The sequence below is a fragment of the Streptomyces sp. NA02950 genome (assembly GCF_013364155.1).
Lineage (GTDB): Bacteria > Actinomycetota > Actinomycetes > Streptomycetales > Streptomycetaceae > Streptomyces.
In genome coordinates this window covers 6553926-6669268 of record NZ_CP054916.1, presented here as the reverse complement: position 1 = coordinate 6669268, position 115343 = coordinate 6553926, and the positions used below count along the sequence as shown (strand labels likewise).

At 70.9% G+C, this 115343-nt stretch carries 94 protein-coding genes, 1 other RNA gene and 6 pseudogenes; 51 read left to right on the top strand and 50 right to left on the bottom strand.

Translation table 11 applies throughout. The features are described from left to right. Positions 1-96 precede the first annotated feature (96 nt). Positions 97-789, bottom strand: a complete 693-nt coding sequence (locus HUT19_RS29280) for a TetR/AcrR family transcriptional regulator (protein WP_176183311.1) — start codon at positions 787-789, stop codon at positions 97-99. Beyond that, a complete protein-coding gene (locus HUT19_RS29275) occupies positions 786-2411 on the bottom strand; it encodes an MFS transporter (protein ID WP_176183310.1) in 1626 nt (541 codons plus the stop codon). Before HUT19_RS29275 ends, HUT19_RS29280 begins: the two co-directional genes overlap by 4 nt. A gap of 234 nt (positions 2412-2645) precedes the next feature. On the opposite strand from HUT19_RS29275, the gene panB reads away from it, so the two are divergent. From panB to HUT19_RS29260, 3 genes are all read left to right on the top strand, one after another. Further along, positions 2646-3536, top strand: a complete 891-nt coding sequence (gene panB, locus HUT19_RS29270; protein WP_176183309.1) for a 3-methyl-2-oxobutanoate hydroxymethyltransferase — start codon at positions 2646-2648, stop codon at positions 3534-3536. A 169-nt stretch (positions 3537-3705) separates the two neighbouring features. Next, positions 3706-4731: an ATP-binding cassette domain-containing protein gene (locus tag HUT19_RS29265; protein WP_176183308.1), complete on the top strand. Its 1026-nt coding sequence runs from the start codon at positions 3706-3708 to the stop codon at positions 4729-4731. After that, positions 4728-5555 carry an ABC transporter permease gene (locus HUT19_RS29260; protein ID WP_176183307.1) on the top strand — a complete coding sequence of 276 codons (828 nt, stop codon included), beginning with the start codon at positions 4728-4730 and terminating at the stop codon, positions 5553-5555. The genes HUT19_RS29265 and HUT19_RS29260 overlap by 4 nt, the downstream gene beginning before the upstream one ends. Before the next feature lie 144 nt (positions 5556-5699). Here the strand turns inward: HUT19_RS29260 and HUT19_RS29255 are convergent, their stop codons facing one another. Beyond that, positions 5700-9647 carry a BTAD domain-containing putative transcriptional regulator gene (locus tag HUT19_RS29255; RefSeq protein ID WP_254885856.1) on the bottom strand — a complete coding sequence of 1316 codons (3948 nt, stop codon included), beginning with the start codon at positions 9645-9647 and terminating at the stop codon, positions 5700-5702. Between the two features lie 42 nt (positions 9648-9689). Continuing rightward, on the bottom strand, positions 9690-10226 hold the full coding sequence (locus HUT19_RS29250) for a Uma2 family endonuclease (protein ID WP_254886238.1): 537 nt from the start codon (positions 10224-10226) through the stop codon (positions 9690-9692). Positions 10227-10389: 163 nt separating this feature from the next. Here HUT19_RS29250 and HUT19_RS29245 point away from each other — a divergent pair, with 163 nt between their 5' ends. Next, positions 10390-11187: a site-2 protease family protein gene (locus HUT19_RS29245; protein WP_176183305.1), complete on the top strand. Its 798-nt coding sequence runs from the start codon at positions 10390-10392 to the stop codon at positions 11185-11187. 4 nt (positions 11188-11191) lie between these two features. On the opposite strand, the gene HUT19_RS29240 is transcribed toward HUT19_RS29245, so the two are convergent. The 6 genes from HUT19_RS29240 to HUT19_RS29215 all read right to left on the bottom strand — a co-directional run bounded on the left by HUT19_RS29240 (position 11192) and on the right by HUT19_RS29215 (position 16588). Next, on the bottom strand, positions 11192-11383 hold the full coding sequence (locus HUT19_RS29240) for a hypothetical protein (protein ID WP_176183304.1): 192 nt from the start codon (positions 11381-11383) through the stop codon (positions 11192-11194). 114 nt (positions 11384-11497) lie between these two features. Further along, complete coding sequence (npdG, locus tag HUT19_RS29235) at positions 11498-12235, bottom strand: NADPH-dependent F420 reductase (protein WP_176183303.1); 738 nt, start codon at positions 12233-12235, stop codon at positions 11498-11500. Positions 12236-12259: 24 nt separating this feature from the next. Continuing rightward, on the bottom strand, positions 12260-13090 hold the full coding sequence (locus HUT19_RS29230; RefSeq protein ID WP_176187449.1) for a carbohydrate ABC transporter permease: 831 nt from the start codon (positions 13088-13090) through the stop codon (positions 12260-12262). A 119-nt stretch (positions 13091-13209) separates the two neighbouring features. Further along, entirely contained in the window at positions 13210-14130 is a 921-nt protein-coding gene (locus tag HUT19_RS29225) for a carbohydrate ABC transporter permease (protein ID WP_176183302.1), read from the bottom strand. Next, complete coding sequence (locus tag HUT19_RS29220; RefSeq protein ID WP_176183301.1) at positions 14127-15467, bottom strand: ABC transporter substrate-binding protein; 1341 nt, start codon at positions 15465-15467, stop codon at positions 14127-14129. The genes HUT19_RS29225 and HUT19_RS29220 overlap by 4 nt, the downstream gene beginning before the upstream one ends. Continuing rightward, positions 15464-16588 carry an exo-alpha-sialidase gene (locus HUT19_RS29215; protein ID WP_176183300.1) on the bottom strand — a complete coding sequence of 375 codons (1125 nt, stop codon included), beginning with the start codon at positions 16586-16588 and terminating at the stop codon, positions 15464-15466. The genes HUT19_RS29220 and HUT19_RS29215 overlap by 4 nt, the downstream gene beginning before the upstream one ends. A gap of 298 nt (positions 16589-16886) precedes the next feature. On the opposite strand from HUT19_RS29215, the gene HUT19_RS29210 reads away from it, so the two are divergent. Together HUT19_RS29210 and HUT19_RS29205 are read left to right on the top strand one after the other, a co-directional pair. Beyond that, entirely contained in the window at positions 16887-17087 is a 201-nt protein-coding gene (locus tag HUT19_RS29210) for a DUF5708 family protein (protein WP_176183299.1), read from the top strand. Between the two features lie 54 nt (positions 17088-17141). Continuing rightward, positions 17142-17747 (top strand): hypothetical protein, encoded by a 606-nt coding sequence (locus HUT19_RS29205; protein WP_176183298.1) that lies wholly within the window; start codon positions 17142-17144, stop codon positions 17745-17747. 28 nt (positions 17748-17775) lie between these two features. On the opposite strand, the gene HUT19_RS29200 is transcribed toward HUT19_RS29205, so the two are convergent. Continuing rightward, positions 17776-18666 (bottom strand): YwqG family protein, encoded by an 891-nt coding sequence (locus HUT19_RS29200; RefSeq protein WP_176183297.1) that lies wholly within the window; start codon positions 18664-18666, stop codon positions 17776-17778. Between the two features lie 120 nt (positions 18667-18786). On the opposite strand from HUT19_RS29200, the pseudogene HUT19_RS29195 reads away from it, so the two are divergent. Beyond that, positions 18787-20070 (top strand): annotated as a pseudogene (locus HUT19_RS29195) (MFS transporter). A 31-nt stretch (positions 20071-20101) separates the two neighbouring features. Here the strand turns inward: HUT19_RS29195 and HUT19_RS29190 are convergent. Beyond that, on the bottom strand, positions 20102-20320 hold the full coding sequence (locus HUT19_RS29190; RefSeq protein WP_176183296.1) for a hypothetical protein: 219 nt from the start codon (positions 20318-20320) through the stop codon (positions 20102-20104). A 93-nt stretch (positions 20321-20413) separates the two neighbouring features. On the opposite strand from HUT19_RS29190, the gene map reads away from it, so the two are divergent. Further along, entirely contained in the window at positions 20414-21271 is an 858-nt protein-coding gene (gene map / locus HUT19_RS29185; RefSeq protein WP_176183295.1) for a type I methionyl aminopeptidase, read from the top strand. 153 nt (positions 21272-21424) lie between these two features. Next, positions 21425-22093, top strand: a complete 669-nt coding sequence (locus HUT19_RS29180; RefSeq protein ID WP_176183294.1) for a heme oxygenase (biliverdin-producing) — start codon at positions 21425-21427, stop codon at positions 22091-22093. A 67-nt stretch (positions 22094-22160) separates the two neighbouring features. On the opposite strand, the gene HUT19_RS43335 is transcribed toward HUT19_RS29180, so the two are convergent. After that, complete coding sequence (locus HUT19_RS43335) at positions 22161-23636, bottom strand: HtaA domain-containing protein (RefSeq protein ID WP_254885855.1); 1476 nt, start codon at positions 23634-23636, stop codon at positions 22161-22163. Here HUT19_RS43335 and HUT19_RS29165 point away from each other — a divergent pair. The 5 genes and pseudogenes from HUT19_RS29165 to HUT19_RS29145 all read left to right on the top strand — a co-directional run bounded on the left by HUT19_RS29165 (position 23550) and on the right by HUT19_RS29145 (position 28742). Further along, positions 23550-24289, top strand: a pseudogene (locus tag HUT19_RS29165) (ATP-binding cassette domain-containing protein). The gene HUT19_RS43335 and the pseudogene HUT19_RS29165 sit on opposite strands and share 87 nt — an antisense overlap. A gap of 128 nt (positions 24290-24417) precedes the next feature. Continuing rightward, positions 24418-25551, top strand: coding sequence for an iron uptake system protein EfeO (gene efeO, locus HUT19_RS29160; RefSeq protein WP_176183292.1), 1134 nt, complete (start codon positions 24418-24420; stop codon positions 25549-25551). 76 nt (positions 25552-25627) lie between these two features. Further along, positions 25628-26887, top strand: a complete 1260-nt coding sequence (gene efeB, locus HUT19_RS29155; protein WP_176183291.1) for an iron uptake transporter deferrochelatase/peroxidase subunit — start codon at positions 25628-25630, stop codon at positions 26885-26887. Positions 26888-26914: 27 nt separating this feature from the next. Then, complete coding sequence (gene efeU / locus HUT19_RS29150) at positions 26915-27886, top strand: iron uptake transporter permease EfeU (RefSeq protein ID WP_176183290.1); 972 nt, start codon at positions 26915-26917, stop codon at positions 27884-27886. Continuing rightward, on the top strand, positions 27873-28742 hold the full coding sequence (locus HUT19_RS29145) for a hypothetical protein (protein ID WP_254885854.1): 870 nt from the start codon (positions 27873-27875) through the stop codon (positions 28740-28742). The genes efeU and HUT19_RS29145 overlap by 14 nt, the downstream gene beginning before the upstream one ends. Before the next feature lie 54 nt (positions 28743-28796). On the opposite strand, the gene HUT19_RS29140 is transcribed toward HUT19_RS29145, so the two are convergent. Next, positions 28797-29534 (bottom strand): bifunctional DNA primase/polymerase, encoded by a 738-nt coding sequence (locus HUT19_RS29140; protein WP_176183289.1) that lies wholly within the window; start codon positions 29532-29534, stop codon positions 28797-28799. 169 nt (positions 29535-29703) lie between these two features. Here HUT19_RS29140 and HUT19_RS29135 point away from each other — a divergent pair, with 169 nt between their 5' ends. Further along, a complete protein-coding gene (locus HUT19_RS29135; RefSeq protein WP_176183288.1) occupies positions 29704-30639 on the top strand; it encodes a glycerophosphodiester phosphodiesterase in 936 nt (311 codons plus the stop codon). On the opposite strand, the gene HUT19_RS29130 is transcribed toward HUT19_RS29135, so the two are convergent. Continuing rightward, positions 30626-31258 (bottom strand): TetR/AcrR family transcriptional regulator, encoded by a 633-nt coding sequence (locus HUT19_RS29130; protein ID WP_176183287.1) that lies wholly within the window; start codon positions 31256-31258, stop codon positions 30626-30628. The two genes, HUT19_RS29135 and HUT19_RS29130, sit on opposite strands and share 14 nt — an antisense overlap. A gap of 123 nt (positions 31259-31381) precedes the next feature. Here HUT19_RS29130 and HUT19_RS29125 point away from each other — a divergent pair, with 123 nt between their 5' ends. Continuing rightward, on the top strand, positions 31382-32389 hold the full coding sequence (locus tag HUT19_RS29125) for a small ribosomal subunit Rsm22 family protein (protein ID WP_176183286.1): 1008 nt from the start codon (positions 31382-31384) through the stop codon (positions 32387-32389). 229 nt (positions 32390-32618) lie between these two features. On the opposite strand, the gene HUT19_RS29120 is transcribed toward HUT19_RS29125, so the two are convergent. Beyond that, positions 32619-33662: a serine hydrolase gene (locus tag HUT19_RS29120; RefSeq protein ID WP_176187443.1), complete on the bottom strand. Its 1044-nt coding sequence runs from the start codon at positions 33660-33662 to the stop codon at positions 32619-32621. 127 nt (positions 33663-33789) lie between these two features. Then, on the bottom strand, positions 33790-35412 hold the full coding sequence (locus HUT19_RS29115) for an alkaline phosphatase (RefSeq protein ID WP_176183285.1): 1623 nt from the start codon (positions 35410-35412) through the stop codon (positions 33790-33792). Between the two features lie 556 nt (positions 35413-35968). Here HUT19_RS29115 and HUT19_RS29110 point away from each other — a divergent pair. Together HUT19_RS29110 and HUT19_RS29105 are read left to right on the top strand one after the other, a co-directional pair. Next, a complete protein-coding gene (locus tag HUT19_RS29110) occupies positions 35969-36592 on the top strand; it encodes a hypothetical protein (protein WP_176183284.1) in 624 nt (207 codons plus the stop codon). Between the two features lie 138 nt (positions 36593-36730). Then, on the top strand, positions 36731-37606 hold the full coding sequence (locus HUT19_RS29105; protein ID WP_176183283.1) for a glycosyltransferase family 2 protein: 876 nt from the start codon (positions 36731-36733) through the stop codon (positions 37604-37606). A gap of 39 nt (positions 37607-37645) precedes the next feature. Here the strand turns inward: HUT19_RS29105 and HUT19_RS29100 are convergent, their stop codons facing one another. Continuing rightward, entirely contained in the window at positions 37646-38257 is a 612-nt protein-coding gene (locus HUT19_RS29100; RefSeq protein WP_176183282.1) for a TetR/AcrR family transcriptional regulator, read from the bottom strand. A gap of 195 nt (positions 38258-38452) precedes the next feature. Here HUT19_RS29100 and HUT19_RS29095 point away from each other — a divergent pair, with 195 nt between their 5' ends. The 5 genes from HUT19_RS29095 (at position 38453) to fxsT (ending at position 46735) form a co-directional block, all read left to right on the top strand. Next, entirely contained in the window at positions 38453-39550 is a 1098-nt protein-coding gene (locus tag HUT19_RS29095) for a DMT family transporter (protein ID WP_176183281.1), read from the top strand. 67 nt (positions 39551-39617) lie between these two features. After that, positions 39618-40196 (top strand): toll/interleukin-1 receptor domain-containing protein, encoded by a 579-nt coding sequence (locus HUT19_RS29090; RefSeq protein ID WP_176183280.1) that lies wholly within the window; start codon positions 39618-39620, stop codon positions 40194-40196. A 110-nt stretch (positions 40197-40306) separates the two neighbouring features. Then, positions 40307-42001 (top strand): toll/interleukin-1 receptor domain-containing protein, encoded by a 1695-nt coding sequence (locus HUT19_RS29085; protein WP_176183279.1) that lies wholly within the window; start codon positions 40307-40309, stop codon positions 41999-42001. Positions 42002-42053: 52 nt separating this feature from the next. Then, positions 42054-43100, top strand: coding sequence for a MoxR family ATPase (locus HUT19_RS29080; protein ID WP_176183278.1), 1047 nt, complete (start codon positions 42054-42056; stop codon positions 43098-43100). Then, the gene (gene fxsT, locus HUT19_RS29075; RefSeq protein WP_176183277.1) at positions 43097-46735 is read left to right on the top strand and encodes an FxSxx-COOH system tetratricopeptide repeat protein; all 3639 of its coding nucleotides are present in this window, start codon (positions 43097-43099) and stop codon (positions 46733-46735) included. The genes HUT19_RS29080 and fxsT overlap by 4 nt, the downstream gene beginning before the upstream one ends. Positions 46736-46737: 2 nt before the next feature. On the opposite strand, the gene HUT19_RS29070 is transcribed toward fxsT, so the two are convergent. Next, positions 46738-48447, bottom strand: a complete 1710-nt coding sequence (locus HUT19_RS29070) for a sigma-70 family RNA polymerase sigma factor (RefSeq protein ID WP_176183276.1) — start codon at positions 48445-48447, stop codon at positions 46738-46740. 147 nt (positions 48448-48594) lie between these two features. Continuing rightward, a complete protein-coding gene (locus HUT19_RS29065) occupies positions 48595-49884 on the bottom strand; it encodes a PAS domain-containing protein (RefSeq protein WP_254885852.1) in 1290 nt (429 codons plus the stop codon). A 354-nt stretch (positions 49885-50238) separates the two neighbouring features. On the opposite strand from HUT19_RS29065, the gene HUT19_RS29060 reads away from it, so the two are divergent. The 4 genes from HUT19_RS29060 to HUT19_RS29045 all read left to right on the top strand — a co-directional run bounded on the left by HUT19_RS29060 (position 50239) and on the right by HUT19_RS29045 (position 56807). Then, positions 50239-51621, top strand: a complete 1383-nt coding sequence (locus HUT19_RS29060; RefSeq protein ID WP_176183274.1) for an acetyl-CoA carboxylase biotin carboxylase subunit family protein — start codon at positions 50239-50241, stop codon at positions 51619-51621. Further along, positions 51621-53624 (top strand): PEP/pyruvate-binding domain-containing protein, encoded by a 2004-nt coding sequence (locus tag HUT19_RS29055; RefSeq protein WP_176183273.1) that lies wholly within the window; start codon positions 51621-51623, stop codon positions 53622-53624. The genes HUT19_RS29060 and HUT19_RS29055 overlap by 1 nt, the downstream gene beginning before the upstream one ends. Then, positions 53621-54925, top strand: coding sequence for an MFS transporter (locus HUT19_RS29050; protein WP_176183272.1), 1305 nt, complete (start codon positions 53621-53623; stop codon positions 54923-54925). The genes HUT19_RS29055 and HUT19_RS29050 overlap by 4 nt, the downstream gene beginning before the upstream one ends. Positions 54926-55199: 274 nt before the next feature. Further along, complete coding sequence (locus HUT19_RS29045) at positions 55200-56807, top strand: M4 family metallopeptidase (RefSeq protein WP_254885851.1); 1608 nt, start codon at positions 55200-55202, stop codon at positions 56805-56807. A gap of 200 nt (positions 56808-57007) precedes the next feature. On the opposite strand, the gene HUT19_RS29040 is transcribed toward HUT19_RS29045, so the two are convergent. Beyond that, positions 57008-60007: an AAA family ATPase gene (locus tag HUT19_RS29040; RefSeq protein ID WP_368661716.1), complete on the bottom strand. Its 3000-nt coding sequence runs from the start codon at positions 60005-60007 to the stop codon at positions 57008-57010. A 107-nt stretch (positions 60008-60114) separates the two neighbouring features. Beyond that, the gene (locus tag HUT19_RS29035; protein ID WP_176183271.1) at positions 60115-60288 is read right to left on the bottom strand and encodes a hypothetical protein; all 174 of its coding nucleotides are present in this window, start codon (positions 60286-60288) and stop codon (positions 60115-60117) included. Positions 60289-60508: 220 nt separating this feature from the next. Between HUT19_RS29035 and HUT19_RS29030 the strand changes: the two genes are divergently transcribed. Beyond that, complete coding sequence (locus HUT19_RS29030) at positions 60509-61060, top strand: hypothetical protein (RefSeq protein WP_176183270.1); 552 nt, start codon at positions 60509-60511, stop codon at positions 61058-61060. Here the strand turns inward: HUT19_RS29030 and HUT19_RS29025 are convergent. After that, positions 61008-61801 (bottom strand): IS5 family transposase gene (locus HUT19_RS29025; protein ID WP_254885850.1). Its coding sequence is split into 2 segments (ribosomal slippage): positions 61008-61441 and positions 61441-61801, totalling 795 coding nucleotides; the frame shifts between segments, so codons are not numbered across the junction. The genes HUT19_RS29030 and HUT19_RS29025 overlap by 53 nt on opposite strands. Positions 61802-62093: 292 nt before the next feature. Here HUT19_RS29025 and HUT19_RS44365 point away from each other — a divergent pair. The 5 genes from HUT19_RS44365 to HUT19_RS29000 all read left to right on the top strand — a co-directional run bounded on the left by HUT19_RS44365 (position 62094) and on the right by HUT19_RS29000 (position 67723). Continuing rightward, entirely contained in the window at positions 62094-62597 is a 504-nt protein-coding gene (locus tag HUT19_RS44365; protein WP_176187437.1) for an MGMT family protein, read from the top strand. 553 nt (positions 62598-63150) lie between these two features. After that, the gene (locus HUT19_RS29015) at positions 63151-64572 is read left to right on the top strand and encodes a DUF6177 family protein (protein ID WP_254885848.1); all 1422 of its coding nucleotides are present in this window, start codon (positions 63151-63153) and stop codon (positions 64570-64572) included. 87 nt (positions 64573-64659) lie between these two features. Further along, positions 64660-65046 carry a DUF6507 family protein gene (locus HUT19_RS29010; RefSeq protein ID WP_176183269.1) on the top strand — a complete coding sequence of 129 codons (387 nt, stop codon included), beginning with the start codon at positions 64660-64662 and terminating at the stop codon, positions 65044-65046. Next, entirely contained in the window at positions 65043-67214 is a 2172-nt protein-coding gene (locus HUT19_RS29005; protein WP_176183268.1) for a hypothetical protein, read from the top strand. Before HUT19_RS29010 ends, HUT19_RS29005 begins: the two co-directional genes overlap by 4 nt. 23 nt (positions 67215-67237) lie before the next feature. Then, on the top strand, positions 67238-67723 hold the full coding sequence (locus HUT19_RS29000; protein ID WP_303332217.1) for a SitI3 family protein: 486 nt from the start codon (positions 67238-67240) through the stop codon (positions 67721-67723). Positions 67724-68007: 284 nt separating this feature from the next. On the opposite strand, the gene HUT19_RS44050 is transcribed toward HUT19_RS29000, so the two are convergent. Further along, positions 68008-68139: a hypothetical protein gene (locus HUT19_RS44050; RefSeq protein WP_303332216.1), complete on the bottom strand. Its 132-nt coding sequence runs from the start codon at positions 68137-68139 to the stop codon at positions 68008-68010. Positions 68140-68171: 32 nt separating this feature from the next. Here HUT19_RS44050 and HUT19_RS28995 point away from each other — a divergent pair. Beyond that, a pseudogene (locus HUT19_RS28995) lies at positions 68172-68311 on the top strand (IS5/IS1182 family transposase); the annotation flags it as partial. A 755-nt stretch (positions 68312-69066) separates the two neighbouring features. Here HUT19_RS28995 and HUT19_RS43325 read toward each other — a convergent pair. Next, positions 69067-69465 (bottom strand): hypothetical protein, encoded by a 399-nt coding sequence (locus HUT19_RS43325; protein ID WP_254885847.1) that lies wholly within the window; start codon positions 69463-69465, stop codon positions 69067-69069. Between the two features lie 227 nt (positions 69466-69692). Here HUT19_RS43325 and HUT19_RS43320 point away from each other — a divergent pair, with 227 nt between their 5' ends. Further along, entirely contained in the window at positions 69693-70379 is a 687-nt protein-coding gene (locus HUT19_RS43320) for a MarR family transcriptional regulator (protein ID WP_254885846.1), read from the top strand. A gap of 293 nt (positions 70380-70672) precedes the next feature. Beyond that, positions 70673-72199 (top strand): hypothetical protein, encoded by a 1527-nt coding sequence (locus HUT19_RS28985; protein ID WP_176183266.1) that lies wholly within the window; start codon positions 70673-70675, stop codon positions 72197-72199. Positions 72200-72687: 488 nt separating this feature from the next. On the opposite strand, the gene HUT19_RS28980 is transcribed toward HUT19_RS28985, so the two are convergent. The 4 genes from HUT19_RS28980 to HUT19_RS28965 all read right to left on the bottom strand — a co-directional run bounded on the left by HUT19_RS28980 (position 72688) and on the right by HUT19_RS28965 (position 75828). Next, positions 72688-73281: a hypothetical protein gene (locus HUT19_RS28980; RefSeq protein ID WP_176183265.1), complete on the bottom strand. Its 594-nt coding sequence runs from the start codon at positions 73279-73281 to the stop codon at positions 72688-72690. Further along, positions 73278-74546: a hypothetical protein gene (locus tag HUT19_RS28975; RefSeq protein WP_176183264.1), complete on the bottom strand. Its 1269-nt coding sequence runs from the start codon at positions 74544-74546 to the stop codon at positions 73278-73280. The genes HUT19_RS28980 and HUT19_RS28975 overlap by 4 nt, the downstream gene beginning before the upstream one ends. Before the next feature lie 3 nt (positions 74547-74549). Beyond that, positions 74550-75293, bottom strand: a complete 744-nt coding sequence (locus HUT19_RS28970; RefSeq protein ID WP_176183263.1) for an ATP-binding cassette domain-containing protein — start codon at positions 75291-75293, stop codon at positions 74550-74552. A gap of 133 nt (positions 75294-75426) precedes the next feature. Continuing rightward, positions 75427-75828, bottom strand: coding sequence for a hypothetical protein (locus HUT19_RS28965; RefSeq protein ID WP_176183262.1), 402 nt, complete (start codon positions 75826-75828; stop codon positions 75427-75429). A 524-nt stretch (positions 75829-76352) separates the two neighbouring features. Between HUT19_RS28965 and HUT19_RS28960 the strand changes: the two are divergent. Continuing rightward, positions 76353-76666, top strand: a pseudogene (locus HUT19_RS28960) (IS630 family transposase); the annotation flags it as partial. A 34-nt stretch (positions 76667-76700) separates the two neighbouring features. Here the strand turns inward: HUT19_RS28960 and HUT19_RS28955 are convergent. From HUT19_RS28955 to HUT19_RS28920, 8 genes are all read right to left on the bottom strand, one after another. After that, complete coding sequence (locus HUT19_RS28955; RefSeq protein ID WP_176183261.1) at positions 76701-77867, bottom strand: hypothetical protein; 1167 nt, start codon at positions 77865-77867, stop codon at positions 76701-76703. Then, entirely contained in the window at positions 77864-78865 is a 1002-nt protein-coding gene (locus HUT19_RS28950; RefSeq protein ID WP_176183260.1) for a thiopeptide-type bacteriocin biosynthesis protein, read from the bottom strand. Before HUT19_RS28950 ends, HUT19_RS28955 begins: the two co-directional genes overlap by 4 nt. Then, the gene (locus HUT19_RS28945) at positions 78847-80070 is read right to left on the bottom strand and encodes a lanthionine synthetase C family protein (RefSeq protein WP_176183259.1); all 1224 of its coding nucleotides are present in this window, start codon (positions 80068-80070) and stop codon (positions 78847-78849) included. Before HUT19_RS28945 ends, HUT19_RS28950 begins: the two co-directional genes overlap by 19 nt. Then, a complete protein-coding gene (locus HUT19_RS28940) occupies positions 80067-83123 on the bottom strand; it encodes a lantibiotic dehydratase (RefSeq protein WP_176183258.1) in 3057 nt (1018 codons plus the stop codon). Before HUT19_RS28940 ends, HUT19_RS28945 begins: the two co-directional genes overlap by 4 nt. An 88-nt stretch (positions 83124-83211) precedes the next feature. Further along, positions 83212-83421 (bottom strand): FxLD family lanthipeptide, encoded by a 210-nt coding sequence (gene fxlA / locus HUT19_RS28935; RefSeq protein WP_176183257.1) that lies wholly within the window; start codon positions 83419-83421, stop codon positions 83212-83214. Positions 83422-83480: 59 nt separating this feature from the next. Next, positions 83481-84698, bottom strand: coding sequence for a methyltransferase, FxLD system (gene fxlM / locus HUT19_RS28930; protein WP_176183256.1), 1218 nt, complete (start codon positions 84696-84698; stop codon positions 83481-83483). A 289-nt stretch (positions 84699-84987) separates the two neighbouring features. Beyond that, positions 84988-85422: an ATP-binding protein gene (locus tag HUT19_RS28925; RefSeq protein ID WP_176183255.1), complete on the bottom strand. Its 435-nt coding sequence runs from the start codon at positions 85420-85422 to the stop codon at positions 84988-84990. A gap of 443 nt (positions 85423-85865) precedes the next feature. Further along, positions 85866-86674 (bottom strand): IS5 family transposase gene (locus HUT19_RS28920; protein WP_176183254.1). Its coding sequence is split into 2 segments (ribosomal slippage): positions 85866-86324 and positions 86327-86674, totalling 807 coding nucleotides; the frame shifts between segments, so codons are not numbered across the junction. A gap of 80 nt (positions 86675-86754) precedes the next feature. Between HUT19_RS28920 and HUT19_RS28915 the strand changes: the two genes are divergently transcribed. Beyond that, positions 86755-87613, top strand: a protein-coding gene (locus tag HUT19_RS28915; RefSeq protein WP_176183253.1) for an IS5 family transposase whose coding sequence is annotated in 2 segments (ribosomal slippage) — positions 86755-87098 and positions 87097-87613 — 861 coding nt in all. Because the reading frame shifts where the segments join, the coding sequence is not laid out codon by codon here. Positions 87614-87776: 163 nt separating this feature from the next. Here HUT19_RS28915 and HUT19_RS28910 read toward each other — a convergent pair. Next, positions 87777-88160 (bottom strand): hypothetical protein, encoded by a 384-nt coding sequence (locus tag HUT19_RS28910; RefSeq protein ID WP_176183252.1) that lies wholly within the window; start codon positions 88158-88160, stop codon positions 87777-87779. A 533-nt stretch (positions 88161-88693) separates the two neighbouring features. Between HUT19_RS28910 and HUT19_RS43315 the strand changes: the two are divergent. From HUT19_RS43315 to HUT19_RS28900, 3 genes and pseudogenes are all read left to right on the top strand, one after another. Beyond that, positions 88694-88954: pseudogene (locus tag HUT19_RS43315) on the top strand (IS5/IS1182 family transposase); the annotation flags it as partial. A 314-nt stretch (positions 88955-89268) separates the two neighbouring features. Next, the gene (locus HUT19_RS28905) at positions 89269-90660 is read left to right on the top strand and encodes a Tat pathway signal protein (protein ID WP_176183251.1); all 1392 of its coding nucleotides are present in this window, start codon (positions 89269-89271) and stop codon (positions 90658-90660) included. A 38-nt stretch (positions 90661-90698) separates the two neighbouring features. Further along, on the top strand, positions 90699-91172 hold the full coding sequence (locus tag HUT19_RS28900; protein WP_176183250.1) for a TrmO family methyltransferase: 474 nt from the start codon (positions 90699-90701) through the stop codon (positions 91170-91172). 186 nt (positions 91173-91358) lie between these two features. On the opposite strand, the gene HUT19_RS28895 is transcribed toward HUT19_RS28900, so the two are convergent. The 4 genes from HUT19_RS28895 to HUT19_RS28885 form a co-directional block, all read right to left on the bottom strand. Next, entirely contained in the window at positions 91359-92021 is a 663-nt protein-coding gene (locus HUT19_RS28895; protein ID WP_176183249.1) for a hypothetical protein, read from the bottom strand. Then, positions 91973-94156 (bottom strand): MobF family relaxase, encoded by a 2184-nt coding sequence (gene mobF / locus HUT19_RS28890; RefSeq protein ID WP_254886237.1) that lies wholly within the window; start codon positions 94154-94156, stop codon positions 91973-91975. Before mobF ends, HUT19_RS28895 begins: the two co-directional genes overlap by 49 nt. Next, the gene (locus HUT19_RS43310; RefSeq protein ID WP_254885845.1) at positions 94093-94674 is read right to left on the bottom strand and encodes a hypothetical protein; all 582 of its coding nucleotides are present in this window, start codon (positions 94672-94674) and stop codon (positions 94093-94095) included. Before HUT19_RS43310 ends, mobF begins: the two co-directional genes overlap by 64 nt. A gap of 1604 nt (positions 94675-96278) precedes the next feature. Further along, entirely contained in the window at positions 96279-96656 is a 378-nt protein-coding gene (locus tag HUT19_RS28885) for a hypothetical protein (RefSeq protein ID WP_176183247.1), read from the bottom strand. Between the two features lie 155 nt (positions 96657-96811). Here HUT19_RS28885 and HUT19_RS28880 point away from each other — a divergent pair, with 155 nt between their 5' ends. Beyond that, a complete protein-coding gene (locus tag HUT19_RS28880) occupies positions 96812-97162 on the top strand; it encodes a hypothetical protein (protein ID WP_176183246.1) in 351 nt (116 codons plus the stop codon). Between the two features lie 188 nt (positions 97163-97350). Here the strand turns inward: HUT19_RS28880 and rnpB are convergent. Continuing rightward, positions 97351-97756: RNase P RNA component class A (gene rnpB / locus HUT19_RS28875), an RNA gene on the bottom strand. A gap of 102 nt (positions 97757-97858) precedes the next feature. Between rnpB and HUT19_RS28870 the strand changes: the two genes are divergently transcribed. Then, the gene (locus HUT19_RS28870) at positions 97859-98731 is read left to right on the top strand and encodes a MerR family transcriptional regulator (RefSeq protein ID WP_176183245.1); all 873 of its coding nucleotides are present in this window, start codon (positions 97859-97861) and stop codon (positions 98729-98731) included. Positions 98732-98884: 153 nt separating this feature from the next. On the opposite strand, the gene HUT19_RS28865 is transcribed toward HUT19_RS28870, so the two are convergent. Continuing rightward, positions 98885-100048 carry a LacI family DNA-binding transcriptional regulator gene (locus HUT19_RS28865; RefSeq protein WP_368661715.1) on the bottom strand — a complete coding sequence of 388 codons (1164 nt, stop codon included), beginning with the start codon at positions 100046-100048 and terminating at the stop codon, positions 98885-98887. 194 nt (positions 100049-100242) lie between these two features. Here HUT19_RS28865 and HUT19_RS28860 point away from each other — a divergent pair, with 194 nt between their 5' ends. The 6 genes from HUT19_RS28860 (at position 100243) to eda (ending at position 106863) form a co-directional block, all read left to right on the top strand. Beyond that, a complete protein-coding gene (locus HUT19_RS28860) occupies positions 100243-101574 on the top strand; it encodes an extracellular solute-binding protein (protein WP_176183244.1) in 1332 nt (443 codons plus the stop codon). After that, positions 101571-102608, top strand: coding sequence for a carbohydrate ABC transporter permease (locus tag HUT19_RS28855; protein ID WP_254885844.1), 1038 nt, complete (start codon positions 101571-101573; stop codon positions 102606-102608). Before HUT19_RS28860 ends, HUT19_RS28855 begins: the two co-directional genes overlap by 4 nt. Next, a complete protein-coding gene (locus HUT19_RS28850; protein ID WP_176183243.1) occupies positions 102608-103453 on the top strand; it encodes a carbohydrate ABC transporter permease in 846 nt (281 codons plus the stop codon). Before HUT19_RS28855 ends, HUT19_RS28850 begins: the two co-directional genes overlap by 1 nt. 145 nt (positions 103454-103598) lie before the next feature. Further along, complete coding sequence (locus HUT19_RS28845; RefSeq protein WP_254885843.1) at positions 103599-105254, top strand: alpha-amylase family glycosyl hydrolase; 1656 nt, start codon at positions 103599-103601, stop codon at positions 105252-105254. Between the two features lie 88 nt (positions 105255-105342). After that, positions 105343-106146, top strand: coding sequence for a peroxide stress protein YaaA (gene yaaA / locus HUT19_RS28840; protein WP_176183242.1), 804 nt, complete (start codon positions 105343-105345; stop codon positions 106144-106146). A gap of 54 nt (positions 106147-106200) precedes the next feature. After that, positions 106201-106863, top strand: coding sequence for a bifunctional 4-hydroxy-2-oxoglutarate aldolase/2-dehydro-3-deoxy-phosphogluconate aldolase (gene eda / locus HUT19_RS28835; RefSeq protein WP_176183241.1), 663 nt, complete (start codon positions 106201-106203; stop codon positions 106861-106863). An 8-nt stretch (positions 106864-106871) separates the two neighbouring features. Here the strand turns inward: eda and HUT19_RS28830 are convergent, their stop codons facing one another. From HUT19_RS28830 to HUT19_RS28820, 3 genes are read right to left on the bottom strand one after another with little or no spacing between them, the layout of a single operon-like run. After that, on the bottom strand, positions 106872-108038 hold the full coding sequence (locus HUT19_RS28830; RefSeq protein WP_176183240.1) for a bifunctional RNase H/acid phosphatase: 1167 nt from the start codon (positions 108036-108038) through the stop codon (positions 106872-106874). Between the two features lie 4 nt (positions 108039-108042). Then, positions 108043-108786, bottom strand: coding sequence for a zinc ribbon domain-containing protein (locus HUT19_RS28825; RefSeq protein ID WP_176187427.1), 744 nt, complete (start codon positions 108784-108786; stop codon positions 108043-108045). 34 nt (positions 108787-108820) lie between these two features. Further along, positions 108821-109672 (bottom strand): Nif3-like dinuclear metal center hexameric protein, encoded by an 852-nt coding sequence (locus HUT19_RS28820; RefSeq protein ID WP_176183239.1) that lies wholly within the window; start codon positions 109670-109672, stop codon positions 108821-108823. Positions 109673-109914: 242 nt separating this feature from the next. Between HUT19_RS28820 and HUT19_RS43305 the strand changes: the two are divergent. Together HUT19_RS43305 and HUT19_RS28810 are read left to right on the top strand one after the other, a co-directional pair. Beyond that, a pseudogene (locus HUT19_RS43305) lies at positions 109915-110979 on the top strand (hypothetical protein); the annotation flags it as partial. Positions 110980-112866: 1887 nt separating this feature from the next. Then, positions 112867-113034: a hypothetical protein gene (locus HUT19_RS28810; protein WP_176183237.1), complete on the top strand. Its 168-nt coding sequence runs from the start codon at positions 112867-112869 to the stop codon at positions 113032-113034. Between the two features lie 193 nt (positions 113035-113227). Here HUT19_RS28810 and HUT19_RS28805 read toward each other — a convergent pair whose 3' ends face one another. From HUT19_RS28805 to HUT19_RS28795, 3 genes are all read right to left on the bottom strand, one after another. Further along, on the bottom strand, positions 113228-113458 hold the full coding sequence (locus tag HUT19_RS28805; protein WP_254885842.1) for a hypothetical protein: 231 nt from the start codon (positions 113456-113458) through the stop codon (positions 113228-113230). Beyond that, positions 113458-114051: a hypothetical protein gene (locus HUT19_RS28800; RefSeq protein ID WP_254885841.1), complete on the bottom strand. Its 594-nt coding sequence runs from the start codon at positions 114049-114051 to the stop codon at positions 113458-113460. The genes HUT19_RS28805 and HUT19_RS28800 overlap by 1 nt, the downstream gene beginning before the upstream one ends. Positions 114052-114165: 114 nt before the next feature. Continuing rightward, entirely contained in the window at positions 114166-115329 is a 1164-nt protein-coding gene (locus tag HUT19_RS28795) for a helix-turn-helix transcriptional regulator (protein ID WP_176183236.1), read from the bottom strand. Between the last annotated feature and the right edge of the window lie 14 nt (positions 115330-115343).

The following is a 115343-nucleotide window of genomic DNA, read 5'->3' as shown; positions in this document are numbered from 1 at the left end:
GTACGAGGGGCTGTTGTGACAGAACGGGCACAAACCCGCCGCAACGGACCCCGCGCGTGCCGTCACCCTCACGATCACCCGCGCGGGGCCACTCCGTTACCCGTACGGGGACGCTCCCCGCCCGCGCGGGGCCACTCCTTCCAGGACCGTGTCCACGATCCGCTCGGCCAGCCCCTCCGGCAGCTCCCGCCACTCGTGCAGGATGGCGCGCGTCAGCATCGGCCCGGTGAACAGCTCGCCGAGCAGTTCCAGGTCCACATCGCCGCGGATCTCACCGCGCTCGACACCGCGCCGCAGCACCTCGTGCAGCGCGGCGCGCCGGGCCGCGATGACGTTCTCCTCGTAGGCCCGCCACAGTTCGCGGTTGGCGTGCATCTGGGTGACGACGCTGCGCAGCAGGGCGGAGTTGCGCTTGGCCAGACCGCGCCGCCGCATGAACTCGAGGATGGTGACGATGTCGTCCCGGGCCGAGACCCCGGCCGGTTCCGGCCCGGGCTCCTCCAGGGAGCGCAGCACCTCGAGCATCAGGGCTTCCTTGCCGGGCCAGCGGCGGTAGACGGTGGCCTTGCCCACACCCGCCTCGCGCGCGATGCGCTCGATCGACAGTCCGTCGACGGTGGTGCCCTCCTCCAGCAGCCGCAGCGCGGCCTCGATGATCGCGGCGTCGGCGGCGGCGCTGCGGGGCCGCCCCCGGACCTTGGCGGCGGAGCAGTCGGGATCGGCGAGTTCGGCGGTTTCGGACGGTCCGGGGGCTGTTGGGGTTCGGGACAGTTCGGGCAGTTCCGTCATTGGCTCGCCCCCGTCTCCGCCCGTTCCCGCGGCTGCTCGCCCTCGGGCGCCTGGTCGCCGGTGTCCTTGCCGGGCAGGAAGGCCAGCACCACCAGCGCGCCGAACAGGGCGACGGCGGCCGAGCCGAGCGCGGTGATGTGCATGGCGTGGACGAAGGAGTCATGGGCCGGGCCGATCAGCACGTGCCCCTTGGGGCCGAGCCGTTCGGCGAGGCCGAGGGTGGCCTCGACGGACTCGCCCGCCGAGTGCCGTACGGAGCCGGGCAGCCCGGGAACGGAGTCCAGGGTGTCCTGGATGCCCTCGCGGTAGGTGGTGGAGAGCACCGAGCCGAGTACGGCGACCCCGAGCGCACCGCCCACCTGCCGGAAGGTGTTGTTCAGCGCCGAGCCGGAACCGGCCTTCTGGCGGGGCAGCGCCTGCATGATCGAGGTGGTGACCGGCGGCATGATGTGTGCCATCCCGGCGCCCTGGGTGAAGAACAGCACCTCGAGGATCCAGATCGGGCTGTCCACGTCCAGCAGCAGGAACCCGGTCATGGCGGCGGCCACCAGCAGCATGCCGCCGGTGCACACCGCACGGGCGCCGAACCGGTCGACGACCAGCCGGGCACGGGGCGCGAACAGCAGCTGGGCGATGGCCAGCGGCAGGATCAGCAGCCCGGACTCCAGGGCGCTGTAGCCACGCACGCTCTGGAGGTAGAAGACCATGAAGAAGGTGACGCCCATGAGGGCGAAGAAGACCAGCGCGATGGCGGCGATGGCGGCCGAGAAGGCGGGCTTGCGGAAGTAGCCGACGTCGATGGACGGGTGGTCGATGCGCTTCTCGTGCAGCACAAACACGGTGAGCACGGCGAGACCGCCGCCGATCGAGGCCAGCACCTGTCCGTCGGTGAAGTCGGCGAGCTGGCCGCCCTTGATGATGCCGTAGACCAGCAGGACCAGCCCGATGACGGAGAGCACCACGCCCAGCGGGTCCAGCCGGCCGGGCCTGGGGTCCTTGGAGTCGGGCACCAGCAGCACCATCGCGATGAGCCCGGCGACCACGATGGGGACGTTGACGAAGAAGACCGACCCCCACCAGAAGTGTTCGAGCAGCAGTCCGCCGGTGATCGGCCCGATGGCGATGGCGAGGCCGACCGCGGCGACCCAGATGCCGATGGCCTTGGCCTGCTCCTCGCGCTCGAAGACGTTCACCAGGATGGCGAGGGTGGCGGGCATCACGAAAGCGGCGCCCAGGCCCATCAGCGCGCGGTAGCCGATGAGCTCGCCGGGTGAGCCGGAGAAGGCGGCGAGCACCGAGCCGATGCCGAACACCGCCATACCGCCGAGCAGCACCTTCTTGCGGCCGAGCCGGTCGCCGAGGAGACCGGCGGTGAACAGCAGCCCGGCGAAGACCAGGGTGTAGGAGTTGATCGCCCACTCCAGCTCGGACTGGGTGGCGCCGAGACCGGTCGGTTCGGGCGTGGCGATGGTCTTCATCGCCACGTTGAGTATCGAGTTGTCGAGGACGACGACCAGGACGCTGAACATCAGGACGACGAGGATCGCCCAGCGTCTGCGGTGGATCGCCGCCGGGACGCCGGACCGGTCGGGGGCGTCCTGGGTGCCGGGAGGGGTTGCCATGCGGCCCAGGCTAAGACCGTTGCGATACGGAACCGTCTCGTATTGAAAACTCTTTGCGATGCTTTGGCCAAGGCAAGGAGTGCGGGAGGCCGGCGGAAGGGCCGGGACGAGGGTGGCCAAGGCCACGCCCGGACCATTCCGTCCCACTTTCCCCCCGACCGGAGCCGTGCCAGCATGGGGGTGGTCCGGGGACGCCGTCAGGGCGCCTCGAGATGACGAACAGGAGCCGTCGCAATGACGCACGTCAGCCCTGCGCAGAATCAGTCCGGCAGCGGTGGAAACGGTCCGGCAGCGGCCGCCAAGGCGCTGTACGGAGGGACCGGATCCCGCCGCATCACCGTTCGTGACATCTCCGCCGCCAAGGAGCGCGGCGAGAAGTGGCCCATGCTCACCGCCTACGACGCGATGACCGCCTCCGTCTTCGACCAGGCGGGCATCCCGGTCATGCTGGTCGGTGACTCGATGGGCAACTGCCACCTCGGTTACGAGTCCACCGTGCCCGTCACGATGGACGAGATGACCCTGCTCTCCGCCGCCGTCGTCCGCGGCACCCGGCGCGCCCTCATCGTCGGCGACCTGCCCTTCGGGTCGTACCAGGAGGGCCCTGTCCAGGCGCTGCGCAACGCCACCCGGCTGATCAAGGACGCCGGGGTCGGCGCGGTGAAGCTGGAGGGCGGTGAGCGCTCCGCCCACCAGATCGAGCTGCTGGTCCAGGCGGGCATCCCGGTGATGGCCCATGTCGGCCTCACCCCGCAGTCCGTCAACGCCTACGGCGGCTACCCCGTCCAGGGTCGCGGCGAGGAGGCCGCCCAGCAGCTGCTGCGGGACGCCAAGGCGGTGCAGGACGCGGGCGCCTTCGCGGTCGTCCTGGAGCTGGTCCCGGCCGAACTGGCCGCCGAGGTGACCCGCTCGCTGCACATCCCGACCGTCGGCATCGGCGCGGGCCCCGACTGCGACGCCCAGGTCCTGGTGTGGACCGACATGGCGGGGATGACCGACGGCCGGGTACCGCGCTTCGTCAAGCAGTACGCCCAGCTGCGCCAGAGCCTCGGCGACGCCGCACGGGCCTTCGCGGAGGACGTGGTCGGCGGGGCCTACCCGACCGCGGAGCACTCCTTCCACTAGGCCCTCCCTGCCAGGACCTGGGCCCAGGCCCGCCGCAGGGGCCCTGACCGGTCCCGGTGAGCCACCGCGGCACACCGACAGCCCGCCGATCTTCCCCCGTCGGCGGGCTGTCTGCCGTCTGTCTGCCATCTGTCGGTGGGTTGTCGGTGGCCGCTGCCATGGTGGGGGCATGAAGCGACAGGAACACACGATCAGGGGCGGCAACGCCGTCGAAGTTCGGGGGCTGGTCAAGCACTTCGGTGACACCAAGGCGGTCGACGGCGTCGACCTCGAGGTCCCGGAGGGCACTGTCCTCGGTGTGCTCGGCCCCAACGGAGCCGGGAAGACCACCCTCGTCCGCTGTCTGTCCACCCTGCTGGTGCCGGATGCCGGAACCGCCGTGGTGGCCGGGTACGACGTGGTGAATCAGCCCCGCCAGCTGCGCCGCACCATCGGGCTCACCGGGCAGTACGCCTCGGTGGACGAGAAGCTGTCCGGCTGGGAGAACCTCTACATGATCGGGCGGCTGCTCGATCTGTCCCGCAGGGACGCCCGCCGCCGCGCGGACGAGATGCTGGAGCGGTTCTCACTGACCGACGCCGCCAAGCGGGCCGCGCGCACCTACTCCGGCGGGATGCGCCGGAGGCTCGATCTGGCCGCGTCCATGATCGGCCACCCCTCGGTGCTCTATCTGGACGAGCCGACCACCGGTCTTGACCCGCGCACCCGCCTCGAGGTGTGGGACGAGGTCAAGCGGATGGTCTCGGACGGCTCCACGGTGCTGCTCACCACCCAGTACATGGAGGAGGCCGAGCACCTCGCGCACGACCTGACGGTCATCGACCGCGGCAAGGTCATCGCCGAGGGCCGGGTCAACGAACTGAAGGCCAAGGTCGGCGGCCGCACCCTCCAGATCCGCCCGTCCGACCAGCGCGAGCTGCACCGCATGGTCGGCGCCATCGCCCAGGCCGGACTCGACGGCGTCGGCAGTGCCACCGCGGACCCCGCGGAGGGCCTGGTCAACGTGCCCATCATCAGCGATGAGCAGCTGACCGCCGTGATCGGTCTGCTCGGTGAGCGCGGCTTCACCATCGCCGGGATCGACACCCATCTGCCCAGCCTCGACGAGGTGTTCCTCGCCATCACCGGCCAGAAGACCTCCACCCCCCAGGACGAGACCACGAAGCACGACGCCGTTGAGGAGGTCGCCGCATGAGCGCGGCAACGATGACCGCGCCCGCCAAGGCGCTCCCCGGCGAGGGCCGGATCGGCCTGCGGGCCAATCTGCGGCACATCGGCGCGCTGGTGCGCCGTAACGCCCTCCAGATCAAGCAGGACCCGGAGTCGATGTTCGACGCCGTGATGATGCCCATCATCTTCTCGCTGCTGTTCGTGTACGTCTTCGGCGGCGCGGTGGCGGCGGGCGACCGGGGCGCCTACATCAACTACTTCATCCCCGGGATGATGGCGATGGGCGGTCTGAACATCGCGATGTCGGTCGGCACCGGTGTCAACGACGACTTCCAGAAGGGAGTCATGGACCGCTTCCGGACGATGCCGATCGCCCGCTCCTCGGTGCTGATCGCCAAGCTGATCGTGGAGACCGGGCGGATGCTGGTGTCCACCCTCATCCTGCTGGCCATGGGCTTCCTCATGGGCTTCGAGCTCAAGACCGGTCCGGTGGAGCTGCTGGCCTCGATGGCCCTCTCGCTCCTCTTCGGCTCCTCGCTGACCTGGATCTTCATGCTGCTCGGCCTGTCCATGAAGACCCCGCAGGCCGTCCAGGGCGTGGGCATGCTGGTGATCATGCCGCTCCAGTTCGGCTCGTCCATCTTCGCGCCGACCAGCACCATGCCCGGCTGGCTCCAGTCCTTCACCGAGTACAACCCGCTCTCCCAACTCGCGGATGCCGCCCGGGCGCTGACCAGCGGCCACGGCGCGATAGCCCACCCGGTGGTCGTCTGCCTGCTGTGGGCGGTGGGCATCACGGTGATCACGGCGCCGCTCGCGGTCGCCAAGTTCCGCAACAAGACCACCTGAGGGGTGGGGCACCGCCACGGCCTCGACCGCCGATCATGTGTGCTGCACGGGGGGCAGCGCACCTGGCCGGCGGTCGGGGCAGTCTGCCGTGACGCCGCCCGCCGTTCGCCGTGACGCCGCCCCCGGAAACGATCCGGCCGGGGCTCAGACCAGGGCGATGGCCTCCTCCAGCGTGAGGCCGCCGCCCTCGCCGTACGCCCGCTCGTACGCCGTGTCCCCGAGCGCGGCCCGCGCCGCGGCCTCGGTCCGCTCCCGGCTCGCACGCTCGGTCGAGTTGCGCCGGTGGTGCAGGGAGCCGCGCAGCCCGTCGTACGCCCCCACCAGCCGCGCCGCGGTGTCGGCCCGCTCCGCGCCACCGAGTTCCCCCAGCGCCTCGGCCCCGGTCAGCAGCTGTGCCACCGGGATGAACGGCGCGACCAGATCCGTCATCCGGTCCGCCGTCTTCGCCAGCGCGGCACGCACCCTCACCAGGGCGTCGCCCGGCCGTCGCTCCAGCAGGTCCAGCCAGGCCAGCATCCCCTCCGCGACGCCCTGGAACAGGTTCAGCGCCCGGACCTCGAACTCCGTGTGCAGCGCGGTCAGCTGGGTCCGCGCCTCGGCGACCCGGCCCGTGACGCCGTAGCGCTGGGCCAGGTGTAGCCGGGCGTACGACAGGGCCTCGGCACCCGCCTGGAGGCCCCGGTCGACCACCTCGCGCAGCATCCGCTCGCCCTCGGCCGCCTCCTCCTCGTCCCCGAACTCCACGTACAGCCCGGCCAGCCGGGACCGGAGCAGCACCACCTGTTCATGGGCGCCGAGCTCCTGGGCGCAGCGGATCGCCGCCCGGTAGTCCTCGGCGGCGGCCGCGCCGTCGCCCGCCTGCTCCCGCACCTCGCCCCGGCCGGACAGCGCCTCGGCCGCGCCCCAGGCATCCCCGAGCCGGAGGAAGATCTCCAGGCTCTCGTCGGCGTCCCGGGTCGCGCCCTGGTACCCGCTCCTGCGCTCGTTGAGCAGCTTGGAACGCAGCTGGAGGGTGAAGCCCAGCTCCCAGGTGTAGCCCAGCTCCCGGCAGGTGCGCACCGTTGTGTCGGCCATCTCCCGCAGCAGGCCGAACTCCCCCGTGATGATCACCGCGAAGAACCACAGGAGGCCGGGGATACGGCAGGTCTGCGGCAGTCCGGCCCGGTAGGCGACGACGATCCCCTCCAGCTCGCGCCGGGCTGTGTCGTTCGACATGAACTGGAGATCGCCCTCGATGTTGGCCAGCGCGAAAAGCCGTACCCCGCGGCGTGCTTCGTCCAGCAGCTCCGGCGTCATCGGGGGTGGGGCGTCGATACAGCCGGCGTACAGCGGAGGGGCGGGGTTCACCGGCAGTGCGAAGGGGTTCGGGCCGAGCTCGGCGGCGGCCGTGGCCCAGTGGCGGGCGTCGGCGCGGTGGCCGCGCAGATTCCAGAACCAGCCGAGGGAGAGCACCAGGCACAGCGCCTCCTGCTCGTCGCGGGCGGCGACGGCGCGGCGCAGCGCGGTGCGCAGATTCTCGTGCTCGCTCTCCAGCCGGTCCAGCCAGTCGCGTTGGGCGGGGCCGCGGAGCAACGGGTCGGCGGTGCGGGCCAGTTCCCGGTACGCCACCAGATGGCGCCGCTCGGCCGCGGCCCGCTCCCCGGCCTCGTCGAGCCGTTCCCCGGCGTACTCGGCGACGGTCTCCAGGAGCCCGTAGCGCATCTCCCCGGTCGCCCCGGGCGCGGCCACGACAAGGGATTTGTCGACGAGCGAGCCGAGCAACGCGGTCACGTCGCGCGGATCGACGGCGTCGGCCAAGGCATCGGCTGGTTCGGCCGGGGCCGGGGGTTCCGAGTCCGCGCAGACCGCCTCGGCGGCCGAGAGGTCGCAGCCGCCCGCGAAGACCGACAGACGGCGGAGCACGGTGCGTTCGCGGGTGTCGAGCAGATCCCAGGACCAGTCGACGACGGCACGCAGCGTCTGCTGCCGGGGCAGCACGGTTCTGCTGCCACTGGTCAGCAGCCGGAAGCGGTCGTCGAGGCGATCGGCGAGCTGACGGGGGTTAAGCAACCGCAGCCGGGCCGCGGCCAGTTCGATGGCCAGGGGCAGCCCGTCGAGACGACGGCAGATCTCGGCGCAGGCCCCCGGGTCGTCCTCCGTACGGAAACCCCGCCGCGCCGCCGCGCCCCGGTCCTGGAGCAGCCGCAGGGCGACCGGGTCCGGCAGCGGTTCGACGGGGCGGACCAGCTCTCCGGGCACGGCGAGCGGTTCGCGGCTGGTGGCCAGGACGGTGACGCCGGGGCAGCGGGCGAGGAGCGTGTCGGCGAGCCGGGCCGCGGCCTCGACGAGGTGTTCGCAGTTGTCGAGCACGATCAGCATGCGGCGGGGTTCGCAGTGTTCGACGAGCCGGGTGAGCGGATCGTGGGTCGCGGGGTCGGCGGCGGCGCGGAGCCCCTCCGCCGCGGTACCGCGGATGACGGTCTCGCGCCCGCCGAGCGCGGTGAGCACCGTCTCCGGCACGGTCTCCGGATCGTCGACGGGCGCCAGTTCGGCCAGCCACACCCCATCCGGCCAGGCGGCCCCGACCGCCTCGGCGGCCTCCTGCGACAGCCGTGTCTTCCCGGCACCGCCGGGCCCGAGAAGGGTGACCAGCCGATGCCCGGTGAGGTCGGTACGCAACGCCTCCAACTCGGCCTCCCGCCCCACAAAGCTGGTGAGCCGAGCCCGCAGATTTCCACCCCCGGGAGGGCCCGCCGGTGGGGGTGGGGATGCGGGGGCGGCCGGAGCCGCAGGGTCCGGGGAAGCCCCCGGCACGGCCGGAGCCGCGGGGGTCGCGGCACCCGCCGCGGGGGCACCCGGCGCCGCGGGCGCGGCCGTGGACCCGGGCGCCGCCGTGGGTCCGGGCGCGGCAGCGCCCCCTGGCGCCGTCGGCGCCGCGAAGGCGCCGGGCACCGCGGGGCCCGCGCCCGCCGCCGGGGCCGCCGGACCCGCCGTCGCGCCCGGACCCGCAGGGGTCGCGTCACCTGCCGCGGGGGTGGCCGGGGGCACCGGCTCGGCCGGGGCCGCGAAGGCGCCGGGCACCGCGGAACCCGCGCCCGCCGCCGGGGCCGCCGAACCCGCCGTCGCGCCCGGACCCGCAGGGGTCGCGTCACCTGCCGCGGGGGTGGCCGGGGGCACCGGCTCGGCCGGCGCCGCGAAGACGCCGGGCACCGCGGAACCCGCGCCCGCCGCCGGGGCCGCCGAACCCACAGGGCCCGCAGACCCCGGGGCCGCGGGGACCCCCGGGACATCCGGAGTCGCGGGACCGGCGAGGGCCCCCGGGGCGCCCGGCCCCGCAGGGGGCGCGGGTACCGCCGGAGTCGTCGGGGTCGCAAAGGCCGCCGGGGGCGTCGGCTCCGGGGTGAGAAGGGCCGCGTGGAGGGCGCGGAGGGTGGGGCCGGGGTCGGCGCCCAGGCGGTTGGCGATCTCGGCGCGGATCGCCTCGTACGCGGCGAGCGCCTCCGCCGGGCGGCCGGCGTCGCGCAGGGCGCGGATCCGCAGGGCGTGCAGGGGCTCGTCCAGCCGGTGCGCGTCGCAGAGTTCGGTGAGCGCCGGGAGGACCTGGGCGGCGCGGCCGAGGGCGAGCTCGGCCGCGAACCGGGCGCGGCGCGCGTCCAGGCGGCGGGCCTCCGCGCGGGTGGCCGCCGCCACGCCGCCCGGCAGGTCCGCGAGGGCGGGGCCGCGCCACAGTGCGAGGGCCGTGCCGAGGAGGTCGGCGGCCCGGTCCGGGGCGCCGTCGGCGAGGGCGCGGGCGCCTTCCTCCGCCAGCCGTTCGAAGCGGTGCAGATCGACGTCGTCGGGGTCGGCCACGAGCCGGTAGCCGCCCGGGGCGGAGGCCACGGCCTCCCTGCCCAGCGCGCGGCGGAGCCGTCCGACGAGGGCCTGGAGCGCGCCGTGCTCGTCGGCGGGTGGGTCGGTGTCCCAGATGTCGGCGATGAGGGCGCCGGTGGTGCACAGCCGCCCCGGGCTCAGTGCGAGGGCGGCCAGCAGCGCCCGCAGCCGTGCGCCACCGAGCTCGACGGAGGTGCGGTCGTCGCGGTGGGCCTGGGTGGTGCCGAGGATGGCGTAGCGCACGGGCCCATTCTGGTCGATGGTCCACGCGGTCGGACGTCGGCCTCAGACCCTCATGAACTGCGACGAGTCGAGAACCAGCGTCTGGTCCTCCACGGGAATCTCGATCTTCTCGCCGAAGGTGCCGGACACGGAGTGCTCATAGTTCCCGTTCTCGGGCCGGGTGAGCAGCGTCCAGCGGGCGGTGAGCACATTGACGACCAGGTACGCCTCGATGCCGCGCAGTGCGTAGTGGTCGGACTTCGTGCTGTAATCCCGCTCGGCGCTCTCCGGGGAGACGACCTCGATGACGAAGCGGAGCAGGTCTTCGGGGAACTTGCTGGCCCCCGGCTCCAGCTTGTCGCTCGGGACGGCCGACACATCCGGCTCCGGGGTGTAGCCCTCCCGGGGCGGGAGCACACCGAATTCGCCTACGGGCGTCCAGCCCGGCAGGCGCTCTTCGATCTGGTTCAGAATGCGCCGCTGCGTGGTCAGGTGCGCTTGGGTAATCGGTACCAACGTCATTCCGTTCCTGGTCAGCCGCAGCCGCACGCTCCGGGGCAGCCGAATCCGCTCCTGCAGATCCACCGCCCTGTCCTCCATGATCGTCACTGTTTCCTCCCTGGCCAGGTTGGTCTCAGACTAGCCGCAGAACGCCCCGCCCGTGTGGCCCCGATCACCTCTGTTCCCCCTTGCCGGGAACTATGCGCACACTGGTCATCGTTCCATCGCCAGTGATCATCACCCCCTACGGAGACCCCACTCGATGACCACCGCAGTCAGCCGCCGCGACCGGCGGATCAGCCCCGTCTTTCTCGGTCTGGTCGCGATCATGGGCGTATCCGCGTGGGCGGTGTGGACGGACTACTCCGCGAGCCCCGGTTTCGCCGTGTTCCTGTTCGTCGTCTCCGGCTGGGTCGTCTCGCTGTGTCTGCATGAGTACGCGCACGCCCGGACCGCGCTGCACGGCGGTGATCTGTCCATCGGGGCGAAGGGCTATCTGACCCTGAACCCGCTGAAGTACACCCATGTCGCGCTGAGCATCGTGCTGCCCGTCATCTTCGTGGTCATGGGTGGGATCGGGCTGCCGGGCGGGGCGGTGTTCATCGAGCGGCACCGGATCCGGGGGCGCTGGAAGCACAGTCTGATATCGGCGGCCGGACCGCTCACCAATGTGCTGTTCGCCGCCGCGCTGACCGCGCCGTTCTGGGCGGGCACGGTGGACCGGATGCCGGGGGTGTTCCGTTACGCGCTGGCGTTCCTGGCGCTGCTCCAGGTCACCGCGGCGATCCTGAACTCACTGCCGGTGCCGGGGCTGGACGGCTACGGGGTGATCGAGCCGTGGCTGTCGTACCGGGTGCGGCGGCAGGTGGAGCCGTACGCCCCGTTCGGGCTGCTCGCGGTCTTCGGGGTGCTGTGGATCCCGGAGGTCAACCAGGGCTTCTTCCACGCGGTGGACGCGATCATGGGGGCGCTGGGGGTGACCCAATGGGACACCTATTGGGGGCAGGAGTTCTTCAGATTTTGGCAGGGCGAGCCCCAGATCCCCGGAATCGGCGCATAGCGCCTCAGCCGGTGACCTCGCGCCCCTCGGTCCGCGACATCCGCGCCTTGCGCACGTAGTACCAGATCATGTTGGACGAGACACCCGCGAGCAGGATCCACACCACCCCCAGGAGGCTGCCCCGGGCGAACGAGACCACGGCCGCGGCGATGGCGAGGACGCAGACGACGAGGGCGTAGATCGCGAGGCGGGGCATGGGGTGCGGCTCCTGTCGGGGGTGATCTCGGCTTCCCGGACATTGTCACCCATGCCCCGTCGCTTCGGGTGCGGCACACCCCGCCGCGCGCGGCGGGGACCCGCCCGTGCCCGCTCAGACGTCCGTGACCCGCAGACCCGCGTGGGCCTTGTAGCGGCGATTGACCGAGATCAGATTGGCCACCAGCGACTCGACCTGGTGGGCGTTGCGCAGCCGCCCCGCGAAGACGCCCCGCATCCCGGGGATCCGCGCGGCCAGGGCCTGGACCGCGTCGGTGTCCGCCCGGGACTCGCCCAGCACCATCACATCGGTGTCGATCCGCTCGATCGCGGGGTCCTGGAGCAGGACGGCCGAGAGATGGTGGAAGGCGGCGGTGACCCGGGAGTCCGGCAGCAGGGCCGCGGCCTGCTCGGCGGCGCTGCCCTCCTCCGGCTTCAGGGCGAACGCGCCCTTCTTGTCGAAGCCCAGCGGGTTGACGCAGTCCACGACCAGCTTGCCGCTGAGCTCCCCGCGCAGCGACTCCAGCGTCTTGGCGTGGCCGTCCCATGGCACGGCGACGATCACGATGTCGCTGCGCCGGGCGCATTCGGCGTTGTCGGCGCCCTCGATGCCCAGTTCGGCACCGCCCAGCTCCTCGGCAGCGGTCCGCGCGCGCTCGGCGGCACGTGAGCCGATGATCACCTTCTGGCCCGCCCTGGCCAGCCGGTAGGCGAGGCCGCGGCCCTGGTCACCGGTGCCGCCGAGGACACCGACGACCAGGCCGGACACATCGGGGAGGTCCCACGGGTCCTTGGCGGGGGCCTTCTTCGCGGGGGCGGTGGTCTCGGGAGTCGCACCATCGGAAGTAGTCATGACAGTGATACTGTCACGCCCGCCTCACGCCTTCACGCTCCCCTCCGTCAGCCCGGTGCGCCAGTACCGCTGGAGGACGCCCATCAGCACCATCAGCGGCAGAACGGACAGCAGCGCGCCGCCCACCGTGTACTGGTACAGCTCAGGCTGCCGGTCGGCGTAGCCCTGCCAGGAGGTCAGACCGAGCTGGATCGGATAGAGGTCGGAGTCCGAGAGCATCACCAGCGGCAGGAAGAAGTTGTTCCAGATGTGCACGAACTGGAAGAGGAAGACGGTGACCAGGGCGGGAGTCATCAGCCGCAGCCCCAGGGTGGCGAAGATCCGGGTCTCCCCCGCGCCGTCGATCCTGGCCGCCTCCAGCAGTGAGTCGGGGACGGCGGCGGCCGCGTAGATCCGGCACAGATAGACCCCGAAGGGGCTGACGACGCTCGGGATGAGCACCGCCGCATAGGTGTTGGCCAGACCCATCTCGCTGAACAGCAGATACAGCGGCAGAGCCAGTGCGGTGCCGGGGATGAGCACTCCGGCGAGCACCACGTTGAAGATCCCCTCCCGGCCGGGGAAGCGGTACTTGGCCAGGGCGTAGCCCGCGGCGGCCGACAGCAGGGTGGCGGCGAGCGCGCCGATGCCCGCGTACATCAGGCTGTTGAGGAACCAGCGGACGTAGATGCCGTCGTCGTAGCTGAGCACCTGGTGGAGATAGTCCAGCGGCCGCGGATCGTGGAACCAGAAGCCGAAGGTGCCGAAGAGATCGCTGCTGGACTTGGTGGCCGAGACCGCCAGCCAGTAGACGGGGATGAGGAAGTAGAGCGCGGCGACGGTGAGCAGCGAGACGGTGATGATCCGGTACCGCAGCGGCGGACGGCGGCCACCGCCGCGGCGGCCCGGGCGGCCCCGGCGGCGGCCCGCGCCGCGCGGGCCGGGGCCGGCCCCGGGGGTGCCGTCGGCCGGGAGTTCCTCGGTGAGCTCGGTGGTCACCTGCTCTCGCCGTCCTTTCCGCGCTGTCCCACCAGCCGGAGGAAGCCGAAGGACAGCACACACGCCACCAGCGCGAGCAGCACCGCCTCGGCCGCCGCGATGTGCTGGTTGTTGCTGGTGAACGCCTCGTTGTAGGCGGCCAGATTGGGGGTGTAGCCGGAGTCGATGGAGTTGCTGAGCGGTTTGAGCACCTTGGGCTCGGCGAAGAGCTGGAGGGTGCCGATCAGGCTGAAGACGGTGGTGAGCACCAGCGCGGGCCGGATCAGCGGCAGTTTGATGTGCCGGGCCACCTGCCAGGCACCGGCCCCGTCGATCCGCGCGGCCTCGTACAGCTCACCGGGCACGGCCTTCAGCTGAGCGATCAGCACCAGCATGTTGTAGCCGGTGAACTGCCAGGTGACGATGTTGGCGATGGACCACAGCACGCTGGAGCGGCCCAGGAAGTCCACGTCCCAGCCGACCGAATGGGCCATCTCCACCAGCGGGCTGATACCGGGTACGTAGAGGAAGCCCCACAGGATCGACGCGATCACCCCGGGTACGCCGTACGGCAGGAAGAAGGCGGTCCGGAAGAAGCCGACCCAGCGTGCGGACGCCGCCTCCAGCAGCAGGGCGAGCCCGGTGGCGAAGGCGATCATCAGCGGGATCTGTACCGCGCCGAAGAGCAGAACCCGGCCGAATCCGGCGGTGAAGCGGTCGTCCTGGAGGGCGTGCGCGTAGTTGGAGAAGCCCGCCCACACTTCCTTGGTCTCCCCGCCGAGGCCGAGCGCGCCGGTGCGTTCGACCTTGAACATGCTCTCGTAGAGGGCGTAGCCGATGGGCGCGATGAAGCAGAGCAGGAACAGCGCGAGGAACGGCAGCAAGAATCCGGCCGCCGCCCGCGCACTGCGGATCTCCGTCCGGGTGGGCCGTTTCACCCGGCCTCCACCTTCAGTCCCTTTTCCTTGAGATCGCTGACCGTCTCGCCCTGCACCTTCCGCAGGACGGAACGGAAGCTGCCGCCGCTGCCGATGGCGGCGGTGAAGGCGTCGCCGAGCCGCTGGTAGAGGGTGTCGGTGGCCGGGCCCCACCGCCAGCTGGTGTCAACGCCCTTACTGGCCCGCTCGAACACCTCGCTGTAGGTCTGACCGCCGAAGAAGTCCTTGTGCACATCGAGATCGGAGGTGGCATAGCCCTTCTTGGCGCCGGGGGTGCCGTAGCCGTTCTCGATCAGGAGCTTGATGGACTCGGGGTCGGTGTTGAGCCAGACCGCGAACTCCAGTGCGTCCTCGGGGTACTTGCTCTTGGCGAAGACGGCGGTGGTGGAACCGCCCCAGTTGGCGTAGGCGTGGTCGCCCTTCTTCCACTGCGGCATGGGCACCACCCGCCACTTGCCGGACGTCTTGGGCGCGTTGCCGACGAGCAGTGCGTCACCCCAGCTGGCACCGAGCCAGGAGGCCATCGCACCGGTCTGGACATCCTTGTACCAGGCGTTCTGCCGGTCCGGGATGGTCTTGATCATCTTCCGGTGGACCAGGTCGTGCCAGTAGTCGGCGACCTTGCGGGTGGGCTCGTCGTCGAGGGAGACGATCCAGGTGTCGCCCTCGGTGCCGAACCAGCGCGCCCCGGCCTGCCAGGCAAGCCCCGCGAAGCGGTTGCCGTTGGTGGCCGAGAAGGTTTCGATCCAGGCGCCCTTCCTGCGGATCGCCTCGGCGGCATCGGCGTACTCGTCCCAGGTGGCGGGCGGCTCGATGTTCCACTTCTCGAAGAGGTCATGGCGGATGAACAGGCCCATCGGGCCCGACGCCTGCGGCACGGCGTAGACGGCCTTGCCGAAGACGGACTGCTGCCACTGCCAGCCGATGAACTTGTCCCTGTGCGCGCCGACCCCGTACTTCGTCAGATCGAGCAGCCCGTTGTCGATGAGGAAGCTGGGCACGACCGGGTACTCGATCTGGCCGAGGTCCGGCGGATTGCCCGCCTTGATGGCGGCGTGCATCTTCGCGTACTGGGCGCCGTCGACCGCCGAGACCTTCTCGACCTCGACCCGCACCTCGGGGTTGTTGCGGTTCCACAGGGCGACGGGCTTGTCGATGCCCGGTACCCAGGACCAGAAGGTGAGCGTGATCTTCTCACCCTTCTTGCGGCCCTCGGGCTTGTCGCCGTCGTCGTCCGAACCGCAGCCCGCGAGGGCGAACCCGGCGGCCGTGGCGGCCGCGCCGCCGAGGACGGCGCGGCGCGGGGTTCCGTACCACTGAGTGTCTGATGTGCTCATACCAGCTCCTCCATCGGGATGCGCCGGAACGTAAGAGTCGAGTAGGCGCTGAAGTCGCCGGTCTCGTAGAGCAGTCCGACCGTGCGATCGTCGAGCCGGACCAGATCCGAATAGGCGGCGGGCAGCCCGTCCACGGTGTGCACCGGCCGCCAGGTGACACCGCCGTCCCGGCTGGCGCGCACCGTCATCAGCGCCCGGTGGACCGGGTCGGCCGGGCCGGAGTACAGCAGGACGTCCGGGGTGCCCAGGTGCAGCACACAGCCCTCGACGACGGGGGTGACCAGACCGGCCTGCGGCCGGAAAGGGGTGGTCAGCGTGGTGCCGCCGTCGAGCGAGCAGGCGTCGGCGCGGTTGCCGGGGGCGGTCGCTTCGGTGCGGGTGTTGAAGTAGATGCGGCCGTCGGGGAGTTCGGCGGCGGTCGTCTCGTTGACGTTGACGTAGCCGTCGGGGTTGTCGTCCACGTAGCCGATCCGCCAGGTCTCGCCCTCGTCGTCGCTGAGCAGCGCGTGTCCGCCGTTGTAGCGGCCCTCGGTGCCGTTGTCGCCGGGGACGGTCGGCGGCAGCGAGTGGTTGGCCGGGACCACGATCCGGCCCGGGTGCGGGCCGTGGCGCAGCTGGAGGGCATGGCCGGGGGTGGTGGCGTACCACCGCCACTCGGGCCGTTTGGTCTGCTGGGTGATCTCGCGGGGCGCGCTCCAGGTGACCCCGTCGTCATCGCTGTGGGCCACCCACACCCGCCGTCCGTCGGCCGCGGACACCTCACCGCGCCGGATCCGGTCCTCGGTGGCGGAGGCGGCGCTGTGCACCTGCACCAGCACGATCCGGCCGTCGTGGGCGCCGCCGGTGAGGACCACGGGGGCCGGATTCCCCGCCGTACCGCCTCCGTTGCGCGCGACGACCCGCAGCGCGCCCCAGGTGCGCCCGCCGTCCTCCGACCGCTTGACCACCAGGTCGATGTCCCCGTGGTCGGCGGCGGAGCCCACCCGCCCCTCGGCGAAGGCGAGCACGGTCCCGGCGCGGGTCAGCACCACCGCCGGAATGCGGTAGCTCGCGTATCCCCCGGTCCCTGCCCGGTAGGGGACGGAGACCTCGTACGGGCGGACGTCCGCACCGTTTGCCATCAGACCCTCCCGATGCCCCGTCGCAATCGAGTGCCGAGCCAGAAAAATGGGACGTAGGACGTCCCTTGTGTGCGGCGACCTTAGGGTTTGCCTCACAGAGCGTCAAGAGACGGCACATGAACAGTTGGAGACCGGGCCCCGGACCAGGGGCGGACCGCAGGCTTCCAGGAGGGGATCCGGGTCGTCCGAACGATGGACGGCAGCGGCGATGATCTCCTTCGCCGGGCCGAGGAGCGGGCGGTGGCGCGGCCATAGCGTGAAGTCCGCTCCGACGCCCGCTTCCTGAAAGACCCTCACCATGGCTCCGGCCCCCAAGAACTTCCTCGAAGGCGCCCTCACCCTCGCCGGCGGCACAGCCCTGTGGCTGTTGGCCGGGGACATCGAGATCCCCTTCGTCAACCCGGTCAAGACCGGGATGGTGGTGGCCTGCCTCGGTGTCGTCCAGCTGCTCTACGCCGGTTACTTGGGCCTGAACGGAAGCCGCCGCTCGAAGGGGTGACGCACCGGCGAACCACCTCCGCCGCGCCGCGCGCCACGGCAGGATGCGGATGCCATGGACGCCGTACGGGTCGCGCTGCTGCGCGAAGTGCTCGCCGGGACCGAGTGGTTGCAGACCACCCGCCGCTTCGCCGGTTCACTGCGGGCCTCGGTGGGGCCGCGGGACGGCGGGCTGCTGCTGGTCGGCAGCGAGGAGTACGAACCCTGGCACCTGGCCGCGCATCTCGACGACGAGGCCGCCTGGTCCGGACTGCCGGAGCTGTCCCCCACCCTGGTGCGCCACCGGGTGCCGGACGGCCCGGTCCCCGCGCATCTGTCCGTGGGGCTCGGCCGGCTGGAGGGCGCCGGGCGCGGGGAGACCCTGCTCGTCGTCGCGCCGGGCGAGCCCGGGGCCGGGCTGCTGGAGCGGGTGAACGACGCACGCCGGGGCGGCGCGACCGTGCTCGCCCTCGACGGCGGTGACGCCGAACTGCACACCCTGGCCCATGACGCGCTGGCCGTGCCCGAGGGGGCCGGGCTCGACCTCGACACCGTCCAGCACCTGGTGAGCGCGGCCGCCGGGGAGAACAGCCTCCCGGCCCGCCCCGGCCGCCGCCGCTACCGCGACCGGCTGGCCCGGCTGGCCGAACAGCTGACGGCCCCGCCGCCCGCGCGGTGGTGAGGCGACGGTGTGCGCGACCGGCAGCCCCTCAGCAGCACTGCCAGGTCAGGACGGCCTGGTCGAAGCGGTTCGCGGCGAGATGCTCGGGACGGATCAGCCAGTACAGCACGCCGCAGTCGCCCCACGACATCCCGGCATCGCCGTCGCTGTCGAACTGGGCGAGCAGCGTCCAGCCTTCGGCCTCGGCCACGACCCGGGGGTCGTCCTGGCTCAGTCCGCAGCCCAGGACGGCCTGGGCCACCTCCAGCTCGACGGGGCCCTGGATGCTCTGCGGGTGACCGAGGGCCTGGTGCCCGCCGTGCTGCTGATGCCGTTCCAGGGCTTGGCCGAACCGGCCGCTGGTGGCCGGGTGTTCGTACCGGTCCCGCCAGCTTTCGAAGCCGAACGCACAGGCCACGGCTGGGGAGCCGCTGCCCGGTATGCCCGGGCCCGGCACGGCGGTGAGCGGCACGGCATCGTACGGTTCCACCCCTTCCGGTGCCGGGCACTCGGCTGCCCCCGGCTCCTCGGGCGGCAGATGCAGCACCCGCGCGCCGGCCCAGCTGTCGCGGTCGTGAACGTCGACGATCCTGCCCTCCTCCTCGTCGAGCCCGATGAAGAAGGCGAGCCGGCCGTCGGTGTGCAGGGGGAGTTCCCGGCCTTGTGCGGCAGCGACAGCGCGCAGCGCCGCGCAGTCGAGCATCGCCACGAAGGAGAGCGCGCACCCCTCCTCCTCCCAGACGGGCCACGCCACGTCGTCGGGCAGCCTGGGGAGCCCGCCGAGCTGCCCGACGACGGGATCGTCGGCGTCGGCCCCGCTCAGCCGGGCGCCCGGCCGGAGCAGGCCCGTCCAGCGCTCGGCGTCGTGTGGGGACAGGTGGGTGCGGGCGAGCGAGTGCAGCGTGTCGAACGTCGTTGTCGGTGGTGAAGTCGCCGTCATGAACACCATCCTGGCCCGCGTCACCGACAAGCCGGCGGCCGGGCCGGTGCTTCCGGGCCGGCGGCACGTAATTCGGTTGCCGGGCCCCCGGGCGCGGCCGGACGATGTCGACTCGTGACCCTGACGGACGACCGGGCGCGTAAGCGCGCCCTCCTCCCCGACCTCGCGCCGTGGCGCTCCTCCCGCGACTTCCGGCTGATGTGGACCGCCGGGATGGTGACCGCCTTCGGCAGCTTCCTGACCATGGTGGCGCTGCCCCTCCAGATCAAGGAGCTGACCGGTTCGGCCTTCGCGGTCGGGGCCATCGGGGCGGTCGAGCTGGTGCCGCTGGTCGTCTTCGGGCTCTACGGCGGGGCGCTCGCGGACGCTCTGGACCGCCGCAAGCTGATCCTGCTCACCGAGGCCGGGCTCGGTCTGCTCGCCGCCGTACTGCTGGTCAACAGCCTGCTGCCGGACCCCATGCTGTGGCCGCTGTAAGCCGTCGCGGCGCTGACCAGCGCGCTCGTCGGTATCCAGCGCCCGGCCCTCGACGCGGTCACCGCGCGGATCGTGCCGCACGACCAGCTCACGGCCGCCGCCGCGCTCAACTCGATCCGCTGGCAGCTCTCGGCCATCGCGGGCCCCTCGCTGGCCGGTGTGGTCGTGGCGTACGCCGGGCTGCCGCTCGCCTACGGCCTCGATCTGCTCACCTTCGCCGTGTCCCTGCTGCTCGCCTTCGGGCTGTCGCCGGCGCCGCCCGCCCATGACGCCGAACCGCCTTCACTGCGCGCGATCGGCGAGGGCGCGCGCTACGCCTGGCGGCGCAAGGAGCTGCTGGGCACCTACGCGGTGGACATGGTCGCGATGTTCTTCGCCTTCCCGAACGCGATCTTCCCCTTCCTCGCCGACGATCTGGACGCGCCCTGGGCGCTCGGCCTGATGTACGCGGCGGGCTCGGTCGGCTCGGTGGTGATCAGCCTGACCAGCGGCTGGACCTCCCGGATCCACCGGCACGGCCGGATGGTGGTGCTCGGCGCCGCGGTGTGGGGGCTGGCGATGGCCGCGGCCGGCTCGCTGGGCAACATCTGGCTGGTGCTGCTGTGTCTGGCGGTGGCGGGCGGCGGTGACATGGTGAGCGGACTGTTCCGCGCCACGATCTGGAACCAGACCATCCCCAACCGGCTCCGGGGCCGCCTCGCCGGGATCGAGCTGCTGTCCTACGCGACCGGGCCGCAGCTGGGCCAGGTCCGGGCGGGAACGGTCGCCGGGGTCACGGGGGTGCGGGCGGCGGTGTGGTCGGGCGGCGCGGCGTGTGTGGTGTCCGTCGGCCTGCTGGCGCTGGTCCTGCCGCGGCTGATGACGTACGACGCCCGCACCGACGAACACGCCCGCCAGGTCCGCGAGGCCGCCCCCGCCCCGGTCTGACCGAGGTGCGGGGGTGGGCCCGGGCCGGGGGTCAGTCCGCCCGCGGGCCGTTCTGCCAGCGGGGGTCGTGTCGCCACTCCTCGTTCCGCTCGCGCGCGGTCTCCATCGCGTGGGCGGCCTTCTCCCGGGTGGCGTACGGCCCCATGCGGTCGGCGGCGCGGCATTCCGGGCCCTCCTCGACCGTGCCGTGCTTGAGGCAGTAGTACCACTCGCCCGGCTTGCCCGCGGCCCTCTTCTTGAACAGCGCCATCCCGCTCTCCGTCCTCCGTACGCGCGGCGTCGCGCACCGCGGCGTCGCCCTTGCCGCCATGCTGCCCGATGCACCGCCGATACACTCGCTGATATGTCTGGCCAGTCGCTTCTTGTCCCGGGGACGCTCTCCCCCCTCCGCACCGTCCCCGCCTCGATCCCGCGGCCCGAGTACGTCGGGAAGCAGAGCCCGACGCCGTATGACGGGCCCGAGGTCCAGGACCCTGAGACCATCGAGAAGATGCGGATCGCGGGGCGGATCGCCGCGCGTGCGATGGAGGAGGCCGCCAAGCTGATCGCGCCCGGCGTCACCACGGACGAGCTGGACCGGGTGGCCCACGAGTACATGTGCGACCACGGCGCCTATCCGTCGACGCTGGGCTACCGCGGCTTCCCCAAGTCGCTGTGTTCCTCGCTCAACGAGGTGATCTGCCACGGCATCCCGGACAGCACCGTGCTGCGCGACGGCGACATCGTGAACCTCGATGTCACCGCCTACATCGGCGGGGTGCACGGCGACAACAACGCCACCTATCTGTGCGGTGAGGTGGACGAGGAGTCCCGGCTGCTGGTCGAGCGGACGCGGGAGTCCCTCAATCGCGCGATCAAGGCGGTCAAGCCGGGCCGCCGGATCAACATCATCGGCCGGGTCATCGAGTCGTACGCCAAGCGCTTCGGCTACGGGGTGGTCCGCGACTTCACCGGCCACGGCATCAACACCTCGTTCCACTCGGGTCTGATCGTGCCGCACTACGACAGTCCGCACCACACGACCGAGATCAAGCCGGGGATGACCTTCACCATCGAGCCGATGCTGACGCTGGGCACCCATGAGTACGACATGTGGGAGGACGGCTGGACCGTGGTCACCAAGGACCGCAAGCGGACGGCGCAGTTCGAGCACACGCTGGTGGTGACGGAGACGGGCGCGGAGATCCTGACCCTGCCGTGACCCCGGCGCCGCCGGAGCGGGCGGCGGTCGGCGAGTGGCGGACACGCTGCGGGGCCGAGGTTTACCGACAGTCTGTCGGGAAATCATTGACGTAGGCGAACCGAGCGGCTTAGGTAAGCCTAACCTACCCCTACCGGTCTCCGGAGGTCCACCGTGGACGCCGCATCCGCCGCCCCGACCCCGTTCTCGACCCTCATCCGCACCGCCTCGCACGCGGCGCACACCGAGGCCGAGAACTCGACGTTCATGAGCGACCTGCTCGGGGGCCGCCTCGGGGTGGCGGCCTACCGCCGCTACACCGAGCAGCTGTGGTTCGTCTACCGCGCTCTGGAGTCCGCGGCCGGGGCTCTGGCGGAGGATCCGGTGGCGGGTCCGTTCATCCGGCCCGTGCTCTTCCGCACGGCCGCGCTGGAGCGCGATCTGCACCATCTCGGCGGCCCGGACTGGCGGGCCGGGCTCTCCCCGCTGCCCGCCACCACGGCCTACGCGGCCCGGGTGGAGTGGTGCGCCCGCGCATGGCCCGCGGGCTATGTCGCCCACCACTACACCCGCTATCTCGGCGATCTGTCCGGCGGCCAGATCATCCGCGGCACGGCGGAGAAGGCCTGGGGGTTCGCGCGCAAGGGCGACGGGGTGCGGTTCTACGTCTTCGAGGCGATCGGCAGCCCGGCCGCCTTCAAGCGGGAGTACCGCGCGCTGCTGGACGCGCTGGCGGTGGACGACCTGGAGAAGCAGCGGGTGATCGAGGAGTGCAGGCGCGCCTTCGCGCTGAACACGGCGGTCTTCCGGGAGTTGGGCGAGGAGTTCCCGCTCAGCGCGTAACGGGGTTCGAGCGGGCCCGCGCCCACCGGCGGAGGCCCGGTGGGCGCGGGCGGTCGGTGACAGGACGTCAGGAACCGTCGGTGGCCGAGCAGTCGGTCCGGCGGCGGGCCGCGGCGAAGACGGCCGCGGCTCCGGTCACCACCATGGCGGCGGCTCCGCCGATCAGCGCCTCGCCCGGGATGCCCGCACCGGTGGAGGCGAGGGAGCCGGTGCCGCCACCGGTCGTATCGCCACCGGTGACGGCGCCGCTGCCGCCGCCGGTCGAGCCGGCACCGCCGGCCCCGGAGCCCCCGTCGCCGCCGCCCGGCCCACCGGGCAGGGTGGCGTCCTCGTCGAGGGAGACGGCCACGCCGACCGGGTCGAGGGCCGCGCCCGCGTCGTAGAAGCCGCCGAACGCCTTGGCGCCGTCGGCGGTGAGGGCCGCCGGGACATCGGTGAGCGTGATGACGTCGTCCTTCGCCTCCAGCGCGCCGGAGTCCGTGGTCAGCTCGGCCAGACGGACGGCATCGCTGGTGGTGACCTTGCCGGTGGTGCGGTCCTTGGACCGCACATCGGCGATCAGCACGCCCTCGGTGCCGTTCACCTCGATGCCCAGATCGCTGAACTTCAGGTCCAGCGCGCCCTCGTGACCGGTGAAGCGGACGGCACCGGCGAATTTCGCGTCCAGCGAGCCCTTGTCGGCGTCGTAGCTGCCCTGGCCGTGGGGGAAGCGGTAGCCGTTCGCGTTCTTGGTGGCACCGCCGCTGAGGGTGATCTTCCCGTTGGCCGTCGGCCCGGTGATGTACTCACGGAAGGACTTCTTCACACCCCAGTCGAGACGGCCGTCGACCACCCCGGGCGCCCCGTCACACGGCATGGGTGGAGGTGTCATAGCTGCCGGTGCCGTCGGTGAAGGTGAACGGGCCGTTGTCGGGCGCCTGTCGGGCCCCGTGCCCCGGCCGTCGGCGACGCGGACGGACACCCCGCTCAGCGCGAGGTCCAGGTTGCTGCCCCGGAACCGCAACCGGCCGTGGAAATCGGCCTGGAGGGTGCCCTTCCGCTCGTCGTACGCCCCCTTGCCGCGAGGGAAGCGGAACAGGGCCCCGCCGTCCTGCGCGCCGTCGGACAGCCGCCACTGGCCCTTGGCGATCGGCCCGGTGACGTACTTGCGGAAGGTACGGCGCACCCCCCAGTCGACGGCCGCCTCGGTGAAGGTGCCGTGCTTCTCGCGCCGGGTGTGCGCCGTCGCGCCGGGACTGCGGCTCCCGCCAGGGCTGCGGCTCGCGCCGGGCGTCGGCGCCGCCTCGGCGACGTCCGCCGACAGGCTCACCGGGTCCAGGGCGGTCCCCGCGGTGTAGTAGCCCGCGAACGCCTTGGCGCCGCGCGCGGTGAGCGTGGCGGGGAGGTTGTTCAGCGTCACCGGGGAGCCGCCGCCGCGCATGGTCACCCCGCGGAGGTCGAGCGAGGCCAGCGGCACCTGGGTGGCCCGGGTGACCGTGCCCGTGCCCTTCGCCTTGCTGCTGAGGTCGGCGTGGAGGGTGCCGCTGCCGCCCGTGATGCGCACGGTGGGGCGGCTGATGGTGAGGTCCAGCTCATAGCCGCCGTTCGCCTCGGCCGGTGGCCGAGTGGACCCCGGCCGAACTGGCGCTGCGCCGCGCCGTTCTCCCCCAGGCCGCCACGCTCTCCTTCCCGTTCACCGTGGCGGAGGTGGTGCGGATGGGCCGGGCGCCGTGGGCGGGGACCGCCGCGGCGGACGAGGACGAGGAGGCGGTGGCGGCGGCGATGGCCGCGACCGAGGTCGGCGAGTTCGCGGCACGCCCGTTCTCCGCGCTCTCCGGCGGGGAGCGGGCCCGGGTGGCGCTGGCCCGGGTGCTGGCCCAGCGCACCGCGCTGCTGCTGCTCGACGAGCCGACCGCCGCGCTCGATCTGCGCCACCAGGAGCTGGTGCTGCGGCTGGGCCGGGAGCGGGCGGCGGCCGGGGACGCGGTGGTGGTGGTGCTGCACGATCTGGGGCTGGCCGCGGCGTACGCGGACCGGGCGGCGGTGCTGCAGGAGGGGCGGGTGGTGGCGGAGGGCGCGCCGGAGCGGATTTTCGACGCCGCGCTGCTCTCCCGGGTGTACCGGCAGCCGGTGGAGGTGATTCCTCACCCGCGGACCACGGAACCGCTGGTTCTACCGCGCCGCGACGCACCACATGGCGAAAACTTTACCTTCTGAAAACCAAATCATGAGACTCCATAGGAACTGCACAGGCAAGCCTCAGTTAAGTTAGGGCAGCCTTATCGGCACGCCATGCCGTTCTGCCCGTCCGTCCGTTCCACCCTGAGCCTGCCTGGAGCCCCCGTATGCGAGCCGCTCGCACCTCCGTTGTCGCCGCGATATCGGCGCTGACGACGATCACCGCCGTCGCCGGCTGCGCCGAGAAGTCCGACGCCAAGGACTCCGACGCCGTCCAGGTCACCGCCTCCGACAACACGTGCGAGGTCTCCAAGACCTCCTTCCCCGCCGGGCACGTCAAGCTGGCCGTGGAGAACAAGGGCTCCAAGGTCACCGAGGTCTATGTCTACGCCCCGGGCGACCGGATCGTCACCGAGCGGGAGAACATCGGCCCCCACACCAAGACCACGATCAACGCCGAGGTCAAGGCCGGTACCTACGAGATCGCCTGCAAGCCCGGGATGAAGGGCCACGGCATCCGCCAGAAGGTGACCGCCTCCGGCAAGGGCAAGGCCGCCAAGCGCGACCCCAAGCTGGACAAGGCGGTCGCCGCGTACCGCACCTACGTCCAGACCCAGGCCGACGAGACCCTGCCCGCGGTCAAGAAGTTCACCGACGCGATCAAGAAGGGCGACCTGGAGGCCGCCAAGAAGGCGTACGCGCCCTCCCGTATCGGCTGGGAGCGCACCGAGCCGGTCGCCGAGTCCTTCGGTGACATCGATCCCAAGGTCGATGTGCGCGAGGACGGTCTGGAGAAGGGCCAGAAGTGGACCGGCTGGCACCGGCTCGAGAAGTCGCTGTGGCAGACCAAGAAGATCACCAAGGCCGACAAGGACCTCGCCGACCAGCTGGTGAAGGACCTCAAGGACTGGCAGAAGCGGGTCGGCACCGCCGAGATCACCCCCACCGGTATGGCCAACGGCGCCAAGGAGCTGCTGGACGAGGTGCAGACCGGCAAGGTCACCGGTGAGGAGGAGCGCTACAGCCACACCGACCTGGTGGACTTCCAGGCCAACGTCGAGGGTGCCGAGACCTCGTACACCCTGCTGCGGCCGGTTGCCTCGCAGAAGAAGCCCACCCTGACCACCGCGCTGGACAAGCAGTTCAAGGCGGTCAAGAAGCTGCTGGACGGCTACCGCGAGGGCGACGGCTTCGTCTCCTACGACACCGTCTCCAAGTCCGAGCGCAAGGAGCTGTCGGACGCGGTCAACGCGCTGGCCGAGCCGCTGTCGCAGCTCGCCGCCGCCGTTGTCGTCAAGTGACCCGCGCAACCGGACGCCCACGGAACGCCAACGCACACGCCAACGCACACGCCAACGCAACAGGGAGAAGCCGGACATGACCGACGAGGCCATGACGAGCCCCTCGCGCCGCGCCCTGATCGGCTGGGGAGGCGCCGGGCTCGCGCTCGGCGCCGCGGCCGCCGGAGGCACGGCGGCCGCCTTGAGCGGCGGCGAGGACACGACCCGGCCGGTGACCGACAGCGGCGCCGCGGTGCCGTTCTACGGTGCCCACCAAGCGGGCATCGCCACCGCGGTGCAGGACCGGCTGCACTTCGCGGCCTTCGACGTCACCACCGACGACCGCGACGCGCTGATCGCGATGCTGAAGGAGTGGACGAAGGCCGCCGCCCGGATGACCCAGGGCCATGCGGTCGGCGAAGGCGCGGTCAGCGAGCTGGCGGAGGCGCCGCCGGACGACACCGGTGAGGCGCTGGGCCTCAAGGCGTCCCGGCTCACCCTCACCATCGGCTTCGGACCGACCCTGTTCAAGGACAAGAAGGGCAAGGACCGGTTCGGCCTCGCGGAGCGCCGCCCCAAGGCCCTGATCGACCTCCCCGCCTTCCCCGGCGACAACCTCGACGCGGCCCGCAGCGACGGCGATCTGTGCGTCCAGGCGTGCGCCGACGACCCGCAGGTGGCCGTGCACGCCATCCGCAACCTCGCCCGGATCGGCATGGGCACGGTCGCCATCCGCTGGTCGCAGCTGGGTTTCGGCAAGACGTCCTCGACCACCCCCGAGGCCCAGACCCCGCGCAACATGATGGGCTTCAAGGACGGCACCCGGAACATCGCGGGCACCGACGACGCGGCCCTGAAGAAGCATGTGTGGGTGAGCGGGAAGGCGGGCCCGGACTGGATGGTCGGCGGCTCCTACCTGGTGGCCCGGCGCATCCGGATGCACATCGAGACCTGGGACCGCACCTCGCTCAAGGAGCAGGAGGACATCTTCGGCCGGGACAAGGGCGAGGGCGCGCCGTACGGCAAGCAGCGCGAGCGGGACGAGCCCAACCTCAAGGCGATGCTGCCCGACGCCCATGTCCGGCTGGCCCACCCGCACTCCAACGGCGGGGCGCGGCTGCTGCGCCGCGGCTACTCCTTCACCGACGGCACCGACGGTCTGGGGCGGCTGGACGCCGGTCTGTTCTTCCTCGCCTATCAGCACGACGTACGCGACGGGTTCGTACCGGTCCAGCGCAATCTGGCGCGGCAGGACGCGCTCAACGAGTACATCCAGCACGTGGGTTCGGCGCTGTTCGCCGTTCCGCCGGGCGTCCGGGACGAGGACGACTGGTGGGGCCGGGCGCTGTTCTCCTGAGGGACTTCTGAGAGGGAGGCGAACCTCGTGTTCGGCAACTATCTGATCGGTCTGCGCGAAGGGCTCGAAGCCAGCCTGGTCGTGTGCATCCTGGTCGCCTATCTGGTCAAGACCGGGCGGCGGGACGCGCTGCGGCCGGTGTGGCTGGGGATCGCCGCCGCGGTGGCCCTCAGCCTGTCCTTCGGCGCGGCGCTGGAGTTCGGGTCGCAGGAGCTGACCTTCGAGGCGCAGGAGGCGCTGGGCGGTTCGCTGTCGATCCTCGCGGTCGGCCTGGTGACCTGGATGGTCTTCTGGATGCGGCGCACCGCCCGCCATCTGAAGGCCGAACTGCACGGCAAACTGGACGCCGCGCTGGCGATGGGCACCGGGGCGCTGGTGGTCACCGCCTTCCTGGCGGTGGGACGGGAGGGCCTGGAGACCGCGCTGTTCGTCTGGACGGCGGTCCGGGCGAGCAACGACGGCACCGCGGACCCGCTGATCGGTGTGGTGCTGGGGCTGCTGACCGCGGTGGCGCTGGGCTGGCTGTTCTACCGGGGCGCGCTCCGGATCAACCTGGCGAAGTTCTTCACCTGGACCGGCGGCATGCTGATCGTGGTGGCGGCGGGTGTGCTGGCGTACGGCTTCCACGACCTCCAGGAGGCCGACTTCCTGCCGGGGCTGACCGACCGGGCCTTCGACATCAGCGCGACGGTCCCGCCGGACACCTGGTACGGCACGCTGCTCAAGGGCGTGTTCAACTTCCAGCCGGATCCGACCTGGCTCCAGGTCACGGTGTGGCTGCTGTATCTGGTCCCCACGCTGACCTTCTTCTTCGCCCCCGGTAGGGTGTCGCCGTCCGCACGCGCCCCGAAGGAGCCGGAGCCCCATGACACGCAGGCCACCCCGTCGGCGACACGCAGTTCGGACGGCCGCGGCGGTACTGGCGCTGGGGACGGCGCTGACCGGGTGCCTGACGGTGCACGGCGAGCGGGAGAACATTCCGTCGGTGGACAGGGCTGAGGCGCCCAAGGTACTCAAGCGGTTCACCGACAGCTACAACAAGGCGTACCGCGGGCTGGACCCGTCCCTGGCCGGTCAGGTCGAGACGGGTCCGCTCGAGGCCATCACCACCGCGGATCTGAAGGCGCAGCACGCCAACAGCCCCGGGGGCAACCCGAAGTTCCCCGCGCTGGAGCTGACCGGGGCCCGCTACCGGATCCCCCAGCAGGTGGGCTGGCCCAAGTTCTTCGTCGCGGACACCAACAGCAACCGGGACAACAACCGCTGGCTGTTCGTGTTCACCCGGTCCGGTGCGGACGAGCCGTGGAAGGCCGCGTATCTGTCCATCCTCAGCCAGGACGAGGTGCCGGACCTGGCGACCGACAAGGACGGCTGGGCACGGCCGGTGGCGGTCCGGGGCCCGGCCCCGAAGCTGGCGACCCGTCCGGACCGGCTGAGTGCCGAGTACACCGACTACTTGATGACGGGCAAGGGCGACACCTTCGCCGACGGTCAGTCGACGTCGGAGATCCGGGCGACCCGGAAGAAGTTCGTGCGCACGCCGAAGTTCTGGACCGAGTACATCGACACCCCGGCGCAGGACGCCCGTTACGCCCCGGTGGGGCTGCGCACCCAGGACGGCGGGGCACTGGTGTTCTTCACCTCCCACCACCGCCAGAAGCAGACGATGGCGAAGGGCTTCCGGCCCAACCCCGATCCGCGGATCAACGCGCTGATGACGGGCGAGGCGAAGAAGGCGGTGACGCTCACCAGGGTGTCCGAGTCGGCGGTGCGGGTCCCGGCGAAGGACGCGGCGGACCCCAAGGTGGTGTTCCTCAACCGGCTGGAGGGTGTGACGGCGGCCAGGGGTGAGTGACGCCGCGAGCCCCGGTTGTCCGCCCCCTGGCGGCCCATCGGCCAGTCGGTTCGCCTACCGCCCCATCGGCCAGGCGGCGTGGTCGTGGTCCTGGTCCTCGGGCGCGAAGCGGGCACAGGCGTCGGTCAGCGCCTCCAGCAGCGACAGCGGATCGGGCAGCGGCCGCTCCGGGCCGAGCAGCCAGCCCACATGGCCGTCACCGGGCAGCCGCGCGGGCGGCATCAGCACATAGCTGCCCCGGCAGTGCCAGCGCAGCCCCGGGTGCTCGTCCATGGTCTCGGGGTGGCAGTCCAGCTCACAGGGCCACCACTCGTCCTCGTCGTCCGGGGTGCCGCGGGTGGCGGTGAAGAACAGCATCCGGCCCCGCTGGAGATCGGCGCTGCTGGTGGCCACGGGGCCGATCTCGACTCCGGCCTCGCCGAGCGCCTCCAGGGCCTGCCGTCCGGCGTCGGCGGGGACGTCGAGCACATCGTTGACGATCCCGGTGGCGGTGATGAAGTTGGCCTGCGGATCGGCGCGCAGCCATCCGGTGACCTTGTCCGGATCGGTGGTGGCCTGGGTCTGCCAGGCGAAGGAGACGGGGTGGCGGGCCGGGGTGGGACAGCCGATGCGGTCACAGGAACAGCCGTAGCCGGACGGATGAGCGGCCGGCGCGAGCGGGAATCCCGCGGCCGCCGCGGCCATGAGCAGGTCCTCGCGGACGCCCCCGGCGCCCGCTCCCGTGCCGGTATCGCCGCCCGATCCGCTCCTCGGCCGACGCAGCCACTGGGAGAACCTGCCCTTGCGTTCCATCTACCGCCTCGCTTCACCGCCGGTACCGGCGGTACGGCCGATACCCGATCAATGCTGCCACCATCCTGCTCCCGAGGTGGCCGGTGTCCGCATCCGGGGTACGGGAGAGACCCACGTCCGGGTGCTGATATCAGGGCATAAGGGATGTCACGCCCTTAGCGTTCCGTTTATGATCAGCAGGCGTCTTGTGACCGGGATAGCGGTTCTCACCCTGTCGATACCCGTGGCCCTCGCGGCCCACCCCGCCACGCGGCCCTCCGGCCGCCGCCCGGCCCCGCTCACCAGCGCCCCTCCCCCGGAGGCCATACGCCCGGCGCTCCCGCACCCGGTGATCGTCTACACCGCGCACCGCGGCGGCGCCCTCGAAGAGCCCGAGAACAGCATGTCCGGGCTGACCGCCGCCTTCACCCGGCACCACGCCCAGGTCCTGGACTTCGACACCCGCACGCTGGGGGACGGCACGCTGGTGGTGATCCACGACGCGACGCTGGACCGCACGACGGACCGGACCGGACCGGTGAAGAACCTCACCGCCGCCGACTGGCAGTCCGTGAGGCTGCGCCCCGACCCCGCCCTCCCCGGCCACTGGCGGACCGAGCGACCGCCCACCGTCGCCGAGGTGCTGGACCGCTTCGGCGGCCGGACCACGCTGATGGCCGAGGCCAAGGACCCGGAGAGCCTGCCGCGGCTGGCCCGGATGATCCGCGAGCGGGGGCTGGTCCGCTCGGTCCTCGTCAACACCAACCACCCCGAGGTGGCCCGGCAGGCCCACGGCCTGGGGCTGAGGGCCCAGCTGTGGCGGTCCGCCCGCCAGATGACCACCGATCGGCCGCGCGACTGGCGCGGCTTCGTCGAACTGCTGGACGTGGACTACAAGGCGCGGGACGCCGATGTCCGGCGGGCCGTCGCCTCCGGCATACCCCGGGTCTGGGCGCACACCGTGAACACCCCCGGCCAGCGGGACCGGATGCTGCGGCTGGGCTGCGACGGGATCATCACGGACGCCCCGCAGCGGCTGGGCACCCCACCCCCGCCGGTCCGGGCGTCCGCCGGATGGGCGGCGGGGCGGGCGGCGCCGGGCGGACCGGTGCCTAGCGCACGGTGATCCCCCGCAGCACCATCGCGACCACGGCGTCCCCGTACTCATGGCTCAGCGGCAGCGTCCGCAGCAGCCAGCGGTGGGCCAGCGGCCCGACGATCAGCTCCAGGGCGATCCGCGGATCGATGGCGGGATCCACCTGCCCGGCGTCCTGCGCGGCGCGCAGCCGCTTCACATAGAGCTGGAGCTGCGGCTCCAGGACCCGGCGGACGAACTCGGCGCCCACCTCCGCGTTGATCACGCTCTCGGCGGCCAGGGCGCGCAACGGGGCGTCGTACTCGGGCGCGTTCAGCTCGTCGACGGTCGCCCGCACCACCAGTTTCAGATCCGCCTCCAGATCCCCGGTGTCGGGGATCTCGTAGGTCTCCTCGCCGCCCGCCCCGTCGCCGCCCGCCTCCCGGGCGGCCTGCTCGCCGAGCGCCACGAAGGCGTCGAGCAGCACCGCGGCCTTGGAGGGCCACCAGCGGTAGATGGTCTGCTTGCCGACCCCGGCGCGGGCGGCGATGGCCTCGATGGTGAGCTTGGCATAGCCCATCTCACCGACGAGTTCGATGGCGGCGTCGAGGATCGCGCGGTGCGAGCGCTGGCTGCGGCGGGTGGCGTCGGGGACTGCTTTTTCGGCCATGGCGGCAATCTATCGAAGCGTTCAGCCACACCCAACGATACGTATCGTCTCGCACTCGGCGCGTAGTCGCCCCGCGCTCGTCTCGCGGCTGGAACCACCGCCCCGGCCGGTAGAATCCGCCCCATGCACGCCCCTCACGCCGCCCCCGCCGACGAGACACTGCGCACCGCGCTCGCCGGGCTCCTCGACGGACTGCCGCCCCGCCAGGCGGCACAGGCGGTCGACCGGCTGATCGCCAACTACCGGGGCCGCACCCCCACCGACGCACCCGTCCTGCGCGACCGCTCCGACGTCGCCGCGTACGCCGCCTACCGGATGCCCGCGACCTTCGAGGCGGTCCGCGCCGCCCTCACCGCCTTCCGCACCCAGGCGCCCGAGTGGACCCCGGCCTCCCACATCGACATCGGCGGCGGCACCGGCGCGGCGAGCTGGGCGGTGGCCGACGCCTGGCCGGACGGCGGCCACACCACCACCGTCCTGGACTGGGCCGAGCCCGCCCTCGCCCTCGGCCGCGAACTCGCCCGCCAGGCAGCCTCGGGGCCACTGCGCGGCGCCCAGTGGCAGCGCCGGGCCATCGGCGACGGCCTCACCCTCCCCGACACGACGGACCTCGTCACGGTCTCGTACGTCCTCGGCGAGCTGACCGAGGCCGACCGGCACGCGGTCGTCGACGAGGCCGCGCGCGCCGCCCGGGCCGTGGTGCTGATCGAACCGGGCACTCCCGACGGCTTCGCCCGCGTCCGCGAGGCCCGCGACCGGCTCACGGCGGCGGGCCTGCACCTGGTCGCCCCCTGCCCGCACAGCGCGGCCTGCCCGATCGAACCCGGCGCCGACTGGTGCCACTTCGCCGCCCGCGTCAGCCGCTCCTCCCTCCACCGCCAGATCAAGGGCGGCTCACTGCCGTACGAGGACGAGAAGTTCAGCTATGTGGCCGCGGCCCGCTTCGCCGCCCCCGCGGCCCCGTCCCGGGTGACCCGCCACCCCCAGATCCGCAAGGGCCAGGTCCTGCTGGACCTGTGCACCCCGGACGAGAACCTGACCCGCCGCACGGTCACCAAACGCCACGGCCCCCTCTACCGCGCGGCCCGCGACACCTCATGGGGCGGCCCCTGGCCCCCACAGGACCGCTGAGGGCGGCCCCTGGTCCCCACAGGACCGCTGAGCCGTTCCGCGTACGCCACGAGGGCACATATCACCCTGAGAGCCGCCACTCGGACAATGCGCGCCTTGCCCGGGCCCCCTATCACCAAAAAGAGCGCCCGTTATCTCCCGGCCCTCCACCTGGCGAAAAAATGCAGCTCCCGCGGGCCCACGCACCGGGACGAGCGGGGGTGTGCGCCGGCCCGTCTCCGGGACTAGCTCACCGCCCGCCCCCGCCGCCCACCGCACGGGCCAGGGCCGTCGCCGCGGCCGCCCTCGGGCGGTTGTCGGCGGGGCGGCGGCGGGGGTGGACCGTGGTGGCCAGCAGGACCAGGTAGGAGTCGGTGGCGCGGTCCAGGACCAGGCTGGTGCCGGTGAAGCCGGTGTGGCCCGCCGCGCCGCGGCCCGCCAGCCCGCCCATGAACCACGGCTGGTCGATCTCGAAGCCCAGGCCCGGTGCGGTCAGCATCAGGTCCACGGAGGAGGGGGAGAGCAGCGGACCGCCGCCCCGTAGCAGGGTGCGGCACAGTACGGCGAGGTCGTCGGCCGTGGAGAAGAGTCCCGCGTGACCCGCGATCCCGCCCAGGGCGTACGCGTTCTCGTCGTGGACGGTGCCCCGCAGCATGCCCCGGTCCAGTTTGGCCCAGGGGCGCCGCTGGTCCTCGGTCGCGGCGATCCGGGGCAGCCAGGAGCCGGGCGGGCGGAAGCGGGTGGAGGTCATGCCCAAGGGGCCGGTGACGATGTCGTGGACGAGCCGGTCCAGCGGCTTGTCCTCGACGCCTTCCAGCGCGGCCTGCAACAGCAGGAAGTTGAGATCGGAGTAGCGGCGCGCGGTGCCGGGGGCGGTGGCCGGGGGTTCGGAGGTCAGCCGGGACAGCCGCTCCTCGTCGGACGCGCAGTCGTACAGGGGCAGTTCCGGAACCAGGCCCGAGGTGTGAGTGAGCAGGTGGCGCACCGTGAGGCCGTGCTCGGCGGCGGCCGTGAAGCGCGGGGCGTACGAGGCGACGGGCGCGTCGAGGTCGATCCGCCCGCGTTCGACGGCCCGCACCGCCACGATCGTGGTGAACAGCTTGGTGAGCGAGGCCAGGTCGAAAACGGTGTCGGCCCGGACCGGCTGCCACCGTTCGCGCGGCAGCTCCCGGTCGTGGGCCGCGTAACGCACCGCCCAGCCGGCGGCTTCCCGGACCAGCGAGCCCGATCCGGTCCCGGCGGCGAGGGCCACCCCGGCGCACCACGGGTGCTCCCCCTCGGGAAGCGCCGCCACGTCCCGGACCAGCCGGGACAGCTCACGGTCACGGTCGCCGTCGCCGTCGCGGTTCGCATCGTTCCTCGCTGCCACGGTCGGCAGAGTACGCGCCCGGCCGGGGTGGGGCCGGGCGCGTACCGGGGCGTCAGGCGGAGTGCAGACCGGGGTTCCCGGCCTCGCTGACGAACGACGCCGCGGTGGTGAGCGGCGCGCCCGGGGTGGTGACCGCCGGGACCGTCTTGTAGTCGGCCCGCGCGTGCTGCTCGTCCAGCGTGACCGTCACATAGCCACGGCGGCCGTTGTAGAACTTCATATGCGGGTTGGCCGCCATGTAGGTCGACCAGTTGTCCGGCTTGTCCGCGCCGTCCTTTCCGCTGCTGATGGACGTGCCGACGAACTCGACGCCCAGGGTGCGGGAGTCGGGCTTGTCGAAGTCCTTCTTGATGTCGAAGGCGTAGTGGACGTGGACGTCGCCGGTGAGGACGACGAAGTTCTCCACACCCGCCTGCTCGACGCCCGTGAGGATCCGGTCACGGGAGGCCGGGTAGCCGTCCCAGGAGTCCATGGAGAGCTTGGAGCGGGCGGCGGTGGTGTTCTTCCGCTGCGAGAAGGTGACCTGCTGCGGAAGGACGTTCCAGGTGGCCTGGGAGCGGCGGAAGCCGTCGAGCAGCCACCGTTCCTGCGCCGCGCCGGTGAGGGTGCGTGCCGGGTCCTCGGAGTCGGGCCCGGGGTACTGCCAGCCGTCTCCGTACGCCTGGTTGGAGCGGTACTGGCGGGTGTCGAGGATGTCGAACTGGGCGAGCCTGCCGTAGTGGAAGCGGCGGTAGAGCCGCATGTCCGGGCCCTGGGGCCGCTGCGGCATGCGCAGGGGCATGTTCTCCCAGTACGCGCGGTACGCGGCGGCCCGGCGGATCAGGAACTCCTCCGGCGGGCTGTTGTTCTCGTCGACGTCGTCGGCGTAGTTGTTCTCGGTCTCGTGGTCGTCCCAGGTGACGTACCAGGGGAAGGCGGCGTGAGCGGCCTGGAGGTCCTCGTCGGACTTGTAGAGCGCGTAGCGCAGCCGGTAGTCCTCGAGGGTGACCGTCTCCTTGTTGAAGAGGGCGGGGACGCGGCGGTCTGTGTAGTTGCGGGCGCCGCCGGTGGCGTTGACGGCGTACTCGTAGTGGTAGTCGCCGACGTGGAAGACGGCGTCGAGGTCCTCGTCCGCGAGGCGGGCGAGGGCGGTGTAGTAGCCGTCGTGGTACGCCTGGCAGGACACCAGACCGAACCGCACGTCATGGATCCGGGCCCCGGCCGAGGGGGCGGTGCGGGTGCGGCCCACCGGGCTGGTCCACTTGCCGGCGCGGAAGCGGTACCAGTAGACGCGGTCGGACTCGAGGCCCTTGGCGTCCACGTGCAGGGTGTAGTTGAACTCGGCGTGTGCGCTGGTGCGTCCGCGCCGGGCGATCCGCTGGAAGTGCTCGTCTCGGGCGACCTCCCAGTCGACCGTGACGGTGCCCTCCTCGGGCAGACCGTTTCCCGGCTCATAGGGGCGGGGAGCGAGTCTGGTCCACAGCACGACGGCGTCCGGCAGCGGATCGCCGGAGGCCACGCCGAGGGTGAAGGGGTCGTCGGTGAGCGAATGCGAGGACACCTGCGCGGCCTGGGCGCTGGGCAGGTTGGTGGTGAACGCGAGTGCGGCGGCGGCACCGGTTGCGGTGAGGAAGCGGCGGCGGCCCAGACGTGCCGCCGCGGCTCGTATCGCCTGCTGATGCGAGTCGTGTGCCATGTGCTCTCCCCTGGCTCGTGGCGTCAGAGGAATTGGAGTGTCGGGGAGCGGCGGGGTGTTTGCCCGCACACAACATGTACATGGCCACTGGATGAGGACCGTTGCCGGAAGGGGCGTTTGACGCAATCCGCCGCCGCGCGGCCGAAGTGATGTGGAATCAGAAAGTCCTGGTGAACGGGGGAATGGCGATGAAGACGGCACGAGAGGTGAGACATGCGCGGAAAGCGGCGGATGGGGCGCACTCGGTGCGGTACGGGACCCTGTGGCCACTGGAGGCGCGGGAGGCAGAGGCGCGATGCGCGACGGGAGGGGCGAGGGGAAAGCCGTAAACCGGTCGCGACCGATGGTCGATGGATCGTCACCCGTCGTAGATAACCATCGATTTGGGTAGATAATGTGAAGAAGATGCAAGTTCACCCTATTAGGGCAGTGGCGATCTCCTCCGGGTCCGGGGTGTTCGACAACGGCTCCGTATGGCATGGTCTCTCCCACCGCCCCCACCAGCCCGCTCGCGCCTCCCTTTTCACCATCGCCATCCGACCGAAAAGAGACCGCCATGCGTTCTCTGCCGCTCACGCTGGCCGCCCGTCTGGTGCCCGTGGCCGTGCTCGCCGCCGCGGGCGTGGCCATGACCGCCGCGGGCGACTCGGACGCGCAGCCCCAGGAGTCCGCCGCCTCGCCGAAACCCTCGGCCCCCGCCACCGGCGCCACCACCGCGCCGCCGCGCTATCCCAAGGCGCCCGCGCAGGCATGCGCCACCCTCCCCGCGGACACGGTGAAGAAGCTGGTACCCGGGGCGGCGGCGGCCGGGAACGAGCTGAGGACCAGCGATGTCAGCCGCCGGACCGGCTGCTCATGGCATGCCCTCGACGACTACGACTACCGCTGGCTGGACGTCGCCTACGACGTCGTGAGCACCTCGCGGGGCGGCGGCAAGGACCCGGAGTCCGCCGAACCGCTGTCCGGCCTCGGCGACCGGGCGTGGCTCGATGAGACGCTCACCACCGAGGACGGCCAGCGCATGCGCGAGGCGGTGGTCACCGTCCGCGTGGCCAACGCGACGGTCACGGTGACGTACAACGGCAGCGACTTCGGCAGCCACCAGGCCCCGCCCGCCGCGGAGATACGCGAGGGGGCGGTCGGCGCCGCCAAGAAGGCGGTGGCCGCCCTCGACGGCTGAGCTCCACTCCCCCTGGCTGTGCGTTCCTTCTGCGCGTTCCTTCTGCGCGTTCCATGATGAACATCGGCTGTACGGAAGTGACCGCTTCGGTGAACGGCTACGATCGCGGGGATCGTCGCCGAGCTCTGGAGTCCCGTCGTGTCCGAACCGCGCCTGGGTGTGGCCATCCTGACCATGGGCAACCGGCCCCGCGAGGTGGCGGCGCTCCTGGAGTCGGTGGACAAGCAGGACGTACCGGCGACCCGCATCGTGGTCGTCGGCAACGGCTCCCCGCTCCCGGAGCTCCCCGCCCATGTGACGGCGGTCGAACTGGACGAGAACCTGGGCGTCTCGGGCGGCCGCAACGCGGCGCTGCGGCGGCTGCGCGAGTTCGGCGACGTGGATGTGGTGATCGACCTCGACGACGACGGACTGCTCATCGACCCCGATGTGTTCCGTACGGTGCGCGATCTGTACGCGGCCGACCCACGGCTGGGCATCGTGAGCTTCCGCATCGCCGACGAGAACGGCGAGACCCAGCGCCGCCACGTCCCCCGGCTGCGCGCCTCGGACCCGATGCGCGGCGGTGAGGTGACCACCTTCCTCGGCGGCGGCCACGCCCTGTCGGTGCCGATGCTGGAGCGGATCGGCGGCTGGCCGGACGAGTTCTTCTTCACCCACGAGGAGACCGACCTCGCCTGGCGGGCACTGGACGACGGCTGGACCGTGCGGTACTCCCCCGAGCTGCTGCTCCAGCACCCCAGGACCTCCCCCGCCCGGCACGCCGTCTACTACCGGATGACGGCACGCAACCGGGTCTGGCTGGCCCGCCGCCATCTGCCGCTGCCCCTGATCCCCCTCTATCTGGGCAGCTGGACGCTGCTCACGCTGCTGCGCACCCGCGCCCTGGACGGTCTGCGGGCGTGGGCGGGCGGGTTCGCGGAGGGGGTCCGGGCCCCGTGCGGCACCCGGCGTCCGATGCGCTGGCGCACGGTGTGGCGGATGACCCGGCTGGGCCGTCCGCCGGTGATCTGACGCTGAACGGCGATCTGACGGCCCCGCCGCGGTGCGGGGTCAGACCCGCACACCGATCCCCAGTGCGGGGAAGACCGAGGACTCCAGGAAGCGGGTGAGATAGGCGGCGTCGGCCTGCCGTCCTTCCAGCAGGGGGCGCACCCGCATAGCGCCGATCAGCTGGGTGGGCACGAACACGGCCGCCGCGTTGTCCTCGGGAACCTCCCCGCGCTCCACACCCCTGCGGACCATGGCCCGGATCGCCGCCACCTCGTGCTCGATGAGCGCCGAGCGCAGCGCCTCCAGCAGCTCGGGGTCGTGCAGCGCGGCGTGCCCGACCGCGTACATCAGCTTGGTGTCCCCGCCGCACACGGACCCGGCGGCCCGCGCCACCGCGCGCAGATCGCCCTCCAGCGAGCCGGTGTCGATGCCCTCCAGGGCCATCCGGCGGTTGCCGGACCGCAGCGCCGCGACCACCAGCTGCGGCTTGGAGTTCCACTGGCGGTAGAGCGTGGAACGGCTGGAGCGGGTGCGGGCGGCGACGCCCTCGATGGTGAGCGCCTCGTATCCGCCCTCCTGGAGCAGATCGAGCACCGCCGTGTAGAACTCCTGCTCCCGCTCGGGAGTGATCTTCGAACGGCGCTGCGGCGTCGCCGTGGCCTCCGACGGCATGAGCTTCCTCCTCGGATTCCCCGGGCTCCCCGGCGCCCTTGTGCGCACCCCCGTGTTCGCAGTGTACCGAGACATCGGGGCATCGATACACTCCTGTACCGATACACCGGTGAACCGGTACACTCTCGTATCGGTACAGTCGTGTACCGATAGGGACCGGCCGGAAGGCGGCCGGGCGGACGGGAGGAGCGGCGGATGGACCCGAGTCTGATAGCCGTCGTACTCGCTCTCGCCTCCGCCGTGGCCTACGCGACCGCGGCCGTGGCCCAGGAGCGGCTGGCCGGCACCGGCCGCCGGGGCGGTGTCGCCGGGCTGCTGCTGTGCGGCGCCTGGTGGGGAGCGGTCGGGCTGAACGCGACCGGCGCCCTGCTGCATGTCGCGGCGCTGACGTACGGCCCGCTCACCCTCGTCCAGCCGCTGGGCGCGCTCACCCTGGTCGCCGCCGTCCCGCTGGGCGCGCGGCTGGCGGGCCGACGGGTCCTGCGGACCGAATGGCGCGGCACCGCGCTGGCCCTGCTCGGCCTCGGCGCCCTGCTGCCGGTCACCGGTGGCGCCGCGCCGGAGGACACCCTCGCCCTGTCCGAGGCACTGTCGGTGGCGGCCGTCGTACTGGCCCTGATCACCGTGCTCACCCGGCCCGGACGGGGTCCGGGCGGCCGGGGCCTGCGGTTCGCCGCGGCGTCCGGTATCGCCTCCGGAGTCGCCTCGGCACTCACCCAGACCCTCACGGTCGCGCTCACCGCCCGCACCGGGACCGCCGTGCTGTCCTGGCCCGTACTGGCGGTGGCCGTCCTGGTCGCGGCGTTCGCGGTGAGCGGTCTGCTGCTCTCCCAGACCGCCTACGCGGGCGGCGGCCTGGGCGCCCCGCTGGCCACCCTGACCCTGGCCAACCCGGTCGCCGCGGCGGCCATCGGCATCGCTCTGCTGGGCGAGCGCCTGCACGGCGGCCCGGCCGGTACCGCGCTCGCCCTCGCGGGCGCCGCGGCGGCGGCCCGCGGCGTGGTGCTGCTCTCCCGCGCCCAGCAGCCGGCCGGACCCGCACCCCGCCCGGCCGGATCCGCCCCGGCATCCCGTCAGCCGGTCCCGGCCGCCCTCCCGGTCCCGGTCCCACCGGCCCAGCGGACGTCCCACCAAGGCACCGTCCAGCCGGTATTGCGCTCCGGCGTCCCGGCCCCCGGCATCCTGGTTCCCGTCCTCCCGGCCCTCGGACTCCCGGCTTCCGCCGGACCGGAGCCCACCACCCCGCTCTCCGGAGAGCCGGGCCCCGAGGGCCTTGCCCTCAGCTGCGGCTGAAGTCCCCTCGGCCCGGCCGCCGCGTCGGTACGATCGGTGACCGATCACTGACCGAGGGGGGTCTCGGATGACGGTCGACGGGCAGGACCCGGTGGACGAGCCCGGGAACGGCGGAACGGCCGGGCGGCCACCGCGCGTGTTCATCTCCTACGCACACGAGGACGACGGCGCCGTCCACCGCGAACGGGTGCGCACCCTGTGGCGGCTGCTGTGTGCCCAGGGGGTCGACGCCCAGCTCGACGCCCTGGCCGCCGAGGGCCCGCGGGACTGGGTGGTGTGGATGATGCACCGCTACCAGGAGGCCGACTTCGTCGTGGTGGTCGCCTCCCCGGCGTACAAACGCCGGGCCGAGGTCCGTGAGAAGCCGGGGACCGGACTCGGGGTGGGCTTCGAGGCGGGGCTGCTGCGCGCCGAGGTGTTCGGCGACCCCGCCGCGTGGTTCCGGCGCATCCTGCGGGTGGTCCTGCCCGGCGGCAGTGCCGATGACTTCCCCGCCTTCCTGGGCGGCGCCGCCGTCACCACCTACTCGGTCGACCCGCTGACCGCCGCCGGGGCGGAGAAGCTGCTGCGCTATCTGCACCGGCTCCCCTACGAACAGGCCCCCGTCATCGGCCCGGTGCCGCATCTGCCTCCCCGGCCGTCGTAAGAGCCGACGTGACGTCAGTTCTGTCACTACGCTTGAGACGAAAGGACGGTGCGGCGTTGGCGGGAACGGGGGGCGGGGCGCGGCCGCGGGACGGGACCGCGCTCCCGAGAGTGTTTGTCTCCTACGCCTGCGAGGAGACCGACGGGCAGCATCACCGCGACCGGGTGCGGAAGTTGTGCCTGGTGCTCCGGAGCGCGGGCGTCGACGCACGCTGGGACGGCCCGGCGGCCGAGCGTCCACGGGACTGGGCCCAGTGGCGACACAAGGAGGCCCGGGCGGCGGACTTCGTCGTGGTGATCGCCTCTCCCGCCTACCGGCGGTTCGTCGAGGAGGGGCGCGCGGCCCGCGACGGAACCGGCGTACCGATCGAGGCCACGTATCTGCGGCAGTACGTCGACGAGAACCCCGGCGTCTGGTGCAAGCGGGTCCTGCGCATCGTCCTGGCCGGGGACTGTGCCGAGGACTTCCCCGAGTTCCTGTCCGGACAGGCGGTGACCCGCTACCCCATCGAGGCGATCACACAGGACGGCTGCGAGAGACTGCTGCGCTATCTGCACAAGGCTCCGTGGGACCCTGCGCCGCCCGTCGGCGACCTGCCCTCGCTGCCCCCGCGCCCCTCAGCGGACGACCTCTTCGGCGCCCTGGACCAGCAGGCGTGGCAGGAGCTCGAAGTGATCCTGGGCGGGGTGCCCGCGTCCCGCTGCCCGTGGTGCGACCAGGCGTACAGCTGGGCGTTCGGCCCGCCCGGCAGCGCGGAGGCCGCCGCGGCCCCGTTCCCCGACCTCAGGCTGGATCTGTACGAGCTGGCGCGGGCGCTCGGGGAGTTCCACCACCGGCCGGGCTCGGTGCCCAAGGCCCTGGCCTTCGCCCATGCGCTGGCGGGCCTCGCGCCGGGTGAGGACCCCGTTGACCGCAAACTGGCCGCGGACCTCACCTCCTGGGTGCGCCGGGTGGTGGCGCGCCACGAACTGCCCCCGCCGCCTCCGCCGCCGGAGCCGGTGCGCGCGACGGTCGTTCTGACGGTGCGGCTGGACCAGGACCCGCAGGACGCCGACCACTTCTACGCGGAGGTCTGGCTGCGCGCCAGGGGCTGGCGGCGGCTGGAGCCCACGAACGAGGCCGCGCACCCGCGCCGGGTGACCCTCGACGGCGCCCGGCTGCTGTTGGAGGACTGTCTGCGCAGACTGCCCGCCCTGGTGCGGTGCGACCCGCGCCGTACCACGCACACGCTGCGCCGCATCGAGTTCGCCGTCCCCGACTCCCTGCTGGAGTTCGGCTTCGACCAGTGGCGGCTGCGGCCAGGACCTCAGGACCTCTGCCTGGGCAAGCGGTACGAGGTGGTGCTGCGCTGCCCGGACGCCCGCGACCACGGCGATGTCGCATCCCTGTGGTCGGACCGCTGGCGTTGCCTGACCCGGGAGAGCCACGACCACAAGCACCCCCTGGTGTGGCTGGACGACGAGGACCTGGCCCGGGCCGAGGACCTGATGTACGAGTGGTGCGAGGACACCCACCCGGTCGGCGTGGCGATCTCCACGACTCCGGCCGAACCGGGGTGGCGGGCGGCGCTCGAGGCCGGAGTACCGGTGATCCTTTGGCAGCGGGACGGCCCCGCCGGGAGCCCGCCGCCGGTCGTGCTGCGCAAGGTCCTTCCGCTCTCCGATGTCACCGACCTTCCCCGTCTGGTCAAGACGGCGCGGAGGGAGGCGGATCCGGCCATCCGCCCGGCCATAGCCCTGCTGTGGGATGACCCCGACCACGCCCTGGACACCCAGGCACTGACCGACACCCATCTGACAGTGTGACGAGGATCTGGCACCGCCTCGCCGACGGGGAGGAGCCGGAGCGGAGGCTTCGATGAAGGACTGGTGGATCTACAAGGGCGACCGGTCCACCGACCGGCTGGCCCGGCTCGCCACCCACCAGCCGCCCTGGCGCTCCTTCGACGGTGAGATCGACGAGGGGTACGCGGTGCCGTCGCTCGACGACGACCGCTACCGGGCCGACCGCGAGCGCGGCGCCGGGTACATCGCCGACGAGAACGAGACCGAGCTCGTCAACTCGGCGCTGTACCTGCGCCGTCCACTGCTGGTGACCGGGGTCCCTGGAGTCGGTAAGTCGACATTGGCGTACAGCATCGCCGAGGACTTGGGGCTGGGCCCGGTGCTGCGGTGGCCCGTCACCAGCAGGACGACACTGCGCGACGGGCTGTACCGGTACGACGCGATCCGGCGGTTGGAGGACGCCAACCTGCGGCGGCTGGAGGAGCCGGAGGCCGGTGCCGAGGGCGGACCGGAGCGCCCGGTGACCGACGCCATCGGGAAGTATCTGCAACTCGGCCCGCTCGGCACGGCGTTCATCCCCACCAAACGCCCCCGCGTCCTGCTGATCGACGAGATCGACAAGGGCGACCTCGACCTCCCCGGCGATCTGCTCACCGTCCTCGACGAGGGCCGGTTCGACATCCCCGAGCTGGCCCGGCTCGCCGAACACAGCCCCACGGTCACCGTCGGCACCGACGACGAGGACGGCCGGGCCCGGATCACCCGGGGCCGGGTGGCCTGCCGCGCCTTCCCGATCGTCGTTCTGACCAGCAATGGCGAACGGGAGTTCCCGCCCGCCTTTCTGCGCCGGTGCATCCGGCTCACCATCGCCGATCCGAGCCGGGAGAAGCTGCTGTCCATCATCGAACAGCGCATCGGCCGGGAGGCGGCCGAGGCCGCCGACGGCGAGGACGGCGTCATCTCCGCCTTCCTCAAGCGCCGTGCGACCGGCTCCCTGGCGACCGACCAGCTTCTCAACGCCATCCAGCTGCGGCTGGCCGGGGCCTGGACCGCCCCGGCGGACCTGGACCGGCTCACCGGCGCGACCATGCACACCCTGAGCGGACCCGACGCCACATGATCTCCCACCTCGTCGAGCTGCTCCGGGAAGGCGGAGTGGCCGACCCGGGCCCCGACGAGCTGGCGGACATCCTGTGGCTGGCGCGCGAGGTGCTGCCGTCCGGCCCGGCCCCGGAACCGGGCGAACCCGCCCCGGACGTCACCCCCGTGGCGGACGACGGCATCCCGGTGACCGACGGGGAGGGAGCGAAGCCCACGCCCGCGGTCCCCGGGGACACCGCCCGGGAGGAACGCCCGGCCCTGCGGCCCTACGGACAGCCCGGCCGGGACCGCACCGGAACCGGCGCGGGCGCCCCGGTTCCCGTACCCGCCGAGACCGCCCTGCCGCAGACCCTGGCCCTGACCCGTTCGCTCAAGGCCCTGACCCGGAAGGTCCCTTCCGACACCGCCTTCGAACTGGACGAGGAAGCCACCGTCACACGGCTGGCCGACGAGAACATCCTGGTGCCGGTGGTGCGGCCCGAACCGGCCCGCTGGCTCAGCCTGGCGCTGGTCGTGGACACCAGCCCGTCGATGGCCCTGTGGCACGACGAGGTGCGCGAGATCCAGGAGAGCCTGACCCGGCTCGGGGCGTTCCGCGACATCCGCCGCTGGCACCTGATCCCCCGCGACAACGGCTCCGCCGCCGAGCTGCACCCCTCCCCCTCCGCCGCCCCTGGTGCGCGCCACCCCCGGGAGGTGGCCGCCCCCGGCGGACGCCAACTCGTCCTCGTCCTCTCCGACATGGTGGGGGCCGTCTGGCGTGGCGGGGCGGCGAGCCGACTGCTGCTGGAGTGGTCCCGGCGCTCCCAGGTCGCCGTGGCGCACCTCCTCCCCGCCGCGCTGTGGCGCCGGGGCGCCGTCGTTCCACGTCCGGCCCTGGTGCACATCCCCGAACCGGGGATGCCGAACAGCCAGTGGAAGACGGCGTTCCCCGGCGCGCGCCGCACCCCGGGGGCGCACCCTCCGCTCGCCGTTCCGGTACTGGAGCTGGAGCCCGGATCGCTGCGTGCCTGGGCCGAGCTGACGGCCGGAAGCGGACGCCGGATCTCCACGGCGGCGCTCCCCCTCCCTCTCCCCCAGCCCCAGCGCCCGGCACGGCACGTGGGCTCGTATGAGCCTGTCGCTCCCGCTCCCGAAGAGGCGATCCACCGGTTCCGCCGCTCCTCGTCCCCGGCGTCCTGGCGACTGGCCGGATATCTCTCCGCGCTGTCGACGGTGACCGTTCCGGTGGCACGGCTGGTGCAGCGGTCCATGCTGCCGGGCTCGTCACGCGGAGACCTGGCCGAGGTGCTGCTCGGCGGACTGCTGCGGCGCTCCGACGCGGGGTCACTCCGCTTCACCTTCCCCCCGGAGATCGGGGACGCGCTCCGCGGCGCCCAGCGCGACCGGGACGTCCACGAGGTACGGGCTCTGGTCCGCGAACAGGTCTCCGCCCGGCTGGAAACGCGCTACGGAAGCCCCCGCACCTTCACGGGGGTCCTCACCGGTGTCGCCGAGGCCGAGGCGACGGCGGAAGCGACGGGCGAAGCGTTCGCCACGCCGTCGTCGGAGGCGGTGGAGACGCTGGGGCACGGGGCGGCCGCCAGGGGCCCGGCCGTGTGGCAGGTCCCGCCCCGCAACGTGGCGTTCGTCGGACGCGAGGGCGCCCTCCGCATGGTGCATGACAACCTGTTCTCCTACGGTGTGCCCGCCCTCGTTTCGCTCATCGGCGCCGAGGGCATGGGCAAGACACAGATCGCTCTGGAATACCTCTACCGTTACCGAAGTCGGTACGACGTCGTGTGGTGGATTCCCGCCGAGGAACCCGATGATGTGGCGCTCTCCTACGCGGAGTTGGCCGGGAGGCTGGGTGTCCAGGGGTTCGGCGAGGACATCGAGGAGAACGCACGTCTGGCGCTGGACGCGCTCGGCACCTCCGACCGCTGGCTGATCGTCCTGGACGATGCCCGCGAACCCGAGGCCGTCGAGGGGTGGTTGCCCGAGGGCCCCGGTCATGTCCTCGTGACGTCTCGCGCCCCTGAGTGGCGGGAGGTCGATCCGTCCATCGAGGTGGGCGTCTTCGCCCGTGCCGAGGCCGTGGCATATCTCAGCCGGCGGCACCCGGAGCTGACCGCCGAGCAGGCGGCAGACCTGGCCGAAGCGGCGGGTGACCTGCCAGCGGTCGTCGACCGGACCGCCGCGTATCTCTCCCTCGGCCTGAGCCCGACCGATTTCCTCGCCGTCAGGGACGCCCCCGCGGGGAGAGTCTTGCTAGACCTCGCTCTCGACCACCTGCACGCCAGTCAGCCCGGTGCGATGCGTCTCCTCGTTCTCTTCGCCCGTCTCGCCCCGTCCCCCATCCCCGCCGCCTGGCTCGACCGGATCGTCGGCAGGCCGGCGGACGACCCGTCATGGCCGCAGACCGCACTGCGGACACTGGCACGCCTCGGGTTCGTACGGCTCGGCCGCCGGGGGACCTTCCAGCTCAGCCCACTCGTGCCCAGCATCCTCTCCCTCCACGCGATCGAGGAGGGCATGTTCAGCGTGGCACCGGTCCTGGAATCACTACTGATCGCCGTCTGTCCGGACCGGCCGGACCTTCCGGACCACTGGCCCGAGTGGGCGATCTTCACACCCCATCTGGTCGCCTCCGATCTTCGGGTCGCCGAGCGGCCCGAGGGACGGAAGGTGCTGCGGGAGACGATCCGTTATCTGCTGGAGAGCGGTCAGCCGCGCGAAGCGGCCACCTTGGCCTCGGAGGTCCGGACGGCGTGCGCCCAGGTGTTGGGGGAGGACCACCCCGACTCCCTCGCATGTGCCTCACTGTGCTCGGAGGCGCTGGAACGCCTCGGAGAGTACGCCAACGCCCGAAAGGTGGCCGAGGACACGCTGGCCCGAAGCCGACGGCTGCTGGGCGACGAACATCCCGTCACCCTTCACGTCGCCAGCTGTCTGAGCGAGGCTCTGCTCGACCTCGGCCAGTACGCCGAGGCCGAACGTCTCCAGTCCGATGTCATCGGCCGCTGCCGCATGATCCTGGGCGAGAACCACCTCGAGAGCATCCGCACCGTCATCGTCTACGCCTGCATCCTCTATTGCCTGGGCAGATACGACACCATGCGGAGGCACGCGGAGGCCGCCCTGCTCTGGGGCCGCCGCTTCCTGGAGGAGGACCACCCCGAGACCCTGCGCGCCGCCGACGTGCTCGGCTCCGCGCTGCGGGGCCTCGGGGAGTACGAGGAGGCGCTCCGGATCCATGAGGACGCCCTTGACCGCTGCCGCCGCGTCCTCGGTGAAACCCACCCCAGCACGCTGCGTGCCGCCATCTACGTCTCCGTCACCCTGCACTCCCTCGGCCAGCACTCCATGGCACGCCGCCTCATGGAGGACGCGTTCACGGGACTCCGCCGCACCTTGGGCGAGGATCACCCCGACACGCTGCCCGCGGCTCACTCCCTCGGCACCATCCTCTTCTCGCTGCGCGAGCACGCCTCGGCCGCGAACCTGCTGCGGGACACCCTTGATCGCAGCGTACGGCTGCTGGGCACCGGCCATCCGCAGACCAAGCAGACCACCCAGGCGCTCGCCACGGTGCTCATGGCCACGGGCCGGGCCCGTGAAGCACACAAACTGCTCAATCCCAAGCCGCCCCGCAAGCTCCGCAGGAGGAAGTGACCTCAGCGGTCCCCGAACGCCTGGGTCCACGTGGGTCCGCCGCTGCCGCGGTCGACCCCCACCCCCATCTCCGTGAAGTCGCAGTTGAGGATGTTCTGCCGATGGCCGGGGCTGTTCATCCAGGAGTCCATGACCGCGGCCGGGGTCTGCTGGCCTTTGGCGATGTTCTCGCCGTAGGTGCGCCACGGGTATCCGGCCGCGGTGATGCGGTCGCCGGGGTCCGAGCCGTCGGGGGCGGTGTGGTCGAAGTAGCCGCGGGAGGCCATGTCGTCCGAGTGCTTCTGGGCGGCGGAGTTCAGCTTGTCGTTGAGGCGGACCGGGGAGCAGCCCACCTTGCCGCGCTCGATGTTGACCAGCTCCATGACCTCCTGCGCGAACGCGGTGTTGTTGCCCGGGACGGGGGTGGCCTTCGGGGGCGCTGTGGTCGGGGCGGACCGGGTGGGCGGTGCGGTCGGGGCACTGGTGCTGGGGCGCGGGGTGGGCTTGGAGGTGCGGGGTGCCTTGGTGACCGGGCGCCGGGTCGGGCTCTCCTTGCGGCTCGCGGGCCGGGTGGTGACGCGGTCGGGGGTGGGCTCGTCGGTGGACGGGGAGTCCTCCGCGAGCGGTGCGGTCCGGCTGGGCCCGGCGTCGTTGTGACCCTTGTCCTTGGGGAGTTCGAGCAGCAGCGCGGAGCCTCCGACGGCCAGTGCGAGCGCCGCGACCCCGGCGCCGCGGGCCGCCCGCGAGCGCTTGCGGGCCCGGTGCCGGGCGCCGCGCGCCCCGCCCGCGGTCTGCGTGCCGTCCGAGGCATGTGCCGCGCCGCCCGAGCCATACGCGCCGCCCGAGCCCGTGTCCACCGCCGGGAGCACCGTGGTGTCCGCCGAGTGCGCCCACGCGTCACCCGGCATGGCCGATCCGGACGGGTCCATGGGGAGTTGCCCGGCGGCGGCCGCGCTCGCCCGCCAGCCCAGCAGCGCGCCCGCAACCGGCACCAGCCCGAGGCCGACGAGCAGTCCCTCGGCCGGGACCAATCCGGACCAGTGGCCGGAGCACTCGCCGCAGCCGCGGGCGTGGCGGGATATTCGCTTGCGCCACAGGGCGGACGGCCGTCCGTCCCAGATGCCGGTGAGCTGCCCCAGCTCGCGGCAGCGCGGGGTGGTGGACAGGGCGCGGACCACCACGCGCGCCGTCTCCAGCTGGTCCTTGGTGCGCTGGACGCGTACGGCCGTGTGCTGCGGCGAGAGGTCGAGGGCGGCGGCCACCTCGGCGCGGGTCAGTTCGCCCGCGGCCTCCAGCCACCACAGCGAAAGCACTTCCTGCTCGCTGTCGTCGAGCCACCGCGTCGCCTCGGCGACCTCCCTGCGCTGGCCTTCAAGACCCAGCCGCACGATCGTCAGATCGGCGAAGTCGGGCTCGGGTCCGGGCATCTCGTGCACCTCCCCCAGGCCGCCGACGGGCGCGTCCTGCCGCTCCCGCCAGTGGCGGCGTACCTGGTTCATCGCGATCGCCACGAGCCAGGAGCGGCAGGCGGAGGGGTCGCGCAGCCCGCCGAGCCCGCCGAGGGCCCGGATCATGGTGTCCTGGACCACGTCGTCGACGTCCGCATGCCCTTTGAGGGCGCGGCCGACGACGTTGTAGACCAGCGGCAGATACGCGCTGACGAGCTGATCCTGCGCGTCCGGGTCACCGGACCGCGCGGCCTCGATGACCTGTGCTCCGACCTCGCTGCTCACTCTCAGCGCCCCTTTTCCTGAGCTCGACTCGTCGTCCTGGCACTGAGGGAGACCCGGACCGGGACAGCGGATAACAGGAATTCATTCAGGAGATGGGGTGGAGGCGCTGTGAACCACCCCACACCGAAGCTCCCATTCTGCTTCCCGTCAGCAGGGACCGGCGGGGCGACAGCCGACGGCCGAGCGCGGCGGCCAGGCCTGCGGATCGAGGATGCCCAGTACATACGCCCGGCTGACCAGCGCCAGCCGGGTGGGTGCCGCCAGCAACTCCCGCAGCCGGCCGAGGTGGTAGTCCAGGGTCTGCCGGGAGAGCCGGAGCGAGGCGGCGATCTCGTTGTTGCCGTGCCCGGCGGACAGCAGGGTGAGGATGCGCAACTGCGCCGCGGTGAGCGGTGGCAGCGGCGGATGCGGCAGGGTGTGGTGGGGCAGTACCGCCCAGACGCCGCGGGCCCGCCGTGAGCCGCTGCTGACGGCGGTGAGCAGCAGCCGGGCCCGCCACTCCTCACCCCGGGCGTCGAGGAAGACCGCGGAGGTCTGAATCCGGCGTCTGCGACGGTTCACCAGATCCCGCCAGGCGTGGCGCAGTCCGGCCAGGTCGTCGCTCGGGGCCAGATAGTGGTGGGCGGGGCGGCCGAGCAGATCGGGGACGTGGACCCGGAGCAGTTCGGCGGCCGCGGCACTGACCCGGCGTATCCGGCCGCCCGCCGAGAGAAGGGCGCAGGGCAGACCGCTGTGTTCGCTGAGCGCCTGGAGCTCCTCCTCGGCGGCACGCCGCTGGTTCAGGGCGAGGGTGTAGTCGGTGATGTCGATGTAGATCCCGGCCACACAGGTCTGGCCGCCCTCGGCCACCGGGAAGCGGTGGCCGACCGCGCGTCCCGGGGAGCCGTCGGGGCGGTGGTAACTGAGGGTGTGCCGCACCGGTTTGCCCGAGCTGAGCACCTGCCGGTCCAGGGTCCGGAAGGTGGCCACGTCCTCGGGGGCGTCGAAGTCGGTGACACTGCTGCCGATCACGGCCTCGGCGGTGGTGCCGTACAGATGCGCGTAGGCGTGGTTGGCCCACAGATAGCGGCCGTGGGCATCGCGGATGAACGCGGCGGCGGGCGCGAAGTCGGCGAAGTCGGTGAACGCGGCGGCGTAGCCCCGCTGTCCGAGGTCCAGCGCGCTGATGTCCACCGCGAGTCCGCTGACCCCGCCCCGGCCGCCACCGGCCAGCCGTCCGGGATAGCAGGTGACGTCGAACAGCCGCCCGCCGAACCGGACCTGACGGCGGTCGATGCCCGCCTCCCGGTCCTCGGCGGCCGCCCTCTTCCGCGCGGTGTCGGCAGCGCCGCCGAGACTGTCGACGAACCGCTGTGCGGTGCCGGGGTCGTGGAACGCGCCCCCGCCGCAGTTGACGATGCGCAACCCCTCATCGGCTTCCCACCATGACACGGGCATGCGCTCGAGCAGCGTACTCAGGCCCATATCGGACACCAGCCGCCTTTCCGGTCCGGCCTCCGGGCACGGACCGCCGAAGGCATGGCCAAGGATTGCCCAGGGCCCGCGTGCGCATGCGCCGTAACCGGCCGGACCGCACAAGGGGCCGAGAAGGGCCGAAACCCGTGCCTGAGGTCCTCGCTCAGCGTGAACATCCCGTAACACTCAGGCATTTGCCTGAGTACCCACCTCCGGATCCGGGGGTAGACGTCATGCCCGACTGGTTCGCTTGATGGGCCCGGATCGCGGCGGATGTGCCACCCCGCCGGTTTTCGCTGAGCCGTCGAGAAACTCTGAACCGAGGAGTCGTTATCTGTGAGTAAGGTGCTGTTTGTCTACGCCAAGGGCGGGCCGCCGCTGGAATACGCGCTGTCCCGGGTCGCCGCGAAGGCCGAAGTGCATCTGCTCGTGCTCAGTCCCCTTCCGCCCTCCGCACGCGATGTGGTCACCGGGCTGTGTGCCTCGGTGGTCTCCCCCGCGGACACCGCGTCCCAGGACCTGGTGGCGCTGATCACGGCTCAGGCACAGGCCGTCGGCGCCGACGCGGTGTTCACCCCGTCCGAGTACGCCGTGGTGGCGGTGGCCGACGCCTGCGAACGGCTCGGCCTCGCCGGGGCCGGTGCGCACTGTGTGCTGGCCCGCGACAAGCGGATGATGCGCCGCACCTGGGACGCGCACGGGGTGTCCCAGCCGCGGTTCCGCTCCGTGGCCACCGAGCGCGATCTGCACGAGGCCGCGGCCGAGATCCCGTACCCGATGCTGATGAAGGCCGCCTGGAGCGCCGGGTCCACCGCCCACCAGATCCTGCGCGGCCCGGAGGACATCGCGCCCGCCTGGGCACGGGCCCGGGAGGTGATGGAGGAGTCCGCCCGCCAGGGCTACGCCGAGCTGCATGTGGCCGGGGCCGACGCGGACTTCCTGGTCGAGGAGATCGTGACGGGCACGGCCGGGGACTGGTTCGAGGAGCCCGGCTGGGGCGACTACGTCAGCGTCGAGGGTGTTGTGGCCGACGGCGTCTACCACCCGGTGTGCCTGAGCGGACGGATGCCCACCATCGAGCCGTTCACCGAGCGCGCCGGGATCACCCCCGCCCTGCTGCCCGAGGACGCCCAGCGGAAGGTGGTGGAGCTGGCGGCGGCCGCCGTGGACGCGCTCGGTCTGCGCACCTGCGGCACCCACACCGAGATCAAGCTGGGCGCCGACGGGCGGATGTGGGTCATCGAGACCGCCGCCCGGTTCGGCGGCGCGATGACCGTGCCGCAGATCGAGGACGTCTTCGGAGTGGACGTCATCGGCATGCTCATCGACCGGCTGCTCGGCCGCGAGGTCGACTGGCCCGATCCTGGGCCGGGTTCGGTGCTGGGCGCCGCGGACGCCAAGGGCGCGGCCGGATCGCTGGTGGTGCTGGCCGTGGACGGCTCCGGCACCGCGTGGCCGGACCGGCGGCTGTGGGACTTCGCCGCCGTCCAGCGGTCCGGGCTGATCTCCACCGGGGCGCGGCTGACGGAGGTGGCCGAGCACTCGCTGCCGGACGGCACACCGGTGCCGGTCTACGACCCGGCGGCGGGCGCGAACACCATGGCGGCGCTGTGCCTGCTGGTCGCCGACGATCCGGTCACGGTGATACGTGACTTCGAGCGGCTCAACGACGCCCTGCCCACCGTCCTGCCGCCCGCCACCGCCACCGGGAGGCCCTGATGACCGGCATCAGCGCGTTTCCGGGCCCGGCCACCGCGCCCGGCGCCGATGCCACCGTGGTCGGCGAGAACCTGTCGCTGCCGCTGTTCCGGACGCTGTCCGGAGTGCTGGCCGGACATCCGTATCTGAAGGTGGTGGTGGACCGCGTCGAGCACACCTGGCATCTGCTGGACACCGCCGTCCACCCGTTCCACGTCAACTATGTGGCCACCCGCATCCTCGGCATGGACCTGGACGAACTCGACGCACGGCTGGACGCGTTCAACGCCTCGGTGTACACCGACCCCGGCCGCCGGTTCCTGCTCGGTGTGCTGTCGCTGCACGCCGACGAGGACACCGAAGGCCGGCGGCCGTTCCTGGTGCTGGAGACCACCGAGGCCGACACCATGGACGGTCCGCTGCTCCAGGAGTTCTACGATTTCGTCCGGGAGCGGGTGGACGGGCGGCTGCCACTGCTGCTGAAACCCGCCAATCACGCCCAGGAGGCCGCGCTGGCTCCGGTCAGCGACGTACGGCTGCCGCGCATCCTCAGCCACGAGCTGTTCGTCAGCCGCCCCCGCACCCCGCTGAACACCGGTGATGCCATCGGCCGACTGCGCTGGTTCGCCTCGCTGGAGGAGTACCGCGAACACGCCGCGGGTCTCGGCTGGTCGGACATCGTGGCCATGGACTGTCTGCCGGACGACATACCGCGGGTGGCCGGATTCATCAACGCCGCCCCCATCACCCCGCTGTCCCACACCAATGTGCTGGCCTCCGGCTGGGGCATCCCCAACGCCATCGTGCGCGACCTGCCCCGGCTGGTGGAGGCGGAGGGGCTGAACGGGGCATGGATCTGCTACCGGGTCAGGGACGACGAAGTGAGCGTGGTCCGGCTGCACGAGGTCCCGGACCTCGACGAGCCCGCGTGGCATCAGCAGCGGATCCGGCTGGAGCCGCCACTGCTGGAGGACATCCCCGTCCTGGAGCTTCGCCGGCTGCGCCGCGAGGACCACGACCGCTACGGCACCAAGGCCGCCAACCTCGGTGAACTCCACCATGTGCTGGACAGCCGCACCGCCGATCTCATCGCCTTCTACGGCCGGTCCCGGCCGCCCCGGAAGGATCTGTACGGCCACCTCGCCTCCCGGCTGACCGCGTCCGCCGACGCCGAGGCGCTGCGCCAGGCGGCCTCGGAGTTCGTGGCGGCCACCGTCACCGCGCCCGACGGCGTGGCGCTGCCGTTCGCCCTCCAGCACCGTTTCCTGATCTCCTCGCCCGCTCTGCAACAGGGCATCGGCAAGCTGAAGATGGCGCTGGAGCTGGGCGCCACCGATGTGCTGGACCCGCTGTGTCTGAGCCTTCAGCAGCTGGTGCGCGGCACCCCGGTGCCGGACGAGGTGGCGGCGCGGATCATCGGCCCGTTCGCGGACAGCGGATGCCGCAGGCGGCTGGTGGTGCGGTCCTCCTCCAACGCCGAGGATCTGCCCGGGTTCTCCGCCGCCGGGGTCTACGACTCCATCACCACGGTGCACGGCACGGACGAACTCCTGGACGCCGTACGGCAGGTGTGGGCCTCGCTGCTGTCACCGCGCAGTGTCCGGCTCCGCCACGAGGCGGGCATCTCCCTGGACGACACCTACATGGGCGTCATCGTCCAGGAGTACACCCCGGCCGAGCTCGGCGGGGTGCTGGTCACCTGCAACCCGACCCGGCGCGAGGACTTCCGCAACGTCTACATCAACTGCACGCCCGGCTCCCCCGAGAGCGTCGTGGACGGTACGGCGCTGCCGCTCCAGTACCTGTACAACACCGTGGAGGGCGGGGGCCGCACCGTGGACCTCGGCTCCTCCGGTGCGGACCTGCCGTCGTCGGCCCGGGCGCGGCTGGCGGATCTCGCACTCACCGGGCGGCTGCTCCAGTCGCATTTCGCGGACGATCCGGACGATCCGCTGGACATCGAGTGGCTGATGACCGAAGAGGGCGGTTTCCGGCTGGTCCAGCTCCGCCCGTACGCGCTGTGAGGGGCCGTAGGCCGTTCCTCCGCCGGCCCCCGGCGGAGGGGCGGGCCCCGCTCACCGCCGGGGCCCGCCGGGTCATCGCCCTCAACAACGGTTTCCAGCTGCTGTTCAACCTGCTGTGGTGGATGCCGGTCTTCTACGCCTACCAGCGGGAGGCCGGGCTCTCGGACGCGCAGATCTTCGGTATCCAGTCCATCTACTACATCGCGTTCTGCCTGTTCGAGATCCCGACCGGGCTGGTGGCCGACCGGATCGGCGCCCGCAACTGTCTGCGCGCGGGCGCCGTGGTGATGACGGCGGCGAACCTCGCCCCCGTCCTGTCCCCCGACTACACCGGCTTCCTGGTCCACTTCCTCGCCATCGCCGCGGGCCGCTCCCTGACCTCGGGGGCGGCCAGCGCCTACCTCTACGACGCCCTGCACGCGGAGGGCGCGGACGACCACTATCTGCGCGCCGAGGGCACCGCGCGGGCGCTCGGGCTGGCCGCGAAGGTCATGTGCTGGCCGCTGGTGGGACCGCTGATGGCACTGTCCCGGCCCACGCCGTACGTCCTCAGCGCGGCCAGCGCAGCGGCGTCACTGGCGTGTGCCATGGCCCTGCCCCGGCTGGCCGGCGGGGAGACGGGCGAACGCCGGTCGGGGGTGTGGAAGGAGGCCGGGCACGCGCTGCGCCAGCTGCGCGGCTCCCCGTGGCTGGTCCTGGTGATGGTGCAGGGCGTGGCGGTCTTCACGCTCTCCCGGATCTGCCAGGTGAACCTGTTTCAGCCGATCCTGATCGACCAGGGCATCCCCGAGCCCTCGCACGGCGGTGTGCTGGCGGCCGTGACGGTGGCCGAGGCCGTGGGCGCGGCCCGGCCGCAGTGGCTGGGCCGCACGCTGAAACCGTTGACGATGGTGTCCGGCTTGAGCCTGGCGATGGCGGTGTCCCTGGCCGGGATCACCCTGGGCGGGCCGATGGCGACGGTCGCGCTGCTCTGTCTGTTCTCGGCGGTCACCGGCTTCGCGTACCCGATCCAGCGCAAGCTGGTGAACGACGCGGTGCCGCCGGGCGCTCCGCGCGCCACCCTGCTGTCGGTGGAGAGCATCATCGACCGCGCGGTCTGCGCCCTGGTGGCGGTGGCCGCGGGCGCGTATCTGTCGGCGGGCCGGATGGACGCCCTGCTGTGGCACAGCGCCGCCGTGACCGCCGCGGTGATGCTCGTGGTGCATCTGGCGGTGCTGATCGGGCGGCCGCGGCGCCCCCACGCGCCGTCGGCCGCCCGCGAGGAGCGTCAGGAGGCGGTCGGCCACGCGCCACCGAGGTGACACCCGACACAGCCCCGCACTACGGCGCGGCCGCCCGGGAGATCCCGGGTGGCCGCGCCGTAGTGCGGCGGTCAACAAAACGCCCGCCCACCTCGCGTTGTGACCACGAAGGACTCAACCCACGGGCAGTCCAGGCCGTCTTCATACGAGAAAGACGAGAGACGGTCGGTAGTCGTCAAATTCAGGTAAAACTCGCCCACATTTGATCACTTTTCATGCCGTTAACGACAGGATCTCACCATCTTTCCGTCAACTCCCCCCGAGGAGATACAGCGTGATATCGGCTTCCCCACAGCGCCGTCGCGTCACCGCGGCCGCGGCGCTAGCCGCAGCATCCGCTCTTGTCGCCACCGGCCTGCAGATCGCCGGACCGGCCTCCGCACAGGCCGCCGCCTCGCCACGGGACAAGGCCATCGCCAACGCCGAGGCCAACGTCCGTAGCCACGCCGAGGAGTTCGGCTTCGGCAGCGGGCAGGACCTCACCGCCAAGGACGTCGTCTTCGACGCCGACGGCACCCAGCACATACGCTTCGACCGCACCTTCCGCGGACTCCCGGTCCTCGGTGGCGACTTGATCGTCCACCAGTCGAAGGACGGCGACTACAGAGACCTCAGCCGGGCCAGAGCACGTACGGTGGCCGTCAAGAAGACCACCCCGGGCGTCTCTCCCCGGCACACCGCCGACCAGGCGCTGAAGAAGGCCAAGGGGGTCAAGGACGCCACCTCCCGCCCCAAGCTGATCGTCTGGGCCGTCGACGGCACCCCGCGCCTGGCCTGGCAGACCACCGTGAAGGGCACCGGCGCGCACGGCGAACCGGTCGGCAAGGTCATCGTCACCGACGCCGCCAACGGCAAGCAGCTCGCGTCCTACGACGCGCAGCACGAGGCCAGGGGCAAGGGCCACTCCGAGTACACCGGCGACATCCGCATCGACACCACCAAGCAGCCGAACGGCACGTACGCGCTCAAGGACCCCAAACGCGGCACCATCACCCGGGACGCCAAGAACGTCGACGCCGACGCGCTGAAGCCGACCTCCGGCAAGCTCCTCACCGACCGCGACAACGAGTGGGGCGACGGCAAGAAGTTCTCCGCCAACCGCGCCACCGCCGGTGTGGACGCCCACGCCAACACCGCCTGGACCTGGAACTACTTCCAGAAGACCTTCGGCCGCAAGGGCATCCGCAACGACGGCAAGGGCGCCACGGTCTTCGTCCACGTCGGTGACAAGTGGGACAACGCCCAGTGGTCCGACGACTGCTTCTGCATGTTCACCGGTGACGGCGACGGCAACCGCGACGCCGAGCAGGTCGACCTGGACACCATGGGCCACGAGATGACCCACGGCGTCACCAGCGCCACCGCCAACCTCGTCTACGAAGGTGAGTCCGGCGCCCTCAACGAGGCCACCAGCGACATCTTCGGCACCGCGGTCGAGTGGTTCGCCAACAACCGCTACGACAAGCCCGACTACCTGTTCAGCGACCAGTCCACCCCGCCGTGGCTGCGCCGCATGGACAAGCCCTCCCTGGACGGCTCGTCCGCCGACTACTGGAAGTCCGGCATCGGCGACATGGACGTGCACAACTCCTCCGGAGTCGGCAACCACTTCTTCTACCTCGCCAGCGAGGGCAGCGGCCGGAAGACCATCAAGGGCGTGAAGTACAACAGCCCCACCTACGACCACTCCACGGTCAAGGGCATCGGCAACAAGAAGGTCGCCAGGATCTGGTACCGGGCGCTGACCGTCTACATGACCTCGACCACCGACTACAAGGGCGCCCGCAAGGCCACCCTGAAGGCGGCGGGCGACCTGTACGGCAAGCGCAGCACCGAGTACAAGACGGTCACCGCCGCGTGGAAGGCCGTCAACGTCCGCTGACCTGACCCGTCGAACGGCCTGACCGTGGTCCCCGGCACCCCGCCCCCGGCGGGGCGCCGGGGATCATCTCGTTCCCCCCTGGCCTCCTGGACTGCGCCGGCCTGTCGGCTTCCCGTCACGGACGGCGAACCGACGGATCGATCGACATCGGTCTGACAGGAGGTGGGCAGCCCCGTCGTGCTGTGACCCTCAGTGAAGCGTCACTCGTCGAGAACCCCCAGCCGGTGTGCGATGGCCGCGGCCTCCCCCCGGCCTGAAGCGCCCAGCTTGGCCAGGATGTTGGAGACATGCACGCTCGCCGTCTTCGGCGAGATGAACAGCTCCTCGGCGATCTGCCGGTTGCTCCGCCCGGCGGCGACCAGTCGCAGCACGTCCCGCTCCCGGACGGTCAGCCCCAGCGCCGCCGCCGGCGCCGGGGGCGGGGCCGCCTCCCCGTCGGCCTGCCGCAACGGGATCCGGGCGCGGCCGGCGAGCGTGGTGATCTCCGTCTCGAGCGGCGCCGCGCCCAGCTCGCGTGCTGCCGCATCGGCCTGCCGCAGCAGCTCACCGGCCGCGGTGCGGGACCCGTTGCCGCCCTGGATGATCAGGGCCTCCGCGAGCCGCAACCGGGCGGTGGCCAGCAGGGCCGGGGCCTCCAACTGTTCGGTGGCGGCGACGGCCTCCATCCAGCGGGCGGTGGCGTCCCGGCCCTCGGCGGTGAGCAGCTCGGCCTCGGTCATCAGGGCCTGCGCGGCCCACTGCGGTACGAACTCGGGCTGGCCCTTCATCGCCTTGCGTATCCGCTCCACCGCTGCCCTGCGCCCCGGTTCGGCCACCGCGAGCCCACGGGTCCGCGCCTCCGCCGCCGCGGCCTCGTACAACAGCGGCCAGGCGTAACGTTGGTGGTCGGGCGGGATGGCCTCGCCGACCGCCGTGTCCAGCAGGGAGCGGGCGTCGAGGATCCGCCCGTCGGCGGACGCCAGCGCGATGGCGATCCGGGCCATGGCCAGCGTGTGCTGCGGCTCCGGGTAGGGACCGGTGGTGCTGCCGTCGGACTCCTCCATCCGGCACCGGGCCTCACCGTACGCGCCCCGGACCAAGGCGAGTTCGGCCCTCCGCTCGGCGATCAGCGCGCGGATACGCACGCTCACCCCGCGGCGGCCGAGAGCCCGCTCGACCACGTCGTCGGCATCGGCCCACCGGCCGAGCTGGATGAGGGATTCGGCGAGGTTGGCGTCGATGAACGAGGCCGTGTCCGGCAGCCCGTGCCGATCGGCAAGGCCGCTGCCCCGCTCAGCGATCTCGACGGCCTCGCCGTAGCGGCCGAGGCCGTGCAGGGCTGTGGACAGGCCGCCGTAGCCACGCAGCAGGACGTTGGCGTTGCCCGGTTCCAGATCCCGGGCGCACACGGCGCGAGCCTGCTCGAGCCCGGCCTCGACGTCGCCCGAGTGGATGGTGAGCCAGGCCAGGGTGAGCCGCGCGGTAAGGCCGGTGATCTCCGCGCCCGTCACCCGGCAGAGCTCCACCGCCTGTTCCGCGGTCTCCATCGCCGTCGGCCCCGGCTGGTGCACGGCGTACCAGTACGCCGCATGCGTCAGCACATCGGCGTGTACGACGGACGGCGGCAGGCCCTTCACCAGCTTCTGGGCGTGGGCGATCTCGTCCCAGCCGTCGGAGCGGGCGAGGTCGCGCATGAGCTGGTAGCGCTCGGTCCAGAACCAGGCCGCCCGCAGCGGGTCGTCGTCCTCCAGCTCGCGCAGCGCCCGCTTGCAGATGGCGAGCGCCCGCTCCCGCTCTCCCGCGAGGCGGGCGGCGACGGTGATCGCGGCGAGCAGGTCCACGAAGTCCCCGGGCATGTCCGGCGAGATGGCCGGACGCAGGCCGTCGTCGACGCCCTGCCGCATCGTCCGGCGGCGCAGCTCCTCGGGGGTGTCGTCCCACAGCTCCAGCGCCCGCTCCAGCAGATGGTGCTGTTCGGCGAACGCGTGCCGGCCGCGGGCGGCAGCCGCCGCGGCGATCACGGCGGGCAGCGCCCTGGCGGGGTCGCGGGCGTCGAACCAGTAGCCGGCCAGCCGACCGGCCCGCTCCTCGGACCGTACGAGCGTGGGGTCGGCCTCCAGCGCCTCGGCATAGCGGCGGCTGAGCCGGGAGCGCTCGCCGGGCAGCAGATCGCCGGCCACGGCCTCGCGCATCAGGGCGTGCCGGAAGCGGAAGGACTCGCTTTCGTCGGAGGGTTGCAGGACGGCGGCGCCGACGGCGGTACGCAGGGTCTCGATCAGCTCGTCCTCGGCGAGCCCCGTGACGGTGGCCAGCAGCCCGAACTCCACCTCGGAGCCGCCCTCGGCGGCGGTCCGCACCACGCGCTGCACCTCGTCCGGCAGTGCCTCGACCCGGACCAGCAGAAGGTCGCGCAGGGAGTCGCTGATGCCGCCCGGGGAGCCGCCGAGGATGCTGCACGCCAGCTCCTCGACGAAGAAGGCGTTGCCCTCGGAGCGTTCGAAGACCCGGTCCAGCACCTGCTCGGGCGGGGCCTCGCCGTGGATGGCGGCGAGCTGGCGGCGGACCTCTGAGCGGTCGAAACGGGGCAGTTCGAGTCGGGTGACGGTGCGCAGCCGCTCGTACTCGGCGAGGGCAGGGCGCAGCGGGTGGTGGCGGTGCAGGTCGTCGGCGCGGTAGGTGGCGACGATGAGCAGGCGGCTGTCGGTGAGGGCGCGCAGCAGATAGCTGAGCAGCTCGCGGGTGGAGCGATCGGCCCAGTGCAGGTCCTCCAGGGCCAGGACGAGGGTCCGGTTCGCGGCGAGGTGCTCGAGGAGGCGGACGGTGAGCTCGAAAAGCCGGGCACGGCCGTCGGTTTCCGGGCGGTCCCGGTCCATCTCGCCGAGCTCGGGCAGGAGCCGGGCGAGCTCGCCCTCCTGGCCGGCGACGGCGGCGTGAAGCTCCGCGCCGAGCTGGCGGCGCAGGGAGCGCAGGGCGGCCGAGACAGGGTGGTACGGCAGGGCGTCGGCGCCGGTTTCGACGCAGCCGCCGAGGGCGACGACGGCCCCGTCGGCGGCGGCCCGGCCGAGGAACTCCCGAAGCAGCCGGGTCTTGCCGACACCGGCCTCGCCGCCCATGAAGAGGGCGCCGGGCTCCCCGGCGTCCGCCCGGGACAGGGCCTCGCCGAGGGCGGTCAGTTCGGCGCCGCGGCCCACGAAGACGGGGCTTGTGTGACTACTGTGCACGGTGCTGAGCATCGCATCTCGTACGTGGTCGGGGACAGCGTTTTCGAGGTCGGCGGGGGACCGGGCCGCTGCGGCCGGGTGCCCGGCCACGCGACGCCCTTGCTCCGTCACGCGGCGCGACGGTACTGCTTGCGGCTGTCGGCGTCGGTACGGGCCGCCTTCGCGGCCCGCTCGGCCTTCGCGGCCCGCTTGGCTCGCTTGGCCTCGCGGACCAGGCGGTGCCGCGCGGCGCGGGAAAGGAATTCGGCGTGGCGGGCGGCCTGGAACTCGTGGTGCAGCATGCGGTCTCCTTGGACGAGCTGGGAGCTGGGTTTCTTGTCGTGCTTCCAACGTCGTCTCTAAGGCGAGGGCGCCGCATCGGGAGACTTCCGCATCTTGCCGCGCGGGGGGTGCCTTAGCTGAGAAGCCGTATCTCAACCGAACGTGACTCTTTGATTCCTGCTGGTCAGGCATGGTCTCGCTCAGGTTGAGGGAGGCATCGCAACGTCTTGTGTCCGCTTCATGGTCGAGGGGTGCGCGGTGGCGTCGGTGCTGGGAATGCTGGAGGAGCGAGAGGCGGCTGCCCGCGTGCGGGTGGAGGGCTTGCGGGAGGAAGTCGCGCGGTTGGCTGAGGTGCTGGAGGCCGCGGAGATCGAGCTGGACCGGCGGGTGATCGCGCGGGAGGAACTGCTCGAGGCCCTGGCAGTTGCTGCGGCCGAGTCCGCTGCCGTGACCACGACCGAGGCGGAGGAGGAAGCGGCGCCGTCGCTCGCGCCGGTGCCGGGCTCGACGGTGCCGCCCTGGCGGGAAGGACTGCCGGTGACGGTTCTGGCGCCGGACTATCAGCGGATTCTGGGCGTGCTGGAACAGCAGCGATCCACGGGGCAGGGGCCGCTTCGAGCCAAGGAGATCGCGGTGGAGCTGGGCCTTGATGCGACGCCGGCGAAGGTCGAGGGGCTGCGGTCGAAAGCCCGGCGCCTGGCGGAGCGCGGGTGGCTTCTCCTGGAGGCGTCGGGGGCCTTCAGTGCGGGCCGTCGGCCCGTGGCCGGGCCAGACGGCGGCTCATCCGCGTGACCATCGACCACCGGATCATCGCCTCGCTGGTGGCGGGCAGGGTCTCGTAGTCCCGGGCCAGACAACGGGAGTTCATCAGCCACGCGAACGTGCGCTCTGCCACCCACCGCCTCGGCAGCACCACGAACCCTGTCATGTCGTCGGTGCGCTTGACGATCTCCAAGGTCAGAGCGAGTTTGTCCCGGCACCAGCCGACGAGGCTGCCGGTGTAGCCGCCGTCGGCCCAGACGAGGGTGATGTCGCGGTGCAGGCGGCGCAGCCGCCTCAGCAGGCCCGCCGCGGCGTCGCGGTCGCCGATGTTCGCGGCGGTGACCGCGACGACCAGGAGCAGACCGAGGGTGTCGGTCACGATGTGCCGTTTGCGGCCCGGCACCTTCTTCCGCCGTCGTAGCCGCGTGAGGAAGCCGGCACCGTCGCGGCGGCCCGCACCGACTGCGCGTCGATGACACCGGCCGTGGGCTCGGCCTCGCGGCCCTCGCGTTCACGGAGCTTCCCGCGCAGCCGGTCGTGGAACTCGGCGATCAGTCCGTGCTCGCGCCAGCGGCGGAAGAAAGCGTAAACCCGGCCCCAATCGGGGAAGTCCGCGGGCATCGCCCGCCACGAGATCCCGCCCGCGACCAGATAGCGGACCGCGTCCAGCAGCTGCCGGTGGCAGTAGCCCTCGGGCCGTCCGCCCCGCCCCTGAAGCCAGGCCGGCACCGGCAGCAACGGCCGGATGGCCGCCCACTCCGCGTCCGTCATGTCCGACGGATACCGGCGAACCCGATCGGGATGATCAGCCGCGTTGCCGTACACGTGCGCGAGGCAATCGCACGACACGGCGGGCGAGTTGAAGTCAACGGGCTCGGGCGCGTACAACAACGACAACAGGGCCTCCGGGAACCGCTCGGAATGGGGTCGCACCCCCGAGCTACCAGGAGGCCCTGCCTTCATGCGCGTACCGCCGGAAGATCACCCGCCCAGGAACTCCGTTCGATCCACACGTTCCAAGATCGGTTGAGATACGGCTTCTAAGTCCTACACACCGACCGGGCTGGCCAACCACATCTTCAGGGCCGTCACTGGACGAAAACCCGACGGCATCCAGGGCACAACCTGGTGGGACGTCGACCCCGACCACATCCCGGACAATGTCGACCCCGACGAGTGGGCGTCACTGGCGGGGACCGACATTGCGGCCCTCGCCGAGCAGCTCCGCGGAGCCACACTCGACACCCGGAAGGACTGGACGAGCCTGCACGCCCTGCTGGCAGCCATCCCTTCCGGACGCTGGACCACGTACGGCGATGTGGCAACCCACATCGGCAGCCACGCCGTCCCTGTCGGCACCCACCTCGCCACATGCGGACACTGCCCCAGCCCGTGGCGAATCCTCACCTCAGCGGGAAAGGTCAGCACAGGCTTCCGCTGGACCGACCCGACACGCACAGACACCCCGGCGGACATCCTGGCCTCCGAGGGCGTCCACTTCAGCGGGGATATCGCCGCCCCGGACGCGCGCCTGCAACTGGAGGAACTCAAGCATCTCCTCGCATAAGGACACGCCAGTAGCGGTGAAGACCTTGCTGCTGCGATCCAACCGCGTGACTTCACGTTTAGGGACAAGCGATCCACACTCCGCGTACAACGCGGCATCCAGACCCGTTGCGGAGTTGGCACTCAGCGTTGCCCGGGCCTTTGCTCAACCGGCCAGCCTGCGACTAGCTCACCACGCAGACGTCGGGCGTGCATGGGGTGGCGCCAAAACTCCGCCCCATGGTGTCACCTGCGTATGCGCCTACGGGGGCCTGTTCTTGACGCGCCGTGACCTATGGTCGTGATCTATGGTGGAGGAGGGGCTCCGGGGGAAGCACCGCTCCGGAGAAGGTGGTCAAAGCATGCGGTGCGGTTTCGTGACCGGGGGGCGGGCGCATGAAGTTCGACGCGGGCAGAATCGGATCGGCCACGCCACTGAGGGCAGCCTGTATTCCTTGTGGTGAGCCGGCCGTCGGCCACAACAGTCTGGCTCAGCTGACAGCAGGCAGGAAGCACAGCGTCATCGGCTGCCGCACCCCTTGGCACGGACCGTCCGACAGCCACGAGGCCGCGTCATGACGAAGGACGTCATCGCTCTGACCAAGCAGTTACCGGACCCGCGGACCATCGCGGCCGCTCTCCTGTCGGGTGGACCTGACCTGCGCTTGCAGACCCTCGGCGAGGGAGCTGTGGTGCAACTGACCGATGACGACGGGCATCCGCTGGTCTCCATCGAGTCCCCGATGCTGCTTGCCGTGCCGCACGAAGCGCAGCGTCTTCTCGGTGTGCGGGCGGATCAGTTGGGCGAGTCGGTGTGGTGGACGGAGGTCCGTGCGACGGTCGCCACGGACCAGGCGCAACGCCTTGCCTCGGTAGTGGCCGGGCGCCTGGTCGCCATGCTGGGCGGCACGCTGTGGCCGCCGGAGGCCGCAGAGGAGGGGATCGGCGTCGTGGACACCCACGGCGTGCAGGCTCCTTCCCCTCCGCACCCTGAGCAACCGGCGGTGGATGTCCTGACCGACACCGCAGCGGTCCTTTTTCAGGACCGTCCGGTTCTCGCGTTGTCCTCCTGGCTGGTGAATGCGCTGCTCTCCGCTGCGGCGGAGGACCGCCAGGTGCAGATCGTCACCCCGCCCCATACGCTGCTGACGCTCCCCGCCCGCCTCGCACTGGCCGAAGTTCAGGGTCGCTGGGTGGTGCGGGAGGAGACCGGGGACTACTACGACGGTCTGACCGGAGCGGTACTGCGCTGGCAGGGCGACTCCTTCGCTCCCCTCACGACCAGCTCCCGCGAGACCGGTGGAGCCGGCGCAGCGGCGGCTTACACCCCCGTGCCCAACCCGGACGAGCGTCAGCTGCTGCTGTCCATCCGCACCTGTCACCGGGCCGATGAACACCTGGTGCTCGGCGGACCGCTGGAGGCCGCCTGGCGGCACCTGACCGGTGCCACTCCGGCCGCCTGGGGCACGGCCGAGCCGGCTGGCCTGCCCTGGTCCCGACGCAATCTCACCGACTTCGCGCGGGAACGCGCCCCCCGGCCCACTCGGCTGGTGGTCGTCGGCGCGCCGGACCGTCCGGCCATCGCCGCCCTGCACGCCCTGCGTACCGCGGACGGCGTGGAAGAGGACATCACCCTCGGGATCGGCTACGGCAAGGACGAGGAACCACCTTTCGACGCACTCGCCGGCCTCGCCGACGACCTGGCTTCCCACCACCATCTCCGTTCGGCCCTGTTCCATGTGCGGACCGGGCGGCGGGACGTGAACGCTCCGGCGAGTTTCGAGACACCGCCTATCCCGCTCGCCCTGGCGCTCGGCCCGGAGGAAACCCACAGGGCCGGTGCCCGAAGTGACAAGGTGCCGGTTCCCCAGCCGCCGCGGCCCATCGGAGCGCGACGCAGACCAGGCCGGTACTTCTGCCTGGGAGAGGTCGACTCCCCGGCCAACTGGGCAACGTTGCATTCACTCCTGGGGCACCTGCGCAGCCAGGACGCATAGCGCAAAGGACCTTTCACAGCAGACATCAGTGGCATAAGGCGGAACGCGTTCGACTCGGCGTGCTCCGGAGAGGAGTCGGGGCGGATCATGACGAAATGGAACATCGACGCGGCGGGCGTGGGCCGCGTCGTCGGGGAAGCCGGACGCACCGCCGGGCATTTCAAGGACGAGCTCAAGTCCATCAGCTCTCATCTGGAGAGCGCGATGAAAGCGGCCGGGACGTTGGACTTTGGAGGCGAGAGCGAGACGCCTGAGGTCGGCCTGGTGGGCGTGACCCTGGGGCAGTACGCCTCGGCCCAGCAGTCGGACCTCGCCTTCATCGTGGCCCGCGCGGACAAGTCGCTGCAGGGCGCCGTGGACGCCACGGAGGAATACAACAAGGGGGATTTGGACATGGCGGCCAACGCGCAGGATGAGGCACTCAAAGCGCCCTACATCGATCTCGACAGCCCGGGGAAGAAGGGCGCCAAATGATCGACCCCCATGCCATCCCCCAGTTCAAGGGCGACTTGGAGCAGCTGGAGAAGGATGCTTCCGCGCTGAAGAAGCAGGCGGGAAAGTTCCGCACCACCGGCGCCGACGTCCACTCCAAGTTCCAGAGTTTGTCCGGTGTCTACCACGCCCCCGAGGCCCAGCAGCTCTTCGACACCACCACGCCCGTGCGCGACATGTCCGACGTCATCGCCGACGACCTGGAGAAGATCGCGGCAGCGCTGTCGGACTACGCCGATGAAGTCCGCCCCATCAAAAGCAAGTTGCGGCGGCTCAAGCACCGGGCCGCAGCCTTCGTCGAGAAGGTCAAGGACGACGAGCACTGGAAGGACGACGAGAAGAAGATAGCCGAGCACTCCGGCCTGCTGCACGACGTGAATGTCGCGGTGGCGGCCTTCCAGGCGGCCGAACGCCGCGCGGCCAACAAGATCGGCGAGCGCTTCTTCGGCTCCACCCACTACACCGTCGACGACGGCTCCGGTAAACGGGGTATGTACGGGTACCGGGCCGGTGATCTGGACAAGGTGAAGGACCTGCCTTGGGGTACCCCGGAGAAGGAAACCCACCGCGTCTGGGAGCTTGACTACTGGGGTGCAAGCGCGGCCAAGGGATTCGGCATCGACGGTTTCGGCGGCGACCTCGACGGACTCGCCACCCTCGTCGGCTGGCACGGAGGCGACAAAGCCTCCCAGGCCTGGAGCGCGCTGGGGGACACCTTCAGCGGCCTCGGCCAGTACACGACCTGGCCGTATGACTGGGCGATGTCCAAGACCATCGGCGGGGGCAACGGCGACAACGAACAGAAGAAGGCATTCCGCGAGGCCCTCAAGGGCTTCGTGGCGTGGGACGAGTGGGACAAGGACCCGGTCCGTGCGGGAGGCCAGGTCCTCTACAACTTAACGCCCTTCGGCATAGCCTCCAAGCTAGGAAAAATGGCCAAGGGCAGCCGCCTGGCAGAGGTCACGAAGGTCACAAAGGTCGCCGATTCCCTCACGGCCGGCACCAGGGCCGCCCGCGCCGCACTCCCGAAAGCCTCCGAGGTGCTGGCGGCCGTCAAACGCCTCCCTCACTGGGGCGATGCACCTCACCTGGACCGCACCGTGGACGCCGCGGACGACCTGGCCCACCCGCGCGACGCGGGCGTACGCCTGCCGGACCGGGACGGCCGGCCTCCGACGGTCCTGGACGACCACGGAAACATCCGCCACGCGGAAAACGGCGAGATCATCCACGACATCAAGGACGCCAGGAAGGAAAGCAACCACCCCCAGCACTCCCTGCCCGAAGACCACCCCGCACACGAGAGAGCACGAGAGCGCGAGAAGGCCACGGTCGGGAGCGGCGCGGACCACCAGCCACCACGCGCCCACGCACACACCGGCGACGGCCCCTCCGCCCACCACGAGACTTCCACCGGGCGGCACGGTGGCGACCCCGGCGCCGACGGGCACGATCGTCCGTCGACCGGCGGGCACGGCGATGGCTCCTCCGGCGGGCACGGTGACGGCCCCTCCGGCGGCCACGGCGATGGGCACAGCACAGGCGGACACCACGGCCCGTCAGCCGACAGCCCTGACGCGCCTGCACACGACGGGGCAGGCGGTGGTGACCACGACGGCCCTGGTACCGAAGGTAGCTCTGGGGACGGACCGGACGGCGGCAGCCACGCTCCCTCCGGCGGAGAGGGTGGAAGCAAGGGAGCACCCAACGACCCCGGTCACACCCTGCCTAAGCGAGACCCCGACCCAAATGCCAAGGCGCAGGGCAATCCAGAGTCCATATCCAAGAAGGCAGACCCTGAGACGCGCCGTGCGCTGAGCCGTCAGAACGAGGCGGCCGACAGGTTGGCTCAGCATGGCTACGACGTCGAGCATGCACCTCAAGTGCCCGGGAGCAGGAACCCCGACTATAAAATCAATGACAAGGTCTTCGACTGCTATTCGCCCAGCAGTGGCAACGCCCGCAACATCGCCAGGGAGATGGAGAAGAAGGTCGAAAAATTGCAAACTGAACGGGTCGTGCTGAACTTGAGGGACAGTTCTGTCGACGTATCCAAGATGTACGCCCAGTTGCACGACTGGCCAACCCCAGGACTCAAAGAGGTAATTGCCATCGATAAAGAAGGCAACGTATTGCACCTCTTTCCCTAGAACTTGCGAGAAGGGTAATCCGCATGTCAATTTCCTATAGTCTCGACATGGCAGCGACGGAGAAAACCGTGTTGCAGGTCGCCTGGCAAATGTGTGACGTAGCCCGGTCTCTCGATCTGTTCGACGCGTCAGTCACCCCCGAACTGCTAGTCGACGAGGGTGCGGTGACCACGACTGGACTGTGGCTTCGCGTGGGTGAAGAGAGATCAGATCCGCGGCACCCTGTGCTCACCGATCTCGGGTTTAGTCCGAACGTATCCGTAATGTTCGAACTCGCCAGATCAAGTGAGCACTCCGACCAGCAGGACGAAATGATCAGACTGGCGTCCCGCCTGCTGGAACGGGTCGCCGGCGATGCGGTGCTGCACTTCCAGTTCGAGGTCATCTGGCTGCTGCGCCGTTCAGGCGAAATGAGTCTGAATGAGCGGGACGACCTGTGGACCCCGCACCGGCTGGCTGCGGTCTCCCGGCCCTATCGACGCACCACGCACGTGTTTTCCGACGAGTGACCACCAACAGGCCCTGCCCAGGCGCTGAGCTCTTATCACCGGTAAGGCACTCCGCTGCGTGCGTGTTCAGGAGACTTCCGCTGGCACCGGTGATCAGCGCCGTTGTGTTGCTGAGCAGCATCGCAGCAACCTACTAACCAGCCCTTCCATCAACTGGGCCCACGCCGTGAGGCACTCGGCCCGTACCTTGCGGATCGCCGGGCAGGCGACCGACTCGACCACGAGCGCCCGGGCCGGGCCGGGGTCGGCGGCCAACAGTCGGCAGCAGGTACGCCTCGCGGCGTTCAGCATCCCGCGGGGTCGTCGCTGGGCTCGGTGACCTCGATGGTCCGGCTGACCTCGGTGAACAGGACCTCGGTGGCGGCCCGGTACGCAGCGACGAAGAAGTCGCCCTTGGTCTTTAGACGTCGTCTCATTTGGAGTGCTGGGTGGTCTGCACCGTGTGGTGATGGTCGAGCGCATGGTGCCGGACGGGTTGTGGGAGCTGTTCCAGCGAGTGCTCCCACCTGCTCCATCGCGGCCGCAGGGCGGGGTCGGCGCCGATACGGGGACCGTGAGGTGCTGGCCGCGATCATCTTCGTGGCAAGCGAGGCGTTCGCCAACGTCGTGCCCCGTCGATCCGAACCAGCTCAGAGGCGTCCCCCACCCCTCCGCTCCTGGGACTTTTCAGGGACTTTCAGTGCTGTCGGAGGGACTTCCAAGGGACTTTCCGCCGTGTAAGACGGCAAGCCCATGAAAGATCGGAAAGGGCCTCCGACGCAGGTCAGAGGCCCTTTCCAGGCCAGAGTCGCAGGTGGCGGCGGACGAGTCGGCCTGTACGCCGGGTTCTGTCGCCCCACCTCTCTGACCTGTGCCAACGGGAGTCGGATCGGGTGTGACCTGCTAGGACAGGTTGCAGAGACGGTCCAAGGCAATCAGAGGAAAGCCCTCTGATTCGACCCGGGATCGACCCGCCGACCGCTGCGATGGGGACGCCAGCCTCCGACCGGAGCCAGACATACGAAAGCCTCCAGGACGGCCATCCTGGAGGCTTCGCTGGCACCGATGGGAAGTCGGTTCCGGACGCCGCCCTCGGTCTTGGCGGGCCCACAGGGTGATCGTCCATGTCCTTACGGGACGGCCCCAGAGTGCCACAGCGCGACTCCAAACCGCACCCTCACAGCGAATCCGCCGCAGTGAGACCCCCCTCGCGGAGGACACGTTCAGAGGCAGTCACAACCCATCAGTCCACCCGCCTGGGGCTGCACGGACTGCCGAAGGCTGCGGCCGACCTCATCCTGCACGGCAACCTCACGGGCCGATACGCCACTGGCGCCTACAGCAAACTGGACAAGAGCGGCCGGTCAGTTGCCCTCCGTGCGGACCGCCATGGCGCGGCGGAGCACGGACACCGCATCACCTCCGCCATCGCGTGCTACATCGCCCGCTCCGGCGGGACCTTGAGCCGGCTCACCGAGCTGCTGATGCACCCCGACCATGAGGGCGGCCGCCATCTTCGGACGATAGCGGCCCGCTCCGGCCTCGCCGGCGCGCATGGCACCCTCGCCCGCATCTGGGCCAGTGCCTCCGAAAAGGTGGCGACCACGCGGACGATCGAGTCCCGCCACCATGCCCATGAGGATCTTGCCGCACAGCGGGACCGCATGGAGACCACGCCATGGCCCGGCGAGCGGCGCCGAACGGCCCTTCGCACGCTCCGTGCGCACCTGACGTTCGCTGAACGGGCCGGAGGCCGCCAGCACACCGCGAGCTTATGAAACCATCTTGAAGCCGGAAGGCTGGCTCACCCGGATCCGGACCGGACACGGTTCGGAGGGGTCCACCTGGTACCTGAGCGAAGGCCCCCGCCTCTCCCCCGAAAAACGCACCGCCTCCCTGTCTCAGGGATGGACCACTCCTCAAGTCTCCGATTGGGGGGGGCGCTGAGTGGTCTGCAGGTGAGACGCCCCCGCCAAGTAACACCCCAGACGTGGACTCCGTCGTCATCGGGGACCTGATGGCACACGACGCCTTCGCCCGGCACGGGCTGGGCGGTGCCACCCTCATGGTGATCGGAGCCCTGCACTCCCGCCCTGATCAGACCGCGTCCCAGCTGGCCGCGTCGTCGTCCGTGTCCCGTACCGCCGCCTACCGGACGCTGAGGCGCCTGGCGGAAGCCGGGCTGGTCCGGAAGACGGCCGAGACATGGGCCCTGACGCCGCGCGCTCTGGAAGGCGTGGGACAGCAGGCCGACGACCACGCATTTCCCTCCTCCGAGGCCACCCCCGCACAGGGCTGGGACGACATCGCGCAGCGCTACGGCACTGCCGGCATCGGAGCGCGCCGAAAGGCTCTCCACTCCGCCGAACCTGCGGCGTACCGCGACGCCCTGGAACGCCGTGCTGAGCGCCGAGCCCCAGCCATCGTGGTCGTTCAGGGCGGCCGCACGGTCCCGGCTCCCACCGAGCGCGCCGACGAGGTCACGCCCCAGCGACGTACGCAATGGCTCGTGTCCGACGGCCGCCTTCATGACCCGGATACGGGCCTGACTGTCCCCGAATGGCATGTCGCTACCGACGGGCGCCTCATCTTCCGTACCGCCAACGACGAGCGCTCCTACGACGAGTTGGTCCGCGCGCATATCGATGCTGTCCACGAATGGGAGTCCGCCGCATGAACCTGGGCAACGCCCCTCCTGCTCGCGGCCCGAACACGACGCCACGCGCGAGCTGCGTACCCGATACGAGGCAGGAGCAACGGTCAAAGGCACGTCGAGAAGCCGGGGGCGCTGATCTCAAGGCTCGCTGCGTGCTCGTCACCGGCCCCACAGCTCCGGCCCGCCACAAGATCTGCGACGGCGATACCGACCACCGCAAGGGCCCGCCACGCCGCGAGGGCCGCCTTCCAGACCACACCCCTCTCATCTGACTCCAACCCCCGCCGACCACGAGAGAGACGACGAAGACACTCATGGACACCACCATTACCCAATGGGTCACCAGCGACATCGTGACGGCGGTCGTGGCCGCCTTCGTCGCTCTGCTCCTGGTGGTCTTCGCCGCGCTCTTCCTGCGCAGGCGCCATCGGCCTCCCGCCGCCTCCAGCAGCACGTCCCCCGACTGCAACCAGACGCCAGGCGAGAACGAGGAGGAGTCGGTGCGGCGGGCCCGCGTCGTACGTGCCCGCCGCACCGCGGACCGGCTCACGTACGCCATCGCCACCATGGCCAGCGGGGCCAGCCTGGTCGGCATGTGGCCCGTCACCCAGACCGCCGTAGCTTCCGCAGGCGTCCCCGAATGCGTGGCCGTCCCGGTCACCCTGCTGACGCTGGGATTCATCGAGGGCGCCATCGTCGCCTGCGGCATCCGAGCCCGCGCCAACATCCTCGACGGGGGCACCGGCGGGGCCGACGCCACGCTGATGTGGACCGCAGTCGCCGCCTCATCCCTCGTCTCCGCCCTTGAGGCGGCCGTCGGCGCCCCGGCCGGTCAGAGCGGCTGGCAAACTCTCGTCGTCGTCTTCATCCGGCTCCTGGCCCCTGCCTTCGCCGGTCTCCTGTGGGAGCGCGGGCTCGCGCCCGAGCGGCGCGCCCACACCGACAACAGTGACCGGCGACTTGGTGCCACCGCCGTGCACGTCGCCCGCGCACGCACCCGCAGCTCCCGCCCGCTGGCCTGGCTGGCGAAGACCCGAGCTCGGCGGGCCCTGGTCGCAGCCGCCCGGCACGGCGCGTTCAACCACGACGGACGCCCGCTCAGCCTCGCCGAGCACATTGGCCTGTACTCCGCGGTGCCGGCCCTCATGGAGCAGGAGCCGCGGGTACCGCACCACCTCTTCGACCACGCAAGTCGCGATCCCGACTCCGGCGTTCACGGCGACGAACGCGCCGCCGACAGGACCGTGAACGGTGATGGCGGGGCGGACGAGACGACCTTTCACGCACGGCGAGACGAGACCGTGAACCGCAGCTCGGCGGGGCGTTCCCAACCCCCGATGAACAGCGGGAACGACCAAGCCGTGAACGGTGGAGACAGTGATGCAACGGGCCCCGTGAACGGTGACGGCAAATCGACAATCCCGCAGATCACGCCGTTCAGGGTCCCGGTGAACGCGGCAGCGGGCATGGCCGTGAACGGTGGCCGCATCGAGGCTGTGAATGGGACCCAGGGCTCCACGAACGACACGGACGTCAAACCTAGAAACGACACCGCGCACGGCTCGAACGCTCCCGTGCACGAAGGGCGCGACCAGTACATGAACGGCCGCCGCAAAGACCATGAAAGGCCCTCCGCGAACAGTGTCGGGGAGCCTCGTCGGACGGCCGTTCACGCCGGAGTCCCAGACACCGCAGCCCGCCGACAACGCACCGACGCCGCGCGGGCATGGCACGCGGCGAAGAAAGCCGATCCGACCCTGAGCCAACGCGCCTTCGCCAAAAGCATCAGTCGCTCACCCGGATGGCTGTCCAAGGCGATCAACGAGGTCACTGACAATTGATGATGAGGGCAACTCGCGACCTCGGTGCCAGCCATCAACCCCAGCCACCGCCACGCCACCGGCCCAACATCCGGGCGTTCAACGTTGGTCGGGGCATCACCGCCATCGAGCTGTCCGACACCGTCTCCCCTGGTCCCGGCCGCCTCAGCCGGGTTCTACGCACTGCACGCCATTCCATATGCAGCGCCGTTGATTCCGGCCCCGTCGAAGGCAAGCCCTGGATCGGGTGCTACGCCAGGGGCCCTGCGGTCACCATCCACTCATCGAGGACCACGACGGAGTCCGGCGGATCCTGCGCACATGGGCAGTCGACCGGGGTCATCACCGAACCCGATGCCCCCGCTGTAGTCCGCCCACCAGCGCCGCAGTCGGTGACCGCCCGGCCGGTGAACCGGCACTCGCTCGACGCGATCACCTGCACACCGGCCGATGAAGATCTGTGGGTAGACCTACAGCCCTGTGCAGGCAGCGGACGAGAGGAGGGGGCGTCATGGTGCAGCCCGCAGGGGAACTTGCCGGGTGAGGCACAGGAGAACCCCCGTAAGGACAAGGACCGCAGTGATGAGCGGGGCGACCAGGGAGTCGGCAGGATAAAGAATCCAGGCCCACGGGGCGGGGCGACCGTCGCTCGACCAGCCGGCTGCGGCGCACAACAGTGGCACAAAGGCCACGGTGACGGCTGCTATCCGGTGGCCGAGCATGGGGAACAGCAGCAGCGCCAAGCCGATGTATCCGGCGATGTTGCGCCCCAGAACGAGCGCGATGTTGTCAGCGCCGAGGGCATAGCAAATGGCGGCCATCACTGCCGCAGTGGCGGCCACGGCGGCGCCGAGGACGGCGTCCCACGCCCGTACGGGGCGGCAGGCAACGTATTCGGTGCGCAGGTCACCGCGCCCCATGCCGTGGAGCAGCATCACTGCTGGCAGCAGGGTGATCAGGTGGCCGACGAGGAAGTGTCCGGACTGGCCGGTGAGTACGGGGAGGGGTAGCTCGGTTTTGCCCATGAGCAGCCCCAGCGCGTTGGTTACGACAACGGTCGCTGATAGCGAGGCAACGGCGCGAGCCTTGAACCACCAGATCATGCTGTGCTCCCGTTGATGCCCAGCTCGGGCCGTACGTTGCAGGATTGCATGGCACGGGCGTTGCGCTCGTACCAGGAAAGCTGGGCCTTTCGGGACTGTTTGATGACATGCTGGGCGAGAGTGAGTTCTGACGGTGTGACTCGCTCTGTGAGAGTCCGGGGTGAGGCTCCAGCAGTGAGGGAGAGCCACGCTCCGATGGGACCGTAAGCCACTTCAGCTGGGTAGGGCTCGCCTTTCTCCGCGCAGGTGGGTGACTGCGGAATCAGGCCGGCCGCCACGCCGATGCGGACGTCATTGGCGCTTGTGTCGGCGTCGATCGCGAGCTTGGCCTCGTCGCGTTGAGGTTGGTCGGCCATGGTCAACGTGGCGGGCACCGTGACCCCCGCCTCTTGAAGCCTGTCGGCGGCGTTGCGTCCCTCGGTGCGGATCATGGCAGCTTGGTGGTTCATCTCGGGCCACAGACATATCCGTGGCCGACCGTGATCGCAGATCAGTGCGCTGGCCGGGCGGGGGGTGACCGGATCGGCTCCCATCCCGTGTGCGGTGATGGCGCCGAGGGCGAATCCCCCGGTGGCCAGCACGGATGCGATGAGGAGAGCGGGGATGGTCTTGCCATGGTGGATGAGTACCGCAGCGGCCAGGCAGACAGCCGCGCCGAACGTGATGGCGCTCTGCACGGCCGACATATCCAGATTCTGATCAAGCGAGCAGCAGTCGTTCAGCCCACCACCAACCAAATGCCGGATCCACAAGATGCTCCAGGAGGCCGGATACGCATTGGCCAAGAAGCTGGTGATCAAGGTGGCGGGGACTGCGACGACAGGGGCCCAAAGTCGACCTAGGAGATAGCCGACCAGGGTGTTGGCCGCGAGCAGTACGGCTTCGACTGCCAGGATTCCGAAGTTCGGCGTGCCGATGCCGACGCCTGCTGCGGTGGCGGAGACCACGAGAGCCGTCGCCATGCCGATCAGACCCATCGCCCACACGGGCAACAGAAGAGGGAAAGTTATGGCAAGTGGGGAACGGACAGTGCTCTGGTCGAAGATGCGCGCCCGCCTGACCCGGCTTCCCTCCCAAGCCGCAGCGCCGGCGCAGGCGGGGCCGACGAAGGTCAGGGCGAGGCTGGCGCTGCCGCTGACAGAGAGCCAGTAATGGGGAGTGACCCACTCGGAGAGATTGTCGCGCAGGGCGATGACGATGAAGCCAATAAGGAAGGGCAGCAGCCGGGTGCCCGACGAGAATCGGAGAACGGTACGTAGCAACACCGGTCAGATCTCCTCGCCCACGAGTCGAGCGTAGGCCGCTTCCGCGCGTTCGCGTGGCCCCTGATCGTTGTCAGTAGTGGCATGGAACTCGGCGGTGGTGCCATGGAAGCGGACGGTGCCGTGGTCCAGGACGACGACGTTCTGGTAGAGGTCGGCGAGATCTTCGGTCTGGTGGGTGGAGACGACGAAGTGGACGTCGTCGGCAAGCTGCTCGAGCAGGGACCGGAAGACTTTGCGCTGAGTGAGGTCGAGGCCAGCGGTCGGCTCGTCCATGAGGATGATTTCGCTGCGATGCGTAAGAGCTCCGGCGATGCCCATACGGCGCAGTTGGCCGCCGGAGACCTGGTGGCTCCGGCGATCGGCGAGTTTACTCAGCCCCACACGGGCGAGAGTGGCCGCGGAAGCACTCCACGCGTCAGTGCGATTCATGCCTTTGAGCCAGCCGGCGTAGGCGACCTGCTCGCGCACGGTCAGGCCCGGGACAGGCGTGATCTGCTGCGGTAGCCAGGCCACTGCCTTGCGGTACGCCTTCAGGTCTCTGCGGTCGGCGGGATTGCGATCTCCCCAGGCAACCGTTCCGTGAAGGGGCTTGAGCTGTGAGGCGGCCAGCCCCATCAGCGTTGACTTGCCCGCTCCGTTCGGGCCCAGCAGTACGGTCGCCGGGTTATCGATGCGCAGGTCAAAGCCATCGAGCACGGTCGTCTTCCGGTTGTACCGGAAGCTGACGTCGCAGAATTCCAAGGCCATGGAGTCGCACATTCCGCCGCCTGCGCCATCCCAGGCAGCTGTCGTAGAGAGAAACGATGCAGGCTGGCACTCCGGTACCGTGCCATGCCCGTACCGGAGTGCCAGCGAAAACGCGCCTTACAGGCCGCGGGTCTTAGTACTTGATGACGACCTTCCTGGCGCTCATCGTGCCGCCAGTGGTGAAGCCGAACAGCTCGAAGTAGTACTTACCGGAGGACTGGTCACCCCAGGCGGATCGACCGCAGTGATTTTTGCGAGTTCCCTTGTCGGTGTCGGGAAGGAAGTCGCGGTTCTTCCACAGCTTGAGGTTGGCCTTCGTGAACCCCTCGGCGCCATCAGTGGAGCAGCCGCTGAGGGCCACCGAGGTGCTGACCCCGTCCCTGTTGTTGTCGTTCCAACGCGAGGACTCATGACCCTGGCGCCAAGCGGTGAAGTAGGTGGTGCGGCTGCCCTCGGCGTGGGCCGGGATGGCGCCGACGAATCCCAGCAGCAGGGTTCCTGCGAGGAGACCGACCACTTTGCGATGTGTGTGCATACTCCGGGACCTCCATGTGCTGTGCATGACACAAGGACATGCGGGCATGACGGAGGAAGCGCAGTCGCCTTCCCCCCGTTGCAGCGCTGTCGTGCTCGCGATCGCCAAGCGAACATATCTTCACATCGGCAGGGCCCAAGCGGTCATCACGCCAATAATGGCCAAAAACGTTCGAGTGTCGCACTCAATCTCAGGATGTTCGACTTGCACCAATCAGTCCGCTTGGCGATGAAGGCCGGAGAGCGGATCCTTCGAAGCCCCGCGTCAGGGCCTATACCTGCAAGCATCCCGCCATGGGCATTCAAAAAGTGACTACTGTTCATCCAGCACTCTCGGGCGGAATGGCTAAAAACAGAAAGTGGCAGCACCGTTACCCTTTGCATCTTCAACGACACCGACCGGCTCTGGCTCACCCGCCAGCCCTGAACCATGGGCAGGTCAGCCCAATTCGCTGGCCGGGTGTCCCGCGGAAGATCCTCGGCGTGGACGTCGAGCGGGTCATCGTCAAAGCGCTGGAGGAGAAGCCGAAGAACGCGACCCACCGGTCGACCAGGTCGATGGCGGCCGCCACGGGATGTCGCAGTCGGAGATCTCGCGGATCTGGCGTGCGTTCGTGCTGGTGCCTCACCGGTCACGGACGTTCAAGCTGTCCACGGACCGGCTGTTCATCGACAGGGTCCGCGACGTCGTGGGCCTCTAACTCGATCCGTTGGAGAAGGCACTCATTCTCTGCGTGGACAAGAAGTCGCAGACCCAGGCCCTCGACCGGTCCCAGCCCATGCTGCCGGTGGTGCCCGGAGTTCCCGAGCGCCGCAGTCACGACTACGTCCGCCCCGGACCCCGCGTCAGCTGACCGGCGGTGGCCCGTTGCCTCAGCTGATACCCGGCCGCCTCGAATGCGACGCCGCCCCTTCCTCGGCGAGGCAGTGAACGAGGCTCGTTCCCGCTGTGCTGACGGCTTGCATCATTGTGGACAGCACCGACTCCGGCAGGGCCCGCTGACCGAGCTTGCCGTCGCGGACGATCGCTTCCAGCTCACGGCGTGACCGCTCGTTGGCCGATAGGACGGGGTGGCGCAGGATCTCGCGCGCAGCATACGCATCGCCTGCCTGCGTGGTGTCGCGGACGATCGCGGTGTGCAGGGGTTGCCCGTGGTCTTCGCAGCCTTCTGGTGCCAGGTCGAGTGCCGCCAGGACCAGCTTCACCCGGAACATGCGCAGGTGCGGCGGGGTCGGCTCCAGGGCCTCCCGCACGGCGCGCACCACCGTGGTGAGCCCTTCCGCCGTGGCACGGCCCGCAAGGTGGTCGGCATACTGGCGCAGGACCTGTGCGACGGCTTTCTCCCATGGTTCGGTGATCGTGGCTTTGTCGATCAGGGAGTTGGCTGTATCGGGGGCTGCCGTGTGCAGGCTTGCCATGACGTGCGCCTGCCTGCTGTCGTGCAGCCGCTCAGGGGCCTTGTCGTAGGCGGTCGCGTGCTCTGCCGCTTGGGGCCATTGGCCGGTGGCGGCAAGGAGCCGGGTGCCGTCTTCGAGCAGGAGGGTGCGAAGCCAGGGCTGGAGGTGCTCCAGCGTCGCGCCGGTGGTGAAGCCCGTGAGGTCGATGGGATGGCCGTGGACGGTCACGGCGCCACCGTCGTGTACGGCGCGGTGCACGCTCATCAGCTGCTGATAGGCGGCACGCGGGTCTCCCTCTCGGGCGGTCAGGCGTACGAGGTTCACGATCGGCTGGAGGCAGTTGATGGCGATGTCCCCGGTGACGGGCCATGCCTGCTGGAAGAGGCGGAGCTGGCGCAAGCACAGATCTTCCGCCAGGCCGGTCAACCCGCAGTCGGAGGCGATCAGTGCGGACAGGTTCCAGGTGGCGCACGCGAGGTCGATCCGGTCGAGGAGTAGCCCGTCCTGAGTGGACTTCTCCGCACAGGTGTGTACCTCTGCGACCCGTGTGGCGAAGCTGGGGTAGACGAGGTGGGACCGGCTGACCAGCGGGAACCGCCTGGCGAGCCGGTGGAGCTTTTCCTGCGGGTGTGGCACGGTCACGGCGTCGGCCTTTCGGTGAAGCCATCGAGGTGCAGGATCGCGGTGCGTGCCGCGTGAGCGAGAACGCTCTGGGAGCGAGCAGGCAGGCCGATCCGGTTCCAGTGGAAGATCACGTGGTAGGAGATGACCTCCCGCAGGCCGCGGTCGAGGATTCCGTCCCGGGCGGCTGTGCCGAGATCCCTTCCCGCGTGCCGGAACGCGCGGACCCAGTCGGCGGCGGGCTTGAGCGTGCGGTCCGACTGAAGCATGGGGTCGGTGGGGCCGGTGTCGGCGAGGAGCAGCTGCCGCAGACTCCCGGCCATGGCGTGGACTTTGGTGGCCGGTACGTCTGGGGGCAGGGGCCGTTCTTGGGCGACACGGTGCCAGACGTCGCCCTGCTCGTACCATTCCAATCCTGCGGCGCGCATCAGGGTGGCGCACAGCAGCAGCGACAACTCCCGGCGGCCGAGCTCGCCATGGGCCGATGTGAGGACGGAGCGGCTGTCGGCGTGAAACAGGGTGTGGGCAATGGTCATGCTGGTGTCGCCGCCGAACGCCGCGGTTTCGGGCTCGTAGATGCCGGGCCACCAGCGGTGGACTTGCCCGCTGGCGGCGAGTTCGTCCAGTGTGTCGGCCAGCGTCCGGGGGAACTGCGTCCCAGGGGCTGGGAGTAATCGCATCCGCCAGCACGGGTGCTTACGGATGAACCACCAGCCCGTGATCAGCCTGTCCTGTTGGGCCAGGTCCAGAACGGGGGCGAGTTGGTCGCCGGCGATCTGCTCGGCCTTGTTCCAGTCGGTGAACTGGACGTACAGCTGACGCCACCCCGGGGCCCCTGCCTGCTGGGCGAGCGCGCGCTGTCCGGCCTGCTGGTAGACGGCGACGGCGGCGTCCACATCGGTCGGTTCGAGTCCGGCGTGGGCTGCTGCGGTGTCCGTGCTGGCACCGGCCAGGATCTCCAGCACGGCGTGCAGGGTCGCTTCCAAGCGGGCGGGTTGGTTCAGTCGATCAGTAGACATGCGTCCCATCCCGAGGTCGGCACAGCGTCGTGGGCTGCGGTGGTCAGGGCGAGGGCGGTGCCCGCGTCGCCTTGCAGGAGGCCAGGGTCAGGGCTGGGGTGGGCGTGCCGGGTCAGGGCTTCGGCCAAGCCGACCAGGGCCGCACACAGGGCCGGAGTCGCGGCATCCTGGGCCGCGCGCCAGGCAGTCTGGTAGATGCCCGCCCAGCCGTGGCACAGGCCCGTGTCGGCAATGGTGGACAGCTGGCCGGGGTCGGTCAGGCACCGGGCCATGGCTGTCTCGTACAAGTGCTGTCGCACGGTGTCGTGGCGGGCGATAGCGGCGAGCTGACCGGCGCGGGCGATGCCGGGGGTGCCGTAACACCAGCTGGGCCGGGCCGGGCTGGTCTGGGCGGGGAGGCCTGCGCGGAGTTCGCCGAGATGAAGGTGTTCCGGCCACCAGCGTCCAGCCGGGCCGTCCTGCCGCCAGGCGTCGAGCCAGCCGAGGATGGTGTCGATGGCGTCCTCGTGGCCATCGACCGTCACGCCCTGGCGCAGGGCGCGGGCGAGGAGCAGCAGTGGGCCGGTGATGCCGTGGGCCGCGCCGAAGTTGGCGTGCCCATCGGGGACGGTGGACGGGGTGAGGTCGGGGTGGTGGGCGACCCACCAGCCGGGCAGCTCCCCGTAGCCCTGGTCCCGGGTGGGCAGGGTCAGCCGTACGAGGTGGGTGAGGACGCGTTCCATCGCGTGTCCGGTTGGGGCACGGCGCAGGAGGTAGGCGCCAATGCCGGCCAGCCCGTAGAAGATGTCGTACTCGTGGAAGCTGGCCGGGCGTCCGCTGGACATCCGAGTTTCGGCCGCGTCGGCGCGTCGGTGGGCGAGCTTGGTGATGTGTCCATCCATGGCGGACAGGGCGTCCTGGTAGCGGGGTACCTCGGAGGTGACCGCGCAGTCGAGCATGAAGGCGACGGCGGGCGCGCCCAGGTAGAGGCCGCTGGTGTCGGCGGCGCTGACCTCGGTGGCAACGGCGCTCTTGATCCAGGTGTGTGCCTGCTGCCAGGTGCCGGTGCCGCTGCGGGCTCGTTCGATGTGGAACAGGGCGGTACCGGCTGCGCCGACGGCCAGTGACTGTGCGGCCCAGGGTTTGTCTTCGGGTGGGGGTGTGGGCGTGGTCAGGTGCCGGGCGAAGGAGTCGGCAGCGGTGGCGGGGCTGGTTGTGGTGGTCACGGCTGGCTCTCCCGGTGGCGCAGGGCACAGGCTCGGACGAGCCGGCCAGTGAGGCGTTCACGGTCGGGGTCGACGGGCAGCGCGCGGATGTAGTGCTGGTGGAGGAGGGACATCAGCACGGTGTGGGGTTCGCGCTGCCGGGCCAGGTGGTCGCGGTACATATGCAGGGCGGAGGCGCGGTCCTGCCAGGCGGCGGCCACGTCCGGGCCGCTGGGGATGGACCGCAAGGCCGTCCCGTCGGGGTGGGTCAGGGCGAGGGCTTGACCCAGCAGCGCACGGTCCAGCGGGCCGTGCTCGCGGGGCAGGTGGCGGGTCAGCCAGTCGGCCGCCTGGTCCGCGTCGCCGGTGAACTGCGTCGCCAGGTCGTACATGCTCGCAGCGGTGAGAGCGTGGCCGGTGTGGTTGTCATCGGACGTGAGGCGTATCTGCGCCATGCAGGCGGCCGAGTCCGCAGCAAATACCGCGTGGGCTGCATCAAGGGCGGGACCGTGACCGTAGCGGCCGGACTGCGGCCGGTAGGTGGCCAGCTCCAGGCGGGAGGCCAGGCGCTGGTCGTGCAGGTCGTCGGCCCAGTCGTGGAGGATGGCGGAGAACGCGCCGTAGTCGTCCGGAGTCGGTAGGTGCAAGTACAGCGCCAAGTGCTGGTCGGAGTCAGGCCGTGTGGTGTCGCGGTGACGGCGGAACCACCACCGTGGCGGGTCGGTGAACTGAGCGAGCAGGCCGGGTAGGTGTCCGGTCAGGATCTCGCCGAAGCGCTGTGAGTGAGCGTGGAGTTGAGCGTGCAGGATCGACGCCCGTCCCGGCATCAGAGCCCTGATGGTTGCGGCCGGTGCCGTGAATGCGGGTGGCTCAGAGCGGAGGCCCGCGGTGTTCGCCTGTTTCAGGGGGATCAGCAGTTCGTGCGGGCGGCCGATCCAGGCGCGGTCCTCCGGGCCCGGGGATTCACGCAGCTCGATACGGCGGGTGCTATCCAGCCGGGCTCGCAGCACCGCCCGGTGCAAACGCTGAGACAGATCGATGGGCAGTTGCTGGTCGTACTCGACCAGGGCCACGCGGTCGGGCACGCGGAACTTGTCCCGCCAGCGGTGCAGGGCGGTCTCCCAGTCGGGCATCGGGACACTGCGGCGGGGCAGGTCCTCAGCGGCCAGCAGCCAACGCGCGGGCGCGAGGACGGTCCGCTTGTACCGCACACGCGGCAAGTACGGCAGGCGCGCGGCGGCGCCGAAGTTGAACGCCTTGTACACGGCGCAGCGGCTGGTGGTGATCTCCGCCAGGAACCGGGCGAGGGGCGGCGTGTGGACCGAGGCTTCCAGGGCGTGCGGGACGCGGGGCTCGATGCGGCGGCCGGTGGACACCTGCACGAGGTAGAACTGCCTGGCGTCTGCGGTGACTGCCAGGTCGGTCAGCGGGATGACGCCGCGGCCGGGCGCAGGATGCTCCCCCAGCGGGATGACGTGCGGCAGCAGCTGCATGGTGCGGGTGACGTTCTCGTTGCGCCGGCGACGCGGAGGGAACGACAGCTGTGCGGGGATCGCTCCGGGGCTGGTGGTCGCGTAGCTGGACGCGAGAGCGGACTGCGCCTCGGAGGGAAGCAGATGGGCGAAGCGCCCGAGCATGCTGCTGCCCGGACGGGGTGCCCCGGTGATCAGCAGCCGGTAGTCGGAGTGCTGGATGGCGTCCAGCGATGAGGCGTGGATCTCCACCGCGACCTCCGCCCGCGGAACGGGGAGGAAGAGATCGGTGTCGCCGGCCGCGAGTTTGGAGACCGTCGCCTTGGTGAGGACGATCTCGGGGCTGCCATCGAGCATGGCCTGCTGGAGCAGGGTGAGGATGGTCTCGTCCCGCTCGACCAGTTGGCGTGGGGCACGGGTGCGATCCGCGCCGAGGTAGTCGGCGGGGAGGCCGAGACCGCTGTCGGCCACCAGGTCCAGGACGGGCACCATCGCCCCGGCCCCATATCGGGCGCGGAACCGTTGGTGGTAGTCCCGCCACTGCGGATAGCCGTACGGGTGCGGCGTCAGCCAGTACATGACGGTGGCGGCTTCGCGCACCAGATGTTCGGGGATCTGGACGTCGCAGTCCAGGACGGTGTCCACCAGCAGCGGCACGCGGGCGGTGGCACTCACATGCTGCATGCTCTGGGTCAGCCGGGCGCCGGGTGTCCACGGGGCGGCGGTGTCCGGGTGGTTCACGCCGTCTCGGATCGAGGCGAGCTGGGACGCCAGGTCTGCGATGTCGGGGATGCTGGCGGCGTCTGCTTTCTCCAGCTGATCGCACACGTGGGTGAGTGTGTCGGTGCACGTCATTGGCGGCCAAAGGCTGCTGATCAGGATGTGCTTGGACAGAAGGTCGGCGAGGAGGCTGGAGAGCTGGTCCGGGCGGGCGGCCGGAAACAGCTCCGCTAAACCGCGCAGCAGGGAGCTGTACGGGGCGGACGTCGCGGCTGCGGTGAGGGCTGCGGCCACAGGACGGGTGCGGCGGATGGACAGCTCGACCGGGGCCAGGAGCTTGGCGTGGGCGTCGGACGGCAGGCCGGGCACGACGTGCCGGTTGCCGCGCTGCTGACCGGCGTTGTTGGCGACGACGTCCAATCGGGCCAGCAGTCCGGGAGACTGCTCGAGGCGGGTGATGACGTCGGTCAGCCAGTCGGCGTCTGCACGGAGCACGGTCCGCTGCTTGTCGCTCCACGCCACATGAGCGGCTTGGCCGATCTTTGCGGGGACGACCCCGGCGAACACGCCGAAGGGTGTGGGCCGGTGGCTCCAGCGCAACAGGTACGAGGCCAGCGACAGGACGGCTCGGCGTACACGCCGGGCGTCGGTGCGTTTGCCGTCCAGGATCGCGGTGACCTGCTGAAACAGGATGGGGCTGGCGGCGGCCAGCGCGTCGGGTACCTGGTCACGCCACACCGTGGCCAGCCATGCCCGGCTCTGTGTGGCCGCGTCGTCGCCGTACAGGTCCAGGTCGGGCAGAGGTATCGCATCGGCAGCGGTGGAGGCGCGCAGCAGTGCGCCGTGCTGCCACTCGTAGCCGATGGGTGATCGGTGTGGCACAGGTTCTCCTGCTCGTATGGGACGCGCATACGGGTGCCGCCGGGGCGACAGCCGCATTCGGCTGTCGCCCTGGCGATGGAAGGACCCGTCAGGAAGGATCCTCGATATAGGAGTTGCAGGAGCTGGCGCCGTTGGCGCAGGTGTTGCCGCAGCCGTCGCTCGTGGCGCACATGAGCTTGCTGCCCGGGTGCTCGGCAATGACGACGCGCACGTCCAGCTGGAAGTCGTCGTCGAGCAGATCCGCAACCGGCGGCTCGGCCAGCGCGGTCACTCCATCGACCAGCATGGCAGTGGTCATGCGATCACTCTCCCTTTCTCGATGGGTTGGTGCATGACGTCCTGGCCCGGCACCGCGTACTACGCGGCCGACCAGGAGACCGAGATCCGGCTGTGCCTCTTGTCGATGACCCGATCGCCGGGAATCTGGTCATCAGGGGTGCCGACCGGGTAGATGGCGACGCGCGGGCCGGGTCCCCCACGGTGCTCCTTGCCCCATGCGCGGATGCAGTCGGCGACCTCGTCAGCGAACGATGCGCCGTCGGGGCCGAAGGCGTGGACCCCGTACTCGACGTTCTTGTCGTCCGGGGTCCGGCGCACCAGTACGTAGGCGAAGTTCGGGCCACGAACCGCAGCCAGGGAAAAGCCCTTGTTGCTTGGTTCGACCACGGCCGTGTTCGAGTCGAGGTCGACGGACATGATGCAGAACCCGGGCGCCATGGTCGCCAGGTACATCTGGAGTGTGCCGATGTTCTCGGTGCGACCGACGGTAACGCCGGTCCACGTCTCAGCGCGCGGGGTGCGCAGCACGCCGTCCAGCGGGGAAGGGTCCACGGTAGGCCCGTCGTCGAACCGAAGACTGACACCGTCGCCCAAGGACAGCAGCTGCTCCTCGTGGGCGTCCTCGCCCTGCATGGGGACGAAGCCGCACACATGGGCGCTGGAGCTGACCAGGTGGTCACCTTGGCGAACGAAGCCGTACGTGCGCGTGAGGTTCCGGATTCGCAGTGGGACGACGAGCCGGCCGCCTTCGGTCAGCTGCTCGCGCCAGGCAGGCGGGATGTCCCAGGCCCCGACGGTCACCACGACGGCGTCGTACGGGGCGTACTCGGGTACGCCGCCTGATGCGTCAGCCGTCAGGACACGGACGCTGGAGTAGCCGGTCTCGGCGAGGAAGCGCGTGGCGCGGGCGGCGGCGTCGGCGTCGATGTCGACCGTGGTGACCTGACCGGTGTCACCCACCAGCTCGGCGATGTACGCGGCGTTGGGCCCATTCGTGCCGTACTCCACGACGTTGTTGCCGGGGCGGAGGTCGGCTTGCTCCAGCTGCATCGCCTGGACCTGCGGGGCGGAGACGGAACTCATGCTGGTGCCGTTCTCGCTGCGCTTGGTGACGACCGCGTCGTAGGTGCTGTACGCCTCGTCCAGGGGGGCGTCCGGCACGGCCAGGTGCCGGGGCACCTTGCGCATGGCAGCCTCGACTCCGGGCGACACGATCGTGCCGTCCTCCTTGAGCTGGTCGACGACCTTGTCGCGGAGCTGGTTGGCCTCGTCGGGGTTCACGGTCACATCGGTCATAGAGGGGTTCCTTCGTGGTGTCGCGTGCACAGCGCTTGAGGGAGGCGTCTTCTGTTCGTCGGCGGAGACGCTAGTCAGGGCGCCTTCCCTTGGGGGCGGCTACGCGCCGCCGGGAGTAGCAGCTCTCGGAGTTCGGCTGAAAAGCAGCTCCGTGGCTCGTCACTGCCGTTCGTACTCCTCTCGTTCAGGCAGTCCTGTGTGAGGAGGAGCTACTGAGCTTCCTCGAGTGATGTCGCAGACAACGACCGCTTGAACTGCGACGTTCGTCGACCGCGGCGCACGGCGATCATCACGACCTCCCCGCAGGCACGCGGAACCGGGCCCACGTGGTTCGGCCGTCGTCGCTGACGCCCCATTTCCGCGCGAGGACGGACGTGAGGATGAGGCCACGGCCGGACTCGGCCTCGTCGCTAGCTGGGCGCATCTGGGCCGGAATCGAGCTGCTGTCGGTGACCTCGATACGGACTTCTTCGTCGAGGTGCCGGACTCGCAGCTGAGCGTCTCCCTTCCCGTGTTCGACGGCGTTGGTCACCAACTCGGAGACGACGAGCACGATGTTCTCGGCGAGCGGCCCGCGTACGTTCCACTTCCGGAGGAAGGCCTTGGTGATCCGGCGCATGTGGCCGACGCGGACGGGGTCCGGGGTGAACGCCACGTCGAAGGTGCGCGAGGTCTGCGGCAGACGCCTCGCAGCAACTGGTGCGACGGCTGTGGCCGGGGTCATCGGGGGCCGGCAACACTGCGCTGCTGCAGGCCAGCGCCACCCAGGGGTAAGGCGCTCGTGACACTGCTCCTGCCGGTAGAGGAGTTCATGTGGGTGCTCCCGCTCGTCGTGAGGCTGGCCTACAAGAGCGAACCGCTTAACCGGGGCGATTGACATGGGGTCAAGGGGCTGGAGGTGGTCAAGGTGGTCAAAGATCGGCTGCTGTCGTCGATGCGGGCGGACGGCGCGGTGCGCGCGAGAGGGGCACGTGTGGCTCCCCGCCTCGTGGACGTTGTGCACTTGGCATGGATCCAGTGCTCCGAGAACGGCAGGGGAACAGACAGGTGAAAGCGCCGGATGCCTATGGCCGTGACCCCGGTGATTTTTATCTTCAGGGCGTCGCTCCAGCTGACCACACGGATACCTTGCGGACGTGGGAGAGAATCGTGAGCTAAGACGCCGTTTCAGTTGGTGAGGCGGCGGTAGCCGATCAGAGCTGCGGCTATGCCGACGAAGGCCAGGAAGTGCTCGGCCTTGCGCTCGTAGCGGCGGTGCAGGCGACGGCATCCAGCGAGCCAGGACACTGTCCTTTCAACAACCCAGCGGTGTCGGCCAAGACGCTGCGAGGACTCGATGCCCTTGCGGGCGATGCGATGACGGATGCGCCGCTGGCGAAGCCATCTGCGTAGGTGCTCGTAGTCGTAGCCCTTGTCGGCATGGAGCTTGGCCGGGCGCCGACGACGCGGGCCACGCCGGGAGCGGATGGGTGGGATTCCACGCACGAGCGGCTTCAGACCGAGGCTGTCGTGCATGTTGGCGCCGGAGATACCCAGCGACAGGGGCAGTCCGTTCCGATCCGTGATGAGGTGGATTTTCGATCCGCTCTTGCCGCGGTCGGTCGGATTCGGTCCCGTCAGTGGCCCCCTTTTGCCGCCCGCACGCTGACCGAGTCGATGGCACACCGCGACCAGTCCAGCTCACCGCGGGCGCCGAGTTCATCGAGGACGACTCGATGGAGCCTGGCCCACACCCTGGCCCGGCTCCACTGGGCGAAGCGCCGGTAAACCGTGGGCCAGGCCGGGCCGAACACCGGCGGCAACTGCCGCCACGTGCAGCCCGAGGTGGCCACGAAGATGATCGCTGCCAGGGTCTCGCGGTCACCAGCCCGTCGCCGGCCCCCGCCCTGCGGGCGCTTCACCTCCGTCGGCGGCACCACCCGCCGGAACAGCATCCATAACTCGTCCGGTACCAACCGCTCAACCAGATCCGTCATGCACGGCTCAACGAACGATCACACCAAAGGAAACGGTGTCTAAGGCGTGTCTCTTTGATGGGCTGAGCAGTTGATCGGATGTGTTTGTCCGGCTGGTGATCAGTGATGCGATGTGGGACCGGATCAAGCCGTTGATGTCGGCCGATCCGGTCCGCGGGCGGCGGTGGGCGAACCACCGCCGCACTCTTGAGGCGATCGCGTGGAAGTACCGCACCTGTTCGCCGTGGCGGGATCTGCTGGAGGAGCTGGGCCCCTTCCAGACCGCGCACGAGCGGCTCCTGCGCTGGGCGGTCGACGGCACCTGGCAGAAGATCTTCGCCGCCATCCTGGTCTCGGCGGACGCCGCCGAAGACATCGGCTGGACCGCCTCTGTCGACTCCACCGTCTGCCGGGCCCACCAGCACGCGGCTGGCACGCGCAAAGGGTGAGGCCGGCCGAGGTGAGCCCGCCGATCACGCCCTCGGCCGGTCTCGCGGCGGGCTGAGTACCAAGGTCCACCTGGTAGCCGATGCAGGTGCCCGACCGTTGGCGATCACTGTGACGGCCGGGCAGGGAGGTGATGCGCCCGCCTTCACCGCGGTGATGGCCGCGCTCCGCGTGCCCCGCACCGGGCCCGGGCGCCCGCGTACCCGACCGGATGCGGTGATTGCGGATCACGCGTACTCTTCTCGCGCGATCCGCTCCCACCTGCGCGGGCGGCACATCCGGGCGGTCATCCCACAGCCGGTGGACCAGGTCCGTCACCGACTGCGGCGCGGCTCACGCGGCGGACGCCCACCCGGCTTCGACGCCGAGGCCTACAGGGAGCGGAACACGGTCGAGCGGTGCATCAGCCGCATCAAGCAGTGGCGCGGCCTGGCCATGCGAACCGACAAGCTTGCCATCGCCTACCAGGCCGCACTCCACCTCGCAGCCATCCTCATCTGGATTCGCAGATGACCAAAGAGGTCTTCGATACCGGCGCATCCCCGGCCTGGCCTGCCGTGATGGTGAAAAGCGAGAGGCCGTTCCCGGCCGTCTGAGGCCAGGTGAACCTACGTGCTCAGCACGCCTGCCCTGGCCCGGGAGTGTCGGGGTCGAACCCGCGGCACGCCGCAGCGGGTCAACCCAGGACCGGTGCGCCTTGCGGCAGTTCGGCTCCCCCCTTGCAGTTCAGTCCCTGCTTGCCTGCTGAATATCTGAGGGCTTCGGCCGCAAGCGCCGCGAAATCCCCACGCTTCCCGTTGGGAACGTCCTGGTCGTGAACATCGTAATAGTTGATCCAAATGTCGAGGACGAATGAACCGTCCACATAGCTGGCGCAGTCCAGCTCAAGCCGGGCGAAGGAATTGCCCGCATGACCGGCTGCGGGCCCGAGGGAGATCTTCGTGTATCCGGGCTCATCGTCCCAGGTGTCATCCGTGGCCGCGTGTTCCCGTGCCGATTCACCAGTGCCCCGATGTGTGTACAGGCGCAACTCGACCCTCCGGCCTCCTGCCGCCATCATGCACGACTCGCTGTGGCCCGACTTGGCGAATGCACTCGCGCTCTCACGGAAGGGATCCCCCTCCGTGGGGAAGAGGAGTGACACGGCAGAGCCGGTGAGTGCCCCTCCGCACACCCTGCGAGGGTAATCGATGGCACTAGGGTCATCGGATTTCTGCCAGAACAATATGCTGGCGGTCACGGCAGCGACTACCGCCATTCCAACGACAGCGAAAAGTGCCCCCTTCCTCCCGAAGTTCACGAAAACGCCCTTCTGTATGAAATGAACAAGATCACGAAAGCCTAGCAGTTGTGTGGCGCCAAGACCGTTGGCATTCCGCAAAGAGGGTGAACGTCCGCGAGTTTCGCTTTGTGCGCTGGACCGCAGCAGGGCACGCGGTGCGGGTGGTGACGACGATGCGTGAACCCCGCAAGCTTCGGGTCGAGGACGGGGTACGGATGCGGCCGCCGGGATACCGGCGGACCCCTCTGCGGGAAGCGCGGCCGGAGCGGCTGATCTCGCGCCTCGGCGACCGCGGGCCGCGCCTACTCCTTTCCCGCGCCATCCGCGGCTATCTGCCTCGGCGTGGAAACCGTGCGTTCATCTCGCAGCCGTCCGACCGGATCGGTCACCGCCTACGGCGCGGCCGCCGGGGCGGCCGTTCACCCGGCTTCGAAGCGAGGCCTACAAGCGGCGCAACACCCTCGAACGACGTATCAACCGACCAGTGGCGCGCCTGGCCATGCGAACGGACCAGCTCGCCATCGCCTACCAGGCTCCACCTCGCCGCCATCCCCATATGGAGCCGACGCTGACCAAAGAGACAGAACCTAGCCGCCGCCATGGCAGAACTCGGCGTCAGCCAGCCTGAGTTAGCCCATCGCGTGAATGCGGAGACTCAGCAGCTCACCGGCAAGGAAGGCAGCCTCACTGACCGAGACATCCGGCGCTACCTGCGCGGCGAGAGTAGGAAGGTCCCAGGGGCTTAGGGCAGGGTGGCTTCTCCGCCACCTCGGCTGCACCAGAGGTCAGTTGAGCACTACGTTGGATCTGCGCCCGTCCCCGAGCTAATTCCGGGGCGGGTCCGGTCAACGTGATCAAAGATCGCTTTCAGTGGCGGGGGCGCAGGATGGCGCGCGAGAGAAACGAGCGGCTGGCCGCACTTTTCCTGGAAGCTGCCTGGTCACGAGCGCAGGTCGCCGCCGCGTACAACCGGGTCGCCGTCGAGACGTTGAACGGCGAGGTGCGGGAGAACTCCAAGATCGGACGGTCCCACGTAAGCATGTGGGTGGCAGGCGTCCAGCCGTCGGGGATCGCGCCCGCTATCTTGTGCCAGGCGCTGTCCCGTCGTTTGAAGCGTGAGATCACGCCACAAGAGATCGGGTTCGCAGCTTCCACCTCACCAGCGCAGGGGGCGCTGGACTGGCGCGTTGATCCGTTGATCGCGCTGAACGACTTGGGGAGTGGTGTGGACACGGACCGGCGTCGACTGCTGACGGGTGGCGCGTACTCCGCGGCGTCCCTGATCCTGCCTGATGAGACGTGGTGGGACGCCATGTCGCTGCCGCCGGCCGAGGAGCCCTCGGTGGGCAAACGCGTCGGTCGCGGAGACGTGGAGACCGTAAGAGAGCTGACCCTGACCTTCTCGCGCATGGACCAGCGGCGCGGTGGCGGCCACGGCCGGCGGGCGGTCGACGAGTACCTGAAGCATGAGGCCCACGACTTCCTCCGGGGCCGGTTCGCCGACGACGCGACCCGACGCGCGATGTTCTCGGCCTCCGCCGAACTTGCGTACGTGTCGGGCTGGATGGCATTCGACAACAGCGAGCACGCGGTCGCGCTCCAGCGCTTCAACACCGCGGTGAAGCTGGCCGCCCGTTCCGGCGACGCACCCCTGAGCGGGCACATCCTGCGCGCCATGGGGCACCAGGCGCTCGACCTGGGCTTTCGCCGCGAAGCCCTCCAGCTCGCGCAGGCTTCGGTGCACGGCGAGCGGTACGCGGCCGCCACCCCCCGCGAGCGAGCGCTTCTCGGCGTCGTACACGCGCGGACCCTCGCCGCGAACGGTCACAAGGAGGAGGCGGCGCGGGCACTGCTTCGCGCTGAGGACGACCTGTCGAACGCCCACGACGGGATCAGGGAGCCGGACCGGACCTTCTTCTTCGGCGAGGCATCCCTGGCGCACGAGACCGCATGCACCCTGCGGGATCTCGGTGACCACCAACGGGCGGTCAAGCAATTCCGGCACTCCGTGCGCACGCGCGGCGCGGCGTTCCGGCGCACGCACGCGGTCACTCTCGGGTACATGGGTGCGACGCAGATCGCCCAGGGCGGCGTCGAAGAGGCGTGCGCAACGTGGACCAGCGTCCTGGACGCGATGGAGGACGGGATCTACTCCGGCCGGGCCCGGCAGACGGTCGTCGAAATGCGGCACCTGCTGTCGTCCTATCGCAAGCGCGGCATCCCCGCGGTGGGCGCGCTGGACACCCGCGCGGCCTTGTACCTGGCCCAAGTAGATTGATCACACGTGTCGTAAGACCGAGTCGAAGGGCTGGGGCAATGGCTTTGGAGATCAAGCCGATCGGGGAAGTCGTCGCGGGCCGTACCGAGGTCGCCGACGACTACTGGGGTGGCGTCGAGTCGGTGATCCAGCTCGACGAGGCCGAGTTCCCCCTCGACTCCGTGCAGGGCCTGGAGGAGTTCTCCCACCTGGTGGTCGTGTGGCACTTCGACCAGGCATCGCCCGACGATGTGGAGTACCACGCCCGCAGCCCGCGCGGAAACCCGCAGTGGCCGGCAACGGGCACGTTCGCCCATCGCAACCACCGGCGCCCCAACCAGCTCGCGCAGAGCTTCCCGCGGCTGCTCAAGGTCGACGGGCTCAGATTGCACGTGACCGACCTGGACGCCGTGGTCGGCACGAAAATCTACGACCTGTCTCCGTTCTTTCAAGAGATGGGCCCGCGTGGCAGGATCCACGAGCCTGCCTGGCCTGGCGAGATGCTGGCCGACTACTGGGCAGACAAGGGCTGAGCAGGCCGCGCGGCAGACGGTTCGCGCTACCGCGATCGGGAAGGGCTACGAGCGGGGCGACCGTCCAGGTCGTCCTGGTAAACGATGGCGACAGGCCGCATGCCAAGGGCCTCGTAGAAGGCTCGGCCACTTTCATTGCCGGGCGAGCAGTGGACCACGAGCGGCCACAGTCCCGGGCTGGTGAGGTCAGTAGCCAAGCGCTCCTCGCGGTGGGCCTGCGCGGTCCGGTCGATGATCACCGACGTGAGTAGCTGGGTGCCGATGTGCCTGTACGCCCGGTCCTTCCACGTCTGGAACTCCGGCTCTGGCCGCTGCTGGGTGCAGCGAGGCGAGCAGCCGCTGCAGGCGGGCCTTCTGCTCCTCCGTCAGCTGAGGGGCGTCGTCACCCTGCAGACGCTCGCGCAGGAGGTCGAGTTGGGCCTGGCGGGCCGCCGCGCGACCCGCGGCCGGGTGCTGCTGGGTGTCGTTGATGGCGCGTTCGCGGGCTGGCTGCACCGGGTGCGGGATTGGCGCGGCCGCGAGTTCGTCGGACACCATGCGGTCGTCGTTGTCGCGTTCCAGGGAGTCGGCGTACGCGGCGACCGCGCGGTCCAGCAGCTCCTGGTCGCTGTGCGCCTCGCCGAGACGGCGGCGTGCCTCGTCGCTCTCGACGACGTCGGCAGGCAGCCACAGGTGGGTGGCGATCCGGTCGCGGGAGAGCGCCGGGTACAGGGAGTTGGCGTCCGCGCCCACGCCGTACACCAGGGTGTAGTCGCAGGTGAGGCCCTGGGCCGCCGCGATGGTCATCGCGTAGCCGTGCATCAGGGTGCCGACGGCGATCTGGTCGGCGGTGATCCAGGCCCGTTCCACCGCGTAGCCGCCGTCGTCGGCCAGGCGGCGCCATTCGACAGAGGCTCCGCCCTTGGCGGCGTAGGTGACCTGTCCGCGGTAGCCGTTGATGACGTCGACGTCACCGCCGCGGCGACTCCGGTAGTCGTTGCGCTTGATCCGGATGTTGTCGCCGGCGGCCAGCTCCAGGCGCTCGCCCCCGCCAGGGCGAAGGTGTGGCCGCCGGTGAGTTCGCCTGCCTTCTTGCGCAGCTCGCGGGCGCCGAGGTTGAGGACCTGAACGTCGGCGTTGCGCGCGGCGAGCACGACCAGGTCCTCGATCTGGTCGTGGACGTCGCCTTCCAGGCGGCCTGCGGTGTCCTTCCACGCGGCGAGCATCGCGGCGTACGCCTCGTCGGGCGTGCGGACGGCGTGAACGCGTCCGTGCTCGGCGAGCATGGCCAGCGCGGTGCGCCGCCCGCCGGCCAGCCACGCCTCCAGCGCCGCCCGCTCCACGGTGTCCCTCTGGCGCCGGTTCTCGCTCAGCTCCAGGCCGCCCGTGATCTCGTGAGCCCGCTTGAAGCCGCCGCCGACGCCGATCGCCTTCAGCTGTGCCCAGTCGCCGATCTCGACGACCTTCACGCCATATTCGGCGGCCGCCGTGAGCAGCTCGGCGACATCGCGGTCGTCGACCATGGCGGCCTCTTCGAGGACCAGGACGTCGGTGTCAGCCATGCGGCGGCCGCCGTCGCGGATATCCACCAGCCAGGTCGCCACCGTGGCGCTGGTGATGCCGGACTCGGCGCGCAGCTTGGACGCGGCGACCGCCGCGGTGGCTGCACCGGCCACGCGCAGCCCGGCGGCCTCCCAGCCCATTCGGGCGGCGCTCATGATGGTCGTCTTGCCGGTGCCGGCCTTGCCGCGCAGGACGTCGACGCCGTGTCCGGCGGTGAGGAACCGCAGGGTCGCGGCGCGCTGCTCGTCGGACATGACGAACGGGCGCAGCGGGTCGGTGGTGCGGGAGGTCTCGAACGCGGCGACGGCCATCTCGGCGACCTCCACCGTGAGCTGGGCGGCGCCCTCGTTCAGCCGCTCGGCGGCCGACTTGGCGATGGTCTGCTCGGCGGCGAGGATCGTCGCGTGGGTGTAGCGCTGGGGGTTGGTCAGGTGCGCCATGCCGCCGGTGGGCAGCGCAACGGCCTCGCCGTCGACGGCGAGCACGGCGTCGGTCAGGGCCTCGGCGGCCGCCAGGTCGGGCACGCCGAACGGGCAGGCGTCGATGACGCGCGCCAGGACGTCCGCGCGCGTGACGGCTTTCCGGGACGCGGCTAGTCCTCCATCGCGCCGCCAGATGAACGCGGCGATCTCCTCCGGGGAGGGCATGACCGGGCCGCCGCCAGGGCCCGCGACACACGGGCCGTGGGGTCCCTCGGGGCCGGGGATCGCGCGGCGGATCATCGCGTCGACGTCGTCGACGGCCTCCTCGGCGCGCGCACGCCAGGCGGCCCGCACATCCGCCTTGGTGATCGTGGTGTCCTTGCCCTCGGCGAGCTGACGGGCGATGAGCTTCTGCTCGCCGGCCGTGGCGTCGTCGGCGGCCGCCGCGACGATCTGCGCGTTGCGGCGGGAGAACGCGCGACGCAGGTCCTCATCGATGCCGACGACTTCCCAGGCACCGGTCTCGGCGTGCCGCTCCCAGCGCATCCCGAACCGCTTGCCGGTCGCTTGCCTCAGACGGGCCTTCACGAAGGAGTCGGCGGCGTGCGTGTGGCGCAGGATGTCGCAGCCGCCGGCCCCGACGGTGCGCCACTTGCCGTCCTCGGCCAGCACCATGTTCGCCAGGTTGCCGTGGACGTGCAGGTGCGGGTCGCCGACCTCGCCACCGACGGGCCGGGCGGAGTAGTGCACGGTCATCCAGCCGAGGAAACCGGAGGTGTCGACGCGGTCGGCGATCTTGCCGCCGACGTGCTCGCCCGCCATCGCGTACGCGGCCCAGCCCTCCATCGCGCCGAACGTCTCGCGAGCCGCCTCGAGGAAGGTCTCGCGTAGCTGCTCGGACATCCCCTCACCCGCGAGCGCCACCGCCGTGCTGTAGGTCTTCGACAGATCCAGCGTCACGTCGTAGCCGCGGTTGCCGACGCGGACGCGGGCGTCGGCGTACTTGCGGGCCTCCGCCACGTGGGAGCGCCCGTACAGAGCCGCCAGGTCGACGCCGGACGCCTCGGCGAGCTTCTCCACCGCGCGGAAGGGGGCGCGGTGCCGGTCACGCGGAGGATGCCGCGCGCCAGGCGGGCGAACCTCTTGCCGAGCTTGTCGTCGCCGAGCAACTCGTCCACGCTCACACCGCGCTCGGCGGCCGCCGCCTCGATCGCCTCGGCGAGCGGACGCGCCTGCAGCTTCCCCCGCGGGTCGACGGCGACCTTCGGTGCCACCAGCAGCTCGCCAGTCAGCGGGTGCCGACCGTCCATCAGCAGCCGCGCCTGGCCCTTGTCGACACTCGTCCCGGCGACAAGTCCGACGTCCGCGAGGCCGCCGCCGATCCACTCCAGATCACGCGCGTCGCCGAGGCGGTAGTCGACCTGCGCGTCGGCCTCCACCCCGTTCTGCTCCTGGTGCTCCAGATCGCAGCCGCACTGCCCGCTCAGCCGGTACTCGACCTGCTGCATGTCCGGCCCCAGTGGTGTCGCCCACGCCATCGCTACTCGCCCCCTCCCGTGTCGATGATCTCGAAGTCAGTTGACGTATGGCACAGCCATACCTTGGTACTTTTCTCTTTCTCATCGCGCACGGACAAACGACAGTACGCCGCGGCTCCTGGGCGACCAACGCGCTTCCCGAGAGGCGGGCCGCAACTTCTCAAACTGCTGGAGCCAAAAGGCCGTGCCCAACGAGCAACAGCACATGGGCCAGGGAAAACGCGGCGGTCCGTCGCGTAGCGAAGTGCATCCACTTCCCGGTGAGGGGCCCGCACGGCGGGACAGTACCGATTACGGTCCCACGTGACGGGTCGCCGGCGCGAAAGGGCCAGTGAGATACGCAGGACTACTTGAGTGGCGGGACGCTCAACCTGAGCGCCTCGAGCACCGCATGCCCACTGTGGCCGGCCCGTGAGACGGGCTAGGTAAGGCGAATTCCAACCCGCTGGACGGGATTCTCGGGCGTGTACTCCTGGCCCACGGGATAGCACATGCGGCGCCCTGACTGGGACTGCAAGGCTGCGATCAACTCGCGAGCAAGCAGCCCGTGTAGCGACACGATCTCCAGCCAAGAGGAGAGCACTTGATGAACTCGGATCGCCGCCTGGTCACCGGCGGCCATACCGCTACCGAGAGAGAGCGCTGGCTCAACCGGCTTGCCCTACATGGTTCAAGTGAGGTCGCGGCCGAAGGCGCGCATGCCGAGCTTCAGCCAGCCGTAGGTCGACTTTCCCGAGCCCGGGAGGAAAGCAAGCTGACCAGCGGCGGTGGCGGTTCCATTCGCCGTCCGGCCGTCATTCCTCTTGGCGGCCCCACCAACTCCCCAAAGCGGGTTTAATAATGGGCACTGCGCGAGCGCCACACCACGCTGCTCCGGATCACCCGTCAGCCGACTCGTTCGTGACGCCTGCGCAGGTCGAACGACGGCTGGGCATCTCCTCGGCTACACGCCGTCGTTGGACGAACAGGGGACTACTGCACGCGTATCCCCTCGGCCCCCATTACCGCCCCGGCCCCAGTCACAACCGGGAGGGCAACCGCAACGGCAGCCGGGTGCGCTACCTCGATTCCGAGGTGACCGACCTCCTTGAGCGCATCAAGCTCGGCGAACTGGCCCGGTCGCCGAAGCCTCAAGATGCGGCGGGCCCGGGGAGCGAGCGGTAGAAACGAGCAACCTACCAAGAAGGAAAGGACACATGCGCGAATCAGATGCCCCATTCGACAGGTGGCACAAGCGATACCCGAAGCCGGGACAGGGCGATAGGGCCTGCCGCTGCGGCACAAAGAAGAAGCCGCTGTATCCGTCAGCCGACCACGGCCGGGGGCAACAATGGCAGGCGCGGTACACCGACCCTGACGGCAAGCAGCGGCGGCCGATGTTCGATACGTGGCAGGAGGCCCGTGATCACCTGGACGAGGTGCGCGTGCAGATCCGCAACCACACGTGGGTGGACCCGGATGTTGGCAAGGAAACCGTCGAGGTCTACGCGGAGCAGATGCTCGCAAGGAAGCGCAAGAAGAAGAAGCGCAAGGGCACCGTTGACACGTATGACTCACACATTCGCAACCACATCATTCCGTTCGCCGGAAAGCGACAGGCGAGATCACTGCGGCGCCGGGACACCATGCAGTTCGTCGACTACCTGGGCGACAAACCCGGCCTTGACTCGAACTACACCGTCCACCAGGTCTTCAAGACCTGGCGGATCCTGGTCAACTACATGATCGATGAGGACGTACTGCTCCCGGCGAACGTCGTCTCCCGGATCGAGCTGCCGGATATCGAGGAGACTGAGTTCTGCCCGACGCCACAGGAGGTTGCCGCGCTCGCGACAGCCATGCGGGCAGTCGAGCCGCGTTACGAGCTCTTGATTTGGATCGCAGCCTGTGCCGGGACAAGGCGGGGTGAAGCCTTCGGTCTGACCAGGGCGCGGGCGCTTGGTGTAGCGAACCGGATCCGCATTGAGGAGCAACGGCTGCATGCAAGGTCGCGAAGCTCAAAACGAAGTCGTCTTACGCGACCGTCCCGGTCGATGCGTTCCTCAGCGCCCGAATCCAGGAGCATGTGGAGCTCTTCTCTGGGCCTGCCCCCGCTGGACCGCAGGCGGAGCGCCGACGGCGTGCGCGCGGTTACGTCGTGCCACCGGACGAGGGCCTGCTCGTCACGAACCGATTCGGTAGGCCGGTGGGCAGGGCTGCGTTCAGCAAGCAATTCATCAAGGCGCGGAAGCTGGCCGGACTGCCGGAGGAGTTCAAGTACCGCAGTCTCAAAGCGTTCTACACGACCGAGCTTGCCTTCTCCGGCGACCACGAAGCCAAGACCGTGCAGCTCCTCTCGCGGCACAGTCGGTTTGAGGAGACCTGGAACACCTACGCAAGGAAGCAGGCACCTCTGGCGGCCGAGGGGGTCGCCGTGACTGCCTTCACCAAGGCATTCGCTCCACAGACCGCGGCGAAGATCCAGGCAGCCTTCAAGGCAGCCAGCTGAGGTCCGCATGGGTTGACCCTGGTCACCTCGTGTGTGCCAGACTGCGCAACTGTCTTCGTGGCTAACCATCGCGGCGCGAGGGTGGTCAGATCCTTGGAACGACTTGACCACTCGATTCGACCCCGATTCGACCCCGACGGTGCAGGGCAGAGCGGATCACCGCTCTGACCAGGGCCAGAGCGGTGAGGCGGACGAGACCGGCCTGTACGCCGGGTTCTGTCTCCCGCGGGCCTTGCGGCCCGTGGGGAGGCGGCCATCCATCTAGGACCGGCGTTGCCGCCGGTCTCGTGCGGTCTACCCGCGGACTCGGGCGGGCAGCCCTCGATCGTCCGCGCAGAGCCGCCGGTGGCGGCTCCTCTTGACCTTGCTCCGGGTGGGGTTTACCGAGCCGTCCGAGTCACCTCGGACGCTGGTGGTCTCTTACACCACCGTTTCACCCTTACCGGACGCCTCGCGACGTCCGGCGGTCTGTTTTCTGTGGCACTGTCCCGCGGGTCACCCCGGGTGGGCGTTACCCACCACCCTGCCCTGTGGAGCCCGGACGTTCCTCGGCGGGATCCCGAAGGACCCCGACGCGACCGCCCGGCCGGCTCGTCCGCCGTGATGACCATGGTACCCGGAGCGGTGGGGTGGGCCGGGGCGCCGGGCTCTGGCCGCCGTTGACCTTGTCGTGGCGTCAATGTGTTCACTGGGCCCATGAGGATCGGAGAGCTCGCCGCGCTGGCCGGGGTGACCACCCGCACCGTGCGGCACTACCACCATCTGGGGCTGCTGCCGGAGCCGCGGCGGCGGGCCAACGGGTATCGGGAGTACGGGCTGCGGGACGCCATCGCGCTGGCGCGGGTGCGGCGGCTGGCGGAGTTGGGGTTGGGGCTCGACGAGGTGCGGGATGTGATCGCCGACGACGCCGGGCGGGAGCTGCGCGAGGTGCTGGCCGAGCTGGACGCCGATCTCGCGCGGCAGGAGGAGGTGATCCGGCAGCGGCGGGTGCGGCTGGCCGGGTTGCTGCGGCAGGCCGAGGTGGGCGGGCTGCCCGCGGAGGGGCCGGTGTCGGAGGGGCTGGCCGCGCTGTTCGGGGAGATGGCGCGGGCCTCGGCGGAGCTTCCCGGGCCCGAACCGGCGATGGCGGTGCGGGAGCGGGAGTTCCTGACGCTGCTGGAGACGGTGGCGATGCCGGAGGAGGCCGAGCGGATGTTCACGCTGTTCCGTACGGCGATGACGGGGACACCGGGCGCGATGGGGCGCGCGTACGAGACGTACGCCCTGCTGGACGCGCTCGCCGACGCGGAGCCCGACGATCCTCGGGTGGACGAGGCCGCGCGGGTGCTGGTCGAGGCGCTGCCGGACGAGATCGTGGCCGGGATGCGGGCGCGGGAGGGGATCCAGGAGGGGATCAAGGGGGCGACGGCCGGCGGGGTCAGACCGGCCTCGCGCGCACCGGGGATGACGGGGAAGGCGACCGGGGCGCGGGGCGCGGCGTTCATGGAGGCGTTCTTCGCGGACTTCGCGCCCGCGCAGGCGGAAGCGGTACGCCGGGCCATGCGGACCATCGAGGAGCGGCTCCGGTGATACGGATGGTGCGCACGCTGGCGCTGTGGGTGACCGGGCGGCGGGACGGGGTGCTCACGCTGGCCGTCGGTTCACGGACCAGCCTGGTCATCGAGCTGTCCGAGCCGGTGACGGCCGCGCGCCCGCGGGGCGGGAGCGTCGCGGTCCGTACGGTCAGGTGTCACGCGGACGCACCGGATCGGCTTCTCGCCGCGCTGCCTCCGTCGGTGCGGGCGGGGCGGTGCTCCCCCGCGGGATGACCCGGGTGGGGAAGACGATGTGGCGGGTGGGGTCGGCCTCCGGGTCGTCGATGATCGACCGGGCCAACTCCGCGGCGGCACGTCCTATCTCCTCCACCGGCTGGGCGACCGTGGTGAGGTCCAGCCATTCGGCGAGGTGGTGGTCGTCGAAGCCGAGGATGGAGATCCGGCCGGGTATGTCGACGCCGGCGGAGCGCAGCACCCCCATGACCTCGATCGCCACCTCGTCGGACTCGGCGAAGACGGCGGTGGGCGGATTGCGCAGGCTCAGCAGCTGACCGACGGCCTCGCGGATACCGCGCCGGTGGCGGGCGACGGGGTAGAGCACCAGCTCCTCGTCGTACGGCAGTCCGGCCTCCGCCAGCGCCGTGCGGTAGCCGGTGAGCCGCTCCTGCGAGCTCCAGTAGAAGCCGGTGTTGTCGCTGGACTGGAGAAACGCGATCCGCCGGTGGCCGAGGTTGAGCAGATGGCGCATCCCGCGCACGGCGCTGTCCGCGTCGTCGATGTACACACTGGGCCGCCCGGGGGCGTGCTGGCTGACGAAGACCACGGGCATGCCCAGCGCGTCCAGCCGGGCCCGCTCCTCCGGTGTGAGGTCGAAGCAGGTCACCAGCATCGCGTCGGCGTTGCGCCGGGCGGGCAACCGGTCGAAGAACGCGCTGCGTTCGGCCAGGTCCGTGACGCTGTAGACGAGCAGATCGAGCTCGGCCTCGCGCAGCACCGCGCTCACCCCGGCGATGGTGTTGCCGAGGAACCATGAGTCCAGGTGCGGGGCGAGTACGGCGATCCGCCGCGTCTTGCCGGTGACCAGGCTGGAGGCGCTGCGCGAGACGGCGAACGACAGCTCGCGGGCGGCCTCTTCGACCCGGCCGCGGGTCTGCGGGGACACACTGGACAGTCCGCGCAGGGTCCGCGAGACCGTGGAGACGGAGACGCCCGCGCGCTCGGCGACATCGGCCATCGTGGCCTCGCCCCCGTGGTCGTTCCGGCCGTCGAGGCCGTTCGGACCGCCGGTGGCAGCGCTGTCCGGGGTGTCGGGACCGGCCAGGCTCTCGGGGCCGTCGGAAGCTGCGGACATGGCGGGACCGTAGCACGCGTCCCGGGGCCGCCGACATGCACCCGGCCAACACAGTTTGGCAACGCTGTCATTCGATGATCGCCAGCGTTTCCCTCGAATTTTGAATGGACCGACCGTTGACACCCATCGCGCCGCCCACCTAGCTTGCAAGCGCTGTCAGAGAGACAGTCCTGACGGGAACGGGAGGAGAGCGCATGGCCCTGAGCCGCAGGACGCTGCTTGCAAGCGCTGGCAGCATCGCCATGACCGCCGGTCTCACCACCGCGTGCGGGACCAACAACCTGGACGATCTGTTGGTCAGGGCGAAACGGCCGCCGAAGGGCCCGGTGACCATCCGCTGGTGGGCGGGGAAGATACCCGCCCGCGACGGGGGCGATATGCGCCCCGCCATCATCCGGGCGTTCCGCCGCAAGCACCCCAACGTCCGTATCGAGATCCTGAAGGGACTCAGCACCACCGACGGCAACCGCGTGGCGCTGACCACCCAGATCGGCGGAGGCTCCGCCACCCCGGACGTGTATCTCGGCGACACCACCTGGCCCGCCCAGTTCGGCGCCAACTACCTGGCGCTGCCGGTGGAGTCGCTCGTACCCAAGAGCTTCTGGGAGAGCTATCCGCGGGCGCTGATGCAGGCGTCCAGCCTCAAGGGCAAGGTGTACGCGTTCCCTTGCTACACCGACGCGGCCTACCTCTTCTACCGCAAGGACCTGCTGGCCAAGCACGGCCTCCCGGTGCCCGGGACCTGGGAGGAACTGGAGCGCGGCGCGCGCCGGATCCAGCGCGCCGGGGACGCCGACTACGGCTTCGTCTGGCAGGGCTCCGTCAGCGAATCCCTCACCTGCGTCGTCACCGAATTCCTCGCCGACGCGGGCGGCAGTGTGCTCGACCGCTCCGGCCGTGTCACCGTCGCCGACGAACCCGCACAGCGCGCCGTGAGCTATCTGCGCGGGCTGGTCGACGCCGGAGTGACACCGTCGGCGGTCACCACCTACGCCGAGCAGGACGCCATGGACGCCTTCGCCGGCGGCCGGGCGGTCTTCCTGCGCAACTGGGCCTACGCCTGGGGCATGTCCGACGCCGACGGCGCCTCCAAGGTGGCGGGCAGGGTGGGGGTCGTGCCGCGGCCCGGTTTCGAGGGCCGTCCGCACTCCGGCCACGCGTGTCTGGGCGGCTGGAGCAACTTCATCAATCCGAACTCGGCGGAGCTCGGCGCCGCCGTCGCCTTCGCCCGCTTCTGCGCCGAGGAGGAGGTGCAGATGATGCTGCTGCGCCAGGCCGGGGTGCTGCCCGCGATGGACACCGTGCTCGACAGTCCGGCGGCGGCCAGGACCGGCGATCCGACCATCACCACCACCCGGCGGCTACGACTGGTCGCGCGTCCCGTGCAGACGCCGTACTACCCCCAGGTCAGCAGGGCCGTCTACACCCAGGTCAATTCGGCGATCGGCGGTTCGGAGCCGGTCGGCGGCGCGCTGCGGGCCGCCCGCTCCGACATCACCGCGGCTCTGGAGGGCAAGGCGCTGTGAGTACCACCAGCCGTACGAGCACCACCAGCCGTACGGGCACCACCAGCCATATGAGCACCACGACCGGCGAGCCCCGCGGAGTGGCCCGGACCGTCAAGGAGACCCGCACCGCGGGCCGGACCAGGCGCCGCGCCCCCGCCCACGGCTCCACCGAGCGCCGCCTCGCCCGCACCGGCTGGCTCTACGCCTCCCCCGCGCTCACCCTGGTCGCGGCCGTCACCATCTTCCCGATCCTCTTCTCCGTCGTCCTCAGCTTCTCCGAGGTGCGCCTCAGTTACGGCGGGTTCCGGATCGACGGTTTCACCACCGGCAACTACGCGGCGCTGGTGCACAGTTCGGCGTGGTTCGAGTCGCTCGCGTTCACCGTCGGGTTCACCGTGGTCACGGTGGTCCTGGAACTGGCGCTGGGCACCGCGGCCGCGCTGGTCCTGGAGCGGCTGGGCGCCGCGCGCGGCTGGATCCTGGCCGTTCTGCTGCTGCCCTGGGCGATGATCAATGTGGTGGCGGCCCAGCTGTGGGGCTATCTGTACAACGGTACGTACGGCGTGGTCAGTTGGGCGATCGAGGCGCTCGGCGGCGGTGAACCCGCCATCCTGGGCCGCCCGGTGCCCGCGATGGCGGCGATGGCGGTGGCCGACATCTGGAAGACCACCCCGTTCGTGGCCATCATCGTGCTCGCCGGGCTGATGCAGATCCCCCGGGACGTGTACGAGGCGGCCGAGATCGACGGCTCCGGCCCGTGGACCACCTTCTGGCGGGTCACCCTGCCGCAGCTGCGGCCGATCCTGGCCATCGCGGTGCTGTTCCGCACCCTCCAGGCGTTCGGCGTCTTCGACCTGCCGTTCGTGCTCACCCAGGGCGGGCCGGGTACGGCGACCCAGTCGCTGGCGATCCTCGGTTACAAGACGCTCTTCCAGAACCTCAGCATCGGACCCGGCGCGGCCGTCGCCACCAGTACGGCGGTCCTGGTCATGGGGTGCTGTCTGCTCTTCCTGCGTGCCTTCCGGGCCCAGGTGGACGAAGGAGGCCGGTGATGGATACGCAAGCCACCCGCGGCTGGCGGGCTTACGTCAACGTGGTCAACATCGGTGCGCTGATCATCGTGGTGCTGACCACCGCGCCGCTGTACTGGATGGCCACGGCCTCCTTCAAGGGCACCGGCGAGATCAGCGCCAGCCCGCCCACCCTCCTCCCGGAACACGCGACCACCGCCAACTACGCGGATGCCTTCGGCAGCAACAGCCTGGGCCGCTATCTGTTCAACAGCGTGCTGGTGTCCGTGGTGTCCACGGTCGTCGTGCTGGCCCTGGCCTTCTTCGCGGGCTACGCGCTCGCCCGGCTGCCGATGCGCGGCCGCGGGCCCGTCATGATCTCGCTGCTGATGATCTCGGTCTTCCCCGCCATCGCCGTGGTCACCCCGCTGTATCTGCTGGAGCGTTCGGCGGGGATGCTCAACAGCTACCAGGGGCTGATCATTCCCTACATCGCCTTCAATCTGCCGTTCTCCGTCTGGATCCTGCGGAACTATCTGCTGGGTGTGCCGCGGGCACTGGAGGAGGCGGCCACGGTGGACGGCGCCAGTCCGCTGCGCACCGTCGTCTCGGTGATCCTTCCGCTGGCGCGGCCGGGCCTGTTCACGGCCGGGGTGTTCACCTTCACCGCCACCTGGGCGGAGTTCCTGATGGCGCTCACCTTCAACAGCGAGGACGCCTTCCGTACGGTGCCGGTCGGCATGGCCCTGTTCACCAGCCAGTACACCGTCCCCTACGGCACGATCTTCGCCGGCGCGATGGTGGCCACCGTGCCCATCGCCATCCTCGTCCTGGTCTTCCGGCGGTCGGTGATCTCCGGAATGACCTCCGGTGCGGTGAAGGGGTGACGCCGCCATGAGCTGACACCGGCGGCGCCCGCCGCATCAACGTCCCTGCCGGTACGCGTCATCCGCACCCGCACCCGCACGCGTACCCGCACCCGCACGCGTACCCGTACGCATCCCCGCCCGTATCCATCACCGCGAGGACCTCGTGACCCTTCAGCCCTCGGACCCCAACTGGTGGCGGCAGGCCGTCTTCTACCAGATCTACCCCCGCAGCTTCGCCGACTCAGGCGCGGACGGCGTGGGTGACCTGCCCGGTATCACCTCCCGGCTGCCGTACCTCGCCGACCTCGGCGTGGACTGCGTCTGGCTGAGCCCGTTCTATCCGTCCGCGCTCGCCGACGGCGGCTACGACGTGGCCGACTACCGCGATGTCGACCCCCGTCTGGGCACCCTGGACGACTTCGACCGGATGATCGCCGAGGCCGACCGGCTCGGCCTGAAGGTCATGGTCGACATCGTCCCCAACCACACCTCCAGCGACCATGTGTGGTTCCAGGAGGCGCTGCGCTCGGCCCCCGGCTCCGCCGCCCGCGACCGCTACGTCTTCCGTGCCGGACGCGGTGAGGACGGCTCGCTCCCGCCCACCGACTGGGTCTCCTGCTTCGGCGGCCCGGCGTGGACCCGGCTGCCCGACGGACAGTGGTACCTGCACCTGTTCGCGCCCGAGCAGCCGGACCTCAACTGGGACCACCCGGAGGTGCGCGCCGACTTCCTCACCACACTGCGCTTCTGGTCCGACCGCGGAGTGGCCGGTTTCCGCGTCGACGTCGCCCACGGTCTGGCCAAGGACCTGGTGGAACCGCTGCGCGACATCGGCGACGTCCCAGGCTACGACCCGGACGAACTGCCCGAGGACGGCAGCCATCCGCTGTGGGACCGCGACGAGGTGCACGGCATCTTCCGCGAGTGGCGGAAGGTGATGAACGAGTACGACCCGCCGCGGATCGCCGTGGCCGAGGCATGGGTCCGCAACTCCCGCCGTACGCCCTACGCCAGTCCCGACGAGCTGGGCCAGGCGTTCAACTTCGACTTCCTCTACACCCCGCTGTCCGCGCCCGCGCTGCACACCGCCATCGACAGCGCGCTGAGCGACGCCCGCAAGGCCGGTGCCTCGGCCACCTGGGTGCTGTCCAACCACGATGTGATCCGGCATACCTCCCGGCTGGCACTGCCCAACGAGCTGAGCCGGGCGGGCCGCGAGGCGTGGCTGCTGGCCGACGGCCGGGAGCCGGAGGCCGACCACGAGCTCGGGCTGCGCCGGGCCCGTGCCGCGACGCTGCTGATGCTCGCGCTGCCCGGTTCGTCGTATCTCTACCAGGGCGAGGAGCTGGGCCTGCCGGAGGTCGCCGATCTGCCCCGGGAGGCGCTCCAGGACCCGACCTGGGAGCGCAGCGGCGGGCGGACCAAGGGCCGCGACGGCTGCCGGGTGCCGCTGCCGTGGACCCGGTCGGGCCCCTCGTACGGCTTCGGCGAGGGCGGCTCGTGGCTGCCGCAGCCGGAGGTCTTCGGCGAGCTGTCGGTCGAGGCGCAGGACGGGGTGGCGGGCTCCACGCTGGAGCTGTACCGGGAGGCGCTGCGGCTGCGCCGGGCGCTGGGCGGCGACGAGGACGTGGAGTGGATCGGCTCGGTGGAGGAGCTGAGCGCGGGGGTACTGCACTTCCGGCGCTCCACCGGCTGGCACAGCCTCAGCAATCTCTCGGCCGGCCCGGTGCCGCTGCCGGAGGGCCTGGAGGTGGTGCTCGCCAGCGGGCCGGTCGACGGTGACCGGCTGCCCGCGCATACGACGATCTGGCTGCGGTAGCGGGAGGCCGTAGGCTGCGGGCGGGGCGGGCGCGGTTCTCCGGGCCCGCCCCGCGTCCCGCCGCAACGACCCTTCGAGGAGATCCACCGTGCTCGTCCTGCTGCCGCCGTCCGAGGGAAAGGCCACGGGAGGCTCCCGGTCCCCGCTGGACCTGGGATCGCTGTCGCTGCCCGAGCTGGGCGAGGCGCGGGCGGAGGTCCTGGACGAGCTGGTGTCGCTGTGCTCGGGCGACGAGGCGAAGGCCGCCGAGGTGCTGGGGCTCAGCGAGGGGCTGCGCGGCGAGATCGCGAAGAACGCGGCGCTGCGGGAGGCCGGGACCCGGCCCGCCGGGGAGATCTACACCGGGGTGCTGTACGACGCGCTCGGCCTGGCTACCCTGCCCACCGCCGCCCGGCGCCGGGCGGGCCGTTCGCTGCTGGTGTTCTCCGGGCTGTGGGGCGCGGTGCGGATCGGCGACCGCATCCCCTCCTACCGCTGCTCGATGGGGGTGAAGCTGCCGGGTCTCGGGGCGCTGGGCACGTACTGGCGGACCCGGACCCCGATGGCCGAGGTGATTCCGCGGGCCGCCGGACGCGGGCTGGTGCTGGACCTCAGGTCGGCGGCGTACGCGGCGGCGTGGAAGCCGAGGGGTGAACTGGCCGGGCGTACGGCGACGGTGCGGGTGCTGCACTCCACCGTCGTGGACGGGGTGGAGAAGCGGTCGGTGGTCAGCCACTTCAACAAGGCGACCAAGGGACGGCTGGTGCGGGAACTGCTGATCGCCGGTGCGGCGCCGTCCGGACCGCGCGAGCTGGTCGAGGCGCTGCGCGAGCTGGGGTACGTGGTGGAGGCCGCGGAGCCGGAGAGGGCGGGGCGGCCGTGGGCGCTGGATGTGATCGTCAGCGAGCTGTAGGCCCCGCCACGCTTGTTGCACTCCGCGCAACGCTCGTTGCGCAGGGCATCGGGGATGGGCAGGATAAGCGCCGTGACCAGCGCCGTGCCCTCCCCCGCCGCCGTATCCCCGCTCGATCTCGCCCCCGTCGTCCCCGTCGTGGTGCTGCCTGACGCGGCCGACGCGGTACCGCTGGCCCGTGCCCTGGTCGCGGGCGGGCTGCCCGCGATCGAGATCACCCTGCGCACCCCGGCCGCCGCGGACGCCATCCGGGCCGTCGCCGAGCAGGTCCCGGAGGCGGTCGTCGGCGCCGGGACGGTGCTCACCCCCGAGCAGGTGGAGACCTCCGTCGCGGCCGGTGCGCGCTTTGTGGTCAGCCCCGGGTGGACGGACCGGCTGCTGGACGCGATGCGCGGCTCGGGGGTGCCGTATCTGCCGGGGGTGTCCACGGCCTCGGAGGTCGTGGCGCTGCTGGAACGCGGTGTGACGGAGATGAAGTTCTTCCCGGCGGAGGCCGCCGGGGGCCCGGCCTATCTGGCCTCGCTCGCCTCACCGCTCCCCGGAGCCCGCTTCTGCCCCACCGGCGGAATCGACGCGGCCCGCGCCCCGGAGTATCTGGCCCTGCCCAACGTGGGCTGCGTGGGCGGCACATGGATGCTGCCCGCGGACGCCCTGGCGGACCGGGACTGGGCACGGGTGGAGTCCCTGGCCCGCGAGGCGGCGGCGCTGCGGGGCTGACAGCGGCCCTACCGCAGGTGGGCCGTGTCGTTCAGCAGTCGCAGCGAGGCGTTGCCGTCCGCGTAGTACGCCACCGCCGACAGCGCGGCCGCGGAGAGCTCCATCCGGAACAGCGACTCCGGGGGTGCGCCCAGGGCCAGCCGGACCAGGGTCTTGATCGGCGTGACATGGGTGACCAGCAGCACGGTGCGGCCGGTGTAGCGGGCGATCAGCTTGTCGCGGGAGAGGGCGACCCGGCGGGCGACCGTGGCGAAGCTCTCGCCGCCGCCGGTGGGGGCGGCCTTGGTGGAGCCGAGCCATGCCTCCAGGTCGTCCGGGTAGCGCTCCTTGACCTCCGTGAAGGTCAGTCCCTCCCAGGCGCCGAAGTCCGTCTCGCGCAGCCCCTCGTCGATCCGGACCTCCAGGCCCAGCCGCGCGGCGACCGCCTCGGCGGTCTCCCGGCAGCGCCGCAGCGGGGAGCTGACGATCGCCTGGACGGTGCCGCGCGCGGCGAGCGCCGAGGCGACCAGCTCGGCCTGGCGGCGGCCGACGGGCGAGAGTTCGGGGTCGGTGCCGCCGCTGCCGGAGAACCGCTTCTCGGGGGTGAGCGCGGTCTCGCCGTGCCGCAGCAGCACGAAGGTGGCGGGGCTGCCGAGGTCCGCGGCGCCCCAGCCCCTCGCCGGGGCCTTGGCGGCGGGCTCGGCGAGGGCGTCGTCGGCGGGGGCCTCGGGGGCGCTCGCCGCGAGGGTGCCGCCCGGCGGGACCTTGGGGCTCCACCGCTCGCCCCGCTTGCCCGCGTCCATCGCCTCGTTGGCCAGCCGGTCCGCGTGCTTGTTCCGCTCGCGCGGGATCCACTCCCAGGAGACCTGGCCGACCGGGAGGATCGACGTGGCCTCGGCCGCGAGCGGGCGCATATCGGGGTGCTTGATCTTCCAGCGCCCGGACATCTGCTCGATGACCAGCTTGGAATCCATCCGGACCTGGACCCGGGCCTCCGGGTCCAGGGCGTGCGCCGCCCGCAATCCGGCGATCAGCCCCTTGTACTCGGCCACGTTGTTGGTGGCGGTGCCGATGTACTCGGCCGCCTCGGCCAGGGGTTCGCCCGTCTCGGCGTCCAGCACGACCGCGCCGTAACCGGCCGGACCCGGGTTGCCCCGGGAGCCGCCGTCCGCCTCGACGATGAAGCGACGCGCCATCGTCCTACAGCCCCGACTCGGGCGTACGCACCAGGATCCGGCGGCAGTTCTCGCAGCGCACGACCGTGTCGGGCGCCGCCGCCCGCACCTCGTTCAGCTCGGTGATGGCCAGCTCCTGACGGCAGCCGTCGCAGCGCCGCTGGTAGAGCCGGGCCGCACCGACACCGCCCTGCTGCTCGCGCAGCTTGTCGTAGAGCTTCAGCAGATCGGCGGGCACGGTCCCGGCGATGACCTCGCGCTCCTTGGTGATGGAGGCGATCTCGGTGTCGATCTCCTCGGCCGCGGTGTCCCGGCGCGAGGTGGCGTCAACGATCTTGGACTGGAGGGACTCCACCCGGCCGGTCAGCTCGATGACCCGCTCCTGCGCGGACTCCCGGCGCTCCATGACCTCGAGCACCACGTCCTCCAGGTTGCCCTGGCGCTTGGCGAGCGAGGCGATCTCGTGCTGGAGGTTTTCCAGGTCCTTCGGGGAGGTGACGGCCCCGGAGTCCAGCCGCTTCTGGTCGCGGGCGGCGCGCTGGCGCACCTGGTCCACGTCCTGCTCCGCCTTGGTCTGCTCGCGGGCGGTGTCGCTCTCCTCGGTCTGCGCGGCGACCAGCAGATCGCGCAGCTGGGTGTGGTCGGCGTTCAGGGCGTCGATCTCGGCGTGCTCGGGCAGCGTCCTGCGCTTGTGCGCGAGCTGCGAGAGCCGGACGTCGAGGGCCTGGACGTCCAGCAGGCGGATCTGGTCGGCGGGCGCGGCGTTCAGCGTGGGGCTCCAGGGGTGTTGAGGGCCGGAAGGCTTAGACGGAGAAGGCGTGGGCCGGGGCGTGCGCCGAGGCGTGGGCCGTCCAGGGGTCGGTGACCGTACGGGAGACATGGGTGCGCAGATCCCAGCCGTGCCGGTCGGAGATCTCGTCGAGCTGGGCGGCGGCCTGCTCGGTCCATGGCCACTCGGTGGCCCAGTGCGCGGCGTCCACCAGTGCGAGATCGCTGTGCTCACGCGCCTCCGAGGACGGGTGGTGGCGCAGATCGGCGGTCAGATACGCGTCGACACCGGCCGCCCGCACCTCACCGAAGAGGCTGTCGCCGGAGCCGCCGCAGACCGCGACCGTACGGATGGTGCGGTCCGGGTCGCCCGCGGCGCGGACCCCCTGGGCGGTGGCGGGCAGGGAGCCGGCGGCGCGCTCGGCGAACTCCCGCAGCGTCTGCGGGTGGTCCAGCTCGCAGACCCGGCCGAGGCCGCGGCGGCCCGTGGGGTCGGCCGGATCGGGCACCAGCGGACCGGTGATCCGCAGCCCGAGCGCACCGGCGAGGGCGTCGGAGACACCGGGGTCGGCGCTGTCGGCATTGGTGTGCGCGACATGCAGTGCGATGTCGTTCTTGATCAGGGTGTGCACCACCCGGCCCTTGAAGGTGGAGGCGGCGACCGTGGTCGTGCCCCGCAGATAGAGCGGATGGTGGGTGACCAGCAGATCGGCGCCGAGCCGCACCGCTTCGTCGGCGACCTCCTGGACGGGGTCGACGGCGAACAGCACACGGCTGACCTCGGCATCGGGGTCTCCGCACACCGTGCCGACGGCGTCCCACTGCTCCGCCCGCTCGGGCGGCCAGAGTGCGTCGAGGGCGGCGAGGACGTCGTTGAGTGCGGGCACGGAGCAAGGCTACCTCCCGGATCACGGGTAAGCCCTGCCCCCGCCTTCACTCACCGCGACCGGTGGCGGGCCCCGGAGAGCGGAGCTCCGGGCGCAACGCGGCACGCCGTCGCTTACAGCACATTCACCCGAGACGTCTCAGGCGAATCGGGCAATCGCCACACTTACGGGTGGAGCAGGACCCTTTCAGCCGTTGCCGGACAGGAGAAAAACTACGTTCAGTGGCCGGAGGTGACTGATCTATGACTGCCTGTGCCTTCGACGCCGCCATCGCCGCGGGCGTCAGCGCCCGGCGGCGCGAGGGGTCCGCCCGGGGTTCCGCCCGGGGTTCCGCCCGTGACGGCGCTGCCCGGGAGAGGTTCACCGTCGCCGCCGACGGCTCGTACGGCGCACGGCTCGCGCTCAGCGCCGAGACGCGCTGCTGGTACCCCGAGCGCTGGACGCTGGACGGACCCGAGCCGTACGCCGTCCCGCTGCCCGCCGCCCAGCCCGAGGAGCCGGACAGCGAGCTGCTGCCGCTCGCCGACGGGCAGGTGCTGATCCACCGTCGGGTGGCCGGGCACCACGCCTTCTCCCTGCTCTACCCGGCCGGTCCGGGCACCGGCGAACGGCTGCTGGGCGCCCTCGACCGCGCCGAGGTCTCGCTGCTGCCCCCCGCGCCGGGCGGTCTGTCGGCGTTCGCCCTGGCCCGCGGGGAGCGCTCCACCTCCGTCTGGCTGGTGCACGGCGGCCTCGTCCCCCAGCACCTGGCCGAGGTGCCCGGCCGCTGTACGGGCGGCAGTTGGCTGGACCGTACGGGCCGGCTGCTCGCCCTCGACCGCGAACTCGACGGCCGGACCAAGACGGTCGTGGTCGACCTGGGGCGCGGCGGCGAGACCAGCCCGCTGCTCCAGATCACCGAGCGCAGCAACGACCGGCTGCTGCTCGCCGACCCGGACAGCGGACTGCTGCTCCTACGGTCCGACGCCCCCGGGGACGAGCGGCTGGGGTGGGGCGTGCTGGGCAGCACCCGCCCGGTCCGCTTCCCCGACTGTCTGCGCCCGGCGGCCCAGTCGGAGGCGACACCGTTCGCGGTCCAGCCGGGCCAGGTGCTCACCCCGGAGGCGTGCGCGGTGGCCTTCCGCGTCGACGGCCCGGCCGGCCGCCCCTGGATCGGCGTATGGCGCCCGGCCGACCGGCGGTTGCACCACTTCTCCGCCCCGGGCGGCTGGCTGCCGGGCGCGGGCCTGATGACGCGCGAGGGCGAACTGCTGCTGCCGTACGCGACACGGCGGGTCGCATGCGGGGTGGCGCGGGTGTGGCTGCCGGAGCCGATGACGGAGCGGAGGCGCGGGGCGGGGCTGTCGGGATCGGGGGAGACGCTGGGCGGGGTGGCGTTGGGCGGGGGTGAGCTGCGGGGCCCGGCGGAGGGTTGGGGTCCGGCGGAGGGTTGGGGCGCGGCCGAGACGCGGCGTGCGGCCGAGACGCGGAGCGCGGCCGAAATGCCGCGCATGGTCGAGGTCGCGCGCACGGTTCAGGTACCGCGCACCGCGGAGATGCCCCGCACCGGGGAGACGGTGCGCGTGGCGGAGATGCGCCGGACCGCGGAGTCGCCCGGCGGCGGGGCGGAGTTGCCCGGCGGCGGGGCGGAGTTGCCCGGTGGCGGGGCGGAGTTGCCCGGTGGCGGGGCGCCCTATGGCACGGCACAGGTAACCGGCACCAGGGAGTTGCCCCGCACGGCGGAGACCCCACGCTCCGGGGGGGTGCCCCGCACCGGGGAGATGCGCCGCACCGGCGAGATGCCAGGCACCGCCGAGACCTACCGCACGGCACAGGCGCCCGGCACCGAGGAGTTCCCCCGCACGGCGGAGACCCCACGCACCGGGGAGCCGCCCCGCACCGGGGAGATGCGCCGCACCGGCGAGATGCCAGGCACCGCCGAGACCTACCGCACGGCACAGGCGCCCGGCACCGAGGAGTTCCCCCGCACGGCGGAGACCCCACGCACCGGGGAGCCGCCCCGCACCGGGGAGATGCGCCGCACCGGCGAGATGCCAGGCACCGCCGAGACCTACCGCACGGCACAGGCGCCCGGCACCAGGGAGTCGCCCAGCATTGCGGGGATGCCCCACACCGGGGAGATGCGCCGCACCGGCAAGGCCCACCGCATGGCACAGGCGTCCGGCGCCGAGGAGTTCCCCCGCACGGCGGAGATCCCACGCACCGGCGAGATGCCCGGCACCGGCAAGGCCCACCGCATGGCACAGGCGCCCGGCGCCGAGGAGTTCCCCCGCACGGCGGAGATCCCACGCACCGGGGAGGCGCCCCGCACCGGGGAGAGACACCGCACGACACAGGCGCCCGGCACCGGCGAGTTGCCCCGCACGGCGGAGATCCCACGCACCGGGGAGGCGCCCCGCACCGGGGAGACCCGCCACACGGGAGAGGCACCCCGCACCGGGGAGAGACACCGCACGGCGGAGTCGTCCCGAAACGATGCCATGCCTGACACGACGGAAATGCCCCGCACCGGGCAAATCCTGCGCATGACGGAGATGCGCCGGACCACTGAGTCGCCCCGGCCCGGGGAGTTGGTTCGCACCGCCGAGATTCCACGTGTCGCGGCCATGCTGCGGACGACGGAGGTGCCACGCGGCGCGGAGGCTGCACATGGCGCGCCGGTGGTGCGCGGCGCCGGTCTGCCGTCCGCACCCACCGCCGCCCGCGTCGTACGACGGGCGGGGCAGACCGCGCGTACCGAGCCCGTGGCCATTCCGGCCACCGCCCGGATCACCCCGTGGACGAGGGTCAAGGGCGGGGACGGCGAGTCGATGTCCGGGGTCGAGCCCTGGGGCGGGACCGGCTCGTGGGCCGGGGTGGAGCAGACCGGGCCGGAGACCGAGGCCGGACTCGGGCCGGACCCGGTGGCCGACGCGACGGCCGCGGCCGCGGCGGCCCTCGCGGCGCACGGTTCGGCCGACGCGCTGCGCCCCGTACCGCTGCAACAGGCACCGCTCGCGCGCCCGCTCCAGCCCCGTCCACCCCGGTGGGTCAGAGATCAGCGCCCTGGTTAGACTCGGGCCCGGGGGCTGCGCAGCCATGCGTTTCGTGCATCGGCGGAGCGTTTGGGGTGGCGCGCATGGTGATGTCGCTGCCCGCCTCGCTTCCGGCCTCCCTCGCACAGTACGGAGCGATTTGACGGGGTGACTACCCACATGTCCGAAACCCAGATCGACACGACCCAGGCGCGTCCGCGCGAGGCGGCCGCGAACCAGGCCGATGCCGCAGGTCAGGGCAGGCACCGGGGACAGCAGGCCACGTCGGAGGAGGCACAGGCGCCGGTGCACGGCCGCCACCGCCGCCCGGACGAAAGCGCCTCGTGACTCCGGGCCGCGTCTGAGATCACTTCGGGGCCGCGCCCCGGACCCTGGCGCTCGAGGACCGGGACGGGCAGTCACGATGGGAGGGTGGCCCTATCGGGCCGGATCTCCCGCTACGCACAGGGCGACGACCGTGCTCAGTAGCGACGCGGCTGCCGCGAGGACCAGGCACGTGCGCAGTGCGCACCAGACGGCACTACGCATCAGGGGCCACCGCCCGGCACAGCGGGCGGCACACCCACAGCTCGACCTGCTCGGTGGTGTCCCCGCCGTAGGTCATCTCGACGGTGCCGAGGAGTTGATCCTCACGCAGCGGCTTGCCGCACAGGGCGCAGTTCCAGCCCTGGGGCTGGCCGTAGGTGAGCTTGCCGGGGTCCACCGTGGCGAGCAGTGCGGCCAGTTGAGGGGTGGACGGAGAGGCGGCCATCAGATCCCGCCTCCCTGGCCGCGTGCGGGGATCAGCGGGATCCGGAGGTGTGCCGGGTAGTACGCGGCGTGCTGAGGGCAGACGTAGATCGTGCCGCCGCCGATGCTGCCGCCGTGTTCCTCGCCGACGATGACCGGTTCGTCGGTCGGGAGTTGGCAGCGGTAGCACAACTGTCGCCCCTCGGGGGCGCGTCCGATTTCGTCGCGGAGGATTTCGGTGAGCGCCGTCCACAGCGCGTGGGCGTCGGTCAGGTGGCGACCGTCGGTCAGGGGTACGCGCCAGTGGGGACCGGGGCCCTCGGTCCAGGAGGCGGGCGGTACGCCGAGGTAGGTGCTCTCGTCGGCGAGCGCGGTGAGCACGCGGACGTGGCGCAGATGCGAGGTGCGGGCCGAGCCGACCGCCACGAGCCAGTAGAGGGTGCCGTAGGTGTCCTGGATGACGGCGCCGGACGCCTCGCCGAGCGCCCCCAGAGCGCGGGCCGCGACCGGGGGCGCCACCCGGACGGCGTCCCACCACCGCCCTACGGGTAACAACTCGACGTCCTTGGTGTTGGGCGGTGTCCACGGCTGGGGTGGCTCTGGTTCAGCGATCACGACACGGCTCCTCAGCGGCCTTTTGCATCCGTGCCGTTACGCTAAGTGAGTCGTCCGTCGCTGCTCAATGGCACTTCCGTCGGCTGACCGACGGAGGTGCCAAGGAGCGTCACCTCACATCGGGAGGCCGACCGCGTCGGCCAGTGTCCGCATCTCCGGCGTCAGCGTCCTTCGCCTCTGCACCACATCCCCCAGGATGTCCCGGGCGTATCGCTGGCTCGCCAGCCATTCAGGTGCCTCGGCGTGTACACCGCTCAGTACCTCGACCGCTTCCCCGTACTGCCTCAGCATCGTGTGCGCCTTCGCCACGTCCAACCGGTGCCGGTGGTACTCGGTGCTCACCACCTGACCGCCCCGCCCGCGCGCCGCGCGCAGTACCTTGTCCGGCTCGTCCAGCACGATGTGCCGCTCCGCCGCCTTGTAGCGGACCGTGGTCGGGCCCCACGTCGTCAGGCGACTGGAGCCGCGCGGCAGTTCGCGCCCCAGCACCACGGAAACGGACCGGGCAAGGCGCATCGTGTCCGCGGCCTCGCCCCTGCGGTTGTCCCGCAGGTTGGCGGCCGACGCCTGCATCAGCAGCCAGCCCCACGCGGCCAGTTCCTCCGGTGTCGCCCGGGACATCCGCGGCTCGACGTCGTCAGCCCATCGGGTGGCCAGCTCCCGGGACGCGGCCAGCTTCCCCTGGCGGACGAGCAGCCAGCTCCATGTGGTGATGATCCCGGCGGCGCGCAGCCGGTCCGGGGCGTCGTCCAGAGCGCGACGCAGCGCCGTCTCAGCCGCCTCGTACTGACGAACCTGGGTGAGCACGGAGCCCGCGATCTGCAACAGGTGCGACCGTACGTCGCGCGCCTGCGTGGAGTCCCCAAGCACGTCGGCGTCCCCCAGGAGCGGGGCCAACAGGTCGGTCAACTCACCGAGGTGGTTGGCGAAGTACGCCCGGCGCACCTCGGGCAGCAGTTCGCTGACGCCCGCCACTGTCGGGGCCTCCCCCGTCCGGTCCGCCGCGACCTGCACGGCGTGCTGAAGCGGCAACCAGGGCTCGGCGGCGTCGCCTCGCGGCTCCTCATCGTCGCGGTCCAGGAGCGTACTGGTGTGGACGCGAAGCGCTTCAGCCAATCTACGGGCGGTCTCCATCCGTGTGTCGCTGAGTTCGGCCTGCTCCAGCTTTCGGATCAGGGACAGTGATACGCCGGAGGCCGTGGCCAGTTCTCGCTGAGTCAGGCCGCGACGTTTGCGGATGTCGCGCAGCCTGGAGCCGATATGAGTGTCGTCGCGCATGCTGAACTCCATTC

Bases quoted from the DNA above. Each gene is read 5' to 3' on its own strand.
- HUT19_RS29280 (WP_176183311.1), bottom strand. From the start codon at position 789: ATGACGGAACTGCCCGAACTGTCCCGAACCCCAACAGCCCCCGGACCG.
- HUT19_RS29275 (WP_176183310.1), bottom strand. From the start codon at position 2,411: ATGGCAACCCCTCCCGGCACCCAGGACGCCCCCGACCGGTCCGGCGTC.
- panB (WP_176183309.1), top strand. From the start codon at position 2,646: ATGACGCACGTCAGCCCTGCGCAGAATCAGTCCGGCAGCGGTGGAAAC.
- HUT19_RS29265 (WP_176183308.1), top strand. From the start codon at position 3,706: ATGAAGCGACAGGAACACACGATCAGGGGCGGCAACGCCGTCGAAGTT.
- HUT19_RS29260 (WP_176183307.1), top strand. From the start codon at position 4,728: ATGAGCGCGGCAACGATGACCGCGCCCGCCAAGGCGCTCCCCGGCGAG.
- HUT19_RS29250 (WP_254886238.1), bottom strand. From the start codon at position 10,226: ATGGAGGACAGGGCGGTGGATCTGCAGGAGCGGATTCGGCTGCCCCGG.
- HUT19_RS29245 (WP_176183305.1), top strand. From the start codon at position 10,390: ATGACCACCGCAGTCAGCCGCCGCGACCGGCGGATCAGCCCCGTCTTT.
- HUT19_RS29240 (WP_176183304.1), bottom strand. From the start codon at position 11,383: ATGCCCCGCCTCGCGATCTACGCCCTCGTCGTCTGCGTCCTCGCCATC.
- npdG (WP_176183303.1), bottom strand. From the start codon at position 12,235: ATGACTACTTCCGATGGTGCGACTCCCGAGACCACCGCCCCCGCGAAG.
- HUT19_RS29220 (WP_176183301.1), bottom strand. From the start codon at position 15,467: ATGAGCACATCAGACACTCAGTGGTACGGAACCCCGCGCCGCGCCGTC.
- HUT19_RS29215 (WP_176183300.1), bottom strand. From the start codon at position 16,588: ATGGCAAACGGTGCGGACGTCCGCCCGTACGAGGTCTCCGTCCCCTAC.
- HUT19_RS29210 (WP_176183299.1), top strand. From the start codon at position 16,887: ATGGCTCCGGCCCCCAAGAACTTCCTCGAAGGCGCCCTCACCCTCGCC.
- HUT19_RS29205 (WP_176183298.1), top strand. From the start codon at position 17,142: ATGGACGCCGTACGGGTCGCGCTGCTGCGCGAAGTGCTCGCCGGGACC.
- HUT19_RS29200 (WP_176183297.1), bottom strand. From the start codon at position 18,666: ATGACGGCGACTTCACCACCGACAACGACGTTCGACACGCTGCACTCG.
- HUT19_RS29190 (WP_176183296.1), bottom strand. From the start codon at position 20,320: ATGGCGCTGTTCAAGAAGAGGGCCGCGGGCAAGCCGGGCGAGTGGTAC.
- map (WP_176183295.1), top strand. From the start codon at position 20,414: ATGTCTGGCCAGTCGCTTCTTGTCCCGGGGACGCTCTCCCCCCTCCGC.
- efeO (WP_176183292.1), top strand. From the start codon at position 24,418: ATGCGAGCCGCTCGCACCTCCGTTGTCGCCGCGATATCGGCGCTGACG.
- efeB (WP_176183291.1), top strand. From the start codon at position 25,628: ATGACCGACGAGGCCATGACGAGCCCCTCGCGCCGCGCCCTGATCGGC.
- HUT19_RS29140 (WP_176183289.1), bottom strand. From the start codon at position 29,534: ATGGAACGCAAGGGCAGGTTCTCCCAGTGGCTGCGTCGGCCGAGGAGC.
- HUT19_RS29135 (WP_176183288.1), top strand. From the start codon at position 29,704: ATGATCAGCAGGCGTCTTGTGACCGGGATAGCGGTTCTCACCCTGTCG.
- HUT19_RS29130 (WP_176183287.1), bottom strand. From the start codon at position 31,258: ATGGCCGAAAAAGCAGTCCCCGACGCCACCCGCCGCAGCCAGCGCTCG.
- HUT19_RS29125 (WP_176183286.1), top strand. From the start codon at position 31,382: ATGCACGCCCCTCACGCCGCCCCCGCCGACGAGACACTGCGCACCGCG.
- HUT19_RS29115 (WP_176183285.1), bottom strand. From the start codon at position 35,412: ATGGCACACGACTCGCATCAGCAGGCGATACGAGCCGCGGCGGCACGT.
- HUT19_RS29110 (WP_176183284.1), top strand. From the start codon at position 35,969: ATGCGTTCTCTGCCGCTCACGCTGGCCGCCCGTCTGGTGCCCGTGGCC.
- HUT19_RS29100 (WP_176183282.1), bottom strand. From the start codon at position 38,257: ATGCCGTCGGAGGCCACGGCGACGCCGCAGCGCCGTTCGAAGATCACT.
- HUT19_RS29095 (WP_176183281.1), top strand. From the start codon at position 38,453: ATGGACCCGAGTCTGATAGCCGTCGTACTCGCTCTCGCCTCCGCCGTG.
- HUT19_RS29090 (WP_176183280.1), top strand. From the start codon at position 39,618: ATGACGGTCGACGGGCAGGACCCGGTGGACGAGCCCGGGAACGGCGGA.
- HUT19_RS29080 (WP_176183278.1), top strand. From the start codon at position 42,054: ATGAAGGACTGGTGGATCTACAAGGGCGACCGGTCCACCGACCGGCTG.
- fxsT (WP_176183277.1), top strand. From the start codon at position 43,097: ATGATCTCCCACCTCGTCGAGCTGCTCCGGGAAGGCGGAGTGGCCGAC.
- HUT19_RS29065 (WP_254885852.1), bottom strand. From the start codon at position 49,884: ATGCCCGTGTCATGGTGGGAAGCCGATGAGGGGTTGCGCATCGTCAAC.
- HUT19_RS29055 (WP_176183273.1), top strand. From the start codon at position 51,621: ATGACCGGCATCAGCGCGTTTCCGGGCCCGGCCACCGCGCCCGGCGCC.
- HUT19_RS29035 (WP_176183271.1), bottom strand. From the start codon at position 60,288: ATGCTGCACCACGAGTTCCAGGCCGCCCGCCACGCCGAATTCCTTTCC.
- HUT19_RS29030 (WP_176183270.1), top strand. From the start codon at position 60,509: ATGGTCGAGGGGTGCGCGGTGGCGTCGGTGCTGGGAATGCTGGAGGAG.
- HUT19_RS29015 (WP_254885848.1), top strand. From the start codon at position 63,151: ATGACGAAGGACGTCATCGCTCTGACCAAGCAGTTACCGGACCCGCGG.
- HUT19_RS29010 (WP_176183269.1), top strand. From the start codon at position 64,660: ATGACGAAATGGAACATCGACGCGGCGGGCGTGGGCCGCGTCGTCGGG.
- HUT19_RS29005 (WP_176183268.1), top strand. From the start codon at position 65,043: ATGATCGACCCCCATGCCATCCCCCAGTTCAAGGGCGACTTGGAGCAG.
- HUT19_RS29000 (WP_303332217.1), top strand. From the start codon at position 67,238: ATGTCAATTTCCTATAGTCTCGACATGGCAGCGACGGAGAAAACCGTG.
- HUT19_RS44050 (WP_303332216.1), bottom strand. From the start codon at position 68,139: ATGAGACGACGTCTAAAGACCAAGGGCGACTTCTTCGTCGCTGCGTAC.
- HUT19_RS28985 (WP_176183266.1), top strand. From the start codon at position 70,673: ATGGACACCACCATTACCCAATGGGTCACCAGCGACATCGTGACGGCG.
- HUT19_RS28980 (WP_176183265.1), bottom strand. From the start codon at position 73,281: ATGATCTGGTGGTTCAAGGCTCGCGCCGTTGCCTCGCTATCAGCGACC.
- HUT19_RS28970 (WP_176183263.1), bottom strand. From the start codon at position 75,293: ATGGCCTTGGAATTCTGCGACGTCAGCTTCCGGTACAACCGGAAGACG.
- HUT19_RS28965 (WP_176183262.1), bottom strand. From the start codon at position 75,828: ATGCACACACATCGCAAAGTGGTCGGTCTCCTCGCAGGAACCCTGCTG.
- HUT19_RS28950 (WP_176183260.1), bottom strand. From the start codon at position 78,865: ATGTCTACTGATCGACTGAACCAACCCGCCCGCTTGGAAGCGACCCTG.
- fxlA (WP_176183257.1), bottom strand. From the start codon at position 83,421: ATGACCACTGCCATGCTGGTCGATGGAGTGACCGCGCTGGCCGAGCCG.
- fxlM (WP_176183256.1), bottom strand. From the start codon at position 84,698: ATGACCGATGTGACCGTGAACCCCGACGAGGCCAACCAGCTCCGCGAC.
- HUT19_RS28925 (WP_176183255.1), bottom strand. From the start codon at position 85,422: ATGACCCCGGCCACAGCCGTCGCACCAGTTGCTGCGAGGCGTCTGCCG.
- HUT19_RS28910 (WP_176183252.1), bottom strand. From the start codon at position 88,160: ATGATGGCGGCAGGAGGCCGGAGGGTCGAGTTGCGCCTGTACACACAT.
- HUT19_RS28905 (WP_176183251.1), top strand. From the start codon at position 89,269: ATGGCGCGCGAGAGAAACGAGCGGCTGGCCGCACTTTTCCTGGAAGCT.
- HUT19_RS28900 (WP_176183250.1), top strand. From the start codon at position 90,699: ATGGCTTTGGAGATCAAGCCGATCGGGGAAGTCGTCGCGGGCCGTACC.
- HUT19_RS43310 (WP_254885845.1), bottom strand. From the start codon at position 94,674: ATGGCGTGGGCGACACCACTGGGGCCGGACATGCAGCAGGTCGAGTAC.
- HUT19_RS28885 (WP_176183247.1), bottom strand. From the start codon at position 96,656: ATGCAGCCGTTGCTCCTCAATGCGGATCCGGTTCGCTACACCAAGCGC.
- HUT19_RS28870 (WP_176183245.1), top strand. From the start codon at position 97,859: ATGAGGATCGGAGAGCTCGCCGCGCTGGCCGGGGTGACCACCCGCACC.
- HUT19_RS28865 (WP_368661715.1), bottom strand. From the start codon at position 100,048: ATGTCCGCAGCTTCCGACGGCCCCGAGAGCCTGGCCGGTCCCGACACC.
- HUT19_RS28860 (WP_176183244.1), top strand. From the start codon at position 100,243: ATGGCCCTGAGCCGCAGGACGCTGCTTGCAAGCGCTGGCAGCATCGCC.
- HUT19_RS28850 (WP_176183243.1), top strand. From the start codon at position 102,608: ATGGATACGCAAGCCACCCGCGGCTGGCGGGCTTACGTCAACGTGGTC.
- eda (WP_176183241.1), top strand. From the start codon at position 106,201: ATGGGCAGGATAAGCGCCGTGACCAGCGCCGTGCCCTCCCCCGCCGCC.
- HUT19_RS28830 (WP_176183240.1), bottom strand. From the start codon at position 108,038: ATGGCGCGTCGCTTCATCGTCGAGGCGGACGGCGGCTCCCGGGGCAAC.
- HUT19_RS28810 (WP_176183237.1), top strand. From the start codon at position 112,867: ATGTCCGAAACCCAGATCGACACGACCCAGGCGCGTCCGCGCGAGGCG.
- HUT19_RS28805 (WP_254885842.1), bottom strand. From the start codon at position 113,458: ATGGCCGCCTCTCCGTCCACCCCTCAACTGGCCGCACTGCTCGCCACG.
- HUT19_RS28795 (WP_176183236.1), bottom strand. From the start codon at position 115,329: ATGCGCGACGACACTCATATCGGCTCCAGGCTGCGCGACATCCGCAAA.